Genomic DNA, 115343 nt, shown 5'->3' with positions numbered 1-115343 from the left:
ATTGGCGCTAGGCTAAGTAGCGGTGTCTTCTCATGTCTAGCGTGTACAGCGCATCAACTAACTCAGCAAAGTGACTAATGACGACATCTGCTTGCTCTGCGTAGTGAGGTTTGTCATTGGGGGCAAACAAGCATGACGGCATATTGGCGTTATGTGCTGCCTCTATATCGTAGAGGTAATCGCCAACATAAACACATTGATAAGGTGGCACTTGCCAGGTCTGAGCAACTTGCAGCAGTGCGGCTGGGTCTGGTTTGGCTGGCGCGTCGTCTCTCGTTAAAATCAATGGAATTGGCAATCCCGCTGTTTTAAGCTTCAATCGCGCCGCTTTTGCAAAGTTTCTGGTCACAACGGCAAGCGGGACACCCATTCTCGAAAGGTGCGCAACAGACTCCTTAACCCCAGGAATAACTTCACAGTGCTGTGCGTCACATAATTCATGTTGGTGGACGATGTTCATGGCCTCTTCACGCATGTAAGGTGAAGGCAATGTACTGATAAAACTGAGTAAGTCTTGCCCTACCGGACAGCCAATTTGTGCCCGAATAAGTGAGAAGTCGAGTTCAGATGTCACTAGTGTGCCATCTAGGTCAAAAATGATGCCTTTAACCGGTATCCTATCCATTTTTAATATCCTTTGGTTTCGCATGTGTACTGCGTAGCCCTACTTAAAGGTAGGTACGTAATTGAAGTTTGTAAAGATCAAGACGATGGAGTTTTGCTTTTGCGAGATGAGTGGCTCACTGAGGGTAACGGTGAGCCACTTTTTAGACTTTTCGAAGTTTTATGCGAGTTTGCGTAGTAGCCCTTGCGTGTTTTGTTTCATAGTGTTCGCCACCATAAAGTAACCAATCACAGCGACGAAAGTTGCGCCAGTTGCAGGCCCTAATAGCCAAATATAGGGGTGCAAGCGGCCATCTACATCGAATGTTTGGACTTGGATCACAAAAAGTGCAATGTCACTGACCACGGCAGCTACCAGCCCTGCTAATCCGCCAAGTAATAAAAACTCATAAAGCGTGGCGAGTTTTATCAAACGACCTTTGGCACCGAGTGTGCGCAAGATAACGATTTCTTGCATACGTTCGGCAAGGCTCGCCTGAACCTGAGAAATGAGCACCAAAGAACCGCTGATAAGCACGATACTAAGTACAAAGCTAATCGCCAGTGAGACTTGAGAAATCATCGACTGCGCCTGTTTGAGCTGGCTTTGAATGTCGATCATGCTAATTGTTGGATACGCTTTCAAAAACTGACTAATAACCTTAGTGTCAGCTATTTCAAGCTTGGCGGCAGTAAAGTAAGTCACTGGGAATTGGCCGGCGATTTTATCGTTAAATATCATCACAAAGTTAGGTTTCAGCGAGCCCCAATTGACACTACGTAAACTCGTTACTTTGGCTTCAATTGTTTGGCTATTGATTAGGAAGCTAAGCGTGTCCCCCACTTTTATCCCTACCCGCTCGGCAAGCCCTTGAGCGACGGAAACTTGAAGCGCATCAGAGTCGTCAAACCACTCGCCATCGACTACTTCATTGCCCGCTGGCAATTCATCTAGCCAGGTAAGGTTGAGCTCTCTCCCTACCCCTTCTCGTGCGTCTTCGTCTTTTTCTTCACCTTCTTGTAGTGAGACCCTGCGCGCAAATTCTTCGCCATTCAGCGCATTTACACGGCCCAAAAAGACGGGATAAAAATGTTCATGCTTGATACCACTTTCATCGAGTTTGCTTTGCATTGGCTGAATTTCTTGTTCCATGATATTGATAAAAAACGCATTGGGTGCGTCTTCTGGAACTTGCATCTGCCAATCTGAGATCATGTCATTTTTCAACACCACTAAAAACAACATTAATTTGATAGCCAGAGCAAAGCTAATAAGCTGTACTGCATTTGCATTGGCACGTTTTTGCAGTGTGGCAATGGCTAAAGACCAACTTGAGCCCGGGCTCAACCCTAGTTTTCTGCCCGCTGAAAATAATAGTCGTGAGATCACGTATAGCACGGCCATGAGTAGCAAGGTTGCGCCGAATAAAATCGCGGTGATCTTAATATCGCGACTAAATAGCCACATTAACCCAAAAATAGTTAACACTGAAAGCGCCATATGAATTCGGCTAATCGCGATGGTGTCTCCAAGGTTGCGTCTTAGGACGCGCAGCGGCGGGATATCAAATAAATCTAATAGTGGTTTTAATGAAAACATCATGGCGCACACCACACCCACGGCAATGCACAACAGCCAAGGCCTAAACCCTGCTTCAGGCAGGGCCGTATCCATAAAGTTAATTAGGTAAGCGGCTCCTATACTTTGCAGTCCGTAACCGATAGCAAGACCGGCTACAACGGAAAAAAAGGTCACTAAAGAAAGGTGTAAAAGATAAATACGGCGGATGGTTTTGCGACTACCACCGAGCGTTTTCATCATGGCGACGGGATCATATTGGCGCTCACAATAGCGCTTTGCAGAAACCGCCATCGCTACGGCAGCGAGCATGATCCCAAATAGTCCAGCAAGGAGCAAAAAGCTCTCTGAGCGAGCTAAGTTTTCACCCAAAGGTGATTGCCTGTCTTTTATTCCCTGCCAAGATTGGTTGCTCTTGAGTTGTGGCTTGAGCCAAGTGTAGTACTCTCCCAGCTGCTGCTCTGAGCCCGAAAATAGTAGGCGGTAAAATACTCGGCTTCCGGGTTGAATGGCTTTAGTCACCGCAATATCATCATAATTAATAAGGACGCGTTTGTTCCCCGCCAGCGAGAAGAAAGGGGCATCAGGCTCGCTAATAAGCACCTTACTCACGGTAAACTGCCCTGCCCCTATTTCTACCACGTCGCCAATGTTAAGGCCAAGGGAATAAAACAAGCCTTCGCTGAGCCATACATTGCCCTTTTTCGGAGCGGCTTGAACTTGGTAATTCTCACCATTAAGGCTATCTCTTAAAGTAAGCTTACCTCTAAGTGGATATGTCTCTGTCACTGCTTTTAGCGCGCCAAGTATTAACTCATCGTTGGCAAATAACATCGAGTCAAAATACACTTGCTTAGCGGTATTTAAGCCAAACTCTCGTGCTGTGGTCAGTACTCGGTCGTCGAAATCATGGTTGCTTGAAAGCCGCCTGTCAGCAGCAATAAAATCTGCGGATTTTTGTTCCAAATTCAAACGGATCCGCTCGGTAATGGAAGACAAGCTAAACACAGTCAATACTGCAAGCGCAATTGCAGCTAGGATGATGGTGAGCTCGCCTCGTCTAAATTCCCTAGAGAATAAAGTAAGTGCTAACTTAAACCACATTGACAGCCGCTCCTTGTTTTATTACTTCTAGTTTTCCAGCTTCAATATGAATAATGCGATCACACTGTTGAGCGAGTTGCTCATCATGGGTAACAAGCACCAAAGTGGTGCCATTCTCTTTGTTTAGGTCAAACAGCAAACGCTCGATAAGATGGCCGTTTTTACTGTCTAAATTGGCCGATGGCTCGTCGGCGAATAAGATTTTGGGTTTGCCAACAAAGGCTCTGGCGATGGCCACTCGTTGCTGTTCGCCACCCGAAAGTTGTGAAGGGTAGTGCGTTAGACGATGAGACAAGCCAACCTTTTCTAATAACTCTGTCGCTTGATTTTTTGCACCTTTGTCCCCAGCTAATTCAGCAGGAAGCATCACATTTTCAAGCGCCGTTAAGCTTTGCACTAACATAAATGACTGAAATACGAAGCCGACTTTTTCTGCTCGCAGTTGAGCTCGAGCTTCTTCATCCATTTTTTGCAATGATTCGCCATCTAAATGAACTTCTCCTTTGGATGCGATATCTAAGCCGGCAAGCAAACTAAGTAAGGTTGACTTACCAGAGCCTGAAGCGCCAACGATTGCCACGGACTCACCTGACTTGACAGTGAAATCGATATCACTAAGGATAGTGAGATTACCTTCGACGGTAGAGACCTGTTTAGTAAGGCCTTTTACTTGGATCATATTTAACTGAGAAAGCACTGACATGAAGTACTATTTCCTAAAGTTGTTGTTCATACTTGTTATTGTAATGACGCCGTTAAGCGCAAATGCCAAGCAAAAACTCATGATAGTTGGTGATAGCTTAAGCGCCGCTTATGGCCTGAAACAAGATGATGGTTGGGTTAAATTGTTACAAAATAAATACGAAACAGAACAAAATCCGATCGAAATTATCAATGTTAGCGTTAGCGGTCAAACAACAGGTAATGCTGTGGCAAAAATAAATCAGCAATTGAAAACGATTTCGCCTACTCATGTATTAATCGAGTTGGGCGGTAATGATGGCTTGCGCGGTTTCCCTGTAAAAAGGTTAAAGGCAAATCTCACACAGCTGGTGCAATCTAGTCAACAAGCAGGCGCCAACGTTGCTGTAATGGAAATCCAAATACCTCCTAACTTAGGTCCACGTTATACCAGTATGTTTACCGAGAGCTACCAACAAGTGACAGAGCAAACCGGTAGCTATCTAATGCCCTACTTTATGTTAGAAGTGGCGGACAAACCGGAGTTAATGCAAAACGATAACCTACACCCAAACAAAGAAGCACAACCTCTAATCCGCGACTTTATGTATCAAGAAATAAATCAATGGCTGACAAAGTAAGCATACTAAGCGCGAAAAAACCCGCTAAGAGCGCGGGTTTGGGTGTGTTTTAGTTTGAAACTTGAACGTAAAGCGATTACTTGAAGTTTGCGATGCTCGTTTTAGTCGCATCTACCGTTTTCCAAGCATATGATTGACCAACGACACCGTAAGGCACACCGCCAAGAGACCAGTTCGGGTTTGCGAAGTAGTCGTACTGTGTTGCATTACCAAATACATGTGGGTAAGCCATGATACTGGCGAAGTTGTCTTGTACACCGTGGCCCATGCCATCAACGTATACACCACCGCTGGTGTCACCTTGTTTGCGTGAATGCGCTAGACCTTGATTGTGGCCAAGTTCATGAACAAATGTTGTTGCACCACAATCGATACCTGTAATGCTGAACATACGGTTGCTCATGCTTGAATATAGGTTGCCATTGCTACCTTGACCTACCCAAGCTAGACCACATGTGATGTAGTTACCATTGCGCTCACCTGTACCAAGTACTGCGACCATATCTGCACGCCAAGTATTACGTAGGTTAGCTACATAGCTGCTGTTAGTCACAGAGTCTAACCAAGCACTCGTTGGTGTGATGTTGTAGTTACCTAAGTTTTGCGTACCTGCAAGGCGTAGTTGCAGATCGATACCGTTCTGGCTGTAAACTTGGTTTGTAAACGCAATCAACTGATTGATTTTAGTATTAATGTTTGATGTAGCAGCCGCTGACTGGTCAGTATAAAGAATACCGATATCAACGGTGACTGCTGATGCGCTTGCAGATAGAGCGAGTGCTGTTGCCAGCGATGCTGCCTTTACTGTTGTATTCATTGTTTTTCCTTTCTTTTAGTTAACGTTACTTTTGGGTTGAAAAATATCTTCCTTCACAGAAACTGAGTTATGTTCTGTTTCGTCATGACTATCATGCGGGTGCAGTTCTTCTTCTTTGTGAGAGCGATATAAGTCTCGCTTGGCTGCGATCCAGCCAAATTGGTCTTTTGATTCGAATACATAGTTGCCGCTTGGTGCGGTGAGTTGACCATATACGGCGTTTTTGCCTACCGTCAAAACGGTGGTATGGAAACGACCATCAGCACCAGTGACCTTACCAAAGACGCTTTTATCGCCGTTTTCTGCTAAGGATATGCCGGTCACTTCTGCTACAAATGACTCTTGTGTTTGCGGAATAAGCAATTCAAAGTTATCGCCGCCTTCTAATTTTCTGAGTGTAGGTAAGTCAAACTCAATATAAGCTTCATTGTTTAAGTCTTGTGGTAAAACCTTTGCGGCTGATAGCACGGCTTTTGCTTTATTCGATACCTTATTCACCGCATAAAAGTCGCTACTTTTTTGTATTGGCGCTGTTGTGGTGATGGCTTGCTTAGAACCTTGTTCAAGCGTGTCAAGCTCTAGTGTCGCCTTCGACTCATCTTCTGTGTTGTTCGAAACTTGAATTACATTTGCATGTGAAAGTTGAGCTTCAGGCATCATTTTCCAAAAAGCAATTCCAATAAAACCAACAAGTAATGCAACAATGAGCAATCGCATAATCCACCACGAATACGTTAATAAGTGGTGAAATACTATTCATTTTGCGGGTTTGTGATCAACTTTTAATTTACCAAGTGTTTTCATCTGGATTCATTAAAATTAAATATCTTCATGATATATATGTATAAATCTCATTAACAAATCTTTACAATGTGGTGTGGTTAAATGTGTTAAGTAGTGGGGTTGTCAAACTAATGTAACTAAAGTGTGTCTTTTTAAAGTAATTGATTAGATTGACTTTATTTTTTCAATTAGTGGCATTATTTATCTGTTAGTCTCTATCTAGTTGATTTGTATATTTAAAGTTTTCAGCTTTAGTTGACGCTTTTATTCATAGTCCTGATGCGTGTTCAGGGTATTTTGCCATTTGTTTTGAAAACTGTTGTTTGACTTGGTGAAGTAACTGATCTGGAGTGAGCTCTGTAGTATTGTTAATCGCCGGCATAACAACAAAAGTTTTACTACGGTAGTCTATTGCCATAGGCACAATGGGGACTTCGGCGGATTGTGCTATGTAGATAAAACCTTTTTTCCATTCTGAGGTGTATTTACGAGTCCCTTCTGGGGCTAGGCCCAAAATTAATTGGTCGTTGGCATTGAAGATATCGCGAACCTGCGCGACCATACCATGAGGTGTATCTCGCCTAACCGGAATACCGCCCCATTTACGTAATAGCCAGCCAAATGGTGGGATAAAAATGGTGTGCTTGCCTAAAAAACGAATTTCAACATCAAGTGCAAGCTTGACAGCAATGCCAATAAAGAAATCCCAGTTTGATGTATGCGGCGCGACGGCTGCTACGAATTTGTCTTCACTTGGGAAAGTGCCAGCTATCCTCCATCCCATCATCTTAAGCATCAAGTTTCCAAGTTTTCGACCAATAGGGCTGTTCGAGCGTGGGATATTAGGTGGAATATTGATCAAGGTATCGGCCTTCTTTGTTTTTATTATTTATTGATGGTGAATTTATTTTAGTTGACAACTTTAGGTAGCCAGCGCTGGTGTACGATACCATCGTGTAAAATGAACTACTGAATAGGCAGAGAAATCTACAAAAGCATGATTGAACTAATGTCGATCCCTTACTGCTGTATCCCCGCCCCAGATTAATTAACCAAAGCCGATAATTCAAGTTTCAATAGCTTGTCGCTCTGAGCTAGGTTTAGTTGGGTGATATGCACTGGTGGATAGGTTGCCAAGTATATTTGGGGTTAAACAGGGTATCCCTTGTGTGGCCACTCAAGTTTGGGTTTTGCAGTTTTAATGCTTTTCTCTCTTCAAATTTAGCTTTTGCAATGGCTTCACGAGTAATTGGGTGATTGAAAAACAGTTTATCAAACGAGCCGTCTTCTATTGCTTTGTTGAGGCCATAGGTAAGGCGCTCCTTGAGTCGACGGTTGTTTTTATTGACGAAAAAATACATGGCGGTGGGATAACAAAATGCGAACTTGGATTCTACCACTGCACTATTCATACTTTGTAACTCCGTCCATGGTTCGTGAAGCGCACGAGGAAAGAGCTCAAAGCGCTTTTCTTCTAGCATTTTAGGTAATAGGGCTGCCATGCTAGTAACCACAACAAAGCCATTTTTTTCGTAGATTGAGGTATCAGGCCAATCGATACCACTGCCAAGCGTGAAGCTCATTAATTGGGCGGGTGAGTTAAGTAGGGAGAGTCTTTCCTCGGTATCTTTATGGATAAGAAATAAACGCGCCCCCATCATCCCTTTAAGTAACGGCACATATACCGTTGCTAAACTTTTTTCCCGTTGGATTGACGTCATGCTCCAGTGAACATCTAAAAGCTTCCCTTGCTCCAAAATTTCTAAGGTGCGTCCTTGGGGGGTGTGATCGAAAGAGTTTTCAATGAGTTGGTAAGCGCCGTATTTATCGCGGCTCTTATTTAGAGCCAGTCTTAACAGCGCGATGTAGTAGTCTTGTTTGGGATCGGCAAATTCTTTAGAGATGTTATAGCGCACAAGATCGCTTGCACAGACGCTATATGACGTTAGTAATATGAAGGTTAAAACCAGCTTTATTGAGGCTATCATTCCTTTTCCTCGTCGCGCGTTCACAATGTATGCTTTAACTTTAGCGCAGAACATGAGTTGATAAAGTAAAAAAGACACCGAAGTGCCTTTTTACTTTAGCGAGTTAGATAACCTAAAACGTGACGCTTAGCCAATCATCATTGCCATCAAAGTGCAGCGACCTGACTTTTCCTTTGCCTTCGAAGTTTACTAAATTGACTTGTTCTGACCACACATCTCTGAGTGCATTGTGACGCATTTTAAGCTCTGTTATTGGTGAGAACAGCGGGGTTTCTTGATATACCCAAAAGAATTGGCCATCGATTTCCGCACCAACCAAATTTAAAGGCAGCACTTTCCCTGCGCCTGTTTTGATTTTAACGTGCTTACTGACATAATCCGCAAAGCTTGCTCTATCTGCAGCATTGTTAAAGATGTCGGCATTTTGACTCAGTAGGCTCTCTATCGCATGCTCAGTATCATGGAGATAAAATCTGTGCATGATCTCGATATTGCCACTGCGTTCGTTAAATAAAACAGTGGTGATCGCTGCTTTTAATTGGTGCGCCTGACAAAGCGGCGAAATCAGCACCAGTAAACAGGCTAAGCGCCAGGTTTTCATTAGTTATCCTTTTTCTCTTCGAATGGTTTTAGCTCGGCTTTCACGTCTTGCATGATATCGCGATACACTTTACCTTCACGCTCTTTCTTTTTATAGAGTTCTAGGCGGGATTCTATAATGCGCCTTGGGTAATGGTTATTCTCGATATCAACGTCAGCAGTTTCCCATCGCGGATCAACAGTCACGGATGCAAGCGGCTTATCTTTATCTGTAATAATTAGCTTGCTGACGTTACGGGCATTGCGACGCCAAATCTCGGCAGGGATAGTTCGCTCTTCTTTGCTACCATCTTGGTACGTGAGCTCAAGTAAGATTGGCATCACGAGTCCACCGACATTACTAAACTTAAGCACATAATAGTTTTTGTCTTCTTTTACCGCGCGCTCAAGGGTACGTTTTTCCCAAGGTTTAAGCTCAGATAAAAACTCACGATACTCATTTCGTTCTTCATTGGTTACCGTAAACTGGTCATTACTATCGTAAAAGTCTGTTATGTCTTGGTTTTTATCAATCCAAAGTGCGCGCCCTTGTTCTTGATTGCGTTTGACGAACAACGAGATTGGTTTGTTCTTTTCAAACTCACGTAGGCGGCCAAAGTCAATGTCTGGGTTTTTGGTGTCTAACCGCAATTGATAGATTTTATCTAATGAGATATCGACATGATCTGTGCTGTAAAACCAGCCACGCCAGAACCAATCTAAATCGACCCCAGAAGCTTCCTCCATCGTTCTAAAGAAGTCGGCGGGCGTTGGGCGTTTATATTTCCAGCGTAGGGCATATTCTTTAAATGCAAAATCGAATAGCTCACGACCTAAAATCACCTCGCGCAGAATATTAAGCGCTGCAGCAGGTTTAGTGTAGGCATTTGGACCGAGGTGCAATACGCTGTCTGATTGCGTCATGATTGGAGACTGATCTTCAGATTTCATGTAGGCAGCAACATCTCTTGGCTCAACGCCCCAAGGAATGGTGGGATCCCATTCGCGGCCAGCAACGCCATCTAAAAAGCTATTGAGACCTTCGTCCATCCATGTCCATTGGCGCTCGTCTGAGTTGACTATCATGGGGAAGTAGATATGCCCCACTTCGTGAATGACAACGCCGATTAAAAAACGTTTCTCGGCCAGTGAATAGGTGCGAGAGCCATCATCTTGCAATTTCGTACGCGGACCATTGAAAGTGATCATCGGATATTCCATCCCACCGACAGGACCATTTACCGATTGCGCGGTTGGATAGGGGTAATCAAACGAGAAGCGTGAATAGACTTCCATGGTATGAATAACGGCTTCGGTGGAGTATTTTTTCCACAAGTCCCCCCCTCTTTGGGGAAAAATGACATGGCCATCACGAGCGGCTGTTCGTCACCACCTTGCTGATAGCCTTTAGCATCCCACATAAATTTACGTGATGAAGCCCACGCAAAATCGCGCACATTTTTGGCCTTAAAGCGCCACGTTTTGGTGTCATCTGTGCCGGCTTTTTCGTTCTCTAGCGCTTCTTCTTCAGTAACGACAAATACCGGGCGTTTTGCTGTTTTTGCTTGCGCTAGTCTGTCACGCTGGGTTTTGCTCAGAACTTGCTTTGGGTTATCTAACTCACCGGTTGCAGAAACGATATGATCGGCCGGCACCGTGATTTCAACGTCGTAGTCACCAAATTCGAGCGTGAACTCACCACTGCCAAGAAACGCCTTATTGGTCCAAGCTTCATAATCTGTATACGCCGTTAGACGAGGGAACCATTGCGCGAGCAAAAAGATGTCATTACCATCTTTTTCAAAGTGCTCATAACCCGAACGTGCGCCAACCGCATCTTCTTCAACAATATTAAAGGCGAAGTCCATACTAAATTGTAGCTCTTTACCTGGTTTGAGCGGTTCGTTTAGGTCAACACGCATCATGGTATCGACAATCGTGATCTTGAGCGGTTTACCGCGACCGTCCTTGACATTATTAATGACAAAACCAAGTTCTGTGTCATCCATAAACTGCTGGCGTCTGAGTTGATTTAGTGAAATTTTTGCGTGTTTTGTAACCGGATTACTCTGTAATTCGTTCCCAAAGGTTGCAGTGCGTTCAGCGATTGAATCGTTTTTGAAGATATTTTGGTCTAATTGTAGCCATAAATATTTGAGGGTGTGAGGAGAGTTATTTTTGTAATGTATGGTCTGCGTAGCGGTTAATCTTTTGGCTTTCTCGTCCAAATTTACATCAATATCATAATCCACCTTTTGTTGCCAATAACGCTCTCCGGGCTCACCGGCTGCGCTGCGGTAGATATTTGGGGTCGGTAAAGTCTCGTCTAATTGGCGAAACTTATCTTCAAAATGCCCTTTGGTTTGTGAAATGGCGCTGGCGTGTGCGACACCGGATAGCGCGAGTGCAACCAATAAAGGCATAGCTGGTGTTGATTTTTTCATTGTTATTTCCCGTTTTATCATGCCAAGGCATTGACCGATAAACATTTTTATTTCAGTTTTTTGCTCTGAGTGAGTAGAGGGGATTTACATGGTGACAAAGGAAGACAAATAAAACCTTCTACGTGTCAATAAACTGACAAATAAAAACACATAAATCAAAGTTTTGAGATAAAGTAACAAGATTTAGGCACGACTGAAATTACGCTGTTTTGAGTGTTTTTTAATCTGTTGTTTTTGATAGAAAAAATACAATGCTCAAAAAAATTAATTTGTATGCCAAAAAGGTATTTTGCTGGGTTATTGTCTACATTTTATAAATAAATAAAGAAAACAAAATTAGTTGTTGATATTGACCCAAGTTTGTCTTTAAAATCGCGCACTTTACAATCTCTGGGTAAAACTGGCGTTAGTTTTGCTCTGTACTAAATACCCGTTTAGCGAATCGAATGTGGTGGGCAGTATGGATTTCTACATACTAAAAAAACAAGAGAAGTTTGTTGCAATTCCTGCAGACGAACAAAACTGTAAAGATTATTTAGATGACGGCTATTTTTATGTTGATAAAGTAGCTGCCTGTAACGAGAAATCGGCGATTAAACGCGTGCAAGATAAGCATAGTCGTGTTTTCAAGTTACCTGCTAAATTCTTTTTACTGGCATTACCTATAATCATTTTTGCTTGGTGGCAGTTGACTCACTAAGCTGTTAAAGCGTCAATATTCACAAGACGAATATTGCTCGACGATGCTATATTAGCGTTTCTATAGGAAAAGGAACGCTAAATGAAGGTTTTACACACGTCTGACTGGCACTTAGGGCAATCGTTTTACGAGCATGATCGCAGTGAAGAGCATCAGCTGTTTTTAGACTGGCTATGCGATGCGCTGGTTGAACAGCAAGTCGATGTACTGTTGATCAGCGGTGATATTTTTCATACCGCAACACCGCCCGCCAGTGCTGAAAAGCAACTGTATACCTTTATCCAAAAAGCATCTCAACTGTGCCCTCAGCTGCACATTATTCTGATTGCAGGCAACCACGATTCCGCTAATCGCATTGAAACCGCAAAACCACTCTTAACCTTATTCAACACCCATGTTATTGGACGCTTTAACAAACAAGCGCCTGAACAAGTTGTTATCGATTTACCTATCGCAGCGCAGCATATGCATGTTGTGGCAATGCCATTTTTGCGCAGTGCTGATTTACCAAAAGCGCTAGATGACGAGTTTGACTATCAAACCGGGGTGCAATTAGCTTATCAGCATGCGCTAAGCACGATAGAAGAAGTGAAAGGTCCTATTGTGCTAATGGGGCATCTGCACGCCATGGGGGGAACGATTTCTGAAGATTCTGAGCGTAACCTCAACATTGGCGGTTTTGATGCGGTATCTGCAGGCGTGTTTGGCGAGCAGTTTGACTATGTTGCGTTAGGTCATTTACATAAAGCGCAAACCGTCGCTAAGCAAAGTGCTATCAGATACTGCGGCACACCTTTGCCAATGTCATTTTCCGAACGCAATTATAAGCATCAGGTATTGCTCGCTGAATTTAACGAGCAAGGTCTGGTCGATGTAAACCCCCTTTACGTTCCCCGTTTTAAAGATGTGTTATATATCCCTGAAGATGGTGCAAAGCGCTTGACTGAATTATGCGAAGCTATCGCGGCGCAGGATTTTAGCAAGTTCGATAGCGCTCCCTATATTCGCTTAAAATTATCTGCAGCGGAAACCAATAGCCGCTTTCGAGCCGAGATTGATGAAGCGCTAAAAGGAAAGGATATTAAGTTTTGTGGTATTGAGCGGGTGTCTAAAGGCGCAGCTACCAGTGAGTGGTTGTTTGAAGATTTGGGCAAAGTTGAATCGTTATCGCCCAATACCTTGTTGGATATTGCCTATCGCGAAATTGAACCAGAGCAGGAAAAAGCACCCGCGACATTACATGAAAAGTTAGCAGAAGTGATCGCGAGCATGGAGGAGTAGTGCAATGAAACTTGAAAAAATATTAATCACCAACCTTGCCTCTATAGAAAGTGCAGAAGTCGACTTTACTGCGGCACCACTCAAAGACACCGGTCTTTATGCCATTACTGGTGATACAGGGGCGGGAAAAAGCACTTTACTGGATGCGGTTTGCCTTGCATTTTATGGCAAAACCGCACGGTTAAAATCGGACGACAAAGAGAAAGTTGCCTTTAATGGCGATAACATTAAGTTAAACGACCCGCGAAACTTATTGCGTCGGGGCTGTGTTGCGGCATCTGCTAGCGTGGTTTTTATTGCTCAAGATAGCAAACGTTATCAAGCTATTTGGTCGGTAGAGCGCGCTAGAAAAAGCCCTAAAGGTAATTTAAAAACCGCCACTATTGAGTTGTTTAGCCTACCTGATATGACCCTAGTCTGTGAGAAGAAAAAAGAAACAGAACAAAGAATCGAACAGCTAGTCGGGCTTAACTTTGAACAGTTTACTCGAGCTGTGCTGCTTGCTCAGCATGAATTTTCCGCGTTTTTGAAGGCAGGGGGAGATGAACGGGCTCAGTTACTAGAATGTCTTACGGGTACCGAAAAGTTCAGCAATATCGGTAAAGCGGTTTTTGAAGCGCACAAACAAAAGAAAGTCGAGCTGCAATCCCTGCAAGATAGGCTAGGTCAAATTGTGCTTTTGTCACCAGAGCAGATTACCGAACTTGAAGCACAAAAGTTGGGATTGCTTGATACAAGAAATCGACAACAAGAAACAAGCACAAAGCTGCAAGCTCAGCTGCAATGGCTCGCGGATGTCGAGCTAAGAAAGCAAAAAATAGCTGAGGTGGAACACACGCTAAAAATGCTTGAGCAGCAAATAGAAGAGGGAAAGCCACAGCAGGAATATGCGCAGCAAGTCTTAAAAGCCAATGAGATGCGTGATAACCGCGAGCAGCATGAGCTGGCGGATAAGCGCGTTGCGCAGCTATCTCAAGAACGACTAGCACTGCAGCAACAAGATTTTGAATCCACTATTACAACGCTCAAAGCAAAACAGCAGCAACTGGAACAGCAGCTTATTACGCAGCAAGCCAATTTTTTAAAGTTAGAACCAAGCTTTAACACCATTCGTCTATTGGATGAAAAGCTGAGTCTACACAAAGCGCAAGAACGAGAAACTAAGCCTTATCTCGATAAGCACGCCAATCTTATTGCGCAACATGAGGCTGCGATACAGAAGTATCAAGTGCAACAAGGCGAAATCGCTACTGAATTAAAGCAGCTAGAGCATGAGCAAGCGAACTTGCACTCAGTTAGCAATATTGCCGGGCAATGGAGCGTGGTTCAACCTCAATTCGATGATCTGCAAAAGTACCAACAACAACGCAACGATCATGAAACCCAGTTGCAAAAATTACCGAACGAACAGCAAGCGTTAGGTACACAATTGAGCAAACATGAGGCTGAGGTACAGCACCTACAAAAGGTTTACGACACCGAAGCCAGCGCGCTCTCAGCGTTAAAAGAAGCACTCGCACCTTTGACTCAACAAGACCTAAATTTGGCATTGCAGAACTGGTCTCTATGCGTGCAAGCCTATCGTAGTATCGAAGAAGGGGATGCCTTGCTGCATCAGTTACGATCGCAACAAACTCAACATCATATTGGCTTGGAAAGGCTTGAGATACTGATCCGAGATACCAAGCAGCAAGACGAGTTGTCTAAGCAGCGCCTAGCCCTAACTCGTGATAACTTGGAGCAAGTGCAGTTACGCGCAAGTGAGCGGATCAGCGATTTACGCTCTCAACTGCGGGCAGGGCAAGAATGCATGGTGTGTGGCTCAAAAGAACATCCTTATGGTGTGGAGCACATCGATGCCCACTGGGAACAGCTACTATCGGATTTTCGGTCTCAGTATCAAGCTGCTGAGCAAGCTCGTGAACAAGTGTTGCAGCGTTATAATCAGCAAGTCGGTGAAAAGGAGCGTGAGAATGCGCTATGGCAGTCAGTCACTCAGGAAATTGCTCACTGCACTAAGCAAATAAATGAGAATCGCGCTCGACTAGACGCGTTGAGCGATGAGTATAAAGTTGGCAGCGCTGAGCAAGCTGAATTGCAACTCGTGAGTATTCAGTCACGGCTAAATGAACTATCCAAGTTACGCAATAATATCGACCGCCAGTGGCAATCGGTTCAGCAGGCACAACAACACCTCGAGCAGGCTAAACATAAAGGGCAGGCACTTCAGCAGCAGCACCATGATTTAGGCAATCATATTGCCTTTTTGCGAACCGAATATGAGCAGCTATCACAGACAGTAGACGCCTTACGCAATCGACTTGAAGCGTTAATTTCCGATAAGTCGTGGTGGCAAAACTTTGATTCATCTCCTCAAGCTGCCATTAGCCAACTTAAAACGGGGGTGCAAACTTGGCTAAAAACCACCGAGCGTACAGATGCGTTAACGGCGAATAAAGTTCAGCTTGAGCATCAATTACATCTTGTCAGTCAACAAAAACAAGATGAGGCGCAGCGGCTTGAAGAATTAGAACATACGCTTTTACAACATCAGCAGAATATTGAACGCCTCAATCGCGAACGTACTGAATACTTACCACAGCAGCACACCAGATTAGATGATTGGATTGCAGAGCTGAAGCAGCAAGAACAGCAAAGCCGAGAGCAGATCACACAAACCCAGTTGGCGCTGAGCCAAACCGAAGCACAACGTGAAAAGACCCAACACAGTCTGACCCAGCTAGAAAAGCAAATTGCCGAGCAAACATCGCGGTTGCAGCAGCTTAATGCGCGCTTTGAACAATGGTTGCTCGACCAGCAAGGGCAACTAGACAAAGTAAAAGTACTAGCGTTACTTGAGGTTTCGTTGGATGAAGTGCGAGCGAATTTAGAAAAGTGTGCGCAAGTTCAGCAAGCCTTTCAAAACACTAAGCTGCAGCTTAGTCATCAGCGTGAAGAACTCAGCCAACTTGAAAATAAGTACCCTGATGGAGTTGATAGTGAACAAGTTAAGCAAAGTCATGCCGAGACGACGCAAGCACTTGAACAAACTCAAAATCAGTTACTACAAGTGCAAAGTGCATTAGAGGTCGATGCTCAGAATAAACAACAGTTCTCTTTGCAAGCGGCAAATCTCGCTCAGTTGCAACAAGACTACGAGCAATGGCATTTGCTAGATAAGCTATTAGGCGACGCAACAGGCAAAAAGTTGCGTAATTGGGCGCAAACGCAAACGTTAAAAATCTTATTGCAGTATGCTAACCAGCAATTGCATACGCTTTCTAGACGTTATCTGCTTACCAATATCGAGCAATCTTTAGAAATTGCGGTCATAGATAAAGACATGGCTGACGAACAACGTAGCGTCAACACCTTATCTGGAGGAGAGTCCTTCTTGGTATCTTTATCTTTAGCACTTGGACTTGCCGCGCTTTCATCAAATAAAGTGCAAATACATTCATTATTCATTGATGAAGGGTTTGGTACGTTAGACCCCGAGACGCTAGGTGTCGCAATTGATGCACTAGACGCGTTGCAATCACAAGGCCGCAAGGTTGGCGTGATCTCGCATGTTGCTCAGATGAGCGAGCGGATTGCCACCCGAATCCATGTGAATAAACAGCCGGGAGGCTACTCATCTTTAAATTTAGTACCACAAACATAAGGAAATTTGGATGCCGACTTTTACGGGCGAAGAAGCCCAAAACTACGACTCTAGGATCACAAAACTGGTGCCAGGTTATGCGTTAATTCACCAACTTACCGGGGCGCAACTTTTAGCACTTTACCCAGATAGCGCAACCATTTTGGTTGTGGGTGCAGGGACAGGCAAAGAAATTGTAGAGCTTGCTCAGCTAAACCCAAGTTGGCGGTTTATAGCGCAAGATGTATCTGCTGATATGTTGGCGATTGCAGATCAGCATTTTACTAAGTTGGGCCTACAGGAGCGTGTGCAGATCCATCATGGCGCGATTTCACCACAGGCCTACCAAGCGGATGCAGTACTGTGCTTGCTGGTGATGCACTTTGTAAAAGATAACGGCGATAAAGCAAGCTTGTTTAAACAAATGAGTGAGCAGCTAAAGTCGAATGGACGCCTTTTTATTGCCGACTTAGAAAAACCTGTGACAAGCTTTGAACGTGAAGCGCAATTAATCGTTTGCAAACAACTTGGGCTGACAGATGTTGGCGAGCAGCGTATGAGGGTGAATTTAGAACATGAGTTTTACCCCGTGGATAAAATGCGCCTTGCAGAGCTGCTAGACATCGCAGGGTTTGGCATTGCCAAACCTTTCTTTAAAGCCCTTGGCTTTGCGGGCTTTGTGGTAGATAAGCAGTAGCTTTTTTATCTAAATAACCTGAGCTTCGGATAAATCAGCCAGACCATATTCGGGTGTGGCCTTTCCTTTCTTACTTTTTCAACGTAGCTTGTATTAAGTTAGTAAAATAGTGATCTATACCAAGTCAATTGCTGCACCACCACTGGCGTCACCGCGCTTTATCTAACCTCAGGTCATTTACTTCTAAAAGGTTAGTAAAACTTTGATCTCAATGACGAAGATACAGGAAGTAGATCAGTATTTTACTTAGTAAAAATTTGATCTCTTCACAACTTGGCATGCAGTTTAGTCGCCGCCTAATATCTAACCTTGTCTTATTATTCCCACTAACTTATTGATTTTTATATCACTAAGTTGGCGATAATCCAAAAATGGCGAAATGATAAGGCGCAAGTTATAGTCAATGGCGAACTCATCATCTAGCCAAATTAGATTGTTAGTAAAAACCTGATCTCTGAGCAATGATTTCGCGTAGGTGCGTCCTGCAATAATATGCCAATCGTATGTTTTTGCTGAAAAATCAGGCGTTGAGAAGAGCAGGGCTTCTTGACTTGAAGCTTGAAGTAATGCGCTATCACGATATGACTGCCAAGTTGAATAGTTAGTAATATCGTGATCTGGCAGTCTTGCAGCAAATAAAAACTTGGCAAAAACATTGAAGATTTTCCGCCAACCATTGCCACAATGCGCATTAATATGTTCGATCTCCCCACTCGCTAACGCACTGACTTGTATTAAATTATTATAAGGTTCTATGCGTGGTGGATGTTCAATATAAAACGCAACTTTACCCGTTGCTACACCCAAACCATGAGTTAGTATTTTTTTGCTCTGTGCTGTATTAATCATACTTTGCTGCGATCTATTCATTTACACGTAAGTTTAAAATAAATAAGGTGAAATTGGCATGGTAAGGGTTTGAATTAAATTTTGCTTTTACTAGGGCCTGATTGGCATTTCTAATGCGTTATCGCCTGACTCACATAGAATAACTATGCTACACAGGCTCTTCCTTGTATAAATGGCAATCAAACTGCTGCAAAAACAAACTTTAAAGATCAACAGGCCCTAGGTAAAAATCGAACCTATCGTTAATCTTAGTGTTTGGTTACTACGTATGACATCAAGATGGAATATGGAGAACTTATATGAAAGTACCACAGTTATTTTTCACAGCGATTTTAGTGCTTGCAGTTTCAGCATGCACAGGGCTGCCTGAGGGCATTAAACCAGTTAAAGACTTTAATGTTGAGCGCTATACGGGCACTTGGTATGAAATCGCGCGATTAGATCATTCATTTGAAAGGGGAATGCAGAACGTCACGGCAACGTATAGCCAAAATCCTGATGGTTCAATTAAAGTCGTAAATAGGGGATATGTAACAGAGGAAGGAGAGTGGAAAGAAGCGGTTGGCAAAGCTAAGTTTGTTGCAAATGATGAAATAGCGCATTTGAAAGTGTCATTTTTTGGTCCATTTTATGGCAGTTATGTGGTATTCGAGTTAGATGAAGATTACCAGTATGCATTTGTTACCAGCTACAATCGTGATTACCTTTGGTTGCTTTCTAGAGCACCTAAAGTGCCCGATACCGTAATGAATCAGTTTAAAACCATGTCAGAACAATATGGTTTTAACACCAATGAACTTATCTATATGAGACACGAACCCGTTCAAAAAGAATAGTGTAAACCCCCTTTACACTAAAGTTCCTTTTGTGGGTACTTTAACTTACTAACAAAAGGGAGGCTGTATGTGAGTTGAGTCTAAGTGTCTTATTCCTGTAGGAAATGGTTAATAAATCATTCAGTCAACTGTAACAGGAACACTTCACACTGTTGCACGCTTTACAAAAAATAATACTTAGGAACTGGAGTAACTCATGAAGCGTGTAGCATATTCTCTTATTGCAGCGGCAGTTGCAATGGCACTTACAGCCTGTGATGGTGACGACGGAGCACAAGGTCCTGCGGGTCCTCAAGGTGAGCAGGGTACTGCTGGCCAAGATGGTGCAAACGGTACTAATGGCTCAAATGGTACAAACGGCACAAATGGACAAAATGGTACTGACGGCCAGGACGGTCAAAATGGACAAGACGGCCAAAATGGTCGTGATGGTAGTTACAGCGTACCTGGCCTTGTTCGCATCGCAACCGTCCCTGCTGGTGCTGAAGTAACTGGTCTATTTCTTTCTGAAGGGGGTGACTTGTTCTTCAATGTTCAGCACCCAAATGATACCAACACAGCTACTGATAAGTTCAATAGCAAGCCATTCAATACGGGTACTGTCGGTGTACTAACCGGTGTGAACTTTAATAATTTACCTGCAAATATCCCAAGCGCGCCAGTTCCTGCTTCGACCATGGAACAACAAACCGTGATTTCTGCAATTGGTCAATATCAAATTCTAGGCCAAACAGGTGATACATTCGCAAACCTTGGCACTAAGGGGTTAGCAGGTGGTTTGGGTGTACATTACAGCATCACAACTGGTGAAGAAATCATTAAAAATGATAACCCTGATTTCAATGGTTATATTCCAGTCGATGCAAATACAGGTTACCTATTCACAAACTGGGAAGCGTACCCAGGTGGTGTCAGTCGTTTGAAAATGAGTAAAGCGACAACGGGTAAATGGTCAATCGAAGAAGCCATGATGGTAGACTTTGACGGTGTTAAAGGCACTGCTGCTAACTGCTTTGGTTCAGTATCACCTTGGGGCACACCGCTGACTTCGGAAGAATGGATTGTCTGGTCTGAAGTTGATTCAACACAAGATCCACAGTGGAATAACCCTGCTGAAACAGGTAATGACACAATGGAAGCGTTAATGGCACCTGATTTCCCTAACCCTTATCGCTACGGTTACATTGCAGAAATCAAAAATCCTACAACCGAAACGCCTGATGTTGTAAAACACTTTACAATCGGTCGTTATGAGCATGAAAACTCAGTTGTAATGCCTGACCGTCGTACTGTCTATTCCTCACAAGATGATACCGGTGGCGTACTATTTAAATTTGTTGCAGATCAACCAGAAGACTTAAGTGCAGGTACCCTATACGCAGCAAAGCTAACTCAAGATGCAGGCCTTACCGATCCGGCTGTAACTGGCTTTGACATTAGCTGGGTTGAGCTTGGTAGCGGCAGTAATGCACAGATTGAAACTTGGGTGGCCGAATACGACGGCATCAATGAGACTGACTATGTTGAAGGTCAAACAAGCTATCTGTCTGTTGCTGATGTAAAAGCGTGGGCAGAAGGCGCTGCAACTTATCCAACTGTTGCAAACGGTGGCGGTAAAGTAACGGCAGGTAAAGCGATGGACAACCGTGCTATCTTCCTTGAGTCTCGTCAGGCTGCACGCCAAAAAGGCGCTACGGCTGAATGGCGTAAACTTGAAGGCTTAAGCATCAACCATAACCGCGTACTTGAGGCGGTAACTGGTCAAGATGTTGTTGCCGGTGAGGTGGTAGATAAAGCCTATATGTATATCGGTATCTCGGATATCGACAACACCATGATTGATGGCGAAGGTGACATGCAGCTTTCTGCGCGTGTTAAAGATTGTGGCGGTGTATACCGTGCTCATATCGATAACAACTATAACTTAACTCGCATTGAACCGGTTGTCATGGGGGCAACTTACCGCTCGTCACTAACTGGCGCTGAGCGTTGTGACGTCAATCAGCTTTCGCAGCCTGATAACGTAATCGTAATGGAAGATGGTCGCATCATCATTGGTGAAGATGGCTTCCAAGAAAACAACACGCTTTGGCTTTATGACCCTAAAGCAAAATAATTAAGCAAGTAGCAGCGCACTTCATGGTGCGCTGCTTTTTTTTAGCAAAATTTTGGAGTCATAAAAATGAAATACGTTAGCCTAACTCTAGTGGCATTGACGAGCGTAGCCTTGTTTGGTTGTAATGATGAACAGACTCAAGGGCTAACCAATACCGCACTTATGTCGGCGCAAACTACAACACCTTATAAGCAGGGTGATGATATTCCTGCGGCCGCATTTATGCAGCACAATGAAGTCTATAACCCTGAATCAGTGATCCCCCCTCAGTGTTACACCAAAACGGATGGCGTGAATAACCCTTGCTATGCCTGCCATCAATCATATGATGAAAAAAACCGACCAAACATGATGCGTGATGCCAATTTACAAGGCGCCTATGAGTTTTCCGATCTTGGATTTAAAAACCACTGGAAAAATTTGTTTAAAGATCGTTCTGAGCTTATCAAAGGTATCTCAGATCAAGATATTACTAACTGGGTCAACCAAGATAATTACAGCCCTTTCATCGAAAAACTAAAAAATAACCCTGACTGGAAAGGTGAGATTACCCCGCTTAACAACTTGGCATATCCGGAAAAAGCCTTCGATGAGCTTGGTATAGCAAAAGACGGCAGTGGCTGGGTGGCATTCAATTATAAGCCTTTTCCTAGTACTTTCTGGCCAACCAATGGCTCTACAGGAGATGTCATGATCCGCCTTGCTGACGTCTTCAGAGAAAAGGGCGAAACGTATAATCAGGACGTTTACCTTGCCAACTTAAGTCTGGTTGAAATGGCTGTAAAGGGGCTTGACGAAATATCAACGCCAGTGATTTCTGAATCGCGAGTTGGCGTAGATTTGAATGGTGATGGCAAACTCACACAAATCACCAGCATGCTGCGCAGTGAACGTTACCTTGGTGATGCCAATACTATCGAGCTTGCTCATCAGTTATACCCACAAGACACTGAGTTTTTACACACCGTTCGGTATATTGGGGTAGATGATAACGGCCAAGTATTTAATGCGCCAAGAATGAAAGAAGTGCGCTACATGAAGAAGCACAACTTTAAATCCAAACAATCACTCGGTGCTGCCTACTACAGAGAAGCGAAAGAAAAGTCATTCGAAAATTACCCACAAACGCTTTATTTGGGCGACCAAGGGATCAATAACAACTTTGGTTGGACGATTAACGGTTATATTGAAGACAAAAATGGTGCACTTCGTCCACAACATGAGCAAGAGCTTGCTTTTTGTAATGGTTGTCACAAAACCATTGGCTCAACCTATGACCAAACCTTCTCGTTTGCGCGTAAAGTCGAAGGCAAACTGGGTTGGGGTTATATCAATTTAAAAGAGATGCAAGATGTACCTAACAAAGGCGAAGAGCAGGGGGAGTTCTTGACCTATATGATGCGTGTTGGCGGCGGTGATGAGTTTAGGCAAAACCAAGAGATGCTAATGCGCTGGTTTAACGAAGATGGCACGGTAAACAGCAAAAAAGTGCAGTCTGCGAAAAACCTTTATGAATTGATCACACCATCAAAACCACGTGCGCTGGCACTGAATAAAGCCTACTTGACCATTGTCAAAGAGCAAAGTTACCTATTCGGTCGTGACGCCACTATAGTAAAAGCGCGTAATGTGCTTGAACAAGTCGATGATTCTCAACAGCCTCTAGAGCCAGAGCACCGATATGTATGGGATATGCAGCTGGATTGGAATAAAGGTGAGTAAAATGGTAGGAGCTCAATGAGCTCCTACCTTAGAGTTAACCTTTTTTAAAGGTTAACAGATGCTTTGGGGATCTCAGGACGAAGGTCCCTAGGAGTAAAATAAGTAAAAGCATATTCATGTTGCCAGAATCTTTCTCGGGTGGTGTTTTTGGCTGATTTTTCACACTGATTTCAACCATTTTAGTTTCTGAGTTCGCGAAACCATCAGACACAAAGTACTCAAAGTGGAAATTTTGTGGTGTACTTTCATTCGCTGTAAATTTTACAACCCCCGTTTGGCTATCAAGAATGAAATTTACAAGCTTATTTGGGTTACTCACAGTGTAAATAAGTAAGTCTGAGTCAGCATCGTTACCATCAAGTTTAATTGTTGTCAGCTCATTTCGTACAGCATCAAACGCCAAGTTCTCGGCTGTTGGTGTGCTGTTGGTGAGTTTAATCGATACAATGCCAGTTTCAGAGTCCACATAACCATCATTTACTTTGTATTGTATATGGACGTCACCGCAACAAGATGTGGGTGTAAATAGTAAAATCCCGGCTTCTCTATCAAGCGATGTGAGCCCTTCTATATTTTCTTTATCTAGCAAGGAATAGCTTAAAGATGTTGAGTCTTCGTCTTTTGCAGGTAATGTAATCTTTAAAGGCTTATTCCAGTGAGTAGCCACTTCAATATTGTTTACTTGTGGTTGGGCATTGTAGACTTCAATGTTGATGTCCCCTTTTGCGACTTCCCACTCTCCTTGCGTTGCACTATATTCTATGTATTCATGGCCAAGAGACTGTGGCTGATATAAAAAGCGCTGACTAGGTGCAGGATCTATTGAGCTTAGCTCCCCATGACGGGTGAAATTTGTGAAAGCGTAGGAGGTATTTTCATGTTTTTCTGGTAGCGTAATAGATAATTGCTCGCTAATATGAACTCTATAGTCGAGTGGCGGTATTACTTCCTGATTTGGCTGACCTTTTGCGATTTCAAACACTTGGGGAGCGGATCCAGATGTCACCAAAAACTTACTATCGTTCACTACCGAAGTATTAACATAGCCGTTATTGGCAACCCCATTGATTTCCCAATCAATTTGCTGAGAAAATGTATCAAGCTGGCCGAACTTTGTACTGCAAGAATAGATCAGTGAATGTGGGCCACTTTGGTGTAACCCGACCGGCACATCACCTTCACACACTTTGGTGATTGGAAGTGGAGTTTCGCTCGTATTGATCACAAGAATGGCACCATCTTTCGTTAAGGCATAAGTGCCAATTTCTTCATGGTATGCTGCAGATGCTATGTCGACATATGACCCGTCACCAATTTGCTGAAATTCTGAATTAAATTGGTAATACCATGTAGAATCCTGCACTTGAACATATAACCCATGCAATAGATGGCTCTCTATCGTTCTTGCGTAGACAAGCTTTTTAAGTGGTTCGAAATGAAACTCTAGAGGGAGAGTAGCACTATCTAGACTGTTTTCATTGGCTTCTTCTTGAGTGGTAACAATGAAGCGATGAGGATATTTGTCGAGTAACAAATACGTATAGAAGAGTTTATCTAGCTTTCCATCGTTGTTGAAGTCATCATAAAATTCAAACTTTTTGCTTGTGAGGTACTCAGCAAATTCAGAATCATACGTATACGTTGAGAGTGTATCGCTGTTTTGTAAGCTGATTTTGGTTCTCATGTTCTTGGTGTGAATTCCCCCGCTCATTGCACTTTCAAAAAGCGCTTTGGAGTGGCAAGATAATTGCGCTTGATCGTTGTTGACATCCTCAACCATATTCTGCTGAGAATGCATACAGCGAACATCATATTCTGGTAGCATGGCTTGCTGTGAAGCGACATGAGTATCAAAAATAATGTTTTGACTGTTAAATTCAGTAGTATAAATCAAATCTACTTTACCATCGAAAGTGATGTCTCCATAGTAGGTTATAAAACGATGGAAATATGCAAGGTCATGATCGAAGCGATAGCATTTTGCTGCGGGAGCATTTCTTTTTAAGTCTCTAACACAGTATCGGTATCGCTCAAACTGCCGTTCGAAGCCTCTTGTGTGCGATGACCAAGTTATCAACTTATCAGTTTCTGTTTGATTTATTGGATGGACTATTCGGTGTTCATCTGGCAGTCCGAAAATAGCTTCAACTCGTTGAGAAATACTATCAAAGATCTCAACTTGAGAATCAGCGTCATTTTGCATTAAGATTTCGTGAATACCGTCCTTATTTTCATCTAAAGTCTTTAAGAAGTTTTTGCCAGATAATACATCTGCATTGGCATTACCCACCACCGTTAACTGTTCCGCGATGAGCTCATAGATAGCTCCTGTGGACAGCAATATCTGTTTACGATTCTCAGCAGTAAAGCTACCTGCGAGCATGCTACCACCAACATCAGATAGTTTTCGAACTTCGGTATTACTGTCGATGGATACTGCGTATATTGAACTTGCTGTTGTAATCAACACCTCGCTTTGTTTCCACGGCGATTTTTGCAAAGAAACAATGGGAGATGTTGATATTTCAGTCGAATTAACAAGAGTTTTACTATTAGTATCAATAACTAATAATCGATTTTCTGCTGCCAAGACTAAAAACTGAGACGCAGTGTTATTTACAGTAATAAGTACATGTTTACTTGTAGCTGCACCAAGTAACATTCTTTGATTAACGATAAAACGATCATCTTTTTTGACTAAGAAAGTCACATAATTAGAATTGTCGATTGTGTCGACTAATACTATTTCATGCTCTCCATTTGGTTTTTTCTCTGCGTGTAAAACTTTTTCAAATTGTCCAATTTCAGAGAGGTTGAAATAAGACTGTGGTAATTCTTTTTGAGCTTGAGCAAATGAAGCGGTAAGAAGAAGTGCTAGAGCAAAACTATTACTTACTTTTAAATGTACACTCTGCATACATAATCCTTTTGTTTTATAAGAACTTTATATTTAAGGGGGTATCATGAGTTACTTACATTGTTTATTATCAGTAACTTAGTTTGGCTGTTTTTTATGAAAAACCTTTTGTCGAAAGAATATAGCACGAGTTATTGTTGGGTAGCAGTAAGTAGTTAATTCTGGTTCACCTAATTATATCTCTGTGTAAATCATGAAGAGTTGGGAGTGGTTGTTGATTGAAAAAGTTAGCTGTAATAGTCATTTTTATTAGCCTTTGCATTCTATTTTCTCTGAGCTTGTACGAAAATACTCATAAAATATCCGTAAGTAACGATATTAATGTCGTTGAAAAACCTTCCATAATAGAAGCTTATGCGAGCAAGAAAACTGTAAGTAATGAAGTCATAACCCAATCTTATCATTTAGATCGTGAGCGCCTGTTTCAAAATGCAAACAAAATAAGAATATGCAGAAGAGTGCCTAAAACGCAGAGTGAACTCGACACTTGGGCTGAACAAGCGCATGCTAATGATGAGTACTATGAAATCATAGATAGTATGCATAGAAAATTTAAAGTGTGCTTAGGCAGCGCAGATCGCGATGGCCCTTATGTTGACATGTTGATAGAAGCTGCTGAAAAGGGCTCAGATAAAGCGGTGTCTTTGCTTTGGCTACTAGGCGACGTTGAGCTGGTTGATGAGCTGAAGTTAAAAGATGTCCCAAGAGATGAACAAGTTTCGCGTCGACAAGCATTTATCACGACTAAGTATCGCTTAGCGCACAAGGTCGCACTTCAAGGTGGTGAGAATTCGATGCTAAAGCTTATCTCTGGCTTTCAACACTTAGATCCACAAACTGGTGGGCAGGATTATGTTAAGTCTCTCGCTTTTGCTTACTTTTTTGTAGAAGTGGTGAGTAACAGTGACGTATTTGGCAGAGTTGAGTGGACAATCAGAGATCTCGAGGGAAAAATGTCAGCAGAAGAAATTACTCAAGCCAACGAACTGACTCGTGACTTTTTAGCGCAGCATAGAGCGCTATAGACCTTGAAGGTAAGATAAAACTTAAGCTCGGAGCAGAGCTGAGTTACTCTTCTCGCTTTTTGGATCAGAATTTAACTAACCAATAGTATTCCTTTAGCGCTTAGATCAGGATTTTACTAAGCTAGTCCGAGAACAAGACTACCAGATCATATTTTTACTAACTGATTAAGCTAATTGGGCTCATTGGATCACGATTTTACTAACCTACCTTAGTTTGAGTTAGTAAATTTGCGGTGTATATCACCATTATTGCTGATATTTTATGCTAAATGATGTGGTTTCAAAGAGTTAACAAAGGAATGTTAGTAAAATTGTGATCTAAAAAAGGCGCCGTTAGTGGCGCCTTAGTTAAAATATGATCCAATACAGCGTACTGAGCAACATAGCGATAATGACTAGGTAAAATAGTGATCTGAAGTAACTAGGTTTGGTCGCAAAGATAGCGATAAGTAGTAATACTGCCAAGGTCATATAACCAATAAACTCTAAGCTACCGTAGGTTCCCTGAGTTTTAAGAGCAAGTGCCAAGCTGCCGCCGAGGCAGAGCCAGCCGGCAATGGTTAATTGACTTGTTACGTTACCTTTTGGGCGTGTACCAAAGACTTCTTTATAGTGATTGGGTTTTGCTACTGCAAAACCCATAAACGCTAGCAGGCAAAGTAAAAACGTTAGCCATTCCATTAGGCAGTTACCTCGCGTTTTGCTTGGCGACGTGGTGTCGCTGGCGCTGCTTTGGTACTGCCGAGCTTTTTAGCTTGAACTAAGAAACCAACAGCGATACCAATAGCCATTGCATCAAAACCAAATAATACCCACTGACCATTAATGAAATAGCTTAAAAGGTTGCCCTCTGTGGTTAGCATATTTACGACAGGCAGTAAGCCCCACACGATTGCATTCACTTTCGCAGAGAGCAGCCACGCGAGCCTATTCGATTTAAAGAGCGCGGCCAGAGTGAATACTCCCCAAGTAACAAAGAACGCCAGAACTTCTTTGTCTGCACGTCCCGCTAATTCCATTGGAAGCAAACGGTTTGCATAAAAGAACATCACCGTTGCGGCTGGTAGTCCCATAATGGTGCCTAAATTGAGCGACTCCACAAGCCTAAGGCCTACACCCGGCTTGTCATCACCTTTAAGCTTTTGGCGCAGTCTTTTGGCCCACATAACAGCACCCGTTGCAATCATGGCACATCCCGCTAATCCAGCAACAAAGTATAACCAACGCAAAAGCGGCTCTGCTAAACGTCCGGTGTGCAGTGCTATCATTCCGCCGTAGAGATTTTCAGCGCCAGACAGTGTCACATTGTGCGTTTTTAACAGCTCACCTGATACCGCGCTATACATCCAGCTTGGTGGGTCATCCTGAACAGTACGTTGAGCATTGGCATAAAGCTTAATCGTTGCGCTTGCATCCCCTGGCGATGAGATCACAATGCGGCGAAGCGGTGCGTCACCAGAGTTAGTAAAATAATGATCTAACGCTGTATTTAATGCGAGCTCCTTCAATGGTTGTCCTGTTTCAGGGATCGCAGCAAGAAAGGGGTAGCGTTCGGCTCGGAGCGTTTTTGTATCTTCAAAGCGCTGCTCAGCAGGTTGTGGCAGCAACATAAAAATAAGCGTCACTAAGCCGGTATAAGTGATCATAATATGAAACGGTAATGCCACCACGGAAGAGAGATTGTGGGCGTCTAGCCAACTTCTCAGTCCTTTCCCGTTTCTAAATTGGAATAGATCTTTGAAAATGCGTTTATGGATCACTACGCCAGAAATAAGCGCAATCAGCATAAACAGAGTCGCAAAACAGACAATCCAGCGCGCGGTGATTGCGTTCATGTAGTGCAAGTCAAAATGTAGGCGGTAGAAAAAGTTACCACCTTTGGTTTCTCTAAACTCAGGAAGTGCCTCCAGCGTTACTGGGTCAAGATACTCAGAGTGACGTTTTCCACGTCTTTCCCCTTCGGCTGGTTTTTCGGAGTACATCAATAGCAGGCTTGGGCGACGCTCCGTTGGCATTTCAATACGCCAAGACTCTGCGTTTGGTGCTATATCTTGAAACCGTTCGATACTCTTTTTGACTGTTTCATTTTGTTGAGCGCTATCGTAATGAGGTAGATGATGTGTCGCAGGTTGTGCCCACAGACTGATCTCATGTCTGAAAAAACTCGCTGTACCGGCAAAAAAGATTAAAAACAGCAACCAACAAACGAGTAAACCAACCCAAGTGTGTAGCCAAGTCATACTGCGGAAAAATGACTCTCTCACAGGGAGCCTCCAAAATGCGTCAGTGCGCCGTAGAGAATACAAAGTAGTCCGATCATGCCAAGAAATACTTTTCTAAAAGAGCGGCATCCAAACACCCAAATAAAAACGATGGCGTAAAAGACGATGCCGGTTGTTAATGCATATAAAAGCGCATCTAGGCGCGGAGTAGGTAAAGTTAAAGCCAACAAAGATGAAGCCAAAACGGTCACGTAATAGCCGCCGAAAATAGCGATGAAAAAGCGTGCTAGCACTTCAGCTCTGTACAAAATAGCCTTATTGTTTGTGTTATCCCGACTAGGCATAGCACCTCTTAAAAAGACAGAAAACGTAATAGAATATTATCCAATAATTTGCATCTAAATGATAGTGATTCGCACTTGTTTTAAGTTGAGTGGAGTCGTTTTAACGACTAAGCACTTTAAGTTTTGTTGGTTAAATGGGGTTTTGAATATGGCTATGCCATAATGACCCTTGGTGTCATTGGGTAAAATAAGTAAGGAAAGATGGATATTTTTGAACGTGTTAGGCAGTGCAAGCTGTGTGATAAAGCGCTTCCCATGGGCGCAAAACCTATCATCCAAGGCAGTTATAACGCTAAAGTCTTAATTATAGGCCAAGCGCCGGGTTTAAAAGCACATCAAACCTGCCAGCCGTTTAATGATCCAAGTGGAGATAGATTGCGAGACTGGCTGGGTGTAAGTCGAATACAGTTTTATAACCCTGAACTCTTTGCCATTATGCCAATGGCATTTTGTTACCCTGGTAAAGGGAAATCTGGAGATTTACCACCACCTAAAATCTGCGCGCCCACGTGGCATTCTCAGGTGCTAGCTGCACTCAGCCACGTATCGCTGACACTACTTATTGGGCAATATGCGCAAAAATGCTACTTAACGCAATATTCATCAGTAACTGAGATGGTAAAAAATGCTGACTTTTCCAGTCAAAGTCATTTGCCATTACCTCATCCTAGCCCCCGTAATCAGATCTGGTTAAAAAAGCACGACTGGTTTGAAAAAGACAGTGTACCGCAGTTAAAGACAAGAGTTTCAGCTGCGCTATCATCTTGATAACGTGATAATTAAGTTTTCAATTAATGCTTTAGGGTTAGGTTTAAAATCAAAGGCAATCTGATAGGTTTAAAACTAAGGAATAAAGGTCATATCAGCCAATATTTATCACCATTTAGTTGCGTAATTACGAGTATTACCTCATACTCCAGCCTGTTTACATAACAAACACTTTTTAACATTTTCAAAGGACTTGATAATGATATACAAAACTACCGGTTGGGCTGCTGTACTCCTTTCTCTCGTCGCATTTTATCCTAGTATGCAACCTGGTGCGTTTTCCGTTATAGGCTTCTACTTATGCCTGTTTTCCCTCATTATCGCAGCATTTGCGAGTCATATGGATAAACCGATTTATTTTCGCAGCGTGATCACACTGTCTCTTGTTAACATCTTGTTAGTGAATGATGGTACTCGTGCAAGCCTTTGGTTTGGCCAAAGCGACTGGGTCTATATCGGCTCTATGTACGGTATCTTTTTAGTCGTGGTGAGCATTTGTGGTTTTCTAGTGAGCCGAGACTTATTGATATCAACCTTAGAAGGTAAGGTTGAGTAAAAAATAAGTGCACAAGCAAAGCCTGTGCACTATATCAGCGGTAAAATACGCTTAACTCTTTGCGAGCGACTGGGCCACCGTTGTGGTCGGGCGACCAATCAACTGGCTGAGCGCATTACTCTGGGTTGCCAAATATCCTTGCTGTGCTTGTGCCTCGGCGTCAACCAATAACGCAGCAAACGTTGCTGGCACGCCAAGAGCAACCAAGTAGGCCAAGTATTCTTCTTCAGATACAAACTTTGCTTTTACTTCAACTTGAGTATGCTTTGACACCGCTTGTGCCAAACCTTCAATTGTAAATGCGTTATCGCCAGCCAGCTCATAGACTGAATTATCATGGCCAGAACTACTTAATACGGTTGCAGCAGCCAGTGCGTAGTCTGCACGAGCAGCGCTATTGATCTGAGCTTTCGGCGCGATTGAGGTAATGGCATTATTTGCTGTAAATACAGGTACTAAATCAGTGTAGTTCTCGTTATACCATCCATTTCTCAGCATGCTATAAGCCACGCCGCTTGCTCTCAAATACGCCTCTGTTTCTTTGTGCTCTTTAGCCAGCTTTAGTGGTGAATTATCCACATTCAAAATACTGGTATAGGCGATTAAGCGCACTTGGTTTTTCACTGCGGCGTCAATAACTGCTTTGTGTTGAGGTGTGCGGCTTCCGATCTGATTGCCTGAGATCAGCAGCAGCTTTTCAACGCCTGCAAGTGCTGCATCAAGTGTATGCGGTTTGTCATAATCAGCTTGCCTTACGGTGATCCCTAAATTGGTGAGTGCCTTTCCTTTATCGAGATCTCTGACAAGAGCCACGATGTGCTTGGCTGGGATCTTTTGTGCCAAAAACTCGATAACTAATTGACCTAATTTGCCTGTTGCGCCTGTGATTGCGATCATGATGTATACCTCTTTTTAAAATGAGAATGTATTGGATGTCGCTATTATGCGTGGTAATTTTTGTTATCATAAGTGAGTTAATTCGATATGGTGAGTTCTGAAATTGAGTACAATAGACTTAAATGCACTAAAACTCTTAGCGATATTTGCAACGGTTGTGGATGTGGGAAGCTTTGCTCAAGCTGCGCGAAAGCTGGCTACTAGCCGTTCTAGAGTGAGTGAACAAGTGTCCCAGTTAGAGGCCATGCTGGGTGTTCGACTACTGCAGCGTAGCACGAGGCAACTCAAGCTAACGCGAGAGGGGCGTGACATTTTGGCTCAAGCGCATTCATTGCACGCTATTTTGGATGATGTTGAGGTATTGCTCGATAACAAAGAGCCTCATGGTATGGTCTCAATAACCATGACACACGACACCGCACATAAGTTTCTGTTACCAAAACTTCCTGAACTCACGGCGCGATATCCGAAGATCCAATTAAATATCATCGTTGATGATGACAAGCGCGATATAATTAACGACCAAATAGATCTCGCCATCAGGGTTGGCTTTCCTAAAGATAGCGCACTGGTTGCAAGGCAATTACATCAAGAATGTTTTAAGCTCTATGCAAGCCCTAAACTGATAGCATTGCATGGTTTACCAAGCAAAGACACACTGCTAAATCAGTTACCTTGGTTACTGTTAGAGCAGGCTAAATCAACGGGGATGACACAGTTTTATCGTGGCGGTGAAGCCGTAAACTTTACACCAACTCAAGTACATTGGTGCAATTCCCCCATGCTGTTACAACAAATGACAGTGGCAGGATTAGGAGTTGCGCAGTTATTGCCTTCTACTGTGAAGCAAGAAGTTGAGCGTGGGGAGTTACAAATGATCTGTCCAGAGTTAAGTAGCGAGCAACTGGTGTTTTCTCTCATTTATCCATCACGTAAACAAATTCCACCTAGGACACGGGCGGTTATTGACTACCTATTGGAAGCGAATCTGTTTGGATAGCTTTAATTCTTTTTAATAGAATGATGTGTGATATTTTTACTAATTTAATTATTTTAAAGCGAACGTATACTTTCTTCCAACGGCTCATCACCGAGAGTCAATCCAATGTCGTCTATATTTATCGAGGAAAGTATCATGAACCTAATTAGCATCATTAAACCGAACAGTACAATGGCATCAGTATTATCTTTATTTGGCCGAGTAGGGCTATCAGCCATTTTTATACTGGCTGCGATTAATAAAATCCAATACTTCGAAGGTAATGCTGCATACATGGCTTCAAGTGGATTACCAAGCGAGCTGCTGCCATTGGTTATAGCCTTTGAATTGATAGGAGGGCTTTTCATTCTTGCGGGAGCATTTACTCAGCTGACAGCAATTGCATTTGCAGGATTTAGTATTGTCAGTGCGTTGCTGTTTCACTTTGATCTGGCCGACCAAATGCAGTTCTTAATGTTTTTTAAAAATATTGCAATGGCTGGTGGCTTTCTCGCACTTGCCGTGTCAGGTGCTGGTAAATTCAGTATCGACAGTAAGCTTTTAGAGAGTAAGTAATTACAAAATAAAAGCGCACAGGGTTGGGACCGTGCGCTTTTGGTAGTCCTGTTAAGCCTTTTTAAATTTAATTTGTGCGACAAAAAATAATGCTAGCGTTTGTGTAATTAGGACGGCCGCATGGAGGTAAACTGGAAAACCCAAGGTGGCATCAATGGTCGAAAGCGCCAACTGAGAAATATGGAAAGTTGGCAACAGCCAAGCAAACCATTGCATTGCTTCAGGAAATAGCGTGATAGGTAGCCACAGGCCAGAAAGCAATGAGAGTGGTAGGTAAACTAAATTAACCACTGCAGGTGCTGCTTTTGCTGACACTGACAGCCCAACTAACAGCCCTAACATACACAAAGGTAAGGTGCCGAGCAGGGCAATGGCAATCACGAGTAACCATTGAGCTAAACTTAAAGACACGCCAGAAAATAATGCCAGCAAGCTCATTAAGCAGGCTACGAGCAATGAAAAAGCCGTCGCACTCACACATTTTGCGAGCAGATACTGATAGGGAGAAACGGGAGAGAGCTGCTTGAGTATCAGCCAACCATTTTGCTTTTCAAGGGCGACGTTAACGCCAAAGGAAAATAGCGCAGGTCCTATCATGCCAAAAATCAAATAATTGATATACATATAGTTATGGGAGTCATGATGACTGAACACCACGCCGAAGAAAAGATAAAACAAGCAAGGAAATAGGGTGGCTGGGATCACAAAACCCTTACTTCTAAATGTGCTCAAAAGCTCAGTTTTGCTTTCTAGTATAAAGGATGCTGTGTTTATCATGGTTAAGCGCTCCTAGCATTCATTAGGGATAAATAAGCTTCTTCGAGGCTCATTGGGGCTACATATAAATTGCGGATAGAAAATTTCTCTAATAACTGCTGCAAAATATGGTTTGGCTCGTCCGTCAAGATAGTGAACTGATCGCCTTTAACATTCAGATCTATCATGGGAAGTGCGTTAACCAGTGCAGCAGCAGACAGGTCGCTGGTAAACTTGATTTGTGAGCGACGATAGGTGTTGGCAAGCTCTGGTATGTCGTTAAGTTTGGTACATTTTCCTTCTTTTAAAACTAATAATTCATCCGCTAATGCTTCTGCCTCGTGAAGATAGTGTGTGGTAAGGAGTACTGTTTTATTTTGTTGTTTTAACGTCCGTACGGCCTGCCACAGTTGCTGTCTTGACTCTACATCCATACCAACACTAGGTTCATCCAAAAAAACAATGTCGGGATTGCCTGCTAGTGCAATTGCCATAAACAGTCGTTGCTTTTGACCTCCAGATAACGTATCGAAAGTTTGTTCTAAAAATGGTGCTAATTGGCAGAGGGAAATTAACCTCTCCAATGGAATTGGGGTTTGATGGTAACTTGAAAATAACGCCAGAAACTCCTTCACCTTGGTTTGCAGAGGTAGTCCGCCTAACTGCATCATGGCACCCACGCGTTGGCAGCAAAAATCAGACTCAGGCTGATGGCCAAGAACGGAAACTCGTCCTGAAGTGGGTCTTAGTCTGCCAAGCATTATATTGATCAGAGTGGTTTTTCCTGCTCCATTTGGACCAAGAATGGAATATACCTTACCCTGTTCAAGCGTAAGGTTTAGGTCTGCTAATATTGGCTTAGTATTGTTGTATGCAAAACTGATATTTGATAACTCAATGGCATTGCTCACCGTCTTCGCTCCTACTGAACTGTACGATTTGCAGTATGCGCTGCTGTAAGATGAAGCGTGAGTGAGGGTTGTCAGAAAATAAAATGACAAATGTCAGAACTTAAAAAGAGAACTCACAGGCATTGCAACACCTGTGAGTATTCAGCATTACAGCCCTGTCATTTTTGATAAATGCGTAGAGAGGGCAAGTTGGATCTTAGTGTCAGGGGCCTTTACAGTAAACAAAGCCTCTTCAAAATCTCCTTTTGAAAAGCTATCGTGAATGTTATTCGACAGCGCATAAGGCTCACTTGGCATGCCGGTAAATGGGAAGATCATCCGATCCATGCCGCCATCACCATCTTCGTCATGGATCACGTGGATCGCATACTGGCCTGCAGGCACGCCTTCAAAAGTGACCGTCGTGGTAGGAGTTTGTGGTGTGACAATCAGCTTGCGAAAAAAGTGAGCGTCTGGATCATTCACATTTTTATCGCTGTGGTAGTCAGCGCTATTGTCAAATAACAGTACTAGCATTTGACCATCGGTATTGGTCACATCAGTGATCTCAACCGTAAGATTCGTTGGGGGACCTGCAACCGTATTTACGCTTACCGGACTTGTTGAACTACACGCCGCAAGTAGTGCCAGCGCAAACAATAAACTTAGGGACCTCATCCTTTGCTCCTATTAAGGGTTAAATTGTAGCTCCACAAGCTTGTCAGATAATTGTGTAAATACTGTTAAAAATTGTTAGATGCGAGCAATGTTAAAGACTGTTCTGACCAGTATGACCGCGCGCTGTAATAGATGGGAATAATCATTCGATGTAATAGAACGAAATAGCCAAATTTGACTAATTTTATTCTCGCGCAGGTTTGGTAGGCTAACTATTAAATAATTGCGCTGAACTTATTACCCCAAGTTCAGGTTAACCCGAGAGCTATTATGAAAATTATCCGAACGAACAAAGCACAGGCAACACAAGATGGTGCTGGCGTAAATATTAACCGCATCGCTGGATTTGACGGCAAGAGTTTAGATCCTTATCTCATGATTGATGAATTGAAATCAGATAATCGCAGTGACTTTATGGCTGGCTTCCCACCGCACCCACACCGAGGCATTGAAACCTTTACCTATATTCGTAAAGGCGGCTTTGAGCATAGAGATCAAATGGGTAATGTCAAAGCCATTCGCAGCGGTGATGTGCAGTGGATGAGTACCGGGCGTGGTGTGGTGCATTCAGAAATGCCGCTAAGTGACGCAGAGGGCATGCATGGCTTTCAAATTTGGTTAAATATGCCAGCAAAAGACAAAATGCGAGCGCCTAGATATCAAGATACAACTGAGCACCCTGCACCACAAAAAGCGATAGCAAAAGCAGGTTATTTCAAAGCACTGGCGGGCGCATGGCAAGTGGAGGGCGAAGTACTTACATCATCATTACAGTCTCTTGCAGGGGAGGGAGCACTTGCAGATGTGACCCTAACTGCGGGAAGTCAATTGCACCTTGAACTGGCTCAGTTCGGCAAGGTGATGATCTACATTCATTCGGGCAGATTTGAAAACTATGGGGAGCAAACGTTGCTTGAGCTTGACCCAAGTCAAAACCTCGCTCTCCTCGCGACGGATGATGTTGGCTTTTTGATCCTTGCAGGGCAGCCGATTAATGAAAAAATAGCGCATATGGGACCATTTGTGATGAATACCCAAGAGGAGCTTCATCAAGCGGTAAGAGATTATCAACAAGGACGCTTCGGCGATATTGTATAGGGGGTTTACATGGGATTATTAATTGCCGGTCAATGGCACGATAAGTGGTATGACACAAAAAGTAGCCAAGGCAAGTTTGAGCGTGAGTCTGCAAAACTAAGAAATTGGGTAACAAAAGACGGCAGTGCGGGGCCAACGGGTAAAGGGGGCTTTAAAGCAGAGTCCGGACGCTACCATTTGTATGTTTCCCTTGCGTGTCCTTGGGCTCATAGAACGCTCATTTTCCGACAGCTTAAACATTTAGAGGCGCATATTGATGTATCGATTGTAGACCCTGATATGTTAGACCAAGGTTGGTGCTTTACCAGTCAGCGTCCAGAAGTCGGTGATAGCCTGTATCAGCTCAGCTTTATGCATCAGCTGTATACGAAAAACGACCCAAATTATTCGGGTCGAGTCACGGTGCCAGTCCTTTGGGATAAACAAACGGAGCAAATCGTGAGCAACGAATCGAGTGAAATCATTCGTATGTTTAATCGTGCTTTTAACCAGATAACGGGAAACGACACTGATTATTACCCAGAGGCGCTACAGCATGAAATCGATGAAATAAACGACTTTGTTTATCACAACATCAACAATGGCGTATATAAGGCCGGGTTTGCGACAACCCAAGATGCTTATCACAATGCGGTAAGCGCGTTATTTAACGCGCTAGATAAGCTCGAAGCAAGACTCGCTGCGCAACGTTATCTTGTGAAAGGACAATTAACGGAAGCCGACTGGCGATTATTTACGACTCTCATCCGTTTCGACAGCGTGTACCATGGTCACTTCAAGTGCAATATTAAGCAAATCGAAAATTACCCCAATATTTCTGCCTATGTGCGTGACTTATATCAACATCAAGGTATTGCAGATACGGTTGATTTTTACCACATTAAAAGGCACTACTACTTTAGCCATACGATGATCAATCCAACCCAAGTAGTACCAGAAGGGCCAAGCATTGATTATCACCGTTTTCATAACCGTAAAGGCATCACGTTGTAAATAACCTCCGCGTGCAGGGTAAGTAATCTTTGTCTTTGTTTCTATTTGGACTAGATTTAATAATGCGTTTGCTTATAGCTGCTCCTTGTGCTTAAGTGCAAACGCATTTTAGGTCTTTATGCCTAACAGTCAGGCCACTGTCCAAGGAGAAAATGTGTCTTCTTCCAATATTGCTAAGGGCGCTATTGTACTGCTGCTCGCCGTGATGGTGAGTGCCATCTTATATTTTGAAAACAGTATCCATCGTGACCTGAACGAGGGCTTTTATCAGCGCTTGGAGCAGGTACATTCGGCACAAAACAATATTTACTTGGGAGAGATAGACGATAACCGCCGGTTTCTTTATTTTCTGCTAGATACCCCGCCAATTCAGGGTATCGCCAGAGCGGAAAAAAACGATGGTATCGACCCTCAAGAAAACACGCCGCTTGATGTTTGGCGGGCACGACTAAGTACGATTTTTAGGTCAATGTTATATTCGTATGATGGCCTTAACCAAATCCGCCTACTTGACGCCCATACAGGAGTTGAGATGGTTAGGGTTGAACGGCAGCTAGGGCAGGTTATCGCTGTACCTGATAGCAAACTACAGGATAAGAGCGAAAGTGATTACTTTATCCAAGCACTGCAATTGCCAGAACGCACTATCTATTCCACAACTATCAACTTAAATCGCGAGCACGGACAAGTCGTCACGCCTTTTCAACCAACCAAACGTTTTACTTTACCGACTTACGATATAGATAACGAATTATTTGGTATATTGGTAATTAATACCAATGCTGAAAAGATGATAGAGAGAATTGTCTCTCAAGTGCCTAGTATGCAAAAAGTGATGCTCTTAGGTGCAGATGACTCGTTTATTTATCATCCTGAATTTTCGCTACGATACAGCAAAGATATAAACCCCGAAATCAACTTTCAAACATTATATCGCGTGACGCCATGGTCCAATAAAATCCAACTGGTGGAAGAAAAGTCAACGGGAGACCAGTTTCTTGCGCTCATTAGCAAGGTTGAAGGGGCTAACTTTAACAACTTAGAAGTTAAGCTCGTTAATCTTATCCCTTTTGCTGTTTATCAGCAAAGCCTCAATGAAAAACGATTAACCACCTATGTTTTACTCGCGATTGCCTGCGGTGTATTCGCTCTAGTCTTTTTTGCATTTTGGCAATATACCCATAGTTTACGTGCGCTCGATTCAACGCGAGCAGAGTTTAAGGCGATTTTAGATGGTGCATCAGATGGTGTGCTTGGCTTTGATAACAGCTTAAAGCTCACCAGCTTTAATGAGTCGGCACAGCGTTTCTTTAAGCAGCTGAATAACAGTCGTTTAGGTAACAACCCACAGTTTTTGCCAGAGGCTGTGCATCAGTTTTTATTTCACTATGCCAATATGGTTTTACAGGGCGAAGTGGTGGAGTCTAAGTCATTACAACTAGACTTGAATGCTCATGAGAACATCTGGCTTTCACTTAGTTTATCTCCAATCTATGCAGGAAACGGGCGCATTCAGGGGGTCGCACTATTCGTTGAAGACATCACTGCGAAAAAAGAAGCGGAAGCACAGTTAGTTGGTGCAAATGAACGACTAGAGCAAGAGGTGAAGGAGCGCACCAAAGAGCTGGTGGACGCTCGGGATAAAGCAGCGAAAGCGTCAGAAGTGAAAAGTGCATTTATTTCCACTATCAGCCATGAAATGAGGACGCCTCTCAATGGTATTTTAGGATCACTAAACTTGGTGAGAAAAGAGCCCGTTACTAAGCACCAACATAAGTACCTAGAAATGATGGAAACGAGCTCGACTACGCTTTTGTCGTTAATTAACGATGTACTGGACTTGTCGAAGATAGAAGCGGGTAAGCTGGACATTGATAATGAGCCGTTCAACCCGCTCTCTGTCATTGAGCATGTCGCGCTATCTATGTCGGCGAAAGCCAAAGAACAGGGTATCACTTATATTTTGGACCAAACTGGTTTAGCGCATATTGAACTGTGCGGTGATGCGGCGCGCGTTAAACAAATAATTTATAACCTCCTCAGTAACGCAATTAAATTTACTAAAAAAGGTCATGTGAAATTGACCGTTACCACCGAACAGTTAGACGACACGGTATGGCTTAAAGTCACTGTGGAAGACACTGGAGTTGGAATTGAAAAAGCTAATCAAAACAAGCTATTTCAATCGTTTAGTCAAGAATCTGCTAATACCTCGAACGAGTTTGGAGGCACAGGCCTTGGACTCTCTATTTGTAAGCAGTTAGTCGAAAAGATGCTCGGCCATATTCACTTTGAGAGTGAAAAGTTTAAAGGCAGCAAGTTTTGGTTTGAATTACCCTTTTCTAGTGCGCAAACTAAGCCCATCAACGTGCCTGAAGTATTGGCCGATAAAACAGTCTCTGTGTTCAGCAAAACAAAACTGGAGTCAGACACTGTTGCTAAGCTTATCGCTCTATGTGCTGGTGAATACGTTGAGAAAGAGGCACAGAGTGATATATGCATCATTACCAATGAGCAAGATTATATTCAAGTGAAGTCAGCTCAAAATCATTTTGAGAAACTTATTTTAGTGGGGGATGAACTTCAGAATATTAACGATGCTGATAACATAGTGCATATTTCTTCACCTCTTCGGGTTGGAGAATTTGTCGCGCTATTTGACTTAAATAAGGCAATTCGATTACAGCCAAGCTTGAAGAAGTCAGGTGAGACAGTCGCGTTAAGTGGTAACTTGGTCGCGGGCTGCCACTTCTTGGTGGTAGACGATAATCAAATCAACCGGATTGTGGCAAAAGGCATTTTGGAAGGACAAGGAGCTAAGGTGAGTTTTGCTGTTGATGGTCAAGATGCTGTGAATAAACTGCTGTTATTTGAGCATCAAGAGGTTGATTTTGATGCTATCTTTATGGACTGTAATATGCCAGGAATGGATGGGTATCAGGCCACAAGAGCGATCCGTCAAGGTCAAGGTGGTGATAAGTATAAAGATGCGATCATTATTGCGATGACTGCCAGCGCCCTTGCGGGTGAAAAAGAACGTTGTCTCAATGCAGGAATGGATGAGTTTGTGACTAAACCTGTGGTCGTCGAACAGTTATTTGACGTGCTAGATGCGCTAGGTGTGCATGCTAAGGATGATGATTCTGTGCTTATTCACCCGTTTGAAAGTGTGGCAGAAGAGCAAATAAGCCTGCCGATAAACGAAGCTGACGTGCTCGAGCGCCTCTCTGGGGACGAAGAATTACTTAAAAAGGTGTACACCTTATTCTTGAACGACTCTGAAAATCAAATGCAACAGCTTAGATTGAGTATCAAAAATAGTAATTGCGATGCATCGGCAAAATACAGCCATGCACTTAAAGGTCAAGCTGGTGATTTAGCCGCAGAAGCACTCTTTGATCTGCTTGATAAAATAGAGACTTATGCGCGTGAACACCAAGCTGGGCAGTGTAAATCACACTTGGAACAAGCGCAAAGTGAATACGATAAAGTCGTCGTATTTGCGAAAAAACGCGTGAGTGAGCTAGAGTTCGTAGATATCAACAGTGGCTAAAGTGAGTGAGGCCTTGGTTGAATAATGGTGAGATTATTCACCATTATTAACTTCTAGGCCAGTCATAATCCATTTGGGTTGCGGTTTTTCTTGCAACAGATTGCCCAAAGCGTTTTTTCACCAGCTCTAAACTCATATCTATACCTGCAGAAATACCCGCTGAGCTAGTAAAATTCTGATCCATCATAAATCTTACATCCTCAACGACTTCTAAAGAGGGATATTGCTCTCTCAAATCGTCGATATCCTGCCAGTGGGTGGTGACTCGCTTGCCATCAATAAGGCCTGCTTCGGCATATAAAAACACACCTGTACAAACAGATGCGCACTGAGAGGTATGATTCGCTGTTTCTGCAAGCCAATTAAGTACGTTGTGATCTCCGCAAATTTGGTGATGAAGTCCGCCTACTACGATGAGCAAATCAAACTTTGGATGCGAGTAAATACTGTAATGGGGGTTTACACTCATGCCGCCACGTGAGGTAACAGGAACATGACTTGGTGCGACAAGGCTGACGTTAATCGGCGTTTCGATAAATCGCTTTGCGGTGTTGAATACCTCAAACGGGCCGCAAAAATCTAAACACTCCGCACCGTCATAGATAAAAATACCAACTTCCATTATTTCTTCCCACAGATCAGTTTTTTACTAACTTGGCTGATTTTAGTTAAATTTTCAAGGTAAATTGTAACAACCCATGAAAAAACTCTACTCACTGTCGTTTTAGTGTCTTTAAGCTACTATGAACTCTAGCTTTTCTGCTCCATCGCAGAGAACCTTGTTTCTCCCGCAAAGCGATTGCACTTTTAGAGGCGATCCGTAATATCTTACCCACGATAACAACAAGCGATGAAACAAAATGTTCAAACCTTCCATCACATTATTAAGTGCAGCCGTATGTTTAGCCCTTGCGGGTTGTGCGGGCACTGCAGACCAAAGCCAAGAACCAGTAAAATCACTGCAAAGTAAGCAATATGATAACGTGCTTTTACAGGAGTTTTCAGGTCCTTATCAAGGCGTTCCTCATTTTGACAAAATGAAGCTTGAAGATTTAGAAGCTGCGCTTGAAATTGGTATGGCTGATAATTTGAAAGAAATTGAAGCAATAGCCAATAATCCAGCTAAGCCAACTTTTGAGAACACCATTGTTGCACTAGAAAGAGCGGGGGCCGCTTTGGATCGCGTTTTTACCTACTATGGTCTTTGGAGTGCAAACATTTCAAGCCCAGAGTTTAGAGAAATCCAATCGCGAGTTGTGCCTAAGTTTTCAGAGTTCAGCTCTAAAATTACCCAAAACCAAGCGCTTTTTGAACGCGTAAAAGCAGTATATGAAGGCGCTGAATATAAAAAGTTAACTGCTGAAGAGCAGCGTATCACTTGGATGCGTTATAACGGCTTTGCTCGCAATGGTGCGACGCTAAAAGGTGAAGAAGCTAAGCGTTACGCAGACATCAATCTTGAGCTATCAAAGCTACATACTAAGTTTGCAAATAACGTCCTTGCAGATGAAGAAAACTACGTGGTTTACCTCACTAAAGCGCAGTTGTCAGGTTTGCCCGAGTCGTTTGTTGCATCGGCAGCGGCTGCTGCAAAAGCACGCGGCAAGGCGGATATGTATGCGATTACAAACTCTCGCTCTTCAATGGATCCATTTTTAACCTACTCAACAGAGCGTGAGTTACGCGAGAAAGTATGGAACAACTATTATAACCGAGGCAACAACGGTGGTGAGTACGACAACAAAGCGATTATCTCTGACATCTTAACGCTTAGACATGAGCGCGTTAACTTACTGGGTTACGATAATTACGCGCAGTGGCGTCTTGAAGACCGCATGGCGAAAAAGCCTGAAAACGCGATGGCGCTGATGAAAAAAGTGTGGCCAGCAGCAATTGCCCGCGTGAAAGAAGAAGTTGCTGACATGCAAGCGATCGCCGACAAAGAAGGCGCCGATATCACCATCAAGCCATGGGATTACCGTTTCTACGCCGAGAAGGTTCGCCAAGCTAAATATCAATTGGATTCAAACGAAGTTAAAGCTTATTTACAGCTAGATAATCTGCGCGAAGCAATGTTCTATGTTGCAGGCCGTTTGTTTAACTTTGAGTTCACCGAAGTGCCTAAGGGCTCAGTACCAGTGTTCCACCCTGACGTTCGTGTATGGGAAGTAACAGACAAAACCACCGGTGATAATATCGGCCTTTGGTATTTAGACCCGTTCGCACGTAAAGGTAAACGCTCTGGTGCGTGGGCCATATCATATCGTAGCCATACAACATTTGATGGTAAAACAAATGTGCTTAGCTCAAACAACTCCAACTTTGTGAAAGCACCTGAAGGTGAAGCGACCTTAATTTCTTGGTCAGATGCAGAAACCTATTTCCATGAGTTTGGTCACGCGCTGCATGCGCTTTCATCAAACGTGAAGTACCCAAGTTCAAACTCTGGTGTGCGCGACTACACTGAGTTCCAATCTCAGCTATTGGAGCGTTGGTTGGCAACGGACGAAGTGATCAATCGTTACTTAGTTCACTATAAAACAGGCAAACCTATGCCTAAAGCGCTAATCGAGAAAATCAAGAAGTCAGCAACCTTTAACCAAGGTTTCGCGACGACTGAATACCTTGGATCGGCTATCATGGATATGCTTTTCCATACCACAGATCCTGACAAGATTGGCGACCCTGTTGCATTCGAAAAGTCTCAGTTAGGTGCGCTTGGCATGCCGGACGAGGTAGTGATGCGCCATCGTACAACTCACTTTGGTCACGTATTCTCAGGTGAAGGTTATTCAGCGGGTTACTACGGTTACCTGTGGGCTGAGGTATTAACTTCTGATGCAGCAGAAGCGTTTGCTGAAGCGCCAGGTGGCTTCTACGACAAAGACGTTGCACAGCGTTTAGTGGATTACCTATTCTCAGTTCGCAACTCAATGGATCCAGCAGAAGCGTATCGCAAGTTTAGAGGCCGTGACGCTGAAGTTGAGGCGCTAATGCGTGATAGAGGCTTTCCGGTAGAGAAGTAAAAAGTTTACTCTGCTATTTGGATAATAAAAAACCCCTGAACCAAGGGGTTTTTTATTAAGCTTTAGCTTTTGGATTTCGTGCCGTCACCAAATAGGGATTTAAGGCCGTCGGCAAATTGCTTTATTTGCGCTTTCATCGAGCGCTTTACACTAACTTCAATGCTACCCAAAATCATTCTGCCGTGAATATAAATTCGTGGACGCTGTTTCACCTGCCCTGCAGATGCAAGCGTGTTTCTTGTGTTTTCTACTGAACCCATAATATTACGAATATCGGTGACGACATCGACCGTGTCTGGTACAAAAATTTCGTCACTGCCTAAAATGCAATCTATATAAATATGTACTTCAGGGTGACTAAAAATTGCGTTGCTAAAATCTAGTTCCAAGCTGCCAAGGTAGTTTTTTAGGTGGATCTCTTTAGGTACGACCCACTCGCCACTGCGATGGTTGGAACTAAGTATAGAGGTAATGCTTATTGCCTCAGCACCATCTACGCTGGAGGTAAATTTTGGACCCAAACGAGCGGCTTTTTCGCTGTGATATCTTGCATCCGACTTGAGCGGTAAATCAGCACTAAGTGCTGCAATTTGTTCTTGTTCGTTCAGATCGTATGCTTTATCCAATCGTCTCTCGAATGCATCAGCCGAAAGCTCACCGTGGCTGTAATTTAGAATTAACTGGTCAATCACCTCTTCCCTGACGGATTCGAGAGGTCTATCTTTTAATGGTACAGACATATGGTTGGTTCCGTTCTCTTGATTTGTGGTTAGAGTAGCAACAACCAAGCCAATATTAAATTACATATAAAACAAATGGTTAGTATTTTGTAATATCAACTTACTCTATTTATTTGCTAATATTTAGTTATACAAAATAGTATTTGGTCAAAATTACCACTATTAGATGGCAGGTAACGCAGTAGCGCAGGTGTAGTTTGATATTGTCAGTCACTTTGCTATGGTAGTAGGTGTTCGCAAAACAACCAAAGGAGATTAGTTATGGCGAAGAAAGGCGATGTTAAAGCGCTTAAAAAAGAGCTGAAAGCGCGTAAAGCAAAGATTGAAAAGCATGAAGCGAAAATCAAAAAGCTGAAAAAAGCGATTAAAAAGGCTTAAAAGCCATTAGCCCTAACGCAAAGGGATAAGTAAGCGAGCGGTAAATATACCGCTCTTTTTGCAAGTCAGATTAAATCGAAAGATGGCTATATAGCAACCAAGTTCCCACACAGATTAAGGTCAACCCACCAAAGGTTTCAGCTCGACTACCAAGAAACTTTCCTGCCGAATGCCCAATCATCACCCCAATTGTTACCATCATGGTGGTGGCAAGGCCAATGAGCGCAGCGGCGAGCCATATATTCACATCAACAAATGCGAGACTGACACCGACAGCCATTGCATCAATGCTAGTGCCAAACGCTGTGATAATGGTTTTTAACCAAGGCTGCTTTGCGTGTTGCGTTGGTGCATCGTCATCACCCTTAAGGCTCTCATAAATTATATGAGCGCCAAGTCCTAACAATAAGATAAACGCAATCCAATGATCCCAAGCCTCGACATAGCCAGCTGCAGATTGTCCTATTAACCAGCCAATTAGCGGTGTACTGGCTTCAATAATCCCAAAAATAAGGCCGATTTTTATGGCTTCGGTAAGCCGAGGTGATTTTAGGCTGGCGCCTTTACCGATTGCCGCGGCAAACGCATCGGTAGACATGGCGTATGCTAACAGTAGCAGGGTGACGAAATTCATTTACATTGCTCCGGTCGGGCGATTTGAGTCCACGATACATCCACACGCCCGACCACAGGCATGGATATATCGATGGTCTCGCCAACCGAGAGGTGTCCGCACCATGGCATTTTGGCCAATTATGTTGATACGAACTCTTCCGAGCATTGGAAGCAGGCTACTCCCCAACGAGTTGCGATAATATCAAGAATTGCAGTGGATGCAAAACCAAAATTGAGCAGCTCCTGACGGTGATAATTCTCGTTACCTTTATGACGGGGCAAAGCAGTCTATTTCGGTTGTGATAAGCTGCTCCTTTGCATCACCGAGTATAAGTACCTCGCCATTAGGGTTCACAAGAAGGCTTTGGCCGATAAATTGAATTCCCGTGCCATTGCTGTGGTCCATTCCTAGGCGATTGGCTGAAATAATATGGACTTTATACTTCTTGGCTTGTTTTATTATGGTATCAAGGCTGTCTTCGCCACAATAATTTGAAGGGTTCACAATGAGCTGTACGCCCTGCTCGGTGAGTTGCATCAGCCCCTCTTCAAACCAGATGTCGTAACATAATAAAATACCCACTTTAATACCCATTACTTCGTGCACTTTGAATGCATTACCTGATTGAAAAAAGCGCTTATCGGGCGGTGCTAAAAAAACCTTACGATGTACGCCAACAATCCCTTCTGGACCCACTATAGCCGCACTATTAAAGTGCTCACAGCCTGCCTTCTCAATGATGCCAGCGATGATAGTACCGTGTTGTTGTTGTGCGATAGATTGAAGCAGGCTGATAGTCGTGCTGTCGGATAACTCCTCTGCCATTTCCTCCATATGAGTATGGCAAAGAAAGAGGCTACCTGAAGTACATAATTCGGGTAAGACGATGAGATCAAAGTCAGCCTTTGATAAGGTTTTTTCTATGGTTGTCCAGTTGCATTGAGGGTCGCCATAGTTGACTGCAAATTGATAAAACCCCACTTTCATCGTTCACCTACGTAATATTGGGCCAAGCAAACTGCCTAAAGGTCAGATTGAATCTAGCACCAATCTCTTTAGGTGCAGGAGGTACGGCATGTTGGAACTGCGTTTGAAAGCCATTTCCCATGATGAATAACGAACCGTCTTCTAGCTGCTGTTCAAATTGCTCATCGGGATTTTCTTGATGACGAACTTGAAACAAGCGCTCGGCACCTAAGCTCAGAGAAGCGATAACATTAGTTGGCCCAAATGCGGACAGATCACTGTGAAAGTCCATATACTCCTCACCATCTGGATAAAAAATACAGACACAGACGCTAAATTCGATACCTATTTGAGTCTGTAATCGCTGCTGTATTGATGCAATCAAATCAGGCCAAGTTTGGCGTCTACCATGATAGCTAGGAAATACCGCTGGATCTTCGAGCCTTGGCTCTACAAACATCATTTTCCAGGGTCTAATCTCTGTATTTTCACCGTTAGGCAAGGTGATGATTTCAGGCTGAGATAAATCACAGTGCTTGATTAACCACTGATACAGTGAGTGGCTTTCTGCCTTGGTAAGAAACGCTGGAATATACTCTGCCTCGGCGTTATCGATAAGTGGAAGTTTCATGACTAATTCCTTGTTGTTGCTATTTTTCTTTAACAAAAAGAACAGCACTAAAGCAAGACACTAAAGCAGCTCCCTTTTCCTACTTCAGAGGTTGCGCTGATCCGCCCTTTGTGGCGATGGATAATTTGTTGGCTGAGTGCAAGTCCAATTCCTGAGCCATGAGGTTTTGTGGTAAAAAATGGTACGAATATTTTATCAAGTGCGCTGGGTTCTATTCCTTCCCCGTTATCAGCGACGTTGATCTCACATTTGCCGTAGCGATTAATCGTTGCTGATACAGTCACTACTTTTTCTTGGTTGTTATGTTTCATGGCATCTTTGGCGTTATTTAGTAGATTGAGCAGCACTTGTTCTATCATCTTTCTATCAACATTAATGCTCAGCGCAGCGGGCGTCACGTCAAAGTGTAGAGTGATATTGGCGTCCCTAAAGTCGCGTTTTATCAGCGGTGTAATGTCGTCAAATAAAGTCTGTACCGCAAGCGGTTGGAGGTCAAGTTCAGGAATATGCGTGAGCTTTCTGTAGTTATCAATAAAGCCAAGTAAAGACTGGCTTCTAATACCAATTGCTTGCAGGCTTTGTAGGTAGTCTTCAACGAGCTCTTGGTCTGTCACCGCTTCAGCTAGCTGATTATTGGTGATATTAACTAGCGTATTGGAGAGTGAATAAATCGGTGCGACGGAGTTTCCTATTTCATGGATAAGCACGCGGATCAGCTTTTGCCAAGATTCGATTTGGGTGCTCTCTAGCTGCTCTGAAATCGCGGTGAAAAGCCAAAGTTGGTACTGATTGCCTTGATTGGAAAACGTAAAATATTTAAATAGTAAGTCTTTGGCGATGTGACTACCTACTTTGGCCTGTTCAAGCTCTGGGTGTGCTGCAAGTAGTGAGTGTCCAGACTCTGCGCCGCGAATATCCAACAATTGCTTTGCGCTGTTATTACAAATCAAAATGGTGTGGCCATTTTTGATAAGGATCAGACCTGCTTCTATGTGTTGCAGCATGGTTTCGTATGTGGTGATGAGCTCTGTCTGCTTAGTTTTATCTTGCTGAGCTTTCTGAATAAGCTCGTTACAGGTTGTAAGTGCTTGCTTACTTATTGGGTGCTTATTATCAATTCTAAAGCTGCCATCTTGATACTTGAGCGCAGTAAACACCTCTTCGAATTGTTGTTTTTGTCTTTTCAGTGTGGCAATAGACAGCACTGTGAATAGCACTGCAATCGCAATGGATAACCCACTAAACAAAAAGACGTAGCTGTGGAGAAAACCCAATACACCAAGTGTGGCGAATAAAATGGCTGCGAGTTGAAAAATGGCCATGCGAACGAGGCTATTATTCCACATCATACTTCTCCATTTTACGGTACAGTGACGCTCGAGTGATCCCAAGCGCTTTAGCCGCATGGCTGATATTTCCTTTAAAGTCTCGAACCGCCCGCTCTATGGTGTGCTGCTCTATTTCTGCGAGATTATAGGTGTCAAGAAATCCCGCGTTCTCCTCAGAGCTTGCCCCTGGACTGGTGAGCTGAAACTGCAATTGGGTTGAGTCAGATAAAATAACAGCGCGTTCAACCAAGTGTTGTAATTCTCGAATGTTACCGGGCCATTGATACTTGACTAAATCAGCCATCATTTTGTCGGTGACCGTTTTGCACTGGAGCTTGTATTTTTTGCTGTATAGATCAGCATAAAACTCAATAAGTAGCGGAATATCTTGGGGTCTATCTCGTAGTGCGGGAAGTGTGAGCTCCACGGTATTAATGCGGTATAACAAGTCCTGACGAAAACTGCCTTCGCGCACCATGCCATACAAATTCATATTGGTTGCGGTGATAAGGCGCAGATCAACCTCTATTTGTTTGCTGCCTCCGACTGGCGTAACCACTCGATTTTGGATCGCAGTAAGTAACTTTCCCTGTAACTCGAGCGGAATATTGGCTATTTCATCCAAAAATAAAGTACCAGATTCCGCAAGTTCAAAGCGACCTGGCTTATTGCTTTTCGCATCTGTAAATGCGCCTTTCATATGGCCGAACAATTCACTTTCGAACAAAGAGCTGGCGATCGTGCCCATATCGACAGACATGAAGGTATTGTCTTTTCGTAAAGACTGTTTATGTAGCTCTCTGGCAACGACTTCTTTACCAGTGCCGCTTTCACCTAAGATTAAGACGTTGGCATCGGTTTTGGCGGCCTTTTCTATAGTTTGAAAAACTTGCTCCATTGCTGGACTCGAGGCAATTAAATGCTCGAATGGTTTGTTTTGCGCTGCCATTGAGATTTGTGCGATTTGCGTGAGCTTCTTGGACTTTTTCCGTTGTGCGCTCAACTCGATGCAATTGGCAACCGTTGCGAGTAGCTTTTCATTTTGCCAAGGCTTGAGGATAAAATCGTTGGCGCCAAGTTTGATGGCATCCACTGCCATCGTTAGGTCGCCATAGGCGGTGAAGAGTACAACCACGGCATCTTCGTCCAAGGCTTTTATTTGTTTTAGCCAGTAGAATCCTTCGGCGCCGGAGGTTGATTCTCGAGTAAAGTTCATATCGAGCAATATCAGAGCAAAGTCCTGATCCGACATTGTTTTAGCGATATCGTGGGGACTCTCTAGCGTCACGACTTTTTTGTAATATTGTTTGAGCAACATTCTCGTGGCGACGAGAATTTCGCTGTTGTCGTCGACAACTAAAATTGCCTTATCGCTGATAGTCATTACATTTCCTTTCCTCATCAAACTGTACGATATCGTACACTAGGTGTTTAATTTTTTTACACTCTTTTGTTCCATTATTCCATAGAACTATTTTATGTTTTTGATTTTTATTTGTTTTTTATTTTGGCATGCAATTTGAGTTATTAGGCTAACCTAAACTCAAGAGAGTGACAAAATGGACAGAAAAATAACACCTAACAAAAGATTTCAGCTGTGGTGGCTGGCGCTACCTGTCATCGTGGTAGCGTATTTTGCATTTGATAGTGCAGCGAGTAGCAGCGGGGATCGTGTTAATCTGGCGATGGATAAAGTCAAGATAAGTACAGTGACAAAGGGCGAGTTTCATGATCTTATTCCGCTTAGAGGCAGCATTATGCCGAGTAAGTCTGTGTATCTAGATGCCATCGAAGGTGGACGAGTCGAAGCGCGTTTCGTCGAAGAAGGTGCGATGGTTAAAAAGGGTGACAAACTGCTCGCACTGAGCAACACCAGTTTGCAGCTGGATGTGATCTCCCGTGAGGCGCAGATCTCAGAGCAGCTAAATAACCTACACAATACCCGCTTAGCGATAGATCAAAACCGTTTAAACTTAAAACGAAACCTATTAGAGCTAGATTTTCAGGTAAGTCAAAGTGAGCGAAAGCTTGCGCAGTTCAAGCGCCTTGGTAGCGGGAATTTAGTTTCAAAAGATGAGCTACAAGCGGCCGAAGATGAAACTGAGTATCTAAAAAACCGCCGCAAGTTAATTATTGAGCAGCAGCAACAAGATGAAAAAATCCGTACGGCACAAATTGCACAGCTAGAAGATAGCGTCGAGCAGCTTAATAAAAACTTAGGTTTTGCGCGTAAAAATCTTGAAAATCTAATTATCAAAGCGCCTATGGATGGCCAATTGACTGCGCTAGACGCGGAACTAGGCGCGTCAAAGGCGAGAGGCTCACGTTTAGGGCAAGTGGATATTGTGTCTGAATATAAAGTGTCGGCCCAAATTGATGAATTTTACCTAGGCCGCGTGTATGCGGGACAAACCGCAAGGTTAACACTGCAGGGTAAGCCGTATGAGCTAACGCTCGCAAAGGTCTATGCCGAAGTGTCAAATGGTCGCTTTGAAGTGGATTTAACTTTTAATGGTGTGCTGCCCAGCGACATTCGTAGAGGTCAAAGTTTGCAGTTGGAGTTGTTATTAGCAGATGCGAAAGCCGCGACTTTAATACCAAATGGTGGATTTTATCAAGATACCGCTGGCAAGTGGGTATTTGTACTAGAGCAGGGCAGCCAAGTGGCGGTGAAGAAATCGGTGACTTTTGGCGAGCGTAACAACAAATATATTGAAGTACTTGATGGGCTGGCAGTCGGCGACCGAGTGATCACTTCAAGTTACAGCAGCTTTAAAGACATGCAGTCGGTCAGTTTGACTCGTTAATAGAATTAAAAGGCAAAAGAATATGTTACATCTAACTAAAATAAATAAAGTTTTTCGTACTGAGCTGGTTGAGACTTACGCCCTTGAGGATGTCACGGTGACCGTAGAGCGTGGCGAGTTCGTTGCTATCATGGGACAGTCAGGGTCAGGTAAGTCTACCTTACTTAATATCATCGGCATGCTAGACCATATTGATGGTGGCGAGTATGTTTTTGATGGCAAGGACATCAGCCAGTTAAGTGAAGGTCAGCTTGCTGATATTCGTAAAGACAATATTGGCTTTATCTTCCAAAGTTTTAACCTTATTGATGAGCTCACTGTGTATGAGAACGTTGAGCTTCCGCTTATTTATCAGGGGATCTCTAAAGCCGAACGAGCACTGCGTGTGACAGCCGTGCTGGAAAAAGTGAATATTGCGCATCGCAAAGATCATTACCCACAGCAACTTTCAGGTGGTCAACAGCAAAGAGTTGCAGTTGGGCGTGCCATTGTCGCAAAGCCAAAAATGATTCTTGCGGATGAACCAACCGGTAATCTTGACTCAAAAAATGGTGAAGAAGTCATGGGGCTGTTAGCACAGCTTAACCAAGAAGGGGTAACGATAGTCATGGTGACGCACTCAGATCACCATGCAAATTACGCGCATCGCACGATCCATGTTTTGGATGGCCATATTGTTTCGAGTCAAATGCAGGAGGTTCGCTGTGCTTAAAAATTACTTGTTAATCGCGTACCGCAGCTTGCTGCAACAAAAACTCTACTCAACAATCAATATTTTGGGTTTGGCGATTGGTTTAGCTATTTGTATCAGTATGGCTATCTTTGTTGAATCTGAGCTGGGTTACGACAAGTTTATTAAGGATCATGAGCAAATCTATCGCTCGTCTGTAAAATGGATGCCGCCAAGTGCGCCTGAACAATACTATGCGCAAGGGCAAGTATTTAACGCTGAAAACTATCAAGCACACTTTGAAGAAGTGGTAGATGCTACTCGCTTTCGAGAAGTGAGTGTCGCGCTTGGGCAAGGCAAGGAAAGTTTTCTTCATGATGGTGTATTCCTCGCAGATCCCAACTTTGTCGATTTTTTCTCCTTAGATGTAATTGACGGAGAGCGTCAGTCTGCACTCGAGGCTCCCAACACCATTGTTTTAACCCAAGCAGCTGCAATGCTCCATTTTGGTCGCACGAATGTTGTTGGAGAATCTTTACTTGGGGCAGGAAAACTACCGTTAAAGGTCAGTGCCGTGATAAAAGACTTGCCACTGCGCACCCATTTAAATGTCTTTGCGCTCATCAGTATGGCAACGGCCACCACTTATTATGGTGATAACAGCTGGCAGCGTGACCCAAGTTTTAACTATTTCACCTACGTTAAATTAGCGGATGGGGTAACCGGTGAAGATGTTGAAGCAAAAATCCCAAGTTATTTAGAAAATCATTATGGCCCGGGAACGAGTGACACCCTTGGCTTTGAATTAATGCCTGTCACCGATATTTACCTTCACTCACATCAGTATGGTGAAATGAAAGAAAATGGTGATATCAATACCGTTTATTCGTTTAGTGTTATTTCAGCGCTTATTCTCTTTATTGCGTGTGTTAACTTTATGAATTTGTCGACTGCCACAGCAACCAAGCGCGCAAAGGAAGTGGGAGTACGTAAGACATTAGGCGCTAAACAGCAGCATTTAGTTATGCAGTTTGTGGTTGAGGCGATGATGTTGAGTTATATCGCGTTGATCATTGCTGTGGCGCTGGTTGAAGCTGGTTTGCCCTTGTTTGCGAGCTTTATCGGCAAGCCGCTCAGTTTTGACTTCTATTCAGAGCCGTTAGTGTTGACTACGCTGTTGCTGTTAGGGTTATTCGTTGGCTTAATCTCAGGCGCATACCCTGCCTTTTATCTAAGCCGCTTTAAACCTGCTAAAGTGCTTAAAGGAGAAGTGACACAGGGTAAATCTGGCGCGCTGCTGCGTAAAGGGCTGGTGGTATTTCAATTTAGTGTCGCCGTGGTGCTTATTATCGCCACCACGGTATCTAACCAGCAACTAAAGTACGCCAGAGCCATAGAACTCGGTTATGACAAAGACAATACTTTTGTGCTGAGCCGTCTTTATACAGATATCGCCAGTCAACAGCGTAGCGCATTAAAAACACAACTGCTCTCTCACCCAAATATTGTCAGTGTGACAGCAAGTTCAGCAGTACCAACAGAGACCATTGTCGATGCTTTTGGGATGGTTAATCCAAAAACACAATTGTCGCAGACCATGCCGACATTGGCAGTAGATGAAGATTATTTTAGCAGCTACAACATTAAGTTACTGAGTGGCCGAGGGTTTAGTCGCGATTTTCCTGCCGATAAGTTTGCGATGCCGAGTGCGGCTGAGCCAAATCCGCGTTTTTCGGTTGTGATTAATGAAAAGGCAGCGCAGAGTTTAGGATTTAGTGCTGATGAGGCTGTTGGTAAAACATTTGAAGTACGATTAACTCGCCATTCAAGCGCTATGGCGACTATCATCGGGGTGACGCAAAACTACTATTTTTCTTCACTTAAAACAGAGATAAGCCCAACGTATCACTTGCTAAGAGAGAATGAAGGCAATTCGATGGCGATAAAATTTAAAGGTGATACAGCGCAAACTCGCGACTTTATAGAGGCCACTTGGCGCAAGCTAGTACCAGAACAAGAAATGGAACTGACTTATCTACAAACTAAGTTTGAGCAGATGTATCGCCAGGAAGACAAAGAAATCATTGTGTTTAATTTGTTCTCTATGCTGGCGATTTTCATTGCGTGTTTAGGCTTATTTGGTCTTGCCTCTTTTACCACAAAAAGGCGCACCAAAGAGATTGGGGTGCGTAAAGTGCTTGGTGCTTCGGTGATGGATATCGTGATATTGATCAACAAGGAATTCTCAAAGCAAGTGATGATCGCAAACCTGATAGCGTGGCCGCTTGCGTACTTTGTGATGCAGCAGTGGTTAAACAACTTTGTCTATCGTATTGACCTTTCAATCGTGCCATTTTTGATTGCAGCAAGTTTAGCGTTTGCAATTGCTTGGTTAACGGTCGGCTCGTTGACGCTAGTTGCCGCACAAGCGCGACCTGTAAAATCATTAAGATACGAGTAATTGCAACTAAACAGGCCTCACAATGAGGCCTGAACTGAGATAAGTTAAGCGCCAGGACCACACTCCAAGCAGTGCTTGATAATATCCGGGCCAAACTTCAAGTTTGCATTTAGATTTCGCAGTGCCGTTCTTAGGCCTTCTTCTATCACTGGATGGTAGAAAGGCATTTCGAGCATTTGCGGCACGGTCATCTTGTTTTGTAGCGCCCAAGCAAGTAAATGCGCTATATGCTCAGCAGCAGGGCCGACAAATTCGGCACCTAAGAATAATCCGGTGCCTTGCTCAGCGTAGACTCGCATATGGCCTTTGTTTTTTAACATCACGCGGCTGCGGCCTTGGTTTTCAAAGCTTACCTCTCCGATGGCAAAGCAGCCGCAATTGCCATATTGCTTTTCCAGCTCTTTATAACTTGCTCCAACCATCGCAATTTGTGGGTCGCTAAATACCGCCGCAAGCTTTGCACGGCGTAGTCCCACTCTCACATCAGGGAAACGACCGGCATTTTCACCTGCAATCGTGCCTTGATCTGCGGCTTCATGTAGAAGCGGGATCTGATTGCTGGCATCACCTGCAATAAAAATCGGGGCGTTCCCTGAGCCATCAAGACATTGCATGGTATGTGGGTCGGCTAGCGGTACGCCTCGGTCATCAAGTTCAAGCGTGGTATTTTCTAGCCCAAGGTTATCAACATTGGGCACACGACCAGTGGCTGCCAACACATAGTCAAACTGCTCGGTTTGTGGTTTCCCTTGTTTGTCAATGTAGGTAAGCTCGGCTTTGTCACCGACCTGTTTCATATCTGATACTTTGGCATCTGTGTCGAGGTAAAACTCATCACTGAACACCGTGGTGGCATAGTCTTTGACGATTGGATCGGTTAGTGGTCCAAGGCCACCGCCGACACCAAATACTTTGACCTTTACGCCAAGTCGGTGTAGCGCTTGACCTAGTTCTAAGCCAATCACGCCGGGGCCAAATACGGCCACTGAGTCGGGTAAATCGTCCCAGTCAAAAACGTTATCGTTAATGACTAAACGGTCGCCAAAATTATTAAACGCACCAGGGTAGCTAGGTCTTGAACCTGTAGCGATAACAAAACGTTTGGCTGTGATCTGAGTGTGGTCGTCCAACTGTACCGTATGGCTGTTGATAAATTTTGCACTGCCGCGTAGTTTATCCTGCAGAGGCAATTCGTCTACAGCTTCGACGACAAAGCCAACGAAGCGATCTCGCTCACGTTTGACTCTCGCCATAACCGCTTTACCGTCAATTTCAGCGGGTTTTACATTAATACCAAATTTAGGTGCGACTTCAATTTGATGTGCGGCTTCAGCTGCGGCAATCAGTAACTTGCTTGGCATGCAACCAACCCGTGCGCACGTTGTGCCGTATACGCCAGACTCAATCATCAGTACTTCTGAGGTATATTTTTTGGCATTTCTATAGGCGCTGAGACCCGCTGTTCCCGCACCAATCACGACTACGTCGGTGTTTATCTTTTTCATTTTTTGCTCCGAAATCAGAAAGTGTGATACCAATTTACTTAATTAAGAGGTCTATTTGAGGCGAGAAAATCTTGTCGATAGCCAGGCAAAAATTTTGCTATTTAGTTGTTCTAAATGAGAAATTTTTAACGCAGTTAGCGTCAGATTTGCTCCTTCAAATTGAGCAAGTATTAAGATAAATTGGTATACTCCCCCATGACAGTCAGTTATTAGCCATCGTGTTGTGTTGAGGGGGAACATTTTGACTTGGTGAGCAAGTTCACCAAGTCATGTTGTGGGGGATGAATGATTAAGCGAAATATTCAGCTAAATCGTCTGAGCCACCGATGTGTTTACCGCCGATAAATACTTGCGGCACGGTTTCGCGACCAGATAGCGCTTTAAGGCTGGTTAGCGATGCCTGTTGGCCAAGTACCAGCTCTTCATATGCCAGTCCTTTTTCTTTTAGCAAGGCTTTGGCTTTTTCACAGAATGGACAGCCAATCTTGCTAATAACGGTAACCGGCTCTGGTTTGATTTGGCGCGGGTTAATGTACTCCAGCATAGTATCCGCGTCTGATACCTCAAACGGGTCGCCAGGCTTTTCTGGTTCGATAAACATTTTGTCAATCACACCGTCTTTTACCAGCATTGAATAACGCCAGCTGCGTTTGCCAAAACCTAAATCGTTTTTATCAACTAACATGCCCATGCCGTCAGTGAATTCGCCGTTACCGTCAGGTAGTAGTGTAATATTCTGCGCTTCTTGGTACTGTGCCCATGCGTTCATTACAAACGTATCATTAACGGATAAACACACGATTTCGTCGACACCATTTTGCTTAAATACGCTAGCAAGCTCGTTATAGCGCGGTAAGTGCGTAGACGAACAAGTTGGTGTAAAGGCACCAGGCAAAGAAAATACAACTACAGTTTTACCTTTAAAAATTTCATCGGTGGTGACGTGCTTCCACTCTTCATTTTCTCTAATTGGGAATGTAACCTGTGGTACGCGTTGACCTTCAATATTCTTTAACATTTTGCTTTCCTTCTTAAGTTGATGTAGCCATTATGCCGTGCGCATTTTGATTTGTATAATTGATAGTTAAGATTAAAATGTTCAATAAAATTGATTGGTTTCGACTTCAACTATTTGTATTTTTTAACCTAGCCAATGCCGCTAAGTTGAGATTAGTCAATTTTTACAAGAGCAGGGAATATTTAGATGAAAGCAAACTTTGAATTAATGGCGGATTACAATCGCTGGATGAACGAAAAGTTATATGAAGTTGTTTCGGGATTGAGCGCCACGGAATTACATCAAGATCGAGGGGCTTTTTTTGGCTCCATCATGGGATCGTTAAACCATATTCTTGTTGCCGATATTATTTGGCTTAAGCGCTATACAAAGCATAGCTATCATTTTGAAGCACTGAACGTTGTAGCAACGATGCCACTGCCGACAAAACTTGATGCGATGCTGTATGAAGATTTTGCAGCGTTGAGACAGGCAAGAGCTGAAATGGATAAGGTGATTATTGAGTTTGCGAATGAAGTCACTGAGGAGGCGCTTGCAGCCGATTTACACTACAAAAACACACAAGGTAAAACCTTTTCTCGCAAGTTTGGTTTTTTAGTGCATCATTTATTTAATCATCAGACGCACCATAGAGGGCAAATAACGACATTACTCAGCCAGATTGGTATTGATATGGGAGAAACCGATCTATTAGCTCGGATCCCCATATCATTTGGTTAGTGCTTTGGCTGGCTTTACCGCTTCGTTATGTCTAGTGTTTTGTGCTAGTGGCATCACCCGCTTATAAAGACTAAACCAATTCCGGTGATGGTGATGGTGAGGTTGTTGTCTGCCTTGAGTGTTATATCACTTTGGATAACACTGCGATCGGCCTTAAGGGTGATATTTTGTTTGGCGCTTACGTCAATTTGATTAGCGATGAGTTCAAAGTTAATCATCATCGCATTTTCAATTAATAAGTAAGTGTTTTTAGTGGTAAGGAGTTAAGTAGTTTTTATTTGCTACTTTAATAACAGGAGCATTTATTATGAATAAGCCTTAGCTATAAGCCCTTGTTGGTCTAGTATTTCTTTCTGACCAAATGATGCTAATACACTTAGATGGGCGAAAATATTTACTTTACTGACATTGTCAATGGTAGGCTGCCCACCAAGAAAAAAAGCGGGTTCAAAAGCATACATTTCGTTATATTTTAATTGAGATAATCGAAGTTTACATTTCTCAAAAAGTAAGCCTCCACTCGTATCATCTATATCCAGCGATGTTGGCCTTTTTGCACCAAAGAAAAACTGTATGGCATCGTTTTCTTCTCCAACTGCTATGTCTTCGGCATTACCTTCTTTCTCTATAATCCAACCGTGAGATGGGTCGATTAGATATTTATGTCCAAATTTCTCTCCCCATAAGAATAGCTCTCCAAAAGCACTGCGAGCAATTACATAATATGTGTCTTGCTCGACGATATCTGTATCTCCAAGCCATGCATCTAAGGTATCATCATAATCATCGGGATTAGTTAACCAAAAAAGCCCTTCCCCGAAACCAGAAAATCCGTATTCACTCCAATATTCTAATAATCTAGTAGGCAGTTTACCTTCAAACTTTTTTATTATTTCTGCTGGGGCTTGATTTTTTTCAGTAGGCTCTTCAAATTTTTCAAGAAACCACTCGAAATCTTCATCTATTTCAAATTGTTTGGTCATTATTCTAACCTCCTTACTTACACCGTTCTAATTCTATATTCATTTGGGTGGTAGGGCCCATTGTTCTCAACGCAACCCTTGCTGCCTCATCCATACCGGAAACTCCCTATAAACTGAAACGTTTTACCGTGGCTTGCATGCCTTCGATGGCGGCGTCTGGAAGTAGTAGGTCGTAGTGCCAACTAGTAGACATGTCATCAAGTGAATCGCGTAGGCCTTTGACGATGTTTTTAACTTCCGTGGCGGATTGTTTTCCAAGGTCTTGCCAGTTGATGTCTCTTAGGTATTTAACTGGGTCGCTTTTACCAACTTTTCTTTGTGTAAAGATCTGAAGCACTGCGCAGAGCGACTCTCCGGCATTTTTTAAGATAACCTTGCCTACGATTGTGGCATGTCTTGGGCCTCTATTGGAGGCTTTGAATAACCCCTACAGCATCTGATTTTGAAGGTAGTGAAACGATGTTTGTATTTTCACTTAACTCGGACACCCGAAGCGCTAAGCAGTTATGAATTGAGCTGGTGATCCTGACTATTTAATAAAAGCTTTTATCTTAGATGTGTTGTACTAATATTCTCCGAAAATCAGCGAACACAGCTTTCGAATAATATCATTGCTTTCTAGCTCGTTCATTTAGAACTTTAAGTAAGTCAGAATCGCCTTTTACCCAGAACTTGTCATCATCAGGAAAAATATTCTCTGGGTACTCATTTGCAAAATCTATAAATTCACCGTTCCAATGTTGTGGTATGTACTTTTCCATTTGCACGCCCTCATGATAAAATGCGGCTACACTTTTAGCATCAAAGTCGATAAACATGATAGGGAATAAATCAGCAACATCCCACCAAGATCTAGCTGATGGGAACCTAGATGCCAGTCTCTTACTTAGTTCTCTGCAACTTATTTCATTACCCTGAATTTTATCCAGAAAAGTTTCTACATTATTTTCATCTAAAGTATGGAGGCCAAACCTATCAGAGTCGTCAAGCTCCGGAACTTGATATCCATTTTCTATAAAAGCGTCTCTTAGTTTTACCAAATCTAATATCCATAACTCTCGTTCTCCCTTAAACCAGCGAATTTTGCTTTGATAGCGTATAACTACTATTACAACTTCGTTAATCATGACTAATAAAAATATTTTTAATGATAAGTTAACTTACTTAGAAAATACTCACGTTCTTTTTAATAAATAGATATGGATTCACATCCACTTGAGATTCTAATCATCTTCCTCATAAGCAAATGAACCGATAAAAACAGGGTCACTTTGAACAGAGCGTGCTATTTTTTAGGGTCATAATCAAAATCAAACTGACAAATAAGCCACCTTGCTTTGGTAATACCGATTGACTTAGCAGAGTCTATGGCACTTTTTTCAAAGGAACTTGCATAAGATATTTCTGTAAAAAGTTCTGCAATATCGACAATTCCTGATTCTATATACTCAGATTCTTGATTTGCTAAGTCATAATAACCAACGCCACACAGATCTTGTAGAACATCAACTTCTATAGATTCATCCGCAGCTTCAACTCCAAGCCATATAGAAACAACACCTTCTTTTTCAAACCTCTGAGTATAATAGTCGTCTTCTTCTAGGCATTCCTCTTTGGTCATTTTAATGCGCCTTATTTATGAAATCCCTTGGGCAATGAAATATAACCACCTTCAACCCACTTTCTGATATTGTTTTTAAGGATCTAGACTTTCAGATCTTTTTATTATTTTTTGCAATTGATTGTAGATCTTTTCGAGTTTGGAGCTCTCGATCCCAGGGTGAGAGCATACAGTGTTAACTACCATTAACACTGAAGGTCAGCTCTGCCTCAAGTTCATCGTCAATTGAGGTTCGTACATATTTGCGACGTATCGAATCTTCACGACCAGTGTGTTTTACAAAGTTATAAACAACCGGTCTGAACAGTGCAGTTTTCCGCCGAAATTGGTTCACTTTTCTGACAAGCACCTTTCTTAATTACGACATCTAATACCCAATGCTAATAAGGGGGACGCAAACTAACCGTTTATATTACCTATATTCAGCCTAGCAGAGACGTTCAACAAAAGCTTCAAAACTATCCGAAACTAGTACAAAAACAGGACTTAATTCATCTGATTCATTATGATCCCAGAGTACAACTGACGGCTCAATATCGCTATCTTTGAAGTTTAAACATAAAAAGTCTCCACCAAAAACATGAGCAAAAGGAAGTAACTCAGCCCCCACTAAATCTTCATTGTCGGTTAGGCGCTCTTCAATCTGAGCGAGTACTACTTTTATTTCGTATTGCATAATATCGTCTGACAAGTTTGAATCGTTTGTAATAAGAAGTGTTTGCTCAATCAACCGCTCCTCATTGTCTATGTCGTAAGTTAACCCTTCAAAAGCAACGCCATTGTTGTTGCGGAAAAACTCGATAAATGAATGTGGAAGTTTCACTCTGCAAAAGCTTTCCAATTCAAATATGCTTGAGTTATTTAACTCATAAGAGTCATTACGTTTAGTGATCATATATAACCTCTATCTTTTGCTGTATGCCCAATGGCCTTTCGACCTTCCACCTTGGTGGTTAATCATATTATGAGGACCAAAAGGAACCAACTCCATAACACCAGGAATCTCTGAGTGATGCCAAGTGTTACCATCTCTCATACCTACAGGCAACTTTTCATCGAGCCACTTAAATTGAATGTAATCTGATTTTTTCCATAGTCCTTCTGGCAATTCTAACTTTGCTTTAATTAAACCAGCTGACGCAAAGTCAGGGTATTTTGTTCCAGATTTAAACGAAACATTAGGAACCAAACCTTTATCAATAGCCTTTTGCTTGATTGCTCTTTTTTCTTTAATAGTAAGCTTATCGCCTTCTGGAAAATCTTTCCAAGACCAAGGTTTATTTGAATTAATTAAACTCGCATAATCGGAAGCTTGTATCTCTAGTTTTTCAGCTGCTAACAACTTGTTTTGACCGCTGGGCAGCTCATTCCCTTTTGGTGGTTCCAATTCATCGGCTTTGGCTTTGGTGGGCTTGTCGGTGACGCCTCGAATTGGTGATTGGCCTTGATACTCATCCAGTGCTTTATTAACTCGCTGTCCGATTTCTTGGGCGGCTTGTTGCATATACTGGTCGATTTTGGGGGTGACGTCGTCTAGGCGTTTAACCGTGGCTTGCATGCCTTCGATGGCAGCGTCAGGGAGTAGTAGGTCGTAGTGCCAACTGGTAGACATGTCATCAAGTGAATCGCGCAGGCCTTTGACGATGTTTTTAACTTCCGTAGCGGATTGTTTTCCTAGGTCTTGCCAGTTGATGTCTCTTAGGTATTTAACTGGGTCGCCTTTAGCGACTTTTCTTTGGGTAAAAAGCCGCAGTACGGCAAGCGCAGCAGAGAGAGATTCTCCGGTATTTTTTTAAGATAACTTTGACTATGGTTATGATATGTCTTGGGTCTTTATTTACGGCTTTGTCTTACCACTGCATACCATTTCAATAAAGCAGTTGAAAGTTAGCTACCTCGGTTTCTCTAATTAAAAATGTAAACGAAAGCAGCAGAAGAAATTTAATGAGGAATGTAGGCTAGGAGGATAATTGAACCTAGCCTTGCAACATCCATGTTGTTAAAGAGTGTGGTTTAGCATCTTTTTTTAATTTACCTTAATCATTTTGGTGGGTTAGGGTTTACCAGCCACTCAGGTATATAGCCATTTTCTGTGGTCAAATCATAGCCTTTAATGTCTTTTGCTAATGAAGCCATGGCAGTGAGGGGAATGGATAGTGCGCCATCAATTTCAAATTTCTCTTCTTTGGTATCGTAGTATTCTTTATGAAGTAGCGTTGCCTTTTCAATCGCCTGATTAAACTCTACGCCGCCATCATCGGTAAATATACCTAAAATTGCGGAAACTACGGGCCAGTAGAGTCTACTAGCATAGTGATAAGCCTCATCGTATTTGTAGTCATCCGGATTACTAGTAATTAATGCTTTTTCAATTGCCGAGGCTAAGTCTGCGTCAGGCGTAAAAATGGCTTTGAGCAAATCAACTAGCGCGTAATCAAAAGGAGTGAATTGCTCAGCATAGTTAGCCGCTTTAAAAACTGAATCATCAACTTGAATTAGATAATCAATCGCATCTTGATTTCGCGTAATTATTGCGAGGTACATGGCGGTAGGCCAGTTAAATATATCGGCTTCTTCCGAGTCTAGTGCACCATTGAGCTCAATTAGTTGGTTATCATAGCAAAGTTTGAATGGCTTTCCAGGGTTATCATTGGATTGAAAAATTCCTAAGCTTAGTTCTTGTGCACGTACTAGATATTTCCACGCATTTTGGCTATTTGGATGCTCAAGAGCTTCAATAAAAAGCGTTTTTAAGTTCTTTTTATACAGCCTAGAAATGGCAGTGTGGGGTTTATTCTTGATCCCCTCAATAACCCTGTTATCTGACAATTTATTGTAAAGTTCTTGACTTCTTTTATAGGTGTCAGGTGCATAAGTGTAATGATTCTTAATCATTTTCTATCCTTCAAATATTTTTAATATCAAAAATGGTTGCATCAATAGCTCCTTTTACCTCTGTACCCGAGACTTTTTGCTGTACACCAATATATTCGATAGGGTTGTCAATAAAATCTTCCATTTCAATAGCGCTCTCATACTCATCAAGCATTTTACTCAATTCTTTAACCTGCTCGTTAAACTTAGCCTCATTTGGGTCACCATATTTCGGGTCAGCTATATATTCTGTTAGTTTCTTCTCATAATTCTTAAAAATTGAATCCATATAGGCTCTAGACCCTTGTTGAGCACGCTTTGTTCCGGCCATTCGACTCCCCCAAGTTGCGCTACCACCTTTGGCTTCAATAACTAGGAGTCTACCGTCTTCGGTTTGATATAATTGGTCAAATTGTCCTTGCTTACCATCTGTGAGCAACTTTGATCTCAGTGGTGTTGCTCCTGGGTAATTTTGTTCTACGAAGATCCGGGCGGCTTCTTCACCCAGCTCTTCACTGGCTGCACGCATATCTTTATATGCTGCTTTAAGGTGCTCTGCATTACCAGACTTTAATGCGGCATCGCGTTTGGCGATGGCTTGATTTCTTTGTGCCTCTAGCGCCCTAAGCTTTTGTTTTGCCGCTGGAGTGAGTGACTTGTGGTCAACCTTCAAGCGTTGCAAGACTTTATTAGGTGTATCAATTCTATTCGAGGCGAAAACAATTTGGCCGTCAACATACTGCAATTGGTCACTGACCGTTTGGTTTCGTCTTGTTATATACGGTTTTCCATCTCGTAATGCAACCCGGTAATTATTCTTTACATGCTCTGGGGCATCACTTAAAAAGTCATCCAATAATATTTGAACATGCGTCCTAGGGTTAACTTTTAATGCAACTGAGGCGGGTGCGACAGACTCAATTCTTTTAACGTCGTCAATGTCGGTTTCGACCTTTGGGATCCGGTCTAGTTGTACTTTTTCAGTTGTACCCGAGCGAGTGTAATTTAAGCGTTTTAACTTGGTGGCTTGAGTGAGCTTTTCCAATGCGCGGGTTGCTTTAACAAAGTAATTGGATTTAGCGATAGCAGAAACCACTGCACCACTACCAAAGGTGGTAAGGGCAAGCAGTATTTCAAACGACAAGCGACCTGCCATTCTGGTGCGTTCAACACTGGAATGGGCGTTAAAGTAACGAGCTGGGAAATTTGCAAGTAAAGTACGCGCTTCTTCATCTTCTGCAATAATAACTAATGTCTCAAACGCTTCAACAATGCCATTAATGGACTCTGAGGCAGTTGACATAATTTGCTGTAACTCTGCCCGCATAGCTTCCACATCGCCAGTTGCAAGATGGCCCAAAATACGGAAAGTTGCTGCGCCAACATCATAAATTGCTCCTGCTGTGCCTTCGACTAAATCTGCGACTCCCGTTACAATGCTTTCTCCTTGCTGATAAAGCCCGTATAAGAATGCACCGCTATAAATAAGCCCTTGCATCCCAAGGTTTTCGTCATCAATCAGGCGCTCTTGAATGTCAGCTTGCTTGCGGATTTCTGCAACCATTTGGTCAAGGGCCGTGCGAAGCTCTTGGCGTAACGAGATAATCTTCTCTTCGTCCTCGCCGATGTAACTCACGGTATAATTCCCAGCAGGCACATCAATGATTTCTGCGGTACCGCCACTAAGCTGGCCTGTGTATATTTTGCCGTTATCCATCACGACTTCGTAATCAATGTCTTCTACTGGTGTGCCATCGCTATAAAAATACGAAAGGTCAATGGTTTTATCCGCAAGTGATGCTACGCCATCAGCGGTTAACGACAAGCGTTGATTTTCAGCTAACTGTGCTATTTGCGGTACACTCGGCATCGTGGCGCTTTGTTTACCACCAATATCTTGCTCCATGCTGCCGTCAAACACAGTCATGGCTTTGCCTTTTAAGGTCAGTAACTTGTCTGCAAAGATGTTGACGTTACCACTTGAGTCAATACTGATTTCACTGCCGCCATTGGCAAGAGTGAGGTTGCCAGAGCCACTGCCTTTAATCGTGATATTGCCTTGGCTTTGAATGATTTGACTTCCCGCCGGGGCGGTGATGGTAAGGTTGTTGTCTGCCTTGAGGTTGATATCACTTTGGATAACACTGCGATGGCTGCGACCCGCCTTAAGGGTCAAATCTTGTTTGGCGCTGACGTCAATTTGATTGGCGGTGACGTCTAGGTTGGTTGCTGCATCAATAATCACTGACTTTTTACTCTCCAGTGCCAGTTGTTGTTTGGCGCTGGCAATAAAGGTTTTATTGGTGAGTAGTCGAATTGCGCTTTTAACACTGCCAAGTTGTATGTCTTTGGCTGCAAAAATATTCATCGCGCCAAGTTGCGCAAGCCAGTGAATATAAGGCTGCTTTTTATCACCATGTAACACCAAGTGCTGGTTGCCCGCTAGGGTTTGCAACACAATATGCGGGGTTTTTGGGGTGTCATCAAACATCAATAGGTTTTGGCCGCGAGAGCACAACACGTTTTGGGCGTTATTGGCGCTAGTAACAACAGATGGTTGCGTGTCATTAAGCGCAAACCCTAACAGGTAACTTTGGTCAGGGTCGTTGTTCATACAACCGATGAGCACATTACTGTCTGGCAGCAGTGGAAAGTGTAACCCTGTCGGCTGCTTTTGACCACGACAGGCATATTGTGTGAGGCGCTTTACCGACTCGGTCACCTGACTATCAAAATGTACTTGCGTGGCATATTGCCCTTGTGTATCTAGATGAGGATTGGCCTTTGACCCCGACAGCGAGCGCACTGTGGCGGTAAACACCATCGGTTTAGGACTATGCTCTGGGGGAGCGATACGTATTGGCTCACCCCGTGGTACACACACCGACTCGCTATGATATGCAACTTGCTTAGGGTCATTGGCACTGCCTTGCTTATACACCTGTTTACTGCGAATACAGGTATAATCGCCACCTTTCGCTGTGCCCAATTTACCATTTAGCGAAAACGAATAACCGGCATTGGCTTCGGCTACGTTTCCTACCAGCGTGACTTCATTTTTACCTTGTTGATAGGCAAGCTCGAGATTGCCAGTGCGCTCAAATTGCTCAGCAGGATTGTGTGCAGCAGGCTCAAAATAGCTACGCTGGGCCGAGCTGACCGAGGTTGGCGGATGGGCATTCATATGCACTTGTGAGCCACCCATTCTAAAACGATGGCGGCTTTGGCACTGCGTAAACCCAACAAAGCCGGTTTCATGTTCGTGCACCAGACCATCTTTATCCGTTACCGACAGCAAGCCTCGCTCAATATAGGGGCTTGCAAGATTCCCCTCGGCAATCACTATCGACTCAATAAAATCATGGCATTCAAACCAATAAATTAAGCCGTACTTTGCTAAGAGTCGGCTGAAAAAGGTGTAGTCGTTTTCTAGCGCTTGTACGCACTGCGGTAGCGTGGGTAAATCTTTAGTGACTCGCCATTTTATCCGGTCTTGTGAATAGCCGGCTTTTTGTATCAGCTTATTGAGGACAGACTGGACATTGGCTTGTACAAAGATTTGGCTTTTTTCTGTTTGCTTAAGTAACTCAAGGCGAGGCTTTAAGACCACCTCTGCACCACAGGTGTGCTCAGACACAAAACCAGATTGGATATCAAACAAAGTCCCAGTGAAATACGTTGATATTGCATCTGGTGACTCAATTTCAAACGTGAGCATATTGCCGACGAGTAACTCATCAGCAAGGTCAAATTGGGATTCTAGGTTCGCTTTGAGTAAAAAGCCGCTATTGATACAGGTCGTGAGTTCAAAATCGACGACATGTACAGGATGGTTAGTACCATACACCACAATCCTTGTTTGCATTTTTTATGTCCACTGTTGTTGGTTAAAGCCGTTCCACCAATACGCAGTACTACTTCCTAGTGTGCTGCAATTGGTTTTTATTTGCGCGCTATTGTTACATAAAAGGCAAGCATTTTTAACTCATTTTTTTATTCAGCATTCGAATACTTATTGGGTGTGCTGGAGAGAGGAAAGTAGCGCTGATTGTTAATTCTGATTTTATCTCCTGAAGCAGCTAAGTCGCTTACAAGCACCAAAAGAACTTATCAGCGCCTTGTGTCTCCCTCATCACACCCGAAAGTAAATTGCCAATGAGTCATTTCAACGCATGGATGCGTGAAAAGCGGTGACAGGGCCAAGGATGGCCCTTACACCGCGGTGACGTTCATATTGGCAATTTACTTGAGGAGTCAGTGTGATGTTGGGAGTGCCTTTTCTTTTGCTTACTTGTTCTTTGGGCATCAAAGAAAAGTATGTCGTAGCCCATGGATGGGCGTCGAAACCTGTCAGGAGGACATATTAGCCTTGCCCTTCCATGGCTCGTATCAAAGCGCATCCATGCGCTTCTCGTTCATTCTTTTTAAACGATGAAAAAGAACGAACCAAGAAAACGTCGCCCCAGCATCACACTCAATCCTCAAATCCTAAGCCGACATAGTGCAACCGCCTTGTAAGGCACGTCCCTATGCCAGACAAGACTTAGCCGACATCCTGTCGGCACATTGCATATCGACTTATGCTTTTCGGGTGTGATGAAGGGGGAATAAAGTTGCTTGTGAGATCGTCTACGATTTTTACGATTAAGCCGTTTGCAAGGGTTACAAAAACTATCAGCGTAGCCTCTTAGTCCACAGTACAAATAGTTTTGTGGGAGGCGGTTCACCCGCCGAGAAGTATGCTTTTCGGGTGATGAGGGAGTGCCTTTTCTTTTGCGCAACGATTCTTTGGACATCAAAGAAAAGGTTGTCGTAGTCCAGGATGGGCGTTGAAACCTGTCAAGAGGACGATCTGATTTTACACATAGTCTCGAGTTTGCACATAGTCTCGAGTTAATGTTGAACTTTAATGTGGAGCAATCGTATATTGCTCCACACTAAAATCATTCAGCAGGCCTAGTCATCTAGCTTTACGGCTCCTGCTATCTTATCTATTTTCACCGAGCCTGAACCTGATTCGGTAATGGTCAAGGAGCCGGCATTTACCACACGAATATTTCCAGCGCCGTCTTCTATTTGAACGTGGCCCTTCACTGCTTCGATATCCGTATTGCCCGAACCATCAACGATAGTGACATCGCCTTGGGCGCGACGAACTCGAATATTACCGGATTCATCATCGATTTCAATATTGCGTCCGCCTTCAACAACCAGTGAGCCAGAGCCATCGATGATATCTGCGTTGCCGCTAAAACCGCGAAGGATTAGATCGCCAGACTCATCTTCTATTTTGATATCCGTGCCGCCAATCACATCAATATTACCCGAGCCATCCTCCAACTCTAGTGTATCGACTAATCCCTTTATGGTTATGTCGCCAGAACCATCGTCGATAACAAGTTGCTGGACGTTGGTGATATGGATATTGCCACTGCCGTCATCAATTTCAGCACCTTGAATATCTTCTAAGGTGATATTGCCAGAGCCATCATCTAGTTTGATAAAACCTTTGATATTTTTGATGGCCATATCCCCAGAACTGTCATCAAGTGTTAGCGCAAGTTGGCTTGGCATGGTGATGGTTAAGTCAATTCTAGGGCTATTATTGCGATACCATTGTACACCAGAACTTGTATCTGAGTCGGCCACCAACATAGCAGTGTCACCGGATTTTTCAAGGGTAAGTTGGTAGTTCTCTGCTTCTGTGGTTAACACTGAAGCTTTCACTTGGATCTCTTGTTGGTTATCGTATCCAATGATCTGGATATTACCCGAAGTGGTATTTGCATCAAGTTTGCTGATGTCTGCAGCGTTGAGTTGCAAAGATTTATGGAGTGTTTTGGTTGCGGCTGCGCTTGGAGAGATATGTACGACACAGCCAGATAAAAGGCTAAGTGCAGCTAAACTAGTGAGGAGCTTTTTCATCGTTGTTATTTTCCATAGTGGTGATGACATAAGGTTATCATTCAGCAATAGTTATACCAGAATGAAGTTATAAAAAAATCAATAGATTAAGCAGGTATCGAACCTTAGGGTGGTCAAAATAGCGAAATCAAATAGTGAGTTGAACCAAAAGATTGCAGATATGACTGTCATATGTCTGTAAATCCGACAATGTAGTCTGGTGCTATTGTTTGTTGATTTTTCTAGCAGTGCAATGAAAGACATAACGAAGACAACCGAACTACACGCTGTCAATCCGAAATCATTCGTTGACAGTCACTGTAAACCAGACGCTGCTGTTTTTTTGGGAGTGGGAAGTGCCGCCAGCGCTGCAACTCTTGGGTGCTCTGCCTGTGTATTGACCCATAAAGGTCTACCTTGGTTATTGATAGATTGTGGCTTTGATACGGTGTCGCGTTATAAAAAGCATTTTTCGTCATTACCCGATGCTGTGTTTATCACTCATCTTCATTATGACCATGTTGGTGGATTGGAGCAGCTTTACTTTCAGGCTGCATTAAGTCAGCACCAAATCACGTTATATGCTCCAGCAGAGCTAATCGTTGGGTTGTGTAATATGCTTGCTTACACCGGACTGAGCGAAGGGACTTGCGGCGTATGGCAGGTTTTTCGTTTATTTCCAATCTCAGAAAGCTTTCTTCATCGTGGGCAACGTATACATAGTTATGCCGTTCGTCATCATGAACCCAATAGCGCTTTTTCGTTACATCTCCCAGGTAGCCTGTTTTACAGTGGTGACACCAAAGCTATTCCAGAGCTGCTCCATCACCGCGTCAGTAATGGCGAGGTTATTTTTCATGACTGCGGTCTTGCAAACAATCCCAGTCACTGCTCCCTTAATGAGTTGTTGATGAGCTATCGTGAAGACATCATTAAAAATATTTGGATCTATCACTACCAGCATCAAGAAGATGTTGTGAAGTTCGAACGCGCAGGACTCAAAGCGGCTATCGCTGAGCAGCCGATTGCGCTCTAAGTTTGCGACTGAGAGGTTAAATAGGCTTTTAATTCTCGAACAAACTCGCTGCCGATCTCATGGTGTATCGCTTTTATTTTTTCGGCGCACTCAGTGGTGTTGTTATCAAGTGCTGAATATTCTAACGCCTGTAGATGTTCAGCTAGTACCTCTGCACCCACTGCTTTGGCGGAGGTTTTGAGGTAATGCGCTTCGTCTTTTAACGCTTGAAAGGCACGAGTTTGGTATGCAGTTTTAATTTTTGCGCAACTAGATTTCGATTGTACTAGAAAGTCGGTGTAAAACTTTTTCGCCGTAGCAAAATCATCACCGATTAAATCGATAAGCACCTGAGGGTTGAGGGTTTTACTCATTGTGTAAAGTCCATATCTAACCATTTACCTAAGGTGTTTTTAAGCTCTTGTAATCGCACCGGTTTGCTAACATAGTCATTCATGCCACTATCTAAACAAAGCTCTTTATCCCCTTTCATAGCGGCGCCTGTGACGGCAACAATAGGAATCGCACTGCGCTCTTCACTGGACTCAAATGCGCGAATTAACTTAGTTAATTCATAGCCATCTATCTCTGGCATATGGCAATCCGTCAACAAAAGCTGATATTGCTGGCTTTTATACATCGCCAAGGCCTCTTTGCCGTTATTGGCGATATCACAGGAAACGCCAAGTCTAGAAAGCTGTTTGACGATGAGTTTTTGGTTAAAGGGGTTATCCTCGGCAAGGAGTATATGCTGCTTACCACTCGTATCCGATTCATCATCGGTAGGGCTAGATACTTTATCGTCTAGTGAAAGTAGCGCATCTAGTTCACTGAGATCGTTTAATTCACCTAAATCAGCCTCGTCACTTTGCTGACTTGCTTTAAGTTTACTCAGTAATTGACCGATGGCGTATTGAGTCTGCGGTGCAATTGGTTTTGGTTTTTGTGTGGTTAACGCTGTACTGTTCAAGTTAGCAAACGCCTTTTCATCAAGAAATACTAACTCTGGAATAGGTGAGTGTATTTGCTCTGCAGAGGCTCCGGCTTGCGTTGTGACAACACGAATAAGTGCGGTATCGTCTGTCTCTTTGATTTCATTGGGTGACTCGATGACTTTGAGCTCATTGCAAAAATGCGTGCAGGCATTGTACAACTGAGTCAGCGCCAACGAACTTTGCCAAGGGATATCACTTAACCAAGAGAGCGTATTAAATAGAATATTGGGTTGCTGTTGTGTTCTTGGGCGCCAAATAGGAATGGTAATGGTAAAAGTTGAGCCTTCACCGGATTTGCTTTTTAAGACGACCTTGCCGCCCATTAAGTCAATAAGCTTGCCACATATTGCAAGTCCTAACCCCGTACCACCGTATTTTCTCGTGATAGAGCGTTCGGCTTGTGTAAAGGGGGTAAACAGTTTCTTTTGTACTTCTGGTGCAATGCCAATGCCATTGTCTTCTATCTTAAATATCAAGTGAGATAAGGCTACGCCTTCACATGCCCAGTGCACATTGATGGTGACTTTCGCGCCGCCTTCGCGATCTGCAACGCTAAATTTGATGGCATTGCTGACAACGTTAAAGATAATTTGCCGTACTCTATTTTCATCGCCAATCACTTCTAGCGGTAGTTTTATGTCCTCATGCACCGTTAATTTTACTGATTTGTCTCGCGCGTGGGCTTCGAAGGTTTTGATGATGTTATTGAGCATTTTAGAAGGGGAGAAAGGATAGCTTTCAAGCTCCATTTTCCCTTGCTCAACTTTGGCTAAGTCTAAAATATCATTTAATATTGAGACTAAATTATTGGCTGAAATAGACGCGGTTTCTAAAAGCTCTTGATTGTCTTCATCAAGCTCTGATAGCGCCATGAGATCTAAGGAGCCGATAATGCCATTCATGGGGGTTCTGAGTTCATGGCTCATCATGGACAAAAAGTCTGATTTAGTGCGATTGGCCTGCTCAGCTTTAATAATAGCAGCCTCAAGATCGGCGGTGCGCTCTGCGACGCGTTGCTCTAATTCTTGATTGATGTGCTGGAGTTTTTTCTGGGCAATATATACATCGGTTTGATCGATAACAACGCCGTCAATACGTGCTGGCCGACCCTGCTCATCAAGCCCCACAACACCTTTGGCATACACTACAACAATATCTTTATCGTTGAGCAAGCCGCGATAACGCTGCTCAAAGGTTTCACCTGAGTTTAGCGACGCTTCTAGCGCTTGAGTAACACGTGCTTTATCGTCGGGGTGAAGGCTTGCTTCCCAAAGATGCAAATTGCCAATATCGTCTTCCGAAAGCTTAAAAATTTCATTCGCTTGATGATCCCAATTCCAGATCCATTGATTCGCCACTCGTATTGCTCGCCAAGTGCCTATTTTCCCCGCTTGCATGGCAAGTTCTTTGCTTTCTTCTGCATCATGTAATGCAACTAGCATGTCTTTTTCGTGAGTGCAGTCAGCTAAAATCCCATAAACACTGTGTGTGCGAATACAATACTTAACTTGTTCTCCCTTGAACTCAAACCAATGAATTGTTCCCCTTACTTCAAGCCGGAACTCAAAATGTAGCATAAGACCTTGTTCAATATGGTGAGCGAGTAGCTCGGCAAATAGTGGCTGATCTTCGTGGTAAATCATGCTTTTTAAGGTGTCCCAGTCAAGTTCTGCTGAGGCTGGGAGGCCTATCAATGATTTGAATTTAGGAGAGAAATACGCTGTCTTATTAAGGAGATCGTAGCACCAAACTCCTAGGTTTGCGCTGTTGACGGCGTGGCGCAAAATTCGAGTCTGTTCGTCTTCCAAAGGGTTTTGACAATAATAAGTAGAGAGCTCGGCAATATGTACAAATATTTCGTTGCTGCGAACATCATAAAATGACAGTAAAAATTGTACATTTGGCGATGTGCGAAACGACACTTGTACCAAAGAGCCGTCAGCAATTGTTTTTTGCTGTTCTTCTACGCATAAAGGAAAGATAAATAAGTCTTCAAGGTGCTTATTGATGACGTTATCGACAGGTGCGAACAGTTTTTCCGCAACGGCGGTTGTATGACTGACATACCATTCAGATGTAACAATCAAAATTGGCATACTGTCTTTAAGCGCAGTTAGCATCGTATCCCCCATAATATCCTCATAAAACAATATAGCAGTTCATGATTAACTTGCTGGATTTATAGTCAATCTAGTGAGGTTTAAAAATATGTGTACGTCTTACAGGGATATGTATACGTTCGATTTGGTGGGCCCAGATATAGTAAAACCAAATCAATAATGTGGATAAGGTAAGATGAGAATTTATAATGCAAAGGTGATTTTAGTCACGGGAGCATCCTCAGGCATAGGTAAAGCCACCGCGCTTAAGCTACTTTCTCAAGGTCATATTGTATATGGAGCTGCACGCAGGATGGAAAACATGGCTGAGCTAGTGCAAGCTGGTGGCGTTGCCCTCAAAGTGGATATTACCCACGAAGATGAAGTTGATGCTGCACTACAGACGATTTTTACACGCCATGGCTATGTGGATGTGTTGATAAACAACGCTGGGTTTTCTGTTTATGGTGCGGTGGAAGAAACCAGCCAAGAAGATGTCAGAAAACAATTTGAAGTGAATTTTTTTGCTACAACGTTTCTCACTCAAAAAGTACTGCCAATCATGCGCGAGCGAGGTAAGGGGCACATTATTAATGTTTCCTCTGTGGCAGGCAAAGTATATACACCGTTGGGGGCTTGGTATCATGCTACAAAGCACGCTCTTGAAGGGTGGAGTGACTGTTTAAGAGTAGAGACACAACACCTTGGTTTAAAAGTATCTATCATTGAACCTGGCGCGATTGAGACTGAATTTAGCAACATCATGATGGCACCTATGCTACTTCGCTCTGATAATGGTCCATATCAGGCAATGGCTAAAAACATGGTAGAAGCAACATCGCAGGTGTATAAAGACATTAAAAATACCCGACCAGAGATCATTGCAGATACCATAGCGGTTGCAGTGAATAGTGAAGCCCCAAAGACACGCTACGCGGCCGGAAAATATGCGTTGCTGTTACTTTTTTTACGAAGGTGGCTATCGGATAAATACTTCGATAAATTGATTCTGGAGATGGTTAAGTAAGCAACGACTTAAATTTACAAGATGATAGAGTCCCGTGGCACTGAATAAAGCTGCGGGATTTGCAGAGTTCGATATGACAAAAGCGATTGTAATTAATGATATAGCAGCAGTGCATAAGATGTTTGATCTCGACCCGCCTCGCCATCCTCTGGTGTCGGTGATCCGAGTCGATGACGTATTACTTACCAAGAATATTCCTTATATAAATCAAAGCTATATTATTAACTTATTTCAGATAAGCCTTAAGTCAGGGTTTTGCGATGAATTAACTTATGGCCGAAATAAATATGATTTTAAAGAAGGCACATTGGTATTTACCAAACCAGGTCAACGTATCACAGTTTCTACTGCTGAGAGAAAGGTGGAACCGGGGGGGTGGACACTTTTGTTTCATCCTGACTTGATAAGAAAGTCTGCACTTGGAAAGTGTATAGAGCAATTCAGCTTCTTCTCTTATGATAGTCATGAAGCATTGCATTTGTCAGATGAAGAAAGAAAAAACCTGACTGATTTGGCGGATAAAGTTGAAGTAGAGTACAAGCAGGGCATTGATAGGCACACCCAAACTTTGCTTGTTGCAAACATCGAGCTTATTCTCAATTATTGTGTGCGTTACTATGATCGGCAGTTTTATGTGAGGACAAATACAAACTCTGACGTTGTCGCTCGGCTTGACACATTATTGGATGATTACTTTGGTAAACAAAAGGCGTTAGAGCTAGGGCTTCCCACCGTTGCCTATTGCTCTAGCGTACTTCACATGTCTTCATCCTACCTCAGCGACATGCTAAAACGTGAAATAGGTAAATCGGCACAACAAGTCATTCAAGAGCGCCTTATTGATAGAGCAAAAACCTGCTTGTTAGGTACGGATGAACAAATTAGCCAAGTGGCCTACTCATTGGGATTTGAGTACCCACAGCATTTTAGTAAATTGTTTAAGGCAAAAACAGGGCTTAGTCCACAGCAATACCGCCGCGAGCACTAGTATGTAAGTTGTCCTTAGTACCACGGTGCTTGGAAGCACCAAGTAGAGAAGCGATACTTTTTGTTTACACCGCCTCTACATTGAGTCTTTCTGCGAGTAGCTGGCGCTCAGTATTTAGTCCTCTGTAGTCTCGAAGTCCTGCGAGAAGCGCCCTGATTAATACTGTATCAGGGTTTTCACCTTGTAGTTGAGCCTCCAACAGAGCGATTGTATGGTCTACGATCTCACGCTTTTGTGGTGCAAGCTTTAGCTTTTGGGATTTTTCTTGGAGCTGTAAAAAAGCTTGTTGGACTTTTTGTTCGTGGAGTTGTCGTTTTTTAGCTTCGATCTCTTTTTGGGACGGAAAATCCTGTTCGGTTAACACCGGCAACAGTGTTTGATTTGGTAGCGCTGTACAAATTGAGTCCATGCATGACACCACCCAATTAACCAGCTTTTCAGTGTCGAAATCAATACCTTCGATCACGGGAAGCGAAAGGTAGTTAGCTATAATGCCATCAAGCGTCATCGCGAGATCGGTTTTCCATGGACGAACTTGCTCGCCATAGTTTTCAAGTAAAAAGCCTTCTTGTAGCGTAAGCCACGTCAAGCGAAACTCTTGATAGAACATGATCAAGTTATTTGAAAAGCTCAGTGACTCCTCCTGTAATAAGAGTTGAAACATCGCTTGGTACTGCTTTAAATCTTCGTGCTGGAAGCGGATTTGTTGTTTTAGCTTAGCAATTGGTGTCAATTTATCACTTTCTAATATTGCTCTTATTTTATCTAGCAGATCCGCTGTTTGACGCTCAAAAACGGCTAATAGTAGTTCGTCTTTTGACTTAAAGTGTAGGTAGATAGCACCTTTCGAAATGCCCACTTTATTGGCGATGGTTTGCATGCTAAAGGCACTATCGCCCTCTGCTAAAAGTAACTGCTCCGCGCATGCCAGTATTAATTTCCGCTTATCAGACATAGCTCCTCCTGTTCACATTGCAGTATACAGTCAATTTAAAAATGACCAATAGGTCAGTTTTAAATTGACTAAATTTAAAATGTGGTCAATTATTATGTTGTCTATTCAACGGGAACATCATAATTATGAACAATACATCATCTTTAATACAACTAGTCAGGCGCACGCAGCCAAGTCGCCTACTACTATCAACTCTGGTTTTGTTTACGATTATCTCTAGTGTTTTAGGTTTGTTGGTGCCTTTGCAAACGAAAAAATTACTGGAAGAACTTGGAGAACATGGTCATTTTTCAAATGAACAGATAGTCATATTAATTGTGGTATTAATATTTTCCGCTGTGCTAGCAGGGTTAATGACTTACATCATGGGTAAAATTGGCAATGAGCAAAAGCTTAAATTACGCGGAGACCTTTTTCAGCACCTCATTCGTTTGCCTGTTTCCTTCTTTGATAATACTAGGGCTGGGGAGCCCGCGAATCGTATCGTAAAAGACACTGAAATTATTGAAAACCTCGTGAGCGAGCAGTCTGTGTCTTTTATATCTGGTGTGGTTTCATTATTTGGCTCTTTTATTATTCTATGGTTTTTAGACTGGCAAATGACGCTTGTAATGCTTGGTGCAGTGACGGCTAGTTTTCTGATTATCTTACCGTTTTCCGTGAGGCTAACGGATCTGTCTAAGTCATTACAAGATACTGAAGCCTCTATGCTTGGAAGGTTAACCGAACTGTTTGCCAATATCCGCTTACTAAGAGCACAAGGTGCAGAAAAAATAGAAGCTAAAAAGAATAACAATGAATTGAAGTCACTCTATAAAACTGCAATGTCAGAACATACGCTTTTAGCTACCATGGGCGCATTGGTGAATTTAGTGATCATGGCTTCGATAGTGTTAGTACTAGGATTTGGCGCATCAAGGGTTGCCAACAGTGCGATGACGCTAGGCGCTTTTGTTGCGTTTATCATGTTTTTACTGAACATTGTGTTGCCGATGGGGCAGTTAAGCATGGTGGTAGCCGCGTTTAATAAAGCAAAAGGAGCGGCCGTTCGTATTAATGAGATCTTAGCAACGGCACCAGAAAATGAAAGTGGTCATACAATTAACCTGACTGATAAGTCAATTTATGTTCGCAATTTATCTTTTAGCTATGTTGATGATAAACCGGTATTTAAAAGCTTGAGCTGTGAATTCTTAAGTGGAAAAACGACCGCGATTGTTGGGCCATCAGGAGTTGGTAAGTCTACACTCTTCGCTTTGTTGCAGGGCTTTTATCAGGCGAGGCGTGGTTACATCGAAATTGCTGGGCTTAATGTTGAAGAGCTAGACCGAGCCAATTTGAGAGCGCAAATCGGTTACGTTGCGCAAGAGAGCCCGCTGCTGTGTGGCACCTTATATGAAAACTTGGTATACGGTGCTGATGAAACAATAGATGATGGACAATTACAGCATGCCATCGCCACGGCCGATTTAGCAGAGTTTATAGCGACACTTCCTGATGGGTTGAATACTCGAATTGGTGAGCGTGGCATTACTCTATCTGGCGGACAAAGGCAACGAGTTGCACTGGCGCGAGCACTATTGAAAGACCCAGCATTGCTGCTGTTGGATGAAGCAACGGCAAGCCTTGATTCACAAAGTGAAGCCGCTATTCAAATTGCCCTGAAAAATGCAAAAAAAGGTCGTACTACAATTATCGCTGCGCATCGACTCAGTACGGTTATGGATGCCGATAATATTATCGTCATTAACAAAGGTGAGATTGAATCACAGGGAGACCATCAGTATCTGATGCAACATTCTTCACTTTACCAAAGCCTAGTGAACAAACAGTTTAGCCTTCAAGCTGCAAGCTAATAACTTTGGTTGTGGTCCGTCAGTTGGATAGGTGGAAAGTGGATGAACAGTACTGTCATTGGGTAAATGGTTGTACTAATACTTTTTGATGTTTTTTTAAAATGAGATAGCACTAAAAGTTTAGATGTGATAAAAAGTAATCATATTTAACTAAGTGCTATTTTGGTTTTTGGTTAAAAAGGATTGGTTTTTAGGGAAGACAAATTAATTTTCGTAGGTTTGTTTATGCCCCATAGAGCACCACACACAAGTTCGCATACCTCTATCCCGCTGATTGTAGCGCTAACAAGCGTGTTGTTATTACTGACTTTACTGAGCTTTCCAAGTAAGAGCAAACAGCCTGTAGAAACCAAAGTAGCAATACATAAGAGCGGCGCGATAAAGCATGAAGTCCGCCCGACAGAATAAGAATGAAAAATTCTTAGATGCTTGTAGCTAGCTTGAAGTATCTAGCTCACAGCAATACCTTACACTTTGTAACAGTTCGGGGTTACTAAATTTTATTTATTTAAAACATATGGTTAGTATCTTGAGCTAACACCACCATAAAGTTTCCGTAGGCATTCAGCCTATCATCTTACCTCTATAATTTGCTTATTATTTCTAACTCGGTATAGTTTGACGTCGGCCAGAATAGTAATAATATTGCTCAGTTTATGAGCACGGGACAAATTGGCCTTACTTCTCAGAGGCAGGTATGCAATTAATTCAGTTAAAGTCAGATGACCCACAAGTAGTCGCGGTGTTTTCTGAAATCGATAAGCTTATGAACAGCTTATATCCAATCGCAAGTGCACAGTCTTTATCAATAGAAGAAATTAACCAACCTAACGTGTATGCCGTTGGCTTACAAAATGAAGAGGGCATTGTAGCGTGCGGTGCGATTGTAAAGCAGTTTGATAAAACCTTATACGGTGAAATTAAACGCTTGTACGTAAAACCTAGTTATCGAGGTAAAGGGCTTTCTAAACGTATTATGCAAATTTTGCTTCACTACGCGGGTGAAGCGCAGATCCCACTTATTCGGCTGGAAACCGGTTCTAAGCAAGCCAGTGCGATAAGTCTTTATGAGAGCTTGGGATTTGAGCGATGTGAACGTTTTGGTATGTATCGTGACAACCCGTTAAGTGTCTTTATGGCGTTATCACTGAAATCTTAACCTAGTAAAATAGGGATTGTCGGTATCGGCAGAGATACTGGCAATCTCTGCAAGCACCACAGTGACAGCTTGGCTTTCTTGTTCTAAAACTAAACACTCCTGTTTGTCGATTATGGCCGTGTTTTCGCAGCTGCCATGCACAACTTTACCACCTTTCATCTCAATAGTAACCGCTAGGCGTTTTAGGCACGCCAGTTCGATATAATCATACTGTTGGCAACTGATCATAGGTACGTCCTTATTGAATAAAGCCACCTGCTTGTTCAGGTGGCTTTTCGAACTTGACTTTAGAGAGACTTAATCCCCATATTGTAAAGCGTAAAGCCATAAATATCGGCATACTGTTCAATCGTCTTGCTTATCGGTGTGCCTGCGCCGTGCCCAGCATTGGTTTCGATACGAATAAGCGTCGGATTAGCACCTGTGTGTTTGCTTTGTAGCTCAGCGGCAAACTTATAAGAGTGTGCAGGTACTACGCGGTCATCGTGGTCGCCTGTTGTGATCATGGTTGCTGGATAATTTACACCAGCCTTTACGTTATGCACAGGTGAATACCCTTTCAGGTATTCAAACATCTCTTTGTTGTCTTCCGCCGTACCGTAATCGTAAGCCCAGCCAGCACCAGCAGTAAACGTGTGGTAACGCAGCATATCAAGTACCCCTACCGCAGGTACAGCCACTTTGAATAGGTCTGGACGTTGCAACATCGTCGCACCTACTAACAAACCACCGTTCGAACCGCCGTTAATTGCAAGCTTTTCACTTGAAGTATAATTTTCAGATACTAAGTATTCGCCTGCAGCAATAAAGTCATCAAAGACGTTTTGTTTTTGCATTTGAGTACCAGCTTTGTGCCATTTTTTACCATACTCACCGCCGCCACGTAAGTTTGCTACCGCATAAACACCACCCAGCTCTAACCAAGCTGCACGTGTCGGGCTAAAGTAAGGCTTAAGACTGACATTAAATCCACCGTAACCGTACAACAGAGTTGGGTTGTTACCATCCAATTTCAGCCCTTTTTTATGGGTGATGATCATCGGTACGCGGGTGCCGTCTTTTGAGGTGTAAAAAACTTGCTTAGACACGTAAGCATCTGAATCAAAATCTACTTTATCTGAACTATATAACTCGCTACGCCCTGATTCAGCATCGAAAGCAAAGATAGATCGCGGGGTGTTGTAGTTAGTGAATGAGTAATAAAGTACTTTGTCTTCTTCCTCACCGCTAAAGCCACTCACAGTGCCTACACCTGGAAGCGCAATGTCACGGATCAGTTTACCTGTGAAGTCATATTGTTTTACCAATGAAATTGCATCTTTGATGTAAGTCGCAAATAGGTAACCTGAACCTGTTGAAACCGATAGTACATTGTCGGTTTCTGGGATCACATCTTGCCAGTTTTCTGGTTGTGGCTGTTTCACATTGACTTTAACGATACGACGGTTCGGCGCATCTAAGTTAGTGCTTAAGAACAATGTGTCGCCTTCACTGTGGATCACGCTGGTATCAGAGTTGGTATGATCTAAAATCGTTACCCAATCACTATTTGGCTTGCTTAAGTCACGAATAAATAGCTTGTTACCTGAGGTTGATACCGCAGCAGAGATCACCAAGTATTTTTTATCGTCTGTTACACCACCATAAACATAACGGTGTTTTTGCGCATCAGTAGCACCAAAAATGACCTTGTCTTGATCTTGAGGTGTGCCAATCTTGTGGTAATACACTTTGTGTTGGTCAGTTTTTGCAGAAAGTTCACTGCCCTTAGGTTTGTCATAGCTTGAGTAATAGAAGCCTTCATTACCAAACCAAGAGATACCACTAAACTTCACGTCGACCAGCGTTTCACCGACCTGCTCTTTAGTCTCGGCGTTTAGTACGATCACTTTACGCCAGTCACTCCCACCTTCGGAAATTTGATAAGCCACCAATGAAGCGTCTTTACTAAAACTTAATCCTGCAAGCGATGTTGTGCCATCGTCACTCATGGTATTTGGGTCTAAAAATACTTCAGCCTCACCACCTTCTTTTTGGCGGTACAAAACACTTTGGTTTTGCAATCCATCATTTTTGTAAAAATAAGTATAGTTGCCGTGTTTAAAAGGCTGAGAAACACGCTCGTAATCAAGTAGTTCGGTGAGGCGTTTTTCGATGTCTTTACGATATGGAATCTGCGATAAATATGCTTGAGTAGCCTCGTTTTGTGCTTTTACCCACGCAGCGGTTTCTGCGCTTTTATCGTCTTCTAACCAGCGATATGGATCTGCCACTTGCGTACCGAAGTAGTTGTCTATCACTGTGCCTGTTTTAGTGATTGGATATTTCACAGATTGCGTCAATGCCGCATTATTAGATTGTTCATTTTCGGTATTAACACATCCGACAAGCGCAAGAGCAATGGCTCCAGCTAGTATCTTCTTTATCATTGTGGGGATTCCTATTGGTTCTTATTAGCTACTATCTCGCCGTAGTTTCTTGCATCTTACTCAGTAATAAAACTTTTCGATACGGCATTTTTTGTTAAGCATTTATCAGTGTTGGACATGATTACGCTACTAGAATTGCTGTGGATTGTAGTGAAGCCGGTGTATTTGTCTACAAATTGTAGACAAATACACGAGTAAGAAGGTTAAATTGAAGTTGATTTGGCGTAATTATTATTGCCTTTGCATAAATATTGTGACTTCAGCCATTACAATACCGAACTTTTCAATATAGGAACGATTCATGAGAGTGGTTTGATCAAAAGACCACATCCAATCATCAAAGTGTACTTCGTAGCTGGTGTCGTCAACGGGTAAGTCCATTCTATACTGCCAATTCATCGCATTGCCGAAGGTTTCGCCTGATGCTGAGTTGAGGATATCGTCGGCGCGGCCGGTATATTTATTGCCTGCAGCTTTTGTAATAGTCCAAACTCGCGTTTGAGCCCCGTCGCCGAGCAAATAGTTGAAGGACTCATCTAAAATAAGTTCAGACTTGTTGTTAATAGAGCCCTTGATATCGACAGTAAACTGTTGAACTAAGTTGCCATCTCTGTCTTGGACTATTCCCCACGCTTTTACATCACCAACAAAAAACTCGTAGGGGTCAAATTGCGGTTTAAGTGTAGCGTACTTTTTACCGTCAATCCCGGAGCTGCAAGCCGACAATAAAAGTAAGGTGAGTACTGCAAGAGTGATGCGCATTGTTTTCTCCTTAGGCTTGATGCCTCTTTGAGTGCTATTGCTTCTATTATGTCTTGTTGAACAAAATATTGATGTTGAAATTGAGGGAAAAGGAGCATTAATTATTCTCATTTCAGGCCCAAAAGTTCAGCTCGCATGGCAGGTTCGGAGGTTTTTTCACCGAGCCAAATATTGAAAAAGCGGGTCGTAAATTCTGAATCTTTCACTTCGCCAATAAGCTTTTTATCTTGGTAAAACTGCGTAGTTCCCTCGGGTGTTCTTACGCCAAATAGCATTGTGCCTTTAGAGACATTGGGAAAAATTTTTTCCATTTCTGCCAGCCATTGCTCACCTTGACTTGAGTTAGTAAACCCTTGTTTCTCTATCTCTTTCAGTGATCGTTTTGCTATCTCTTTGCCGTCTAGCTCGCGTAAATATCTTAATGCCAACACAAAAGGCTGATCTTGAGAGTAGACTCCTTGGTGAGCATAAAGGCTGGCATCATAAACATCCCAAAACAAATAGGTCATTCGACTTGTTTTGCCGACTTGTTGAGGGTTTTCTATAAATTGATTTACAAGAGTACTGGTGCTTGCGAAACCCAGAGTGCTGAATAGCAACATCAAAAAGGCAAAGATGACCCTTTGCATACTAACCTCGTCCTATAATAAAAATCAGTTGGCTTGTTATACGAACGAGCTGGAGAGTTTGTTCACTTTGCTGCTGCCTGAAAGGTGCTGTCATCCCCCTTTACAATTTGTTAAGCTGACTAAAACCTACATACAGGAGCCATTATGAGCCTTTCAATTCGCCCAGCAGAAGTAGCTGATGCCGCGACGATACTGCACTTTATCAACGAACTTGCAATTTATGAGAAAGAGCCAGATGCAGTGCTCAATACCGTGGAAGAAATAGAACAGAAACTGTTTGGTAAAGAAGCCAGAGCACACAGCGTTATTTGTGAACTAGATGGCGAAGCAATCGGGTTTGCAGTGTATTTCTTTAATTATTCTACTTGGCTTGGCAAGCACGGTCTTTATCTTGAAGACTTATATGTATCACAAGATAAGCGCGGTGTTGGTGCAGGTAAAGGGATCATGAAATATCTCGCAAGACTTGCACTACAAAAGGATTGCGGTCGCTTTGAGTGGGTGGTACTTGACTGGAACAAACCATCAATCGACTTTTATGAAAGCATCGGTGCTAAAGCACAAAACGAGTGGATTATTTATCGCCTAACAGGACAGGAACTCATCGATTTTGCTGAGCAAGTATAGTGAAGTTTATTAGTCTGTTGGCTATACATTATTTCAAGAGAAACCCCCGATCTTTAACAATTGAGCCGAGTAAACATACGTAGAATTTGTACCCAATATTTTTGGTGAATATTGTAAGTGTGATTTTTATTAATAGAAACAATGATATATTTTTAGAGTGTTCCCCGTACGCACGGGGCTAAACCGTAATGTTCGTTTACAGTGAGGAGCACAGAGCGGTGTTCCCCGTACGCACGGGGCTAAACCGTAACCTAATAATTTTTGTTTACTTGCTGACAGGTGTTCCCCGTACGCACGGGGCTAAACCGATTTTAACGACGACAGAGACCTTTGACTTTGCGTGTTCCCCGTACGCACGGGGCTAAACCGTAATATGGATGATGAATATCATTAACCCTAGAGTGTTCCCCGTACGCACGGGGCTAAACCGACTAGAGGTTTGTTGATTGGATTATATAAAAAGTGTTCCCCGTACGCACGGGGCTAAACCGACGGAGTAAAAACCATGACTGTAAAAGTGATGGTGTTCCCCGTACGCACGGGGCTAAACCGGCTTCATCGTCCATCGCTGTTGTGCCTGCATCAGTGTTCCCCGCAGACGCGGGGCTAAACCGCGCCAGCGCTTTTCATTCCCCGGTAGGCGTTCGTGTTCCCCGCAGACGCGGGGCTAAACCGGGTTTTGATGTAATACTGCCTTTCACATCGCCGTGTTCCCCGCAGACGCGGGGCTAGCTAATAGGACATTTCGGTAGGAAGAAGGTGGTGGATAGCTTGGCTGGAATTGGTGGCAGGGTGAGACTCGAACTCACATCATATCTAAACTGCATATAACCGTTACCCATTGGAAACACTGCCGCCAAAGTTGATTATTAATCTACCATCAAAAAAATGCTAGCGTGATCTCACTGTCAGTTTGTCTCAGGTCAATGACTTACTTTATTTGTTTTGATACATTTATTTTACGAAAATTTTACCAGAGTGTTTTATGCAGGCTAAGGAAGAGCTGTATGTTAGATATATTGAAGCGGTATTGTTTTGGCAGGGAGAAATCCAGACCGGTACTTTCCAGAGTAAATTTAAGCTTTCACGGCCCAGCGCGCGACGTTATGTCACCGACTTTATTGAACGCTATAATATTGCCGCAAGCTACAATGAGTCTGAGAAAGCTTATATGCTGGCAAGCCCCTTTACACCTAACTACATCTCTCAGGATTTTACTGAGTATACTAGTCTCACCGGGGAACAGTACGTCCACAACTTGAGTTCCTCCACCATCACCGCGCTGGTATTACCACACAGAAAGCTCAATCCAACCATTTTGCGGCCCATACTGAATGCCTGTCGGCGACAAAGCGTGCTGGATATTCGCTATCAGTCAATAAAAGAAGGTGGCGAAACCGAGCGCGTGATCCGCCCTCATACCTTAATCAACTCTGGGCTGCGTTACCACCTGAGAGTCTACTGTGAACATGCAGGAGGCTTCAGGGATTTCTCATTATCGCGCATCGTCTCTGCCTCACCAGAATTTATCAGCAAAGCACAAAAGTACAAAAAAGACGACGAAGCCTGGCAGCAGGAAGTCACTTTGACCATTATCCCCGACCCAAGACTCAGTGAGTACGCCCAGCAAGTTATCGCCCACGACTTTGATATGCACAACCACCAAAAGCAGATAAAAACCAACGCTACATTGATCAATTACCTGATCAGCATTTTGAGGCTGGATGTTCAGCATCCACACCCGGAAGCGCAGCAAATTGTGATGAAACCGTCCTGCTATAGAGAGCTGAGAGCCAAAAGGTTGTTATGGAACAGCTAAACAAACGCACCAGACCGGGTAATTTCTTTACTGGTTGTAATCGCAGGATTGTCGGTATTTTATTTGCGTCGTAAGCTGAGTGTATTGAAAGCAAGGAAGTAACAGTGTGAGTGATTTTAACAACGACATTTTTCAGTTTTGGGGTAAGGCCGACGAGCATAAGATTCTTCCTGCAGTGTGTCACATGTTAGACGTGGCCTTTGTGGCCCGGGCTATTATCCTCAAGCTGGCAGCTCAGGAGCGGGCTATCTTACTAAAGCCGTTTTTATCTATTGAAGGCGTTGATGAGGATACCGCGATTGCTATGGTAGTGCTGCTTATTGCCCTGCATGATATTGGCAAGATCACACCTGGGTTTCAGTATAAGTTGCAGGATCGGGTAAAGGATTTGTTCGACATTAACACATTCAAGGTGTGTGAAGACGCGGAGACCAAACATGGCAATTCAGGATTTGTTATTTTACATGACTACTTTTGTGGACAGTATGGTGTAGATAAAAATGTTGCGAGAGTAATATTTTCTGCGGTTGCCAGTCATCATGGTGTATTTGTAGCAAATAAAAAGCAATGTGGTTTGTGCGGCAATGAGCAATGGAGCGAAGTGCAGAGCAATGCGATAGAATGGTTAGCCGATTACTTTTCCATTGACCTTTATCTATTTAACCAGCTTGCAGCACAAACCTTAACACCAGCTTGGTACTCTTATATGGCTGGGCTGTGTTCGGTTGCTGATTGGATTGGTTCAGATGAATCAAAGTTTAGGTATTGTACAGCCATTGACTACAATGCTGTGCAAAGAATGGATACTGCAAATGCGCTTGTGAGCTTATTAAACATCAAGCATGTCATAGCTTCAAATAACAAGGCAAATTTCGTAGATGTTTTTGGTTTTAAGCCTAATGCTTTGCAATTAAAGGTATTAGAGCTTGTCAAGCTTAATGAGCTGCCCTGGCTTTCGATTATTGAAAGCGGTATGGGGAGTGGTAAAACAGAAGCGGCGCAGGTTTTAGCCGATCATTTCATTCGCCACCTAGGCCACTCGGGTTTGTATGTGGCCATGCCATCACAAGCGACAGCAAATCAGTTATTCAAACGGACTTTAAGGTTACTCAAAAAAGATGTGCTTGGGTATCAGAACATAGAAACCCACTTAAAACACAGCAACGCAGATTTTGAGCCGCAATATGAAGCATTAAAATTAAAAAGCATCGACTATCAGCACCAACAAAACACCACTCCCTCAGTGGTAGCAAATCAATGGTTCACATCAAAAAAACATGGCTTACTGGCTGGTGCATGTGTGGGGACTATTGACCAGTTGCTAATGGCTGCAATGCGCTATAAGCATAATTTTGTCAGATTATTTGGGCTCTCAAATAAAGTTCTGATACTGGACGAGGTGCATTCATTACAGAGTTTTCAGCTAGATTTGCTTAAAAATACATTGCATTGGATGGCCAAGCTTAATGTCAGAGTTATCATTCTTTCTGCAACTTTGCCCCGAACTATGTTGGTTGAGCTGGTTCAGGCGTATGGGCAAGCATCTGAAACAGAAATTGAAGTAGAAGATAAACCCTACCCAAGGATCACCACATACAGCTCAGGTGCTCTGGCGAAGTCTCAGACAATTATTGAAACTGAGTGTGATAGTAAAAAAGAAGACTTAACCAGCCCTCCCGGAACCTACAAGATAAAGCTGCACTCAACGTCTCCAAAGTTGTGTATCAGTAATATGGCAAATGATGTTCTAACAACAGCCAATAAAGCAGGTTGTGGTGTGTTTGTTTGTATTTTGAATACTGTTGATAAAGTTCAGGAAATGTCCCGGCTCATTGCAAGATATTGCAGCGAAAGTGATGGTCGAGTTGAGTATCTAACTTTTCATGCAAAGTATCCATTAGCCACACGTTTGTCCATTGAGGAGATGATTGAATATCAGGTTGGCAAACATCCTGCGGACCATCGTAGCATCAACCCTAACCGACCAGTAAAGAATAAATGTTTGATTCTAATAGGGAGTCAGGTCCTGGAACAAAGTTTGGATTATGATGCATGCGAGATGTTTACCCAAATTGCACCAATTGATCTGCTCTTGCAAAGAGTTGGCCGTGTTTGGCGTCATCAAATTAATAACACTGCTCGCTCTAAGTTTATCAAAACACCCACGTTAAATATCTACCTGCCATCAATGGATAAAATTCCCGAGGACTATGGAGAATGGTTTGGTCACGGTGAAGTGTTTATCTACCCCTCACATCTACTGGCTGTAACAACTCGCTTGCTTTGGGAGAAGAATGAGCCAGTTGGTGGGGGCGGCTTTGACATTAATATTAATAGCGATATGGATTCATGGATCAATAAAGTCTATGCCGATGTCGACCAACAAATAACCTGGCTCGAGCAGGAATACGACAAGGCATTTGAATTCAGGCTGGATAAGCGGACGCAATATACTTTGGCTAAAGAGATGATGTTTGATGCGGATAAGTCGAGCGTCAGGGCTCTATTAAAGTACACGAATAGTGAAATTGAAAACGATGACATTGTCCTCAGTACACGTTTAACCAGTGTCAGCGTTCAATTGATTTTTCTTGTTGATAACGGAGAAAGTGTGCTTGTTCCGGTCACAGAGTTTTCGCCCTATACACAAAATGTGCAAGCGTTTAACCAAGGGGCAAAGGAATATGCAGAATCAGAAGCGATTGATTGGCAAGCTGGAGAAAGGCTTAAAAAAGCAGATATTGCTCGTTTAAAGCAGGCACAAATATCACTGAGCCACGCCAAGTGGGTGGCGCACTTTAAGGAGCAAGAAGAGTGCTGGCCGTTTGGTTTTATTGCTAAAGAAACCTGGCGACGTTCGCCAACACTGTTTAACTGTATTCCAGTTGTGTTGGGTCAAGACTTATCTTACTCCAATAGTGAGTTGGGAGTGCTCAGGTTAGATCCTAAATTTGGGCTTAAAGTGGATAGAAGAAAAGTTTAAAAGTGGAGTTTCCGGTTTTGTTAAAAGTGGCAGTAACACTGCGAAGCTTTGTCCAAAATTAATTAAATTGGTAAGCAATAATTGGTTTACTTACAGAGAGTGAGGGAATATGAAATACGATTTATTAACTGAAAGCTGGATACCAGCCCTAGATTTACAGGGGGTAACCAACGAATACTCAATACTATCTTTGTTTGAGGCAGCCCCAAAGTTAAAGCGGATAGTGCACGAAAAGCCGCTTGTAGTGGCATCGGTACAACGCTTATTACTGGCAATCTTGTATCGCAGTTATGGCTATCTGGAACCGGACGAGTGGGATGAGGTTTTTGCAGCTGGAGAGTTCGATGAGCAAGTCTCCAGCTATCTTGGCTCGGCTGAGTGCGCAGAACGGTTTGACCTTTTTTCAGAATCAAACCCCTTCTTTCAAACAGCAAATTTCACGAAAGAAAAGGGCGTAACAACATCGGTCAAAAAGCTCTCGCCTGATCTGGCGAGCGGTAACAATAAAACCCTATTCAATCATATTGCTGATAATCATGAGTTCTCACTACCGGCAAATGAAGCCGCACTTCAGTTACTTGTTTGTCAGTATTTTAGCTTGGGCGGTGGGGTGAGTGGTAGTTCGGTGCAGTTTGGTAAGCACCCAAACCTGACCAATGCCCCATTAGTTGGCGGTGCAGTTGTAATGGTGGAGGGCGAAAACCTGTTCCAAACTTTGATGCTCAATTTACATATGCCAAAAAATGAAGAGTGGCTCGATCGTAAAACGGACCTGCCTGTATGGGAGCAAAATGAGCCTGAGCAGCCTCAGGCTCGTGAAATGCGAGGGCTGAGTGATTATCTTACTTGGCGTGCTCGTCATGTGCGTTTACTGCCCCAAAAAGATGGCAGCGTTGCCCGCATGTTCATAGCACAGGGATTACCTAATCCAAAAGAAATGGAGCAGGAGCCTTACTTCGCTTACCGTCTCAATAAAGAGCAAAAGAAATTGCCGATTAGGTTGAGTTTTGAACGAGCCTATTGGCGAGATACGGCTAACTTATTGCAATATGCCAGGTCGACTAAAGTGGGTATAGAGCCCACAGATTTAAGGCCCGCTGGTATCCAATTGCTTGCTGCGGAAGATAATGAATTAATTGATAAGCTTCATCTTAATTGTCAGTTAATTGGTTTAGATAATAACAAAGCCAACCCCTTATGTTGGTTTGACGAGCGCTTGCCACTTGCGATTAATTTGATCGAAAAAGACCAAGTACAAAAGAACAAGTACAGTGCACATCTGGTTAAAGGTCTGGAAACCGCAGAGGCCATTAATAGCCAGCTTATGGGGGCAGTAAGAACCTTTGCTTCTCATCTGTTACCAGATGGTGCTAGGGCACAAGATATTTCAACAAAAGTTGAGTCGATCAACCCTGCGCGTTTTTACTGGCCTAAACTCAATGAGTCGTTTGAACAATTTATTTGGGCATTAAGTAATAACAGTGAAGAGGCTAAATCTAGTTGGCGTACAGTGTGCAAGGAAACAGCATTTGCTGCATTCGAAGGTGCAACACATAGCTGGTGTTATGGTGGAGTCAGAGCACAAAAGGGCCTGAGTATCGCCAAACAACAATTGGAAGAGTCATTACACGGGAGAACATGGCAGCGTCATGTTTACTGGAGTCAGGATACTCAAGAAATCATCAGGCAGTTATATCAGTGGGGCAATCAGGATTTCCCTAAAAGAGATATTCTGGCTGCACTTAGGAAGTCTCTGGATCTGCAAAAAGGCTCTCAACTGATAGCGATATCTTACTTAGGGCCATTACTTTCCAGTGAGGATGAACGCTCCAAAGTGCAGGCTTTTGTTGCTGGTTTATTTGCAAGTCACGCCAAAGTGTATCAAGAAGCACAACATAGCAGTTTTGGTCACATTTGGTATCAAGCGGATAAAGATCAGCGCCCTGGCATGAGCTTTCGCTTTGAGTGCTTGCTGGAGGCAAAAGGTGAGCAGTTAAAGCAAACGCTGCGCCAGATGGTACAAATTCTAAAAAGCAAAGATATTGCCATCGATTACCGCACCTTGATGGAAGATCTCTATCACTGGGATAGCGATGACAAACGCATTCAACTTAAATGGGCCAGAGATTACTGGGCCAAACCAACTCAATCCGATGAGTCTACAGACTCAGCAGACGCGACAAATTAAAAAGGAGTTACCTTATGTCTTTTATCGAATTTCATGTATTACAGAACTTTGCCCCAAGCAACTTAAACCGCGACGATACCAATACGCCTAAATCTTGTGTGTTTGGTGGTTCCCAACGGGCGCGGATCTCAAGCCAGTGTCAGAAGCGTGCAATTCGTACGCATGGGGCATTTAATGATGCAGTTGTAGAGCACCAGGGCGACCGCGCGGTACGCACTCGTAAGCTAGCTTTTAAGATTAGAGATTTCTTGGTTGCCAATGGCAAACCTGAAGATGCAAGTAATATAGTCTGTGAAAATTTACTTGGACTTGCTGAGCTGAAGTTGGTGCAAAAAGAAGAAAAACATAAGTTCAAAACTGAATACTTGCTTTACCTAGGGTTGAATGAAGTCGAAGCGCTTAAGAATATTGCACTTGAAAATTTTGATGAGCTAAACCAGGAGGATAAAAAGAAGCTAGATAAAAAGCTCGCAAAACTAGTGGGTGAAGTATTTGGTAAGCACGAACAGGCTTTTGCCGCAGATATCGCATTATTCGGCCGTATGGTCGCAGACAACAACAATATCAATGTAGACGCTGCGTGCCAGGTGGCCCATGCAATTTCAACCAATATCGTTACGCCAGCCATGGATTTTTTCACTGCTGTGGATGACGAATTACAGGCGGGTGAGCAAGGCTCCGGCATGATGGGGGGGGTGTACTTCAACAGTGCCTGTTATTACCGTTATGCTCAGATCAATATTGATAAACTGGCTGCTAACCTTGGGCAGGATGAGGAACAGGTGACTGGCGCGGTAAAAGGTTTTTTCAGGGCGTTAGTTCAAGCGGTGCCTTCCGGTAAACAAAACAGCTTTGCAGCGCAGAATCCGCCAAGCTATATCAAAGTGAATGTGCGCAAAGATGGTGCACCTTGGTCTCTGAGCAACGCATTTACTCAGGCGGTAACAATAGACAAGCCTGATGAAGCCGAGCTTGAGCACCAGTCAGCACGAAAACTGGAAATGTTCGCTAAGAAGCTTGCAGGTATGTATGGTGAATCGGGCTTTATTTTTGAGGGCCGCAGCACTTATATCGACAATCTGGAAGAGTATCAGGACAAAGACAGTGGCACCATTGCACAACTGGAAGCTCAGATGCTGGATGCACTGCAAGGTGCTTTGGAGTGTCAATGAGCACTTTGTTGATCCGATTAGCTGGACCAATGCAGTCATGGGGGCTAAAAAGTGCCTTTGAGCTGCGCAACACTCAGCTTGATCCGACAAAAAGCGGCGTGATCGGTTTGCTGTGTGCATCACTAGGGCGTGAGCGAAGTGAGCCTCTGAATGATCTTACTGCATTGCGAATGGGCGTGCGCATAGATAAACCAGGCGATCTGGCATTTGATTACCAAACGGCGCTGAATGTGGCAAAGGCTGACGGTGGCAAGCCGGATACGCAGCTGTCACATCGTGCTTATCTTGCAGATGCCGCCTTTTGGGTAGGCTTTGAAGGCGACGCGGTTTTGCTTAAAAAACTGCATCATGCTTTGTTAAACCCGGTCTGGCCGCAGTTTTTAGGGCGTAAGTCATATTTGCCGGGCATTCCTTTAGTTGATCCCCATAGTGCGTGTTTGGAATTACCTTTAGAGCAGGCGTTGCGACAAGCGCCAAGAATGCAAGCCGAGCATGAAAAGGTGGCCGGAACACCGGTTAAATACATCATAGACAGCGAAGCACAAGAAGGCACTGAGCAACGGCATGACGTGCCACTGAGCTTTGAGATAAACCACCGGGCCTTTACATTTAGAAGCGTTAAAAGTAGCTGGGGGTTGGTGGATACGGAGGAAGTGCTATATGTCTGACACTCTTTGGTATGAAAGCCGATTGTATTTTGATCCTGACCAGGAAGGAGAAGATCTTGGCTTTTTACATCCCGATGACCTTTATAAGCAGCATCAGTGGGTGTGGCGTTGTTTTGTTGACAGCGAGCTGACTCAGGCTGATTTTATGTTTCGTGTGGATATGGCGTTGCCAGTGCCAACAGTGTTTATTCGCTCAAAACGTCAGCTAAAAGAAGCGATTAAAAGCTGGAGAATAGTCACGCAAACAAAGCAGAGCCAGCTCAAAGAAGCGGGTCTGGTTCAGTTCTCATTACGAGCTAATCCGACGGTAGATATTACACCAAAAGGAGAGAAAACTCGCCGTCACGATGTTTTAATGCATGCCAAAAAACAGGCTCAAAAAGCAAATAGCGATGTGAATGAAGCTGTTGATATAGCGGCAAAAGCCTGGCTAGACAGAAAGCTGCAAAAGGGTGGCCTGGAGTTGCTGACTCAGTGTATTGAGTTCAGCAATTACAAGCAGCATAAAGTGGTTAAAAAAGACGGGGCCAGGCCCATCCAGTTGAGCACACTGGACTATTTTGGTGTGGCAAAAATCACCGATGTGCAAAAACTGGAGCAGGCATTATTCAACGGTATTGGCCGCTCCAAAGCTTTTGGCTGCGGACTGATGTTGATCAAGCCGTTGTAATCTAATCAGTAAGGCGGGGCGACTCGCCTTTTTCTTAGCTAATCTTTTGCTTAATTTAGGAGTGCAGGGAATGGCATTTCTTCCTTTAAAACCTATTCCAATTAAAGATCGTAACTCAATGATTTTTATTGGTATGGGGCGTATTGATATGCGCGACGGCGCATTTGTTGTGATTGATGAAGTAAATGGTGAACGGATGCTGATTCCGGTGGGCTCTGTGGTGTGCATTATGCTGGAACCGGGCACCCGGGTGAGCCATGCGGCGGTCAAGTTGGCTGCAACCACGGGCACGTTGCTTATCTGGGTGGGAGAAGCGGGAGTCAGGCTTTACTCTGCGGGTCAGCCCGGTGGTGCACGCTCCGATAAGTTGCTCTATCAGGCCAAGCTGGCGTTGGATGAAAACCTGCGGCTCAAAGTCGTGCGCAAAATGTTTGAGCTACGCTTTGGCGAACCGGCACCGGAGCGGCGCTCGGTTGATCAGCTGCGGGGCATTGAAGGCACGCGTGTACGCAAAACCTATGAGCTGCTTGCTAAACAGTATCAGGTCAGCTGGCAGGGACGACGTTATGATCCCAAAGACTGGGCGAAGGGTGATGTGATCAATCAATGTATCAGCGCTGCTACGTCTTGCCTGTATGGCGTTACTGAAGCCGCTGTTTTGGCCGCAGGCTATGCGCCTGCCATTGGCTTTTTGCATACCGGCAAACCGTTGTCGTTTGTGTATGATATTGCTGACATTATAAAATTCGATACCGTGGTGCCTGTGGCGTTTAAAATTGCCAAACGGCGGCCACAGTCCCCCGATCGTGAAGTACGTATCGCCTGTCGCGAAGCGTTCCGTAAAGACAAGGTATTACCACGCCTTATCCCGCTGATTGAAGAAGTATTAGCCGCCGGAGAAGTAACACCGCCCGAGCCTTATGCTGACGCACAACCGCCCGCTATCCCTGAACCTGAATCCATTGGTGACGAAGGTCATCGCAGCGGAGGACCACTATGAGTATGTGCATGGTTGTTACTGAGGCAGTGCCACCTAGGTTAAGAGGTCGCTTGGCGGTGTGGCTACTGGAAATCCGTGCGGGTGTGTACGTGGGGGATGTAAGTAAACGCATTCGCGAAATGATCTGGTTTCAGGTCAGTGAGCTGGCGGAAGACGGCAATGCGGTTATGGCTTGGGCAACTAATACCGAGTCGGGTTTTGATTTTATCACTTACGGCGAAAACGCCAGAATGCCAGTCGATTTTCAGGGCCTGAGACTGGTGAAGTACACGCCCAGAGTAGATGATAGCCAGGGGGCAGATTAGCGAACGCCCCACTTTTTAATTCGATTTAATGCTCTTTAACAAGTTGGAGATTAAGATTTTTACCTCATAATGAGAGGTACTTTTGTACCTAAAATTTTCGGTAACTTTTACTAGGTGATTTTTCTTTATTAAAAACAATTATATAATTTTAGAGTGTTCCCCGTACGCACGGGGCTAAACCGTAAGAAATGATAGAACCGCCTTTACTAAAGGAGTGTTCCCCGTACGCACGGGGCTAAACCGATTACGCAGCACTGAAAGAGGAAGACCAGTAAGTGTTCCCCGTACGCACGGGGCTAAACCGCCGTTGTTATCACCCTGAACCCCAAACGAAACGTGTTCCCCGTACGCACGGGGCTAAACCGTAATTCAATTAGTTTAAAGGGGAACAGAACTACGTGTTCCCCGTACGCACGGGGCTAAACCGATGGAAGGGGTTTGTTATAGAAAATAATTTCAGTGTTCCCCGTACGCACGGGGCTAAACCGTTATTACTTGGCTTGTTGAGGATAGCCATAGAGTGTTCCCCGTACGCACGGGGCTAAACCGCATTTAAAAAACTGGAAGGAGCAAAGTCAGCCGTGTTCCCCGTACGCACGGGGCTAAACCGATTTCAGAACAGTATTTTTATGTATGTTTTGGGTGTTCCCCGTACGCACGGGGCTAAACCGTGATGATTTAAAAATTCTAATCAACAATATCACGTGTTCCCCGTACGCACGGGGCTAAACCGTGAGCCTTTAAATCTGGGTCGACTGGTATTAGGTGTTCCACGTACGCACGGGGCTAAACCGGATTATCGTAATCGGTCTGTTTTGATATATACGTGTTCCCCGTACGCACGGGGCTAAACCGTGGCCTTCTATCTCGGGTTTCTCCCCAGCAAACGTGTTCCCCGTACGCACGGGGCTAAACCGGCGGGCAACCGCCTTTTATGAGGTCACTATGTGTGTTCCCCGTACGCACGGGGCTAAACCGCCTTATAACTTAATTTTATATCATTATAACTGGTGTTCCCCGTACGCACGGGGCTAAACCGATTACGGAGGGGAGTGGGATGGAGAAATAATTGTGTTCCCCGTACGCACGGGGCTAAACCGGTCGGCAAAAATTAGCAATGCACTTGGCATTAGTGTTCCCCGTATGCACGGGGCTAAACCTGAGTTATTCAGGTCTGAATCATGTGCTGTAATTCGTCCGTGAAGCAGCATCCCTCACGCATCCATGCGTTCACCTCAGCAGGCTGCGAAACGCTGTTTCGGTCCTACTTCGCCCCCGTATGCACGGGGCTAAACCTGAGTTATTCAGGTCTGAATCATGTGCTGTAATTCGTCCGTGAAGCAGCATCCCTCACGCATCCATGCGTTCACCTCAGCAGGCTGCGAAACGCTGTTTCGGTCCTACTTCGCCCCCGTACGCACGGGGCTAAACCGGCTTCAAGCCACTAACATGCACTCGGGTTTCAGTGTTCCCCGTACGCACGGGGCTAAACCGTCGACTTTGATTCAGATACAGCAGAATCAGCTGTGTTCCCCGTATGCACGGGGCTAAACCTGAGTTTTTCAGGTCTGAATCATGTGCTGTAATTCGTCCGTGAAGCAGCATCCCTCACGCATCCATGCGCTCACCTCAGCAGGCTGCGAAACGGTGATGACTCCAGACTTCCTGTCTTTCGCCCTTCGGGTCAGCAGAGCTGTTCAAAAATATTCCAGATATTTTTGTCGGTCCTACTTCGCCCCCGTACGCACGGGACTAAATCGGAGTTACTCAGGTCTGGATCATGTGCTGGAATTTATTTATGAAGCTGTTAACCGGTGGGGACTTTGGACTTGCTCATACACGCTCCGGATTAAGTGATAGCCACCCTTGTTCGCCGGTTACTTATCTACATGGCCTAAATCGCGCTCAGGATCTAATAAATCTCTCACTCTTCTTTTGAGCACCTTGGCTTCTGGAAAGCCATCATCTGCTTTGCGGCACCAAATTAACGTATCGTTGTAGTAAATTTCGAATACGCCTTTACTTGCAGGCGCGAGCGCAACTTGCTTTAAATCGTCGGAGAAAGTTGAAAGCAGCTCTTGTGCAAGCCAAGAAGCTCGCAGCATCCATTGGCAAAGCACGCAGTAATGAATTGTAATGATTGGTTTTTGCATGAATTTACATTAACTTGAAGATTGTGATTGGATTTTAGCACTGTGATTTATGGTGTGGCTAGTATGAAAAAAACGGGGGTTACCCCCGAAATTATCCAGGGAGACCTCAATCATAAGGTCAGACTTTAAGTTACGGGTTATTCACATAGTAACAACCCCTTTTGTGGTAAGTCGAGGGGGAGACGTGATGAAAATTAGGATTCTAGTGATCGTTTCTATATTGATCCAAAGTTGCGTTTAAATTATCGATCCAGCGTTGTCTATTTTTAAATTCTGATTGTATTGCCTGGCATTGAGTCGATGTTAGATCAGGATGCCAAATTGAGAATATAAGTACAATTCGGTCACGGTCGCTGCCATTATGTGCCATATGCAAATAGGAGTCATCGAAGATGGTGAGTTGATGCTCTTGCCATGAAGCACGCTCGCCATTGACGTCTAGGTAACAGTCATGGGGAATATCTATGGCTAAATGCACTGTTAAGCTGTGGTTCGAAAGGCCGTAATGTGGAGTGATGGTTTGGCCTTTGGCTAATTTAGAGTAAAACACTTCGTATGGAGATGCTGTTAAGCCATAACAAGGTACTTTCTCTAAGGCCTTTTTGAGTATAGGAAAGTGCTTTGACACTGAAACGTTTTCCACACCCTCTTTAAAAAGGGATAACGCTTGCCAGTTGTTACTGTTTGCGAGCATTGGAAATGCGCTTTCATACTCTTTACCCGACAAATAAGGCGTAAGGTGTGAAGATGCGCTACTAAACGTAGTGTGGAATTCTTTGATGATGTCGGGGATCGTAGCGTTAAAGCTTTCATACCATGCAAATTGCTCCGCGGGCCAGATAGGATGAGCACTTAGATTCGCAACGTAAAAAAGGTGTGGTGCTTGGGCTGTTTCAAAAGGTTTACTACTGTATTGCACCCAGCGACCCGACTCAATGCTTGATGCTGTACCAAGGTTCTTTTCCATACACTGCCAAGCTTTTTGGAAGCGCTCAAGTGTTTGAGGGGCGGTGCTATTGGCGAGTTGAAGGCGCTTAAAGCTGCCTGTGAGTGCTTCACATAGGGTGTAACATACGAGTGCTGTACTGTCTTCTCCCTTCTTCTCTAATAAATGTCCAAGGTAGAGATACACTAAGTAGTTTTTGGGTGCCAGAGTAAGGCAGTGAAAGTAGGCCTTTTCACTTTCAGGTAACGCTCCAATTTGCTCTAAAATTACAGCAACCCGATAGCTTAGTTCAGCACTTTGAGGATAGCTATCGATTAGCTTCGATAATAATAATGGCCAACTATTTTGTGGCTCGCATTCGAGAATTGGCTGTAAAAGTGAATCTATATTGAGTGGTTGTGTCTCTTCGTTTGTCATTAAAGTGGTTTCTCTTTCTATTTAACCTGAGCTGCGGATAATTAATGCCTTTCTAGCAGCCAGTTTTAGCGCTAACTGCGTTGAATTCACTTCCAATAGCCAGCTATTGGTGCGTAAATTCGCCTTGTTTTCCCTAAAACTCTCTGGCTAGACAAGGAAAAACTAAGTTGTTCTTTAGAAACAATGAGTTTGAACATTCCTTATCCAAACCTCAGGTTATTTATTAAGAACGCCAATATCGAATGGCAAAGTCATTCGATAGTTATTACTCGTAGGGTTAAATGGCTGTGTTCCATGCCAAAAATAAGAGGGGAAGATCACGATTTGCCCTCGTTGAGGTTTTACGGTTTTGAATGGTGGAAAATCGTAGGGTGGTGCCAGTGGTGGCCGCCCAAACTCAATTACACCATTATTGCTATCGTCATTTGGCGTGTTGATATATAGAACTACACTAATCCAGCCTGCGGGGTGAATATGGCTTACGTGGAAACCTTGCTCCGTCAGTTTGACAGACCATGAGCCTGTAATGCATTTCTCTTTGCGTAAATGAGCTAAAAAGGGATGCTCTGGATCTAAATCTAACTTATTAAGGCATTTATCTATATCTCGCAGCAGTTGAGTTCGAGCTTTGGAGATGATTTCGATATCTCTATTAAGCAAGCCTCCTGAAATTTGTGAGCCATTTACTAAGGTCTGTTCACTTGGTGCTTGTTTACCTTGATGAAGTGTTAGTAAGCATGACTCCAACGCTTTAAGAAAGTCTTCAGTGTCTTGATAGCCGCCCGGAGCACTTAAGTTTGTGGTCAGAATAAAATCCGGGTTGCATAGAGCGTGGTGCTTTTGTTTATCTGTGGCTTGAAATACTACGCTTAGCCAAGCTAAAGCAAGTTGTGAGTTGGGCTGCGCTTGCAACACTTTTTCGAGCAGGGATTGTGCGGTACCGAACTCTCCAAGCTGGATTGCAAATTTTGCTTGCTCACATATCCTGTCGTAATTAATGACTATCTTATTGGCACTATCGAAATGCTCAAAGGCTGCATTTAGATCATTGTTTGTGGCCGCCAGACGCCCTCTTAACGCGAGTAATGTAGCGGAAGTATCGGCGTAACCTGACGTCTTGATACATTCCTCACATAACCTGTACTGATTGGTATTCCAGTAAAGTTCAGCTAGGCACTCTATGAGTTCTAGGCGGTTATTTGCTGACTCCATCGCGTTTAGTAAACTGGTAGCAAAAAGCTGATGCTGCCCACTTTGCCAATAAAGCTCGTTAATCGCTTTATGTATGATTGGATTGTATGGGGCTTGTTTCAAAGCCAGATTGTAGGCTTGTTGTGCTTGTTCAAATTGACCATTTGCAAAAAAGCAGTCGCCGAGGTTGTAAAGCGGTTCATAGTGCTCAGGTGCTTTTTGATGCACAAATTTAAAGCATTGAATCGCTTGGTTAAATTTAGCCTGTAATTTATAACAAAGGCCCAAATTGTGTATTGCCCGAAAGACAACCGGAGAGTGTTGAGGAACTTGTTGATAATAACCGATCGCCTCACTGAGGTTTCCTCTTGTTTTTTCAACGTCCCCGAGTATTTTGGTGAGTTGTCCAGAATCATCTAGAGATTGTCCTTTGAGAGCCCATTGGCTTGCCATGTCGAGCTGATTTTGTTCAAGATACAGAAGCGACAAGTTTTTAAGTAAATCTAGATTTTTGGGCTCAGCTTCATACAGCGCAAGGTAGTGGGCTTCTGCTTGCTGTAAATCACCCGATAGCCAGTAACATTTGGCTAGATGAGTTAAGATTTCAGTTTTAAGTGGAGCGAGTTTAGCGGCATCACTTAATGAGGTTATTGCGCTTTGCCACTCGGCTAGTGATTTATAGCAAATTCCCAAAAGGTAATGCAGATCGGGGTGAGGCGAGTCAGTAAAAGGCTGTAACTTAGTTAACGCTTGTTGATATTGTTTTTGTTGGATCAATTTGAAAGCATCTTGAACTGCAATAGTAATTTCGGGCGCTTGCTTCATATTATTTTTTTCTTAAACGGTCAGCGGCATACTTTTTATTTTAGCCAAACTCGACTTAGTTGCGAGTAAAGTGTTGTTATTTTGAAGTTTTGTTGGTTTCGATCAATTTTTCAGTAAACGCAATGGAAAACTTAATAACTCACTGTAGATAAAGGAACTAATACAGCAACAACAGAAAAGGGAGCCGAAGCTCCCTAGTTTTTCAGTATCAACTGATTAGAACGTGTACACTGCACTCACGAAGTAACGTGGGCCAATTACGTCATACAACTCTGGGAATGTATTTGCTTGTTGTTGAGCATCACCTAATGGCGTTGGCTCAGTGTCTAACACATTTTTAATACCAAATGTTGCTTGTACATGATCTGTGAAGTGGTAGCTTGCGCTAAGATCAAGGTACCATAAAGCTTTAGATGTAGGCACAATTTCGTTTTCGCCAGTGTCATCATCAACTTCACTCAAGTATCGCACTAGTGCTGACACGCTTAAGTCGCCTGAAGTCCAAGTAAAGCGGTTATTACTTTGGAACTCAGGGCGTGGCGTACCACAGGTATTACCAAATTTACCTTCACAGTAATTTGTATCGGTAAAGCCTACACTCGGAGTTTCAAAATACTCTTCAAGAATGGTGTTCTTTGAATTGATATTCAGTGTTGAGCCATTTTCGCCAATACCAAAGCCAAGTTCAGTCGTCCAGTTGAAGTTAATATCATAACCTTTAGTACCTAACTCAGCTATGTTCGCATTGAGTGCAGTTACTAGGTCAACGTTGCCATCAGGACGACGAGTAATCGCTTGACAGAACTCAGAGCTTGGATCCTTAAGCTGGTTGTAACAAATATCTAGAATATTGTTTACGCCACCACCTAGCACGTCGATAGCATCGTCAATTTGAATGTCGAAGTAATCAACGGTTACGTCAAAGTTTTCGGTAGGTGTAATAACAAGACCTAGTGTAACTGTTTCCGACGTTTCTTCCTTCAGCTCTGGGTTACCACCAAAACTCCCTTCGATTTGCGCGTTTGCTTGCTCGAATACACCGACTTGAGAAGATGCAACACCGTGCGCCTCACAAAGTGCTCTGTCTGTTGTGCCTTCTACAAAGCCGTCAACACTACATGGATCGGTTGCACTTGGGAAGCCATTCGCTGCACCTTGGAATAGCTCTGCGATGTTAGGCGCACGAACAGACTCTTGATAACCTGCACGGAACGAAACGTATTCGTTTACTTTCCAGTTTAATGTTGTTGCGAATGAAGAAGCATTGCCGATGTTTGAATAGTCAGAAAGACGACCTGCGAACCATAGCGTAATGTCTTCAGCAAATGCTGCATCTGTTACTAGTGGAATATCGATCTCTGTGAAGATCTCATCAACACTATAGCTACCAACTGTTGGTTCACCAGCGTTAAAGCCAAGAACATCACCAGATGCTAAAAACTCATCAGGGCGGAAGCTAGAGTCGTCAAAGCGGCTCTCGTAACCAACTACAAAACCAATAGGCATATCAGCAGATGGTACGGTAAATGGTAACTCACCAGCAAAATCGATGTGGAAGATTTCTTGTTTGATGTTTGTTACGTTAGATGCACCAACATTGATAAAATCAATCGCAGCCTGTGAAATATTACCTTCACCGAATATGTTCAATGGTGCACAACCGCCAGATGTGTCTTGACATGCGCTACCGTCATCAGTAACTAAAATCGCTTGTCTGAAACGCGTTTCAGACACGTCATTATTAAGAAGGTTAGAGCGGTCTAGTTCAGAGCGGCTGTAGTATGCGTTGTATGCCCAATCACCGATAAAGCCATCTACACCGACCAATAAACGCATCGCATTACGTGTATCAATCGATTGACGTGGACCATTTTCAACCATACGGCGGCCAATAAACGGTAAAACATAATTTCCGTCTGCGTTAAGCGCACTGATCATATTACCTGTAGGCTCACCGTCCGCGTCAAGTTCAGGTACCAGCGCATTCATTGCGGCTTGAACATCAGCACCAAAAAATGGACTATTGGGGTTGACTTCTAGGTTGCCTACAAATGCAGGAGTTGGAGCTAGTTGTGACGGTACTTCGTTGCGGATGAAAGATAACTCACTATATAAGCGAGTTTCATCATTGATGTAATAGTGTGCAAAAGAGTTAAGCGTTAGACGCTCTTGAGGTAGTTGAAGGTAGTTATCAGGGGCATAGTTAAATGCATCGGCTGATGTATAGGGTAGACCCTCACCGTTAGGACCAAAACGGCCTAGAGTTGTACCATTAGGAAGCGTAGGGCCTGAGAATACACGAGTGCCAGGAATACCAGATGAACCACCAGGCACTAACCCTGTGTCGCCTTCAGTGAGTGTTACGTTAGTAAAGTCTCTATCGCCCTGAAAGATTGACTCACGTTTGGCGTAACCAATATAAACAGTAGCATTACCTTTACCGTCGGCAAAGTTTCCACCCAAGGTAAGGTCAGTGTTGAACTTTTCACCATCGCCTTCCTCTGTGATGTCGTATAACGCAGAAATTTCAGCGCCTTCGAAGTCATCTTTCAAACGAAAGTTTACAACACCAGCTAGTGCATCAGAACCGTATACCGCACCTGCACCACCTGTAATGATGTCTACACCTTCAATAAGAGACGCTGGAATTGTGTTTAAGTCGACAACACCTGTTTGTGTCGCTGGTACCCAGCGGCGACCGTTAACAAGTACAAGTGTACGCTCATTGCCAAGACCACGTAAGTCTACTCGAGCGGTACCATCACCCGGGTTATTTGAGCTAGGGCCGAAAGAAGGAACTGTCAATGGTAGCTCGGCAAGCTTTTGCTCAACGTTTAAGTTACCCGACATGGCAAATTCTGAACCGTCTAGTTCGATAACCGGTGTTTTTGCAGTTAACGCTACACGTTGAATACGAGAACCTGTAATAGAAATTCTTTCGACTTCTTCATTGGCACCATCAGCTGCTTCTTCGGCTGATGCTTGGATGCTTAAACTTCCGCCGATTAGGCACGCGGAAGTGATAAGCATACTTAACTTAGAACGCTTGAATTGTTTCATGATATCCCCTGATAGGTTTGTTTTAGATACCCTTGGCAAGTTTAATTACTCATCACAAAGGCTTATTAGTATCACGACGAAGTTATGACGGAAGCTTGGAATATGCCAGTTGAGATACGTAAGGCGGTGGGAATCAGTGACGACAGGCGAGAAAAAAAAGATCAAATTTAATTTGCAGATTACATAGTGACAATCTATAACAATAATATGTTAACTATTGTGAAATAGGATACAAAGTATTAGTATCCTTGTTAACCTGTTGATGTGTTTAAGGTGATGAATGAAAAGAGTGACGATCTCTATTCCTAGCTATTTGTCTGAGCTTGGCGTCGAAATAAGTACAAAATTAAAAGAAGTCTCGGTTTGTTCCCAGTTTGTTTATTATCAAAGTATTGTTGATGTTTTAGAAACTATTTCAATGGGTGAAATCGACTGTTTGTTAATTGATATTTCACATGATATTGACCTGGAAAAGCAAGGAGCAATCACAAAACAGCTTGACTCTGTGCCAACTATTAAAATAACGACAGATGTTAAGTTAAATGCTTCTACAACAATGAGCGTTGATGGGAAGGATACAGAAGGTGCTCTGATCACTAATATTCTTCAGCTGGTATTCTCGCATTCTACAGAGGCGCCATCAGAGTATGTCCCAAATCAAAGACTGATTGTAAAAGACTCGGGGCACATTCATGTGATAAAAGTGGAAGACTTAGCTTGGGTTGGTGGTGCGGGGAACTATGTTGAACTTCATATGATCAATCGGCAGCGTTCAATCTTGCATAGGGACACGATGTCATCAATGGAAAAAAGTCTTAAAACCTTTGGCTTTTCTAGGATCCACAAGTCTTCACTTGTTAATTTAAATGCTATCAGTGAACTGAAGACAAGAGATAATGGAGATTACGACGTTATTCTAGAAAACGGAGATTCACTCCACCTATCAAGACGTTATAAACAAAACTTGTCTTCTCTTTTACAGCCAACATAAGCTGACTATAGTGTCAGCTCACTCCTTTGGCAAAATTCACGAACTCGCTGAAGATAGAGTCTTTAATTAATCTATCGGGTGTGAAGGCGTAATAGTTTTGATACGTACTTTCGATAGTGCCAATGAGGCAGACATCATAGTGCCGTTGTAATTCTGATTTTATCGAAAGTGGGGCTGGAAAAATGCCAAATCCCTGCTGACCTAATGCTTTCATCAAGGCACTGTCATCCACATGACCTGCGACTTTGATTTCTATATTTTGCTCTTGCAGCCAAAATTGAATCGAATTCGTTACTGGGCTGTGTTTCGCGGGAAGAATGATTGGTTGTGCTTGTAATGACTTTGGGTAGTTTGCCCTAAGTTCTTCACAACTAGAAATTGAACCATAAAAGCCAATCTGGCTCTTTCCTATTTCGTGACAAAATACCTTAAATGGCAGATTACTATCAAGAGGTTTGTCCGCTAGTACGATATCGAGTTTATGCATCGCCATCTGAGCCAATAATTCCGACTGCTGACCATCAATACAGTGCAAGTTGGCAACTTGCTCATTTTCTATCAAAGGCGCAAGCCATTTTGATACTAACGATTTTGGAATGGCATCTGAGATACCTACTTTTAATGTGCGATGTATGGCTGTTGCACCATCTTGTGTTGTTTCTAACCATTCTTTGGCAATCGAAAACATATCGTCCGCATATTGCTTTGTTAAAATGCCGAAGTCAGTCAACCTGAGTCCTCTGCCTTCTCTTATAAATAAAGGTTTCCCTAGCCGATCTTCTAAGCTTGATAGCTGCGCGCTGATGGTTTGAGGCGTCAAATGAAGGACTTTACTTGCACCTGCGATGCTGCCTTCATTGCTTACTTGCCAAAAATAGTAAAGGTGATTGAAGTTTATGTTCATATTGTTCGTAAAAATCTTGCTTTTAGTTAGATATAATCAGCTTTTATCTTTTCTTGAACATTAGTAGATTTGATCTCATGGCGCAAGTAGAAGTTGAGAGAATGTCCCGGATAGCGTAAGCGTTTTTAATTCGAGTCATTCTAAGTTTTCAACAAAGTTATATGTGATGCGATTGTCTGAGGTAATGATGAAATTGAACCTTGTTGATGTAAATGAGCCGATAGCGGTGTCAAGTAAAGTGGCTTTTGCTAAAACAATAAATGAAGCGTTGTGCGGCTATGCAAACAATATTCGAAAAATAAATGTACGAATTGAAAAACAGGTGGACAAGCAGATTGGCAAGTTTACCTTATGCCAAGTTGAGCTTTTATTACCCGGATTACCAACATTAAAGGTCAAGGCAAAAGGTAAAACTTTGTTGCAGGCATTAAATCGGGCATTAAGCAACTGCAAGCAAATCTTAAAACAGAATTATTTTAAACTCGGTTAGTTTTCAGTACCGAGTGATTCCATTCCCAAGCACTTGCAGCGGCAAGGAAGCCGCGCAATTTTTCTTAAAGATCCTCGATAAATTACCGATATGTAGGTCAAAGGAAATCATATTGGCCAAAGAAAATGAACGTGAACTTTTTAATTCACTCACCAGCTCAATCAACCTCGAGTCAGATGGAGCAGAAAACCAAGGTTGAAGAAACGGCAGAATCTAAACCACTCAGATTATCAGAAAAAGATATGTCTAAGTTATCTGGAGAAGAGGTAAGAGAGGAGCAGGAAGAAGCAGCACTACCACCTCACATTCAAAAAATGGTTGAAAAGCTAGAAGAACTCAGAGAGAAAATAAAGGAAGAGCAAAAATTACTCGAAGAGCTAAAAGCAAATGACGCTTATTCAGATGAAATGAAAGCGGAGCTAGTTACACAAAAACTTGAATATATTTTACGTATGCAGAATCAAGTTATTGAATTAACCCAAAATATCCAAAAAGCTTTAAAAGAAGCTGGGATAACCGATCCTGGCATCTTGCTTAAAGCGTTAGCTTAAAAACCCAACCAACAATATTTTACCTTGTGCCATATTTGGACGTTGGCAACATAAATCTATGCGCATGTTTGCGGCGGACTTATACAAGCGCTTTAACTTAGGAAAAGGCTTAGTGACCAACTGTAGGGTTTTTACTCTAAGGCTCCTTCTGGTTATGCCGTCTAGAAATGCATAAGACGTAGAGTTTAGTGCTGAGTGGCAGGCGCTTAACATGTCGTCTGTTATCTGATGTTGATGAATCGCTTCAAACCCAGCTTGATCAGTTAAATTCCCTGTGGATGCGGCAAGCACACAGACAGAGTACACATCAAATATTCCGATTGCGCGAACTTTCTGGCTGCTCGGATCTTCGTATGCGACCATGACACACGGAAGGTTATCGGGATTATATTCCATTTGATGCACCTGATAGAGTCTCAGCTCTGTATCAATATGTTTGTTCATTAGCTTTTCAAGTTGCCCAACTTGAGGCAAGGGCACGCCTTTATGTAGCGTATGAATTTCTCTCGTTTTGCTGCTTTCTTCTGCGGCTTTGACTAGCGGCATGATTTTGTTATGAAGGTCGTCGTCAGCAAACGGCTTTGACAGTACAAACGCGGCGCCATAGTCAAGGGCGAGCTTAATTTGCTCACGATCGTCGACAGTCGTTACCATCGCCATGGTGACATCAAGCTGTTTTTGTTTGATTGCTTTGACGAGAGCGAGTCCTGAAATATCGGGCATATGCCAGTCGGTCAATACAATATCTGGATGCCAAGAACCAATAATCTTTAGTGCTTCTTTTGCACTTTGTGCTTTCTTTATCAACAGCTTACGATATCTAAAACGTACTAAACCGCGACGAATAATCTCAAGTGTTGCCGCACTGTCATCCACGAGCAATATCTTCACACATTACCACTTTATTGAAAAATATAGATTTATTATAGGCATGATTTTTAACCAATACTAAAATGAAAGTAAGAAAATAATGAGTGCGTAATATGTTTCTAGGCAAACTACCAGTCGATGTATTTATCTATATGGCGGTGAATATCGGGCTACTGATATTAGTTTTTTGGTTTTATATTTTGCTGTTAATCCTGCGAGAGTTTAGATTGTTTGCAAAGACTGCTGGTGGAGCTGGGACATCCAACGCAGAGCAACAGTATCTGCTTCAACATTGTCGCGATGCAATTAACAAGTCAATGAAGTTTGTCGAAGATAACCAACACACCATTCAAGAATTGGCTAACTTACAAGTTCACTTAGAACAGCAATTAGCTGAGGTTAAACGCTCAACACAGGATCATATTTCGCCAGAAGAGCAAACTCGCATGGATGATTTAAACAGTAAGTTGCTTAAATCGCATCGGCTAATAAAAAAACTTCGAGGAGATTTGTCGAAAAGTTTAGAGCGACTTAAGCAAACGAGAAGAAAGCTATATGACCAATATGAGTCTACAGAGGAACTACAAAAAGAAAATGACACATTAAAGCAGCAACTAGAAGCCTCTAAGTCTGTGGGAGGTACATCCGAGCAAGAGCTAGAGCAACTGGTCGCAACCTTTGAAAAAGAGCGCCAAGATATGTCTCAAACTATCAATGAATACAAAAGACAAATTGCCGAACAAAGCCAGGCGCTGCAACAGCTAATGGTTCAAGAACAAGAGGTTGAAGATGGTCCAAAGTTGCAAGCTATTCAAAAAGAGTTGGAGCAAACCCGAGATGCACTTGAGCACTTGTCCAAAGAGAAGAAGTTTATAGAAAGCCGATATTTGGAGGTCGTCAAGAATCAAACCAAATAGTTAACAAAGTGTTTTATTTCTCGTGACATTAGTCTTGAGTTTGTGTAAGGTTTAGGCACTTACATTACCTGTTTTGCTTTTTATCTTTTGAGATTTTCTTCACTTGAAAAGTGACGAAAAAGATACATTCACTCGATTTCAAACTCTATCAAGTGACGTAAGCGCTAGTTGAGTGAATGGCTGTGAAAAGCACTTGTAAAGTGCATATTTCTCAATAACAAAGGCAGTTGTAAAAAGGATTATTTCATGGCCTATATTCCAGATACGAGTGCTCAAGACTCGGTGGTTGAAAGACCTAAAAAAAATAAAGTATTTATAGCGGTAGCAAGTATTCTCATAGTTATTGCTATTTTGTTTTTTGCACCAATTGTCGGGCAGTGGATAAGTGGTCAAACAGCTGTTTCAAGCGATAAAATTCATATTTCGGCAGTTAAACAAGGTGACTTTGTTCGCGATATTTCTGTTCAGGGAAAAGTCGTCGCAGCACGGCGTCCGACAATATATAGCCCTGCTCAAGGGACTGTGACCTATTTGGTCGAGTCGGGAGATAGCGTGATTGAAGGTCAAACCCTTGCCGTAATAGATAGTCCTGAATTAAAAAGCGAGTTTGCACAGCATCAAGCTAAGCTAAATCAGTTAGATACTGAACTTCAGCGACAAATCATTCAAGCTAAAAAACAGGACTTAGCACAGGAAAACTATTTAGGTAAGGCTACCGTTGTATTGAATGCTGCTAAGCGTGAAATGCGTCGCTCTGAAGACGGTTTGAAAACTCAAGTTGTCAGTGATATTGATTATCAAAAAGCCAAAGATGACCTGGAAAATGCGCTGCGGGAATATCGCTTAGCAATTAAAGAAGTTGAATTGCAAAAAGAAAGTCAGAAGTTTGAGATTCGGACCAAAGAGCTTGAACTTGAAGCACAAAAAGTCAAAGTAGCAGAGCTTGAAAGGCAGGTCGATGCACTTAAAGTTGTCTCACCAGTAGGGGGACTCGTTGGTAATTTAGTAGTCGAGCAAAAAAATTCAGTGGCTAAAAATCAGCCACTATTAAGCGTGGTCGATCTCTCCAAATATGAGATAGAGGTACAAATACCTGAGAGCTATTCAGATGATTTAGCCTTAGGAATGTTAGCCGAGGTGAACCTCAATGGTGACGTTTATAATGGCGAAATCGTTGCAATTTCGCCTGAAATTGAAAATGGTCGTGTTGCCGGAAAAATCCGATTTAGAGACGACACAATTCAGGGGTTAAGGCAAAACCAAAGGTTAACTAGTCGAATTGTACTCGAACAAAAAGAAAATATTGCCTACCTGCCACATGGTCAATACTTGGAAACATACAATGGACAGTTTGCTTATGTGGTAAAGGAAGGCACGGCTGTCAAAACGCCAATAAAGATTGGATTGAGAAGTATTGGACAAGTAGAAGTACTATCGGGGCTTAATATCGGCGATCAGGTTATCACCTCTGACGCGCGGATCTTTAAAGATGCCCCCAGTGTGAAAATAATTCAATAAAGGAGCTGCAACATGCTATCCATGCGTCACCTATCAAAAGCTTATTATACAGACACAATAAAAACTCAAGCTTTGCAGCCATTTGACTTACGTATAGAGCAAGGCGAGTTTGTTTCTGTGGTGGGGCCGTCTGGCTCTGGAAAAACAACGTTTCTAAATATTACAGGCCTGTTGGAAGATTTTTGCGACGGTAGTTACGAATTGGATGGTTTCAATGTTGAAAAGCTAAGTGATAAGGCTAAGTCAAAGCTACGTAACGAAAAAGTGGGATTTATTTTTCAAAGCTTTAATTTAATTCCTGAGCTAAACCTATACGATAATGTTGATATGCCACTTCGCTATCGCAAATTATCTTCAAAAGAGCGCCATGAAAGGATCATGGATGCGTTGAATAAAGTTGGCCTTGCATCACGCAAAGATCATTATCCATCACAGCTATCTGGTGGCCAACAACAACGAGTGGCGATTGCTCGTGCAATAGCCGGTAAGCCTTCATTTTTGCTTGCAGACGAGCCGACGGGTAACTTAGATAGCAAAATGGCAGATAGTATTATGGAGTTGCTCATGGATATTAACGCGCAAGGAACGAGTATCGTGATGGTAACGCATGATACGCAACAAGCTGAGAAAGCACATCGCATTATTGAAATTCGTGATGGCGTGATAATTGAGCGAAAACATTGTAACAAAGCGATTGCTTAAGGATAAGTTATGCTTAGCTACTATCTTAAATTAGCGCTTATTTCATTGCGGAAAACGCCATTTTTGTCATTTTTAATGGTTGCCACAATAGCTGTAGGTATTGGTGCTGCTATGACGACTTATACAGTGAGTTATCTGCTACAAAAAGATCCGATCCCTACAAAAAGTGACCGCTTGTTTAATGTTCGATTGAATAGCTATGGTCCAGACAAGCCGTTCAATATTTCCCAAGGGAAAGAAGTTCCACCTTTTATTCTTACCTATCAAGATGCAATAAATCTACAAAATGCGAAACAGGGCGTTAATCAAACGCCTCTTGGTAGTTTTAAAATAATGACTCGCACCACAGAGCAGTCAATTACTGAAGCAAAAATGACTCCAATCCGAAGTGCATACCGTGACATCTTCAACATGTTTGAGGTACCGTTTAAGTTTGGTGGTGCATGGGATGAAATTGCCGATCAGGATGGGCTGCAAGTTGCGGTCATCAGTAGCGAGCTGAATGATAAGTTATTTGGTGGAGAAAACTCCGTCGGTAAGTCATTGCTCTTAGGGGATTTACAGTACCGAGTGGTTGGTGTTACCGACGATTGGTATCCCATCCCCAAGTTTTTTGATTATAGAACTCGTGCTTTCAACAAACCTAGAGACGTTATTGTCCCATTCCAAGCGCAAATCAATAACGGGCTATGGACTGGCTCCGACGTATCTTATCAGTGCTGGAAAGAACCCGAAGATGACTCATTTTCGGCGATTTTAGCGTCTGAATGCGTATGGGTTTCATATTGGGTTGAACTAAACTCTGCGGCGGAGCGCAATAATTACATGGACTTTTTGATTAATTACTCGATGGAACAAAGAGAGTATGGTCGCTTTTTACGAGAGCCTTTACATCAATTATTTAATGTAAAGGAGCAATTAATTGAAAGAAAAATTATTAAAGATGATGGCAATGTAGCAGTGTGGCTTGCATTCGCATTTCTTGTGGTTTGTCTGCTTAACTGTATGGCTATGATGGTCGCAAAATTTCATGGTAAAGCCGGTGAAGTTGGGCTTCGTAGAGCGGTTGGAGCTTCTAAACAAGATATTATCACTCAGTTTACTGTTGAGACCTGTATTATTGGGCTCTTGGGAGGGATACTTGGGCTATTACTTGCGCAAATTGGTTTGAGTGTCACAGCGCAATTATACAGCCATCTTTATGCTGAGATGCTTGAGATGACCGCAGGTATAGTCATCATGACGATTGTATTGGCTGTGGCGAGTGCTGTGACTTTTGGTTTGCTACCGACTTTACATGCGGCAAAAGTACAACCATCTAGTCAGCTGAAAAGCCTGTAGGAGCATGACCATGAGAGATTTATTGCCAATTTTAAAAACCTTAAACAAAAATAAGGCTTCTCCGCTACTACTGATATTGCAAATTGCGCTGACATTTACAATTTTGGTTAATGCCATTTATATGATGATACTTAAAGAGCAAGAATTGGTGCAACCGACAGGGTTAGCCGAGAGCCAGCTGTTCAGCTTTAGAACTCATTTTGAAGGCAGCGATGAAGAAAAAAATGCAGCTCTTGATACCGACCTTGCCGATATCCGTGCACTAGCCAGTGTTGAGAGTGTAAGTACGATCACTAGTATGCCGCTTACTAACTGGGGCCGCTCACTAGATGTTGGTTTAACCCCTGAGGAAGATGAAAGGATAACTCACGCAGGCTACTATGGTTCGGATGACACCATTGTAGATACGCTTGGACTACGAGTGGTTGCGGGTAGAAACTTACAACATAATGATGTGGTACACACCTATTTTGATGGCCATACGGAATCAGCCAGCGTATTAGTTTCGCAGGACTTGGCACATAAAATTCGTCCTAACGATTGGCGCAGTGTGATTGGAGAAACTATTTATGTTGAATCGGTACCGCAAAAGGTTGTGGGTATCGTTGAAACTATGAAGTCACCTTGGCGATTTTGGTATGCTTACGATATGACCGTAATAAGTTCGGTTAGAGAACATTATGAAGAAAGCATCATAGTAGTAAAAGCAAAGCCTGGCCAAAGAGAAATTGCAATGGAGGAAGTTCAAGCCTTAATGCTTAAAAAGCCTGGTCGTCAACTTGATGCCTTTAAATCCTTCGAGCAAATAAAAACGGAAAACTTACAAGCTGATTATGCGGTGAGCCAAACGCTAAAAGCGGTGATCGCAGCTTTGGCGTGTGTAACTATGCTGGGGATATTCGGTCAGGCAAGATACACCGTTTATAAACGTCGTAAGCAGATCGGTACTCGTCGTGCTCTTGGGGCGACTCAGGCTGATATTCTACGTTACTTTATGATTGAAAATGCGGTGGTGTCTTTGTTTGGCATTACACTAGGCATAGTCATCGCAATCACTGCGAATATTTATTTAGTTAATTACTTTGGGCTTACCAGTGTACCCGGTGATTATTTGATTGCAGGTGCGATAGTAATGTTGCTCGCAGGTCAGTTGGCGGTTACTTACCCTGCTATGATTGCTGCAAGAGTGCCTCCAGCTATCGCAACTCGAACAGCATAGCTACACGCTCTTCACTGAGCGCTGCTATTTCAAGCCTTCCGTTACTTTGTTAAAATAGCAAGTGGAGGCTTGAAATTACTATGCTTAAAATCTCAAATAATGTCACTCTAGCAGAGTGGGAAATCGATATTTCCGCTATTCGTGCCCAAGGTGCGGGTGGACAAAACGTCAATAAAGTCTCCAGTGCCATTCATCTTAGGTTTGATATCAACCGCTCAACACTGCCTGACTTTTATAAAGCGCGCCTGCTAGCACTTAAAGACTCTAGAGTGACCAAAGAGGGTGTCATTGTGCTTAAAGCCCAAAGCTTTCGTACCCAAGAGCAAAATAAGGAAGATGCCTTGGAGCGCTTAAAAACGCTGATCTTAGAGGCCACCAAAGTTGAAAAAGCACGCAGAGCAACCAAGCCAACAAAAAGCTCGCAAAAGAAGCGCCTGAATCAAAAGACCAAGCGCGGGCAAACCAAATCACTGAGGGGATCGGTGAACTGGTAATGACCTTAGTTGTTGATGATGTGGTTTCTTAATTTTCCCGCCAGTGTACGGCAAACTGAATACAAAACTCATTCGATTTAAAGCTGCTTGAACTAGTCATTAACCAGATATGTAAACGTAACTGTCAATATTTTTTCTTAAACATTAGATTAGATGTAACTAATTTTAATTCCTTATATTTCAAAACTATAGTCCACAGAGCCAAATTTCTCGCAAAAAAGTGTTTGCTTTTTAGTCTGTAATGTTAAAAAGTAACAGAGTAATATTGGATTTTTGTTAGTAAGTAACATGTGATGTGTAGGGGCGTTTAGAGCACGTCACTGTGTGGTAGGTTTTTGGGCTGTGGTGCTAGTGATGGCATTGCTGGCTTTTTCACTGGTTTTTAAAAAGAAGAAAGGAACAACAAAATGTCAAAACTAGTCACCGATATTGGTAAACATAACCCTAAACGAAGCAAACTAAGCCTTGCGGTTTCGTCTGTACTTCTTGGGCTTTCTCCACTTTGGGTTGCTGCTGAAACTGTGGGTCAAAATGACAGCGATGTCAAAATCTCGGAACAGAACGAAGCGGTTGAAGTCATTGAAGTTCGCGGGATCCGGGGCAGTATTAATAGCGCACAAAACATTAAGCGCTTCGCTGATACGGTCAAAGACGTGATCACGGCGTCAGATATCGGGGCATTACCAGACAAATCGGTGACTGAAGCGCTGCAGCGTGTGCCGGGTGTTACGATTGAGCGATTTGCATCATCCGATGACCCTAAACATTATGCTGATGAAGGTACAGGCGTGCTGGTTCGAGGCTTAGACAGGGTTCGCTCTGAGGTGAATGGCAGAGACGCTTTTAGTGCAAATCCGTCAGGCGGTTTGAGCTATGAAGACTTTCCTGCTGAATTGCTAGGCGCGGTGGAGGTGGTTAAAAACCAAACTGCGGATCTTATTTCAGGCGGTATATCTGGCACGGTAAACCTTATCACCCGCAAACCATTCGACTCTGATGAGCGGCTTATCTCGTTCAATGCAAAGGCCAATTATGGCGACTTTAGAGAAGAAGTGACGCCTTCGTTTTCAGCGCTGTTCTCCGACAGTTGGGAAACCAGTGCAGGTAAGTTCGGATTTTTAATTGCAGCTTCTTCATCAGAATATCAGACTCGAGGAGATGGTGTTGGCCTTGGCAACTTCCACTCTCGAGGCGATTCCTTTATTCCTACCTTGGATCAATGGGGTGGCATAACCGGTGTTGATCCATCATCGCCTGTGGATGGCCCCGCTTTACCAGGGCAACCAGCTGGCAGTGTATGGCATGTGCCTGTCGCTATCCATATGAGCACAGCAACTAATGACCGTGAACGTACTGGCTTAACCTCTTCACTGCAGTGGGCAAATGCCGATGAGACCATAGTTGCGACATTAGAGCACATTCGCTCAGAAGCATCTCTTGAGTGGAACGAGCGCCAAATAGGACAAGCTGCTCAAGGCTTTAAAGGTTTCATGGGGTCTTCACAAAATTGGACTGAAAATACGGAAAGTGGCCATCCACTCACTACAGATGATGGTTTTGTGACTTCCGGTATTGCACTTGGCGTGAGCCCCGAAACGCCATTCTTTTATCGTAGCCGCTGGAATTACAACGAAAATACCGTGAAGGACACTTCATTTAAACTAACGTTAAAACCAATAGATAGATTGACGGTCGATTTTGATTACCAGCGGATCGACTCCGACAAAGAAGTGCAAAACTACAGTATGTCGGGTCAAACACGGGGAAACCATGTCCACGTTGTCTCGCCTTATTTCCTCGATATGCGTGGCTCAAGGCCGACAGTGGAGTTTCTCAGTGACAATA

Annotated in this window: 94 protein-coding genes, 2 pseudogenes, 2 CRISPR repeat arrays and 1 riboswitch (1 of these 99 running past the window's edge); of the genes and pseudogenes, 45 read left to right on the top strand and 51 right to left on the bottom strand. The window is 43.2% G+C overall.

Features of this window, described 5'->3' with window-relative positions; all coding sequences use genetic code 11:
- Positions 1-7: 7 nt before the first annotated feature.
- The 3 genes from GSF04_RS04750 to GSF04_RS04740 form a co-directional block, all read right to left on the bottom strand.
- Positions 8-625 carry an HAD family hydrolase gene (locus GSF04_RS04750; protein WP_069021016.1) on the bottom strand — a complete coding sequence of 206 codons (618 nt, stop codon included), beginning with the start codon at positions 623-625 and terminating at the stop codon, positions 8-10.
- A 159-nt stretch (positions 626-784) separates the two neighbouring features.
- Positions 785-3286, bottom strand: coding sequence for an FtsX-like permease family protein (locus tag GSF04_RS04745; RefSeq protein ID WP_211856884.1), 2502 nt, complete (start codon positions 3284-3286; stop codon positions 785-787).
- Complete coding sequence (locus GSF04_RS04740; RefSeq protein ID WP_010376092.1) at positions 3276-3989, bottom strand: ABC transporter ATP-binding protein; 714 nt, start codon at positions 3987-3989, stop codon at positions 3276-3278. Before GSF04_RS04740 ends, GSF04_RS04745 begins: the two co-directional genes overlap by 11 nt.
- Here GSF04_RS04740 and GSF04_RS04735 point away from each other — a divergent pair.
- Entirely contained in the window at positions 3988-4608 is a 621-nt protein-coding gene (locus GSF04_RS04735; protein WP_193522029.1) for an arylesterase, read from the top strand. The genes GSF04_RS04740 and GSF04_RS04735 overlap by 2 nt on opposite strands.
- 76 nt (positions 4609-4684) lie before the next feature.
- Here the strand turns inward: GSF04_RS04735 and GSF04_RS04730 are convergent, their stop codons facing one another.
- The 6 genes and pseudogenes from GSF04_RS04730 to GSF04_RS04705 all read right to left on the bottom strand — a co-directional run bounded on the left by GSF04_RS04730 (position 4685) and on the right by GSF04_RS04705 (position 11219).
- Entirely contained in the window at positions 4685-5425 is a 741-nt protein-coding gene (locus GSF04_RS04730) for a reprolysin-like metallopeptidase (protein WP_039495419.1), read from the bottom strand.
- A gap of 15 nt (positions 5426-5440) precedes the next feature.
- On the bottom strand, positions 5441-6142 hold the full coding sequence (locus GSF04_RS04725) for a hypothetical protein (protein WP_211856882.1): 702 nt from the start codon (positions 6140-6142) through the stop codon (positions 5441-5443).
- Between the two features lie 334 nt (positions 6143-6476).
- Positions 6477-7070, bottom strand: a complete 594-nt coding sequence (locus GSF04_RS04720; protein ID WP_211856881.1) for a 1-acyl-sn-glycerol-3-phosphate acyltransferase — start codon at positions 7068-7070, stop codon at positions 6477-6479.
- Between the two features lie 238 nt (positions 7071-7308).
- Positions 7309-8196 (bottom strand): hypothetical protein, encoded by an 888-nt coding sequence (locus GSF04_RS04715; protein ID WP_211856880.1) that lies wholly within the window; start codon positions 8194-8196, stop codon positions 7309-7311.
- 112 nt (positions 8197-8308) lie between these two features.
- On the bottom strand, positions 8309-8797 hold the full coding sequence (locus tag GSF04_RS04710; RefSeq protein ID WP_211856879.1) for a DUF6702 family protein: 489 nt from the start codon (positions 8795-8797) through the stop codon (positions 8309-8311).
- Positions 8797-11219: pseudogene (locus GSF04_RS04705) on the bottom strand (M1 family metallopeptidase). Before GSF04_RS04705 ends, GSF04_RS04710 begins: the two are co-directional and overlap by 1 nt.
- A 460-nt stretch (positions 11220-11679) precedes the next feature.
- Here GSF04_RS04705 and GSF04_RS04700 point away from each other — a divergent pair.
- The 4 genes from GSF04_RS04700 (at position 11680) to GSF04_RS04685 (ending at position 17540) form a co-directional block, all read left to right on the top strand.
- Positions 11680-11919 (top strand): hypothetical protein, encoded by a 240-nt coding sequence (locus tag GSF04_RS04700; RefSeq protein ID WP_010376069.1) that lies wholly within the window; start codon positions 11680-11682, stop codon positions 11917-11919.
- An 81-nt stretch (positions 11920-12000) separates the two neighbouring features.
- A complete protein-coding gene (sbcD, locus tag GSF04_RS04695) occupies positions 12001-13200 on the top strand; it encodes an exonuclease subunit SbcD (protein WP_211856878.1) in 1200 nt (399 codons plus the stop codon).
- A gap of 4 nt (positions 13201-13204) precedes the next feature.
- On the top strand, positions 13205-16864 hold the full coding sequence (locus GSF04_RS04690; protein ID WP_211856877.1) for an AAA family ATPase: 3660 nt from the start codon (positions 13205-13207) through the stop codon (positions 16862-16864).
- A gap of 10 nt (positions 16865-16874) precedes the next feature.
- Positions 16875-17540, top strand: a complete 666-nt coding sequence (locus GSF04_RS04685; RefSeq protein WP_211856876.1) for a class I SAM-dependent methyltransferase — start codon at positions 16875-16877, stop codon at positions 17538-17540.
- Between the two features lie 303 nt (positions 17541-17843).
- Here GSF04_RS04685 and GSF04_RS04680 read toward each other — a convergent pair whose 3' ends face one another.
- A complete protein-coding gene (locus tag GSF04_RS04680) occupies positions 17844-18386 on the bottom strand; it encodes a hypothetical protein (RefSeq protein WP_211857510.1) in 543 nt (180 codons plus the stop codon).
- Positions 18387-18688: 302 nt separating this feature from the next.
- Between GSF04_RS04680 and GSF04_RS04675 the strand changes: the two genes are divergently transcribed.
- The 3 genes from GSF04_RS04675 (at position 18689) to GSF04_RS04665 (ending at position 23063) form a co-directional block, all read left to right on the top strand.
- Entirely contained in the window at positions 18689-19225 is a 537-nt protein-coding gene (locus GSF04_RS04675) for a lipocalin family protein (protein ID WP_211856874.1), read from the top strand.
- Between the two features lie 196 nt (positions 19226-19421).
- Positions 19422-21341: an alkaline phosphatase PhoX gene (locus GSF04_RS04670; protein ID WP_211856872.1), complete on the top strand. Its 1920-nt coding sequence runs from the start codon at positions 19422-19424 to the stop codon at positions 21339-21341.
- 66 nt (positions 21342-21407) lie between these two features.
- A complete protein-coding gene (locus GSF04_RS04665; RefSeq protein WP_211856871.1) occupies positions 21408-23063 on the top strand; it encodes a hypothetical protein in 1656 nt (551 codons plus the stop codon).
- Positions 23064-23097: 34 nt separating this feature from the next.
- Here GSF04_RS04665 and GSF04_RS04660 read toward each other — a convergent pair whose 3' ends face one another.
- Entirely contained in the window at positions 23098-25980 is a 2883-nt protein-coding gene (locus tag GSF04_RS04660; RefSeq protein ID WP_211856870.1) for a hypothetical protein, read from the bottom strand.
- 458 nt (positions 25981-26438) lie between these two features.
- Here GSF04_RS04660 and GSF04_RS04655 point away from each other — a divergent pair, with 458 nt between their 5' ends.
- Complete coding sequence (locus GSF04_RS04655; RefSeq protein WP_211856869.1) at positions 26439-27005, top strand: hypothetical protein; 567 nt, start codon at positions 26439-26441, stop codon at positions 27003-27005.
- Between the two features lie 348 nt (positions 27006-27353).
- Here GSF04_RS04655 and GSF04_RS04650 read toward each other — a convergent pair whose 3' ends face one another.
- Genes GSF04_RS04650 through GSF04_RS04640 form a run of 3 tightly spaced genes read right to left on the bottom strand, consistent with a single transcriptional unit; the run spans position 27354 to position 29571 of the window.
- A complete protein-coding gene (locus GSF04_RS04650) occupies positions 27354-27686 on the bottom strand; it encodes a DUF3325 domain-containing protein (RefSeq protein ID WP_193522037.1) in 333 nt (110 codons plus the stop codon).
- Positions 27686-29269 carry a PepSY-associated TM helix domain-containing protein gene (locus tag GSF04_RS04645; RefSeq protein WP_211856868.1) on the bottom strand — a complete coding sequence of 528 codons (1584 nt, stop codon included), beginning with the start codon at positions 29267-29269 and terminating at the stop codon, positions 27686-27688. Before GSF04_RS04645 ends, GSF04_RS04650 begins: the two co-directional genes overlap by 1 nt.
- Positions 29266-29571, bottom strand: coding sequence for a hypothetical protein (locus GSF04_RS04640; RefSeq protein WP_010376045.1), 306 nt, complete (start codon positions 29569-29571; stop codon positions 29266-29268). Before GSF04_RS04640 ends, GSF04_RS04645 begins: the two co-directional genes overlap by 4 nt.
- 201 nt (positions 29572-29772) lie before the next feature.
- Here GSF04_RS04640 and GSF04_RS04635 point away from each other — a divergent pair, with 201 nt between their 5' ends.
- Both GSF04_RS04635 and GSF04_RS04630 read left to right on the top strand, forming a co-directional pair.
- Complete coding sequence (locus GSF04_RS04635) at positions 29773-30339, top strand: uracil-DNA glycosylase family protein (protein ID WP_211856867.1); 567 nt, start codon at positions 29773-29775, stop codon at positions 30337-30339.
- A gap of 199 nt (positions 30340-30538) precedes the next feature.
- Positions 30539-30895, top strand: a complete 357-nt coding sequence (locus GSF04_RS04630; protein WP_010605604.1) for a hypothetical protein — start codon at positions 30539-30541, stop codon at positions 30893-30895.
- Positions 30896-30946: 51 nt separating this feature from the next.
- Here the strand turns inward: GSF04_RS04630 and GSF04_RS04625 are convergent, their stop codons facing one another.
- Positions 30947-31792, bottom strand: coding sequence for an SDR family oxidoreductase (locus GSF04_RS04625; protein WP_211856866.1), 846 nt, complete (start codon positions 31790-31792; stop codon positions 30947-30949).
- 103 nt (positions 31793-31895) lie between these two features.
- Between GSF04_RS04625 and GSF04_RS04620 the strand changes: the two genes are divergently transcribed.
- Entirely contained in the window at positions 31896-32792 is an 897-nt protein-coding gene (locus tag GSF04_RS04620) for a LysR family transcriptional regulator (RefSeq protein WP_211856865.1), read from the top strand.
- Between the two features lie 135 nt (positions 32793-32927).
- Positions 32928-33347, top strand: a complete 420-nt coding sequence (locus GSF04_RS04615; protein WP_211856863.1) for a DoxX family protein — start codon at positions 32928-32930, stop codon at positions 33345-33347.
- Between the two features lie 51 nt (positions 33348-33398).
- Here GSF04_RS04615 and GSF04_RS04610 read toward each other — a convergent pair whose 3' ends face one another.
- The 3 genes from GSF04_RS04610 to GSF04_RS04600 form a co-directional block, all read right to left on the bottom strand.
- On the bottom strand, positions 33399-34124 hold the full coding sequence (locus GSF04_RS04610; RefSeq protein ID WP_039495447.1) for an ABC transporter permease: 726 nt from the start codon (positions 34122-34124) through the stop codon (positions 33399-33401).
- Positions 34125-34126: 2 nt separating this feature from the next.
- Positions 34127-35014 carry an ABC transporter ATP-binding protein gene (locus GSF04_RS04605; protein WP_211856861.1) on the bottom strand — a complete coding sequence of 296 codons (888 nt, stop codon included), beginning with the start codon at positions 35012-35014 and terminating at the stop codon, positions 34127-34129.
- 147 nt (positions 35015-35161) lie between these two features.
- Entirely contained in the window at positions 35162-35671 is a 510-nt protein-coding gene (locus tag GSF04_RS04600) for a DUF2141 domain-containing protein (RefSeq protein WP_010376030.1), read from the bottom strand.
- A 270-nt stretch (positions 35672-35941) separates the two neighbouring features.
- Between GSF04_RS04600 and GSF04_RS04595 the strand changes: the two genes are divergently transcribed.
- The 3 genes from GSF04_RS04595 (at position 35942) to GSF04_RS04585 (ending at position 41315) form a co-directional block, all read left to right on the top strand.
- Complete coding sequence (locus tag GSF04_RS04595) at positions 35942-36769, top strand: pirin family protein (RefSeq protein ID WP_211856859.1); 828 nt, start codon at positions 35942-35944, stop codon at positions 36767-36769.
- 9 nt (positions 36770-36778) lie between these two features.
- Positions 36779-37762 carry a glutathione S-transferase family protein gene (locus tag GSF04_RS04590; protein ID WP_211856857.1) on the top strand — a complete coding sequence of 328 codons (984 nt, stop codon included), beginning with the start codon at positions 36779-36781 and terminating at the stop codon, positions 37760-37762.
- Positions 37763-37916: 154 nt separating this feature from the next.
- Positions 37917-41315, top strand: coding sequence for an ATP-binding protein (locus tag GSF04_RS04585; RefSeq protein WP_211856855.1), 3399 nt, complete (start codon positions 37917-37919; stop codon positions 41313-41315).
- A 46-nt stretch (positions 41316-41361) separates the two neighbouring features.
- Here the strand turns inward: GSF04_RS04585 and GSF04_RS04580 are convergent, their stop codons facing one another.
- Positions 41362-41937, bottom strand: coding sequence for a DJ-1/PfpI family protein (locus tag GSF04_RS04580; protein ID WP_017216953.1), 576 nt, complete (start codon positions 41935-41937; stop codon positions 41362-41364).
- A 238-nt stretch (positions 41938-42175) separates the two neighbouring features.
- Between GSF04_RS04580 and GSF04_RS04575 the strand changes: the two genes are divergently transcribed.
- Complete coding sequence (locus GSF04_RS04575) at positions 42176-44341, top strand: M3 family metallopeptidase (protein WP_211856854.1); 2166 nt, start codon at positions 42176-42178, stop codon at positions 44339-44341.
- Between the two features lie 62 nt (positions 44342-44403).
- Here GSF04_RS04575 and GSF04_RS04570 read toward each other — a convergent pair whose 3' ends face one another.
- The 6 genes from GSF04_RS04570 to GSF04_RS04545 form a co-directional block, all read right to left on the bottom strand.
- Positions 44404-45081, bottom strand: coding sequence for a LiaF domain-containing protein (locus tag GSF04_RS04570; RefSeq protein ID WP_211856853.1), 678 nt, complete (start codon positions 45079-45081; stop codon positions 44404-44406).
- Positions 45082-45529: 448 nt separating this feature from the next.
- Positions 45530-46093 carry a manganese efflux pump MntP family protein gene (locus GSF04_RS04565; RefSeq protein WP_211856852.1) on the bottom strand — a complete coding sequence of 188 codons (564 nt, stop codon included), beginning with the start codon at positions 46091-46093 and terminating at the stop codon, positions 45530-45532.
- Positions 46094-46129: 36 nt separating this feature from the next.
- Positions 46130-46271: riboswitch (yybP-ykoY riboswitch) on the bottom strand.
- Between the two features lie 71 nt (positions 46272-46342).
- Entirely contained in the window at positions 46343-47062 is a 720-nt protein-coding gene (locus tag GSF04_RS04560; protein WP_211856851.1) for a nitrilase-related carbon-nitrogen hydrolase, read from the bottom strand.
- Between the two features lie 7 nt (positions 47063-47069).
- Positions 47070-47672, bottom strand: a complete 603-nt coding sequence (locus GSF04_RS04555; RefSeq protein ID WP_211856850.1) for an alpha-ketoglutarate-dependent dioxygenase AlkB — start codon at positions 47670-47672, stop codon at positions 47070-47072.
- Between the two features lie 47 nt (positions 47673-47719).
- On the bottom strand, positions 47720-49021 hold the full coding sequence (locus GSF04_RS04550) for an ATP-binding protein (RefSeq protein ID WP_249122344.1): 1302 nt from the start codon (positions 49019-49021) through the stop codon (positions 47720-47722).
- A complete protein-coding gene (locus GSF04_RS04545) occupies positions 49008-50384 on the bottom strand; it encodes a sigma-54 dependent transcriptional regulator (RefSeq protein WP_211856849.1) in 1377 nt (458 codons plus the stop codon). The genes GSF04_RS04550 and GSF04_RS04545 overlap by 14 nt, the downstream gene beginning before the upstream one ends.
- Positions 50385-50559: 175 nt before the next feature.
- Here GSF04_RS04545 and GSF04_RS04540 point away from each other — a divergent pair, with 175 nt between their 5' ends.
- Genes GSF04_RS04540 through GSF04_RS04530 form a run of 3 tightly spaced genes read left to right on the top strand, consistent with a single transcriptional unit; the run spans position 50560 to position 54938 of the window.
- Complete coding sequence (locus GSF04_RS04540; protein ID WP_211856847.1) at positions 50560-51807, top strand: HlyD family efflux transporter periplasmic adaptor subunit; 1248 nt, start codon at positions 50560-50562, stop codon at positions 51805-51807.
- A 22-nt stretch (positions 51808-51829) separates the two neighbouring features.
- Positions 51830-52519 (top strand): ABC transporter ATP-binding protein, encoded by a 690-nt coding sequence (locus GSF04_RS04535; RefSeq protein WP_206473702.1) that lies wholly within the window; start codon positions 51830-51832, stop codon positions 52517-52519.
- Positions 52512-54938, top strand: coding sequence for an ABC transporter permease (locus GSF04_RS04530; protein ID WP_211856845.1), 2427 nt, complete (start codon positions 52512-52514; stop codon positions 54936-54938). Before GSF04_RS04535 ends, GSF04_RS04530 begins: the two co-directional genes overlap by 8 nt.
- A gap of 44 nt (positions 54939-54982) precedes the next feature.
- Here the strand turns inward: GSF04_RS04530 and GSF04_RS04525 are convergent, their stop codons facing one another.
- Positions 54983-56443 carry a dihydrolipoyl dehydrogenase gene (locus GSF04_RS04525; RefSeq protein ID WP_211856843.1) on the bottom strand — a complete coding sequence of 487 codons (1461 nt, stop codon included), beginning with the start codon at positions 56441-56443 and terminating at the stop codon, positions 54983-54985.
- 289 nt (positions 56444-56732) lie between these two features.
- On the bottom strand, positions 56733-57461 hold the full coding sequence (locus GSF04_RS04520; protein ID WP_010605622.1) for a glutathione peroxidase: 729 nt from the start codon (positions 57459-57461) through the stop codon (positions 56733-56735).
- Between the two features lie 186 nt (positions 57462-57647).
- Here GSF04_RS04520 and GSF04_RS04515 point away from each other — a divergent pair, with 186 nt between their 5' ends.
- On the top strand, positions 57648-58181 hold the full coding sequence (locus GSF04_RS04515) for a DinB family protein (RefSeq protein ID WP_211856841.1): 534 nt from the start codon (positions 57648-57650) through the stop codon (positions 58179-58181).
- Between the two features lie 53 nt (positions 58182-58234).
- On the opposite strand, the gene GSF04_RS04510 is transcribed toward GSF04_RS04515, so the two are convergent.
- The 11 genes and pseudogenes from GSF04_RS04510 to GSF04_RS04460 form a co-directional block, all read right to left on the bottom strand.
- On the bottom strand, positions 58235-58402 hold the full coding sequence (locus tag GSF04_RS04510; protein WP_211857512.1) for a hypothetical protein: 168 nt from the start codon (positions 58400-58402) through the stop codon (positions 58235-58237).
- A gap of 84 nt (positions 58403-58486) precedes the next feature.
- Positions 58487-59164, bottom strand: a complete 678-nt coding sequence (locus GSF04_RS04505; protein WP_211856839.1) for a GAD-like domain-containing protein — start codon at positions 59162-59164, stop codon at positions 58487-58489.
- Positions 59165-59270: 106 nt separating this feature from the next.
- Positions 59271-59501, bottom strand: coding sequence for a hypothetical protein (locus GSF04_RS23310; protein WP_249122343.1), 231 nt, complete (start codon positions 59499-59501; stop codon positions 59271-59273).
- Positions 59502-59772: 271 nt separating this feature from the next.
- Entirely contained in the window at positions 59773-60291 is a 519-nt protein-coding gene (locus tag GSF04_RS04495; protein ID WP_211856838.1) for a group-specific protein, read from the bottom strand.
- Between the two features lie 158 nt (positions 60292-60449).
- A complete protein-coding gene (locus GSF04_RS04490; protein ID WP_249122342.1) occupies positions 60450-60785 on the bottom strand; it encodes an immunity 22 family protein in 336 nt (111 codons plus the stop codon).
- A gap of 175 nt (positions 60786-60960) precedes the next feature.
- Positions 60961-61165, bottom strand: a pseudogene (locus GSF04_RS23495) (ISAs1 family transposase); the annotation flags it as partial.
- Between the two features lie 47 nt (positions 61166-61212).
- Positions 61213-61680 carry an SMI1/KNR4 family protein gene (locus GSF04_RS04485; RefSeq protein ID WP_211856837.1) on the bottom strand — a complete coding sequence of 156 codons (468 nt, stop codon included), beginning with the start codon at positions 61678-61680 and terminating at the stop codon, positions 61213-61215.
- A gap of 9 nt (positions 61681-61689) precedes the next feature.
- On the bottom strand, positions 61690-62397 hold the full coding sequence (locus GSF04_RS04480) for an HNH endonuclease (RefSeq protein WP_211856836.1): 708 nt from the start codon (positions 62395-62397) through the stop codon (positions 61690-61692).
- Positions 62398-62825: 428 nt separating this feature from the next.
- The gene (locus GSF04_RS04475) at positions 62826-63680 is read right to left on the bottom strand and encodes an immunity 49 family protein (RefSeq protein ID WP_211856835.1); all 855 of its coding nucleotides are present in this window, start codon (positions 63678-63680) and stop codon (positions 62826-62828) included.
- Between the two features lie 10 nt (positions 63681-63690).
- Positions 63691-67524: a contractile injection system protein, VgrG/Pvc8 family gene (locus GSF04_RS23305; RefSeq protein WP_249122341.1), complete on the bottom strand. Its 3834-nt coding sequence runs from the start codon at positions 67522-67524 to the stop codon at positions 63691-63693.
- Positions 67525-68615: 1091 nt separating this feature from the next.
- The gene (locus tag GSF04_RS04460) at positions 68616-69614 is read right to left on the bottom strand and encodes a DUF4097 domain-containing protein (protein ID WP_249122340.1); all 999 of its coding nucleotides are present in this window, start codon (positions 69612-69614) and stop codon (positions 68616-68618) included.
- 202 nt (positions 69615-69816) lie between these two features.
- On the opposite strand from GSF04_RS04460, the gene GSF04_RS04455 reads away from it, so the two are divergent.
- Positions 69817-70599 carry an MBL fold metallo-hydrolase gene (locus GSF04_RS04455; RefSeq protein ID WP_211856834.1) on the top strand — a complete coding sequence of 261 codons (783 nt, stop codon included), beginning with the start codon at positions 69817-69819 and terminating at the stop codon, positions 70597-70599.
- Here GSF04_RS04455 and GSF04_RS04450 read toward each other — a convergent pair.
- The gene (locus tag GSF04_RS04450; protein ID WP_039496183.1) at positions 70596-70952 is read right to left on the bottom strand and encodes an Hpt domain-containing protein; all 357 of its coding nucleotides are present in this window, start codon (positions 70950-70952) and stop codon (positions 70596-70598) included. The genes GSF04_RS04455 and GSF04_RS04450 overlap by 4 nt on opposite strands.
- A complete protein-coding gene (locus tag GSF04_RS04445; protein WP_211856833.1) occupies positions 70949-73693 on the bottom strand; it encodes an ATP-binding protein in 2745 nt (914 codons plus the stop codon). The genes GSF04_RS04450 and GSF04_RS04445 overlap by 4 nt, the downstream gene beginning before the upstream one ends.
- Positions 73694-73868: 175 nt before the next feature.
- Between GSF04_RS04445 and GSF04_RS04440 the strand changes: the two genes are divergently transcribed.
- The gene (locus tag GSF04_RS04440; protein ID WP_211856832.1) at positions 73869-74699 is read left to right on the top strand and encodes an oxidoreductase; all 831 of its coding nucleotides are present in this window, start codon (positions 73869-73871) and stop codon (positions 74697-74699) included.
- Positions 74700-74733: 34 nt separating this feature from the next.
- Positions 74734-75687: a helix-turn-helix domain-containing protein gene (locus GSF04_RS04435; RefSeq protein WP_211856829.1), complete on the top strand. Its 954-nt coding sequence runs from the start codon at positions 74734-74736 to the stop codon at positions 75685-75687.
- A 64-nt stretch (positions 75688-75751) separates the two neighbouring features.
- On the opposite strand, the gene GSF04_RS04430 is transcribed toward GSF04_RS04435, so the two are convergent.
- The gene (locus GSF04_RS04430) at positions 75752-76642 is read right to left on the bottom strand and encodes a TetR/AcrR family transcriptional regulator (protein WP_069018700.1); all 891 of its coding nucleotides are present in this window, start codon (positions 76640-76642) and stop codon (positions 75752-75754) included.
- Between the two features lie 125 nt (positions 76643-76767).
- On the opposite strand from GSF04_RS04430, the gene GSF04_RS04425 reads away from it, so the two are divergent.
- Both GSF04_RS04425 and GSF04_RS04420 read left to right on the top strand, forming a co-directional pair.
- Positions 76768-78498, top strand: a complete 1731-nt coding sequence (locus tag GSF04_RS04425) for an ABC transporter ATP-binding protein (protein ID WP_211856827.1) — start codon at positions 76768-76770, stop codon at positions 78496-78498.
- A gap of 697 nt (positions 78499-79195) precedes the next feature.
- Complete coding sequence (locus GSF04_RS04420; RefSeq protein WP_010603965.1) at positions 79196-79657, top strand: GNAT family N-acetyltransferase; 462 nt, start codon at positions 79196-79198, stop codon at positions 79655-79657.
- Here the strand turns inward: GSF04_RS04420 and GSF04_RS04415 are convergent.
- The 4 genes from GSF04_RS04415 to GSF04_RS04400 all read right to left on the bottom strand — a co-directional run bounded on the left by GSF04_RS04415 (position 79643) and on the right by GSF04_RS04400 (position 83477).
- The gene (locus GSF04_RS04415) at positions 79643-79885 is read right to left on the bottom strand and encodes a Rho-binding antiterminator (protein ID WP_211856825.1); all 243 of its coding nucleotides are present in this window, start codon (positions 79883-79885) and stop codon (positions 79643-79645) included. The two genes, GSF04_RS04420 and GSF04_RS04415, sit on opposite strands and share 15 nt — an antisense overlap.
- A gap of 59 nt (positions 79886-79944) precedes the next feature.
- Positions 79945-82086 (bottom strand): prolyl oligopeptidase family serine peptidase, encoded by a 2142-nt coding sequence (locus tag GSF04_RS04410; protein ID WP_211856824.1) that lies wholly within the window; start codon positions 82084-82086, stop codon positions 79945-79947.
- Between the two features lie 231 nt (positions 82087-82317).
- Positions 82318-82848, bottom strand: coding sequence for a DUF3833 domain-containing protein (locus tag GSF04_RS04405; RefSeq protein WP_211856823.1), 531 nt, complete (start codon positions 82846-82848; stop codon positions 82318-82320).
- 107 nt (positions 82849-82955) lie between these two features.
- Positions 82956-83477, bottom strand: coding sequence for a chalcone isomerase family protein (locus GSF04_RS04400; RefSeq protein WP_211856822.1), 522 nt, complete (start codon positions 83475-83477; stop codon positions 82956-82958).
- Positions 83478-83621: 144 nt separating this feature from the next.
- Here GSF04_RS04400 and GSF04_RS04395 point away from each other — a divergent pair, with 144 nt between their 5' ends.
- The 9 genes from GSF04_RS04395 (at position 83622) to cas2e (ending at position 94909) form a co-directional block, all read left to right on the top strand.
- Positions 83622-84104, top strand: coding sequence for a GNAT family N-acetyltransferase (locus GSF04_RS04395; protein ID WP_010603960.1), 483 nt, complete (start codon positions 83622-83624; stop codon positions 84102-84104).
- A 157-nt stretch (positions 84105-84261) separates the two neighbouring features.
- A CRISPR array of direct repeats spans positions 84262-84835; the repeat unit is 29 nt; unit sequence GTGTTCCCCGTACGCACGGGGCTAAACCG.
- A 254-nt stretch (positions 84836-85089) separates the two neighbouring features.
- Positions 85090-85923: a WYL domain-containing protein gene (locus GSF04_RS04390; RefSeq protein ID WP_211856821.1), complete on the top strand. Its 834-nt coding sequence runs from the start codon at positions 85090-85092 to the stop codon at positions 85921-85923.
- 106 nt (positions 85924-86029) lie between these two features.
- A complete protein-coding gene (gene cas3 / locus GSF04_RS04385) occupies positions 86030-88906 on the top strand; it encodes a CRISPR-associated helicase Cas3' (RefSeq protein WP_211856820.1) in 2877 nt (958 codons plus the stop codon).
- A 109-nt stretch (positions 88907-89015) separates the two neighbouring features.
- Complete coding sequence (gene casA, locus GSF04_RS04380) at positions 89016-91094, top strand: type I-E CRISPR-associated protein Cse1/CasA (protein ID WP_211856819.1); 2079 nt, start codon at positions 89016-89018, stop codon at positions 91092-91094.
- Positions 91095-91108: 14 nt separating this feature from the next.
- Entirely contained in the window at positions 91109-92266 is a 1158-nt protein-coding gene (gene cas7e / locus GSF04_RS04375; protein WP_211856817.1) for a type I-E CRISPR-associated protein Cas7/Cse4/CasC, read from the top strand.
- Complete coding sequence (gene cas5e / locus GSF04_RS04370) at positions 92263-92934, top strand: type I-E CRISPR-associated protein Cas5/CasD (protein WP_211856815.1); 672 nt, start codon at positions 92263-92265, stop codon at positions 92932-92934. Before cas7e ends, cas5e begins: the two co-directional genes overlap by 4 nt.
- Positions 92927-93604, top strand: a complete 678-nt coding sequence (gene cas6e, locus GSF04_RS04365) for a type I-E CRISPR-associated protein Cas6/Cse3/CasE (protein ID WP_211856813.1) — start codon at positions 92927-92929, stop codon at positions 93602-93604. The genes cas5e and cas6e overlap by 8 nt, the downstream gene beginning before the upstream one ends.
- Before the next feature lie 70 nt (positions 93605-93674).
- Positions 93675-94604, top strand: a complete 930-nt coding sequence (gene cas1e, locus GSF04_RS04360) for a type I-E CRISPR-associated endonuclease Cas1e (protein WP_211856811.1) — start codon at positions 93675-93677, stop codon at positions 94602-94604.
- An 8-nt stretch (positions 94605-94612) separates the two neighbouring features.
- On the top strand, positions 94613-94909 hold the full coding sequence (gene cas2e / locus GSF04_RS04355) for a type I-E CRISPR-associated endoribonuclease Cas2e (RefSeq protein WP_345779119.1): 297 nt from the start codon (positions 94613-94615) through the stop codon (positions 94907-94909).
- 153 nt (positions 94910-95062) lie between these two features.
- A CRISPR array of direct repeats spans positions 95063-96070; the repeat unit is 29 nt; unit sequence GTGTTCCCCGTACGCACGGGGCTAAACCG.
- A gap of 716 nt (positions 96071-96786) precedes the next feature.
- Here cas2e and GSF04_RS04350 read toward each other — a convergent pair.
- From GSF04_RS04350 to GSF04_RS04335, 4 genes are all read right to left on the bottom strand, one after another.
- The gene (locus GSF04_RS04350; protein ID WP_099029779.1) at positions 96787-97062 is read right to left on the bottom strand and encodes a SelT/SelW/SelH family protein; all 276 of its coding nucleotides are present in this window, start codon (positions 97060-97062) and stop codon (positions 96787-96789) included.
- 202 nt (positions 97063-97264) lie between these two features.
- Positions 97265-98425 carry an aspartyl/asparaginyl beta-hydroxylase domain-containing protein gene (locus tag GSF04_RS04345; RefSeq protein ID WP_211856809.1) on the bottom strand — a complete coding sequence of 387 codons (1161 nt, stop codon included), beginning with the start codon at positions 98423-98425 and terminating at the stop codon, positions 97265-97267.
- A gap of 216 nt (positions 98426-98641) precedes the next feature.
- The gene (locus GSF04_RS04340; protein ID WP_211856807.1) at positions 98642-100441 is read right to left on the bottom strand and encodes a tetratricopeptide repeat protein; all 1800 of its coding nucleotides are present in this window, start codon (positions 100439-100441) and stop codon (positions 98642-98644) included.
- A gap of 216 nt (positions 100442-100657) precedes the next feature.
- Positions 100658-103501 (bottom strand): TonB-dependent receptor, encoded by a 2844-nt coding sequence (locus tag GSF04_RS04335; RefSeq protein WP_211856805.1) that lies wholly within the window; start codon positions 103499-103501, stop codon positions 100658-100660.
- A 280-nt stretch (positions 103502-103781) separates the two neighbouring features.
- Here GSF04_RS04335 and GSF04_RS04330 point away from each other — a divergent pair, with 280 nt between their 5' ends.
- Positions 103782-104492, top strand: a complete 711-nt coding sequence (locus GSF04_RS04330) for a LytTR family DNA-binding domain-containing protein (RefSeq protein ID WP_211856804.1) — start codon at positions 103782-103784, stop codon at positions 104490-104492.
- A gap of 13 nt (positions 104493-104505) precedes the next feature.
- On the opposite strand, the gene nhaR is transcribed toward GSF04_RS04330, so the two are convergent.
- Complete coding sequence (nhaR, locus tag GSF04_RS04325) at positions 104506-105396, bottom strand: transcriptional activator NhaR (RefSeq protein WP_039496207.1); 891 nt, start codon at positions 105394-105396, stop codon at positions 104506-104508.
- Between the two features lie 184 nt (positions 105397-105580).
- Between nhaR and GSF04_RS04320 the strand changes: the two genes are divergently transcribed.
- Positions 105581-105886, top strand: coding sequence for a hypothetical protein (locus tag GSF04_RS04320; RefSeq protein WP_223193636.1), 306 nt, complete (start codon positions 105581-105583; stop codon positions 105884-105886).
- A gap of 125 nt (positions 105887-106011) precedes the next feature.
- Positions 106012-106437, top strand: coding sequence for a hypothetical protein (locus GSF04_RS04315; protein ID WP_045963170.1), 426 nt, complete (start codon positions 106012-106014; stop codon positions 106435-106437).
- On the opposite strand, the gene GSF04_RS04310 is transcribed toward GSF04_RS04315, so the two are convergent.
- Entirely contained in the window at positions 106429-107328 is a 900-nt protein-coding gene (locus GSF04_RS04310) for a response regulator (protein ID WP_130127548.1), read from the bottom strand. The genes GSF04_RS04315 and GSF04_RS04310 overlap by 9 nt on opposite strands.
- A gap of 92 nt (positions 107329-107420) precedes the next feature.
- On the opposite strand from GSF04_RS04310, the gene GSF04_RS04305 reads away from it, so the two are divergent.
- The 7 genes from GSF04_RS04305 to GSF04_RS04275 all read left to right on the top strand — a co-directional run.
- The gene (locus tag GSF04_RS04305) at positions 107421-108224 is read left to right on the top strand and encodes a hypothetical protein (RefSeq protein WP_039496212.1); all 804 of its coding nucleotides are present in this window, start codon (positions 107421-107423) and stop codon (positions 108222-108224) included.
- Between the two features lie 246 nt (positions 108225-108470).
- Positions 108471-109742, top strand: coding sequence for an efflux RND transporter periplasmic adaptor subunit (locus GSF04_RS04300; RefSeq protein ID WP_211856803.1), 1272 nt, complete (start codon positions 108471-108473; stop codon positions 109740-109742).
- 12 nt (positions 109743-109754) lie between these two features.
- Positions 109755-110444 (top strand): ABC transporter ATP-binding protein, encoded by a 690-nt coding sequence (locus tag GSF04_RS04295; RefSeq protein WP_039496217.1) that lies wholly within the window; start codon positions 109755-109757, stop codon positions 110442-110444.
- A 9-nt stretch (positions 110445-110453) separates the two neighbouring features.
- Positions 110454-111785 (top strand): ABC transporter permease, encoded by a 1332-nt coding sequence (locus GSF04_RS04290; RefSeq protein ID WP_211856802.1) that lies wholly within the window; start codon positions 110454-110456, stop codon positions 111783-111785.
- A gap of 10 nt (positions 111786-111795) precedes the next feature.
- Positions 111796-113004 carry an FtsX-like permease family protein gene (locus GSF04_RS04285; protein ID WP_039496221.1) on the top strand — a complete coding sequence of 403 codons (1209 nt, stop codon included), beginning with the start codon at positions 111796-111798 and terminating at the stop codon, positions 113002-113004.
- Positions 113005-113084: 80 nt separating this feature from the next.
- Entirely contained in the window at positions 113085-113498 is a 414-nt protein-coding gene (gene arfB, locus GSF04_RS04280; RefSeq protein ID WP_010375624.1) for an alternative ribosome rescue aminoacyl-tRNA hydrolase ArfB, read from the top strand.
- Between the two features lie 407 nt (positions 113499-113905).
- A protein-coding gene (locus GSF04_RS04275) for a TonB-dependent receptor (protein ID WP_211856801.1) crosses the window boundary here: on the top strand, positions 113906-115343 show its 5' end (the start). 1781 nt of this gene lie beyond the right edge of the window; the window shows 1438 of its 3219 coding nt (coding positions 1-1438); the start codon lies at positions 113906-113908; its stop codon lies off the right edge, out of view.

Origin of the sequence: Pseudoalteromonas sp. A22 (assembly GCF_018141345.1) — a bacterium.
Taxonomy (GTDB): domain Bacteria; phylum Pseudomonadota; class Gammaproteobacteria; order Enterobacterales; family Alteromonadaceae; genus Pseudoalteromonas; species Pseudoalteromonas maricaloris.
This window is presented reverse-complemented; position numbering and strand designations above follow the sequence as displayed.

Excerpts from the sequence above, each read along its gene's own strand:
- GSF04_RS04520 (WP_010605622.1), bottom strand. The coding sequence starts at position 57,461 with ATGTTAAAGAATATTGAAGGTCAACGCGTACCACAGGTTACATTCCCA.
- GSF04_RS04660 (WP_211856870.1), bottom strand. The coding sequence starts at position 25,980 with ATGCAGAGTGTACATTTAAAAGTAAGTAATAGTTTTGCTCTAGCACTT.
- GSF04_RS04615 (WP_211856863.1), top strand. The coding sequence starts at position 32,928 with ATGAACCTAATTAGCATCATTAAACCGAACAGTACAATGGCATCAGTA.
- GSF04_RS04450 (WP_039496183.1), bottom strand. The coding sequence starts at position 70,952 with ATGAGTAAAACCCTCAACCCTCAGGTGCTTATCGATTTAATCGGTGAT.
- GSF04_RS04700 (WP_010376069.1), top strand. The coding sequence starts at position 11,680 with ATGGATTTCTACATACTAAAAAAACAAGAGAAGTTTGTTGCAATTCCT.
- GSF04_RS04335 (WP_211856805.1), bottom strand. The coding sequence starts at position 103,501 with ATGAAACAATTCAAGCGTTCTAAGTTAAGTATGCTTATCACTTCCGCG.
- GSF04_RS04515 (WP_211856841.1), top strand. The coding sequence starts at position 57,648 with ATGAAAGCAAACTTTGAATTAATGGCGGATTACAATCGCTGGATGAAC.
- GSF04_RS04505 (WP_211856839.1), bottom strand. The coding sequence starts at position 59,164 with ATGACCAAACAATTTGAAATAGATGAAGATTTCGAGTGGTTTCTTGAA.
- GSF04_RS04690 (WP_211856877.1), top strand. The coding sequence starts at position 13,205 with ATGAAACTTGAAAAAATATTAATCACCAACCTTGCCTCTATAGAAAGT.
- GSF04_RS04610 (WP_039495447.1), bottom strand. The coding sequence starts at position 34,124 with ATGATAAACACAGCATCCTTTATACTAGAAAGCAAAACTGAGCTTTTG.
- GSF04_RS04480 (WP_211856836.1), bottom strand. The coding sequence starts at position 62,397 with ATGTCTACCAGTTGGCACTACGACCTACTACTCCCTGACGCTGCCATC.
- GSF04_RS04285 (WP_039496221.1), top strand. The coding sequence starts at position 111,796 with ATGAGAGATTTATTGCCAATTTTAAAAACCTTAAACAAAAATAAGGCT.
- GSF04_RS04445 (WP_211856833.1), bottom strand. The coding sequence starts at position 73,693 with ATGCTAACTGCGCTTAAAGACAGTATGCCAATTTTGATTGTTACATCT.
- GSF04_RS04475 (WP_211856835.1), bottom strand. The coding sequence starts at position 63,680 with ATGATTAAGAATCATTACACTTATGCACCTGACACCTATAAAAGAAGT.
- GSF04_RS04535 (WP_206473702.1), top strand. The coding sequence starts at position 51,830 with ATGTTACATCTAACTAAAATAAATAAAGTTTTTCGTACTGAGCTGGTT.
- GSF04_RS04345 (WP_211856809.1), bottom strand. The coding sequence starts at position 98,425 with ATGACAAACGAAGAGACACAACCACTCAATATAGATTCACTTTTACAG.
- GSF04_RS04630 (WP_010605604.1), top strand. The coding sequence starts at position 30,539 with ATGATATACAAAACTACCGGTTGGGCTGCTGTACTCCTTTCTCTCGTC.
- GSF04_RS04540 (WP_211856847.1), top strand. The coding sequence starts at position 50,560 with ATGGACAGAAAAATAACACCTAACAAAAGATTTCAGCTGTGGTGGCTG.
- GSF04_RS04290 (WP_211856802.1), top strand. The coding sequence starts at position 110,454 with ATGCTTAGCTACTATCTTAAATTAGCGCTTATTTCATTGCGGAAAACG.
- GSF04_RS04570 (WP_211856853.1), bottom strand. The coding sequence starts at position 45,081 with ATGTCTGTACCATTAAAAGATAGACCTCTCGAATCCGTCAGGGAAGAG.
- GSF04_RS04665 (WP_211856871.1), top strand. The coding sequence starts at position 21,408 with ATGAAATACGTTAGCCTAACTCTAGTGGCATTGACGAGCGTAGCCTTG.
- GSF04_RS04550 (WP_249122344.1), bottom strand. The coding sequence starts at position 49,021 with ATGATGTGGAATAATAGCCTCGTTCGCATGGCCATTTTTCAACTCGCA.
- GSF04_RS04490 (WP_249122342.1), bottom strand. The coding sequence starts at position 60,785 with ATGACCAAAGAGGAATGCCTAGAAGAAGACGACTATTATACTCAGAGG.
- arfB (WP_010375624.1), top strand. The coding sequence starts at position 113,085 with ATGCTTAAAATCTCAAATAATGTCACTCTAGCAGAGTGGGAAATCGAT.
- cas7e (WP_211856817.1), top strand. The coding sequence starts at position 91,109 with ATGTCTTTTATCGAATTTCATGTATTACAGAACTTTGCCCCAAGCAAC.
- cas1e (WP_211856811.1), top strand. The coding sequence starts at position 93,675 with ATGGCATTTCTTCCTTTAAAACCTATTCCAATTAAAGATCGTAACTCA.
- GSF04_RS04725 (WP_211856882.1), bottom strand. The coding sequence starts at position 6,142 with ATGCGATTGCTCATTGTTGCATTACTTGTTGGTTTTATTGGAATTGCT.
- GSF04_RS04730 (WP_039495419.1), bottom strand. The coding sequence starts at position 5,425 with ATGAATACAACAGTAAAGGCAGCATCGCTGGCAACAGCACTCGCTCTA.
- GSF04_RS04650 (WP_193522037.1), bottom strand. The coding sequence starts at position 27,686 with ATGGAATGGCTAACGTTTTTACTTTGCCTGCTAGCGTTTATGGGTTTT.
- casA (WP_211856819.1), top strand. The coding sequence starts at position 89,016 with ATGAAATACGATTTATTAACTGAAAGCTGGATACCAGCCCTAGATTTA.
- GSF04_RS04575 (WP_211856854.1), top strand. The coding sequence starts at position 42,176 with ATGTTCAAACCTTCCATCACATTATTAAGTGCAGCCGTATGTTTAGCC.
- GSF04_RS23305 (WP_249122341.1), bottom strand. The coding sequence starts at position 67,524 with ATGCAAACAAGGATTGTGGTGTATGGTACTAACCATCCTGTACATGTC.
- sbcD (WP_211856878.1), top strand. The coding sequence starts at position 12,001 with ATGAAGGTTTTACACACGTCTGACTGGCACTTAGGGCAATCGTTTTAC.
- GSF04_RS04715 (WP_211856880.1), bottom strand. The coding sequence starts at position 8,196 with ATGATAGCCTCAATAAAGCTGGTTTTAACCTTCATATTACTAACGTCA.
- GSF04_RS04300 (WP_211856803.1), top strand. The coding sequence starts at position 108,471 with ATGGCCTATATTCCAGATACGAGTGCTCAAGACTCGGTGGTTGAAAGA.
- GSF04_RS04320 (WP_223193636.1), top strand. The coding sequence starts at position 105,581 with ATGATGAAATTGAACCTTGTTGATGTAAATGAGCCGATAGCGGTGTCA.
- GSF04_RS04640 (WP_010376045.1), bottom strand. The coding sequence starts at position 29,571 with ATGCCTAGTCGGGATAACACAAACAATAAGGCTATTTTGTACAGAGCT.
- GSF04_RS04735 (WP_193522029.1), top strand. The coding sequence starts at position 3,988 with ATGAAGTACTATTTCCTAAAGTTGTTGTTCATACTTGTTATTGTAATG.
- GSF04_RS04315 (WP_045963170.1), top strand. The coding sequence starts at position 106,012 with ATGAACGTGAACTTTTTAATTCACTCACCAGCTCAATCAACCTCGAGT.
- GSF04_RS04590 (WP_211856857.1), top strand. The coding sequence starts at position 36,779 with ATGGGATTATTAATTGCCGGTCAATGGCACGATAAGTGGTATGACACA.
- GSF04_RS04410 (WP_211856824.1), bottom strand. The coding sequence starts at position 82,086 with ATGATAAAGAAGATACTAGCTGGAGCCATTGCTCTTGCGCTTGTCGGA.
- GSF04_RS04420 (WP_010603965.1), top strand. The coding sequence starts at position 79,196 with ATGCAATTAATTCAGTTAAAGTCAGATGACCCACAAGTAGTCGCGGTG.
- GSF04_RS04510 (WP_211857512.1), bottom strand. The coding sequence starts at position 58,402 with ATGATGATTAACTTTGAACTCATCGCTAATCAAATTGACGTAAGCGCC.
- cas5e (WP_211856815.1), top strand. The coding sequence starts at position 92,263 with ATGAGCACTTTGTTGATCCGATTAGCTGGACCAATGCAGTCATGGGGG.
- GSF04_RS04560 (WP_211856851.1), bottom strand. The coding sequence starts at position 47,062 with ATGAAAGTGGGGTTTTATCAATTTGCAGTCAACTATGGCGACCCTCAA.
- GSF04_RS04485 (WP_211856837.1), bottom strand. The coding sequence starts at position 61,680 with ATGATCACTAAACGTAATGACTCTTATGAGTTAAATAACTCAAGCATA.
- GSF04_RS04330 (WP_211856804.1), top strand. The coding sequence starts at position 103,782 with ATGAAAAGAGTGACGATCTCTATTCCTAGCTATTTGTCTGAGCTTGGC.
- GSF04_RS04580 (WP_017216953.1), bottom strand. The coding sequence starts at position 41,937 with ATGGAAGTTGGTATTTTTATCTATGACGGTGCGGAGTGTTTAGATTTT.
- GSF04_RS04415 (WP_211856825.1), bottom strand. The coding sequence starts at position 79,885 with ATGATCAGTTGCCAACAGTATGATTATATCGAACTGGCGTGCCTAAAA.
- cas2e (WP_345779119.1), top strand. The coding sequence starts at position 94,613 with ATGGTTGTTACTGAGGCAGTGCCACCTAGGTTAAGAGGTCGCTTGGCG.
- GSF04_RS04675 (WP_211856874.1), top strand. The coding sequence starts at position 18,689 with ATGAAAGTACCACAGTTATTTTTCACAGCGATTTTAGTGCTTGCAGTT.
- GSF04_RS04295 (WP_039496217.1), top strand. The coding sequence starts at position 109,755 with ATGCTATCCATGCGTCACCTATCAAAAGCTTATTATACAGACACAATA.
- GSF04_RS04350 (WP_099029779.1), bottom strand. The coding sequence starts at position 97,062 with ATGCAAAAACCAATCATTACAATTCATTACTGCGTGCTTTGCCAATGG.
- GSF04_RS04565 (WP_211856852.1), bottom strand. The coding sequence starts at position 46,093 with ATGAATTTCGTCACCCTGCTACTGTTAGCATACGCCATGTCTACCGAT.
- GSF04_RS04405 (WP_211856823.1), bottom strand. The coding sequence starts at position 82,848 with ATGCGCATCACTCTTGCAGTACTCACCTTACTTTTATTGTCGGCTTGC.
- GSF04_RS04455 (WP_211856834.1), top strand. The coding sequence starts at position 69,817 with ATGAAAGACATAACGAAGACAACCGAACTACACGCTGTCAATCCGAAA.
- cas6e (WP_211856813.1), top strand. The coding sequence starts at position 92,927 with ATGTCTGACACTCTTTGGTATGAAAGCCGATTGTATTTTGATCCTGAC.
- GSF04_RS04670 (WP_211856872.1), top strand. The coding sequence starts at position 19,422 with ATGAAGCGTGTAGCATATTCTCTTATTGCAGCGGCAGTTGCAATGGCA.
- GSF04_RS04685 (WP_211856876.1), top strand. The coding sequence starts at position 16,875 with ATGCCGACTTTTACGGGCGAAGAAGCCCAAAACTACGACTCTAGGATC.
- nhaR (WP_039496207.1), bottom strand. The coding sequence starts at position 105,396 with ATGAACATAAACTTCAATCACCTTTACTATTTTTGGCAAGTAAGCAAT.
- GSF04_RS04635 (WP_211856867.1), top strand. The coding sequence starts at position 29,773 with ATGGATATTTTTGAACGTGTTAGGCAGTGCAAGCTGTGTGATAAAGCG.
- GSF04_RS04625 (WP_211856866.1), bottom strand. The coding sequence starts at position 31,792 with ATGATCGCAATCACAGGCGCAACAGGCAAATTAGGTCAATTAGTTATC.
- GSF04_RS04440 (WP_211856832.1), top strand. The coding sequence starts at position 73,869 with ATGAGAATTTATAATGCAAAGGTGATTTTAGTCACGGGAGCATCCTCA.
- GSF04_RS04750 (WP_069021016.1), bottom strand. The coding sequence starts at position 625 with ATGGATAGGATACCGGTTAAAGGCATCATTTTTGACCTAGATGGCACA.
- GSF04_RS04545 (WP_211856849.1), bottom strand. The coding sequence starts at position 50,384 with ATGACTATCAGCGATAAGGCAATTTTAGTTGTCGACGACAACAGCGAA.
- GSF04_RS04740 (WP_010376092.1), bottom strand. The coding sequence starts at position 3,989 with ATGTCAGTGCTTTCTCAGTTAAATATGATCCAAGTAAAAGGCCTTACT.
- GSF04_RS04425 (WP_211856827.1), top strand. The coding sequence starts at position 76,768 with ATGAACAATACATCATCTTTAATACAACTAGTCAGGCGCACGCAGCCA.
- GSF04_RS04555 (WP_211856850.1), bottom strand. The coding sequence starts at position 47,672 with ATGAAACTTCCACTTATCGATAACGCCGAGGCAGAGTATATTCCAGCG.
- GSF04_RS04460 (WP_249122340.1), bottom strand. The coding sequence starts at position 69,614 with ATGTCATCACCACTATGGAAAATAACAACGATGAAAAAGCTCCTCACT.
- GSF04_RS04595 (WP_211856859.1), top strand. The coding sequence starts at position 35,942 with ATGAAAATTATCCGAACGAACAAAGCACAGGCAACACAAGATGGTGCT.
- GSF04_RS04305 (WP_039496212.1), top strand. The coding sequence starts at position 107,421 with ATGTTTCTAGGCAAACTACCAGTCGATGTATTTATCTATATGGCGGTG.
- GSF04_RS04710 (WP_211856879.1), bottom strand. The coding sequence starts at position 8,797 with ATGAAAACCTGGCGCTTAGCCTGTTTACTGGTGCTGATTTCGCCGCTT.
- GSF04_RS04745 (WP_211856884.1), bottom strand. The coding sequence starts at position 3,286 with ATGTGGTTTAAGTTAGCACTTACTTTATTCTCTAGGGAATTTAGACGA.
- GSF04_RS04400 (WP_211856822.1), bottom strand. The coding sequence starts at position 83,477 with ATGCAAAGGGTCATCTTTGCCTTTTTGATGTTGCTATTCAGCACTCTG.
- GSF04_RS04600 (WP_010376030.1), bottom strand. The coding sequence starts at position 35,671 with ATGAGGTCCCTAAGTTTATTGTTTGCGCTGGCACTACTTGCGGCGTGT.
- GSF04_RS04430 (WP_069018700.1), bottom strand. The coding sequence starts at position 76,642 with ATGTCTGATAAGCGGAAATTAATACTGGCATGCGCGGAGCAGTTACTT.
- GSF04_RS04390 (WP_211856821.1), top strand. The coding sequence starts at position 85,090 with ATGCAGGCTAAGGAAGAGCTGTATGTTAGATATATTGAAGCGGTATTG.
- GSF04_RS04525 (WP_211856843.1), bottom strand. The coding sequence starts at position 56,443 with ATGAAAAAGATAAACACCGACGTAGTCGTGATTGGTGCGGGAACAGCG.
- GSF04_RS04395 (WP_010603960.1), top strand. The coding sequence starts at position 83,622 with ATGAGCCTTTCAATTCGCCCAGCAGAAGTAGCTGATGCCGCGACGATA.
- GSF04_RS04340 (WP_211856807.1), bottom strand. The coding sequence starts at position 100,441 with ATGAAGCAAGCGCCCGAAATTACTATTGCAGTTCAAGATGCTTTCAAA.
- GSF04_RS04495 (WP_211856838.1), bottom strand. The coding sequence starts at position 60,291 with ATGATTAACGAAGTTGTAATAGTAGTTATACGCTATCAAAGCAAAATT.